Genomic DNA, 115343 nt, shown 5'->3' on the forward strand with positions numbered 1-115343 from the left:
GTGGCGGAGCCGGACGTCTGGCCCACCGAGGCCACCCGTGACGCCAGGAACAGGCCGCCCACCGCGGCCAGTGTCCCGGACACCGCGAAAGCGGAGACGCGTGTCCAGTCCACGTTGATGCCCGAGCGGCGGGCGGCCTCGACGTCCCCGCCGATGGCGAAGATCCGCCGGCCGTAGGTGGTGCGCCGCAGGACGAAGTCGAGGCCGACGACGAAGGCGAGGAAGATCAGGAGGGCCAGCGGCACCCCCCGGAAGTCGTCCAGCACCCAGGCGGCGGCGAACGCGGGCACCGCGATGCCGGCGGTGCGCTCGGCGATCTCCCACACCGGTCTGGCGGCCACGCCGATGTTCCTGCGCACGCGGTTGTCCCGGTAGGACACGGCGAAGTAGGCGCCCGTGCCCAGCGCGGCCAGGCCGTAGGCGAGGGCCGCGCTGTGGAAGTAGTGGTCGGTCAGCGCGACGACCGCCCCCTGGTCGCCGAGGTCGATGGTCCCGCTGGCGCCCAGCACGTAGAGCATCAGCCCGTTCCAGGCCAGCAGTCCGGCCAGGGTGACGACGAAGGCCGGCACGCCGACGAGGGCGAAGAAGAAGCCCTGGAGGGTGCCGATGGCGGCCCCGGCGAGCAGGGCGCAGACGATGGCGAGCCATTCGGGCACGCCGTGGTTGACGTTCATGACGGCGAACAGGGCCGCGGTCAGTCCGCTGACGGCGCCGACCGACAGGTCCATCTCCCCCAGCAGCAGGACGAACACGATGCCCACGGCGATGAGGCCGGGTCCCGCGATGTCCACGCCGATGTTCGACAGGTTGCCCGGGGACAGGAAGTTGTGGTTCAGGCTCTGGAAGACGATCCAGATCACCAGCAGGGAGACGATGACCGGGACGGCGCCGAGTTCGCCGCCGCGCATCCGGGCGCCGAGGGAGCGGACATAGCCCGTCGGGCCCGGGGCGCCCAGGCCGGCGTCCTGGCGGGCGGTGGGCCGGGGACCGCCCGCCGGGCGGCGGTCGGTCCTGGCGCCGTCGGGATCCCCGGGGGCGTCCGTGCCCTTCACAGCATGTCCTCCCAAGCCTTGGTCGTGCGCTGTGTCACGGCGTTGTCGGTGGCACCGGTGATGGAGGAGACGATCTGCTCGTGCGGGGTGGAGGGAACGTCGAAGAAGCCGTTGTTGCGACCGTGCCGCAGCACCGCGGCCTGGTCGGCGACGGCCTTCACGTCACCGAGGTTGTGGCTGATGAGCATGATCGCGGTGCCGCGGTCCCGCAGGCGGTCGATCAGGTCGAGGAACTGGCCGGTCTGCTCGATCCCCAGGGCGGCGGTCGGCTCGTCGAGGACGAGCAGTTCCGGACGGCTGAGGATGGCCCGGCCGATGGCCACCGTCTGGCGCTGTCCGGCGGAGAGCGTGGCCACCGGGACGCGCACGCTGGGCGGGTGCTTGGCCAAGGCGGCGAGCAGTTCCGTCTCCAGGTCCAGGGCCCGGCGCTCCATGGCGATCTCGTCGAGGATTCCGGCCGTGGCGATCTCGTGGCCCAGGAAGAGATTGGCGACGACGTCGAGGTTCTCGCACAGCGCGAGGCCCTGGTACACGCCGGCGATGCCCAGTTCCTGGGCGTCGCGGGGCCGCTGGATCCGTACCGGCCGCCCCTGCCACTCGATGACGCCCTCGTCGGCGGGGCCGACCCCGGTGATCGCCTTGGCCAGGGTGGACTTGCCCGCGCCGTTGTCGCCGACGAGCGCGACCACTTCGCCAGCGTGGATCTCCAGCTCGACGTCGGTGAGCGCCTGGACGGCCCCGAAGTGCTTGCAGATCCCGTGCAGCGCCAGTACGGGTGTGCCCGCCACGTGAATCACCTCCCGGCAGTCGCCGATCGCCCCTCGCCGCCTTTTCGCCGCCTGTCGGCGCCGCCCGCGGCGCGTCGCGCGTCCTCCCGGTCAGCCGGTGAGCCCGGCCTGCCTGCAGGCGGAGAGGATCTCCGGTGTGCATATCTGCTGGACCGTGTAGACACCCCGGTCGACGATGGTCTGCTTGACGTTCCCCCGGTTCACCGCGACCGGAGTGCCCAGGAAGGCGGGTATGTCCTTGCCGGAGCCGTTGCTGATCCGCTGCTTGGCGACGGCGTCGACCGGCGTGCCGCGGGCCAGTGCCAGGGCCATCTCGGCGGCGGCGTCGGCCTCGGCCTTGAAGGACTTGTAGACGGTGACCGCCTGCTCGCCGGTGACGACGCGCCGCACCGCGGCGAGGTCGGCGTCCTGGCCGGTGACGGGCGGCGGCGGTTTGACGTCGTCGGCCCTCAGGGCGGTGAGGGCGCCGGTCGCGAGACCGTCGTTGGCCGCGTAGACGCCGTCGATCCCGTGCGGGCCGAGCTTGGCGATCGCGGCGAGCATGTTGGTGAACGCGTTCTGCGGGATCCAGTTCGTGGTGTTGTACGAGGCGCCGATCCGCACCTTGCCCTGGAAGACCGACAGTGCTCCCTTGCGCAGGGCCGCGGCGTTGGGGTCGGTGGGTTCGCCGTTCATCATGACGATCCGGTCGTGGCTCGCGCCGGGGCCGAGCGCGGCCATCAGCCCCTGGGCCTGCAGCCGCCCGATCCGTACCGAGTCGTAACCGGAGTACGCCGACAGGGGGCCGCCGGCGAGGCGGTCGTAGGAGACCACGGGTACGTGGCTCTCGCGGGCCCTGGTGACCGAGGGGCTCAGCGCCTTGCTCTCGACCGGGCAGAGGATGATCGCCCGCACCCCGTTGGCGATCATGGAGTTCATCTGCGCCTGCTGGGCGGCGACGTCGGCCGAGGCGTTGGCGTACCGGACGGCGCAGTCCGGGCACAGTTCCTTGATGCGTTTCTCGATCAGCGGTTTGTCCGCCGTGGTCCACCGCGCGGTGCTCGAGTCGGGCAGCAGCACGCCGATCGAGAAGCCGCCGCCGCCGGCGGCGCGGCCGGGCGCCCGGTGCGGTGACTCGGCGGCCCCGTGCGTGCCGAACGCCACGACGAGACACGCCGCGAGGGCGGCGACCACCGCGCGACCCCGTACGGCCCTCATCGCCGGGACTCCTGCCGTGCGCCGGCCGTGTCCTGTTCGGGCGCGAGTTCGATCTCGCCCCACACCTGCTTGCCCCCGCTGAGCGGCACCGAGCCCCAGGCCGCGCAGACGGCCTCCACGAGGAAGATGCCGCGGCCCCCGGTGGCCTCCCAGTCCAGGCCCGCGGGCTTGACGGGTGCCCGCGGCGAGGAGTCGCTCACCGCGACCCGCAGCCGCTCGCCGGCGAGGGTCAGATGCAGGTGCACCTCGCCCCGGGTGTGTGTCATGGCGTTGGTGACCAGCTCGGAGACGACCAGCAGGATCGCGTCCGTCTCCCGCGCCTCGTGCCAGGAACGCAGCGCACGCGCGGTGAAGCGGCGGGCGTGCATCACGGCGTCCGGCAGCCGCCAGACCGACCAGCTCGCCCGCCGCGGCCGGACCGGCAGCCCGTCGTAGCGCAGCAGCAGCAGGGCGACGTCGTCCTCGCGCCGCTCGGTGGTCCCGATCAGGTCGTCGGCGGTCCGGTCGGCGTCGGCCGGGTCGGCGGCCGCCAGCGCGCGGCGCACCCGCCGTACGCCGTCGTCCAGCGGCAGTTTCGAGGACTCGACCAGACCGTCCGTGAACAGGGCCAGTACGGTTCCCGGGGCCACGCCGAGGTTGGTCATCGGGAAGTCGGCGTCCGCGATCACTCCGAGCGGCGGCCCGCCCTCGGACTCGATCTCCTGGGTGCCGCCGTCCGGCCCGCGCAGCACCGGCTGCGGGTGGCCGGCCCTGACCACCCAGGCCTCGCCCTCCTCGACGTCGAGGGCGAGGTAGCAGCAGGTGGCGAAGGCCTCGGTGTCCAGGCCGACGAGCAGGCGGTTGGCGTGGGACATCACGACGTCCGGCGGGTGCCCCTCGACGGCGTAGGCGCGGATCGCGGTACGGATCTGGCCCATGATCGCGGCGGCCTCGGCGCTGTGCCCCTGCACGTCCCCGATGACCAGGGCGACCGACCGGTCGGACACCGGGATCACGTCGTACCAGTCCCCGCCCACCGCGAGCCCGGTCGTCGCGGGCAGGTAGCGGGCGACGGCCGTGCAGCCGGGCAGGACGGGAAGCGTGCGGGGCAGCAGGCTGCTCTGCAGCATCGCGGTGAACTCGTGCTCGGCGTCGTGGGCGCGGGCACGTACCAGGGCCTGTCCGATCAGCCCCGCGGCGGCGGTGAGCAGCGCGCGCTCCTCGGCCGCGAACTCGTGCTGGTCGTCCCAGCCCAGCAGGCACACCCCGGCCATCCGGCCGTCGGCCGGGAGCGGCAGGACCGCGAATCCTCCCGGGCCGATGCCGGCCAGCCCCGGCTCCAGGTCGGCGCTGGAGGCCCACAGCCGGGTGCGGCCCTGGCGCAGCACATCCTCCAGGGTCGGCACGTCACCGGGAGAGGCGTCCGGCCACTCCGAGTGCCATTGCGAGCGCCACGTGCCCCACACCGCCGGCCCCTCCTGGGGCTCCATGTCGGTGACCACCAGCCGTCCCGCGTGCAGTTCGGCGAGCACCACGCTGTCGGCCCCCAGGGGGTCGCGCAGGGCGCTGACCACCGCGCGGCTGACGTCGCGGACCGTCATCGACGCCGCCAGGGCGACGGACAGCCGCTGCACCCGGGACACCTCGTCCCCGGTGGGCCGCAGACGCGACGCCTCCGCGATCACGCCCAGCAGCCGCCGCGGGCTGCCGGAGTCGTCCGCGAGCACCCGGGACCGCAGCCGCAGCCAGCGAAGGCCTCCACCGGGCCGGCGGATCCGGAACTCCAGGTCCTGGCCGCCGGACCGCCCGGCGCGCGGCTCCAGGACGGACATCAGCGCGGGCAGGTCCTCCGGATCGGTCTGCGCCAGCACCGTCTCCAGGCGCCCGTCGAAGTCCTCCTGGGCCAGGCCCAGCAGGTCCAGCGCCTGCCGGTCCGCCTCGATCCGCCCCGTGGCGGGCGCCAGGGTGAACGAGCCCAGGCGCCCGAGGTCCAGCCCGGGGCCGCCGGACTCCGGCCCGGGTGGCGGCCCCGCGGCGCCGGCCTCGGCGCCCGGGCTCTCGGACTCCATCCTGGCGGCCACCTGGTCCGCGTACAGCTCGAGGAACCCGCGCCGCTCGGCCTCCACGCCGTCCGCTCCGGGGTCCTTGACCACCAGGCAGCCCAGGAGCTCCTCGCCCGCGGCCAGAGGGGCCGCCCCCAGCCACTCGCGGCCGCTCCTGCGCGCGGTGTCCGCCGGGACGTCCGCGGCGGGCGTCCTCGGCCCGATCACAGCGGCGGCGCCGGCCTCGGCCGCCGCGGACCACACGGGCCGGCGGGTGCGGCAGGCCTCGGCCACCGCCGACCGGCCGGACGTCGGGTAACTGACCGGGAACCCCGCGCCGTCGCCCGGGTTCTCCTCCACGGCCTCGCTCAGGCGCAGCCGGCCGCCCTGCTCGTCGAGCACATAGACGGCGGCGGCGGCCGCCCCTCTGAACACCATGTCCTGCTCCGCCATACTTCCCCGCGTCCTTGTCGCCGGCCGTCGATGAGCGAGTGCGCCGAGCCCGCGGTCCGGCAGCCCGCGGGCCGCCGGCGCTCATGGCACCGAGGCGCTGCCCGTTTCGACACACCACGAATACATTAGATACCTCATGTTACGAAATGTCTTCCGACCCGCGTCGGGCGGACGGCAATCCCGCCGTCCGCGCCGGGCCGGTCGCCCCGGGTCGACCGCGGGGCCCCCGTACAGGCCGTACGGGTGGGTGGGGCCGGGCGCCCCCCTCATCGCGCCCGGACCCACGGCCGGAGCCGGCCGGCCAGTGCCGCCGTCGCGCCCCCGACGCGCCCCCGACGCGCCCCCGACGGGCGGCGACGGCGCGGGCTCGCGCGGGCGCCGGCGGGTGCGCCCGTCCAGCTTCGGCTTCGCGCGGCGTCGACCGCGACCTGATTCGGGCTGTCCCGAACAACGGCATTTCGGAAGGGTGGCGGGCGACGGCATTCCGGAAGGGGTGCCGCGAGAGCGCAGCCGCCGTGTCCAGGAGAATCCGTGGTCTACCGCATCCACTTCACGAGCGAGGACCTCGCGCGCACCCGCGTCGCCCCGGCGCCCATGCCGCTGTCCGAACTGAACCTGGCGGCGAGGCTGCTGCAGGTCCGCACCCGCGACCCGCGGCTGGCCGCCTGGCGCCGGCGCGCCGCGGTGCCGCTGCCCGCGTCGGCGCGTATGGCCCTGTCGCTCTTCCCGCCCCTGGCGCCGTCACCCACCTTCGCCGCCCCGGCGCGGGCCGGCACCCTCGAAGAGCTGCTGGACCTGGTGCGTGCCACCCCACGCAAGGAGGTCGAGGCCCAGCTCGCCGCCGTGGCCGAGCACCACCCGGTTCCCGCGTGGGCCCGCCATCTGGGCGACGACATGGCGTTGCGCGAGGCGTTCTGCGAAGGGCTCGGCCACCTCCACACCCATCTGCTGAGCCCCTACTGGACGCGGATCGCCGATCTGTTCGCCCTCGACCGCACGGTGCGCATGCAGCACTTCATGCACGGCGGTGTGGAGCGACTGCTGGTCAGGGCCAATCCGCGGTGGCTGCGCTGGCGCCCGCCGGTACTGGAGGTGCGCATGGTCCACGAGGTGGATCTGGACCTGTACCTGCGGGGGCAGGGCGTCATGCTCGTGCCGTCGGCCTTCGGCTCCCGCTCGGCCGTCGACCCGGATCAGCCCCAACCGGCTGTCACGTACCCCGCCGGCCACGACCTGCCGCTCGTACGCCTGACCGCCCTCACCGAGCCCGGCACGGCCTCGACCCTGACCGCGCTTCTGGGCAACACACGCGCCCGGGTGCTCACCGCTGTCGCCGAGCATCCCGGCTGTACGACCAAGGAGCTCGCCGTGTTCTGCGGGATCTCGGCGAGCAGCGCCAGCGAACACGCCACCGTCCTGCGCGCGGCCGGCCTCATCCAGACCGCGAGGCAGCTCAACACCGCGCTGCACAGCCCGACCGGCCTGGGAGCGGATCTGCTGGCCGGCGGGGACCGACACTCCGCCGGCGGCTGACACTCCGGCGGCGCCGGTCCCGCGGTCACGTCACCGGGATCGGCCGGCGGAGGAGGGCCGCGATCGACCGGTCGGCTCCGGCCGCACGGTGCCTCCCGCGCCGGGCGACTCTTACCGACTGCTGACGGCGGGGCCGCAACTCCCCTTCCGGGCTTGTTCCTTTGGCACAGTGACTGCGCGTTCGACGACTCCGGAGTGCCGTCGCCCCCGTCCTTCCCGCCGCTTTCGTCCGAAGGGAACACTCATGCCTCGTCCATCGCGCAGGCGCCGCGGTACGACCGCCGCCCTGCTGACCGCCGCGGGGACCGCCGCCGGAGTCCTCGCCCTTTCCGCGGCCGCCGTTGCCGCGCCGGCCGGCGGTGAGGTCGCGCGTACCCACGCGGTCTTCGTCCAGACCAACGATCCCGCGGCCAACACCGTCATCGCCTACAGCCGTGACGCGGCCGGTCATCTGCACGAGTCCGGCCGGTACGCCACCGGGGGCCTGGGCGGCAGCGTGGCCGGCGCGCCCGTGGACCCGCTGGCCTCACAGGGCGGCCTCACGTACGACGCGGCGCACCACCTCCTGTACGCGGTCAACGCCGGCAGCGGCACCCTGACCGTCTTCGCCGTCGACGGGGCGCGGCTGCACCGCTTGCAGATCCTGCCCACGGCGGGCCGGATCCCGGTGTCCGTCGCCGTCGCCCGCGACCGCGTGTACGTACTGAACGCGGCCGGTGACGGCTCGATCACCGGTTTCCGGGTCCTGGACGGCCGGCTCGCCCCGCTCCCGCACTCCACGCGCGGGCTCGGCCTGGGCAACGCGGACGTGCCGTTCTTCCTCGCCTCTCCGTCGCAGGTCGCGCTGACCCCGGACGGCGGCGCGGTCGTCGTGGCCACCAAGAACCACAACCTGCTGGAGGTCTTCCCCCTCGACGGGGCCGGGCGCCCCTCCGCGAGCCCCGTCGTCACCGACTCGGCCGGAGCGGTTCCCTTCGCCCTGGTCTTCGACAGCCGGGGCCGGCTCCTCGTCACGGAGGCCGCCGGCTCGGAGTCGTCGTACGCTGTGGGGAAGGACGGGAGCCTGACGGCGGTCTCGCCGGCGGTACCGGACAACGGCCAGCAGGCCGCCTGCTGGTCGGTGGTCGTCGGCCACCAGGTGTACGTGGCCAACGCGGGCAGCGGGACGATCACCGCTTACCGCGTCGCCGACGACGGCACGCTGTCCCTCAAGGACGCCTCCGGAGTCGCGGCGACCACAGACGCGGGACCCATCGACCTGGCCGCCGGCAGCGACGGCCGGTTCCTGTACCAGCAGGCCAACGGCGCCGGTGCCATCGACGAGTTCGCGATCGGCGCCGACGGCTCGCTGACCCGGATCGGCACGGTCACCGGCCTGCCCGTCTTCGACGGCGGCAACGGGCCGGAGGGCATCGCCGCCACCTGATCCGCGCCGCCCCGCCCCTGTCGCCGGGGGAGGGACCCGCGGACGGCAGCACGCGGCCTGGCGGCGGCGCGTACCGCGCGCCGCCGCCAGGCCGGTTGTCCTCCGCGAGGCCGGGTCAGGCCTGCTTGACCGCGGAGATGTCGAAGGTGAGCTTGACCTTGTCGCTGATCAGGACGCCACCGCCTTCGAGGGCCGCGTTGTAGGTGAGGCCCCAGTCGCTGCGGTTGACGGTGGCCGAGCCGTCGAAGCCGACGCGGACGTTGCCGAACGGGTCGGTGACCTGGCCGTTGAGCGTCAGGTCGATCGAGACCGGCCGGGTGATGCCCTTGACGGTGAGGTCACCGTGCATCCGGAAGGTCTCGTCGTCGACCTGCTCGGCGCCGGCGCTGCGGAAGGTGATCTCCGGGAACTCGTCGGCGGAGAAGAAGTCACCGTTGCGCAGGTGCTCGTCGCGCGCCGCCAGCGCGGTGTCGATGCTGGCGACCTTGATGGTGAGCGCGGCGGTCGAGGCCGACGGATCACGGCCGTCGAGGTGCAGCGTGCCCTCGTAATCGGTGAAGCGACCGCGGATCGTGGTCACCATCGCGTGCCGCGCCGAGAAGCCGATCTCGCTGTGCGTGGTGTCGATGACGTAGTCACCGGTCAGGTGCGTCAGATCGACGGTGGCGACCGCCGTGGCGCCTGCGGCCGGAGCGGCGGCGGAGGTGACGGTCTTGCGGTTGAACAGGCCCATGATGACGTTCTCCCTGGGGACGGGGTTGGTTCACGCCTCAACCATTCACCTCCTCGTTCCATTCCTTTGCATAGTTCTGCCACGCGTGACGTCGCTCACCGCACAGACCCTCACGCCGGACGGGACGCCCCACCCGCCGGACACCACCGCCCGGCAGTCACATGTCCGGGGCAGCGTGCCGGGGCGTGCAGTCACATGCCAGATGCGCGGTTCCCGCCCGCGCGGGTTGCATCAGGTCACGCGCCTGCGTGAAGCCGCCGCTCCGACGGTCAACGGGTGCGACCCGCCGGCGTCGAACCCCCGTGCCTCGGCGCGGCGTCCCCATCACTCAAGGAGTGCGTGATGCCCGAACACGACCTCAAGCCGGTGGCACCCGTTCTGGAGCCGGGCGCCCGCGAGTTCGCCGCGACGACCGCCTCTCCGCCGTTCGTTCACCACCTGGGACCGCTGCGGGGCCGCAGAGCGGCGGAGGAGGTGCAGTCCGGGACGCCGGGCAAGCCCGAGGTGGACGAGAACTGGGTCGCCGTCTCCGGCGGGCCGAAGGGCAGCGTCGCCGTGCGCATCGTGCGTCCCAGGAAGGCAGGCCCGCTGCCCGCGGTTCTGTACGTCCACGGCCCGGGGTGGGTCCTCGGGAGCGCACGTACGCACGACCGGCTGGTGCGCGAGCTGGCGGTGGGCGCGCAAGCGGCCCTCGTCTTCCCCGAGTACTCGCTGTCCCCCGAGGCGCGCTACCCCGTCGCGCTGGAGGAGTGCCACACGGTGGCCCGATGGCTGATGAGACAGGGAGCCGACCACGGGATCGACCCCGCACGGCTGGCCGTCGCCGGTGACTCGGCGGGCGGCAACATCAGCGCGGCCCTGACGCTGCTGGCCAAGGAACGCGGCGACGTCTCGTTCGTCCAGCAGGTGCTGTTCTGCCCGGTCACGGACGCGGGCTTCGGCACGGGCTCCTATCACCAGTTCGCCGAGGGTTACCTGCTGCGCCGCGACACCATGCGGTGGTTCTGGGACCAGTACGCGCCCGACGAGGCGCAGCGCGCCGAGATCACGGCCAGCCCCCTGCGGGCCGCCGTGCGGCAGCTCACCGCGCTGCCCCCGGCGCTCGTCATCACCGCGGAAGCCGATGTCCTGCGGGACGAGGGTGAGGCGTACGCCGCAAAGCTCCGTGCGGCCGGAGTGCCGGTCACCGCGATCCGATTCGGCGGGACCATTCACGACTTCGTCGTACTCAACGCTCTGTCGTCGACGCAGGCGGCGCGGGCGGCGCTCGCCCAGGCCGTCGCCGCGCTGCGGCAGGCGTTCGGCACCGGCGTGTGACGTTCCCCCTCCCACCCTGCACTGCACACGCTGTCCAACGCCATGTCGTGCATACTGTGCTGGGCGAGCGGGGCGCGCCCGCAAGCCTGACCGGCACCGCCTCCTTGTCACCGGCCGGGACGGTTCCGTACAGCGATAGGAGCGTGCAGTGATCAGTGGCGACTCCGCCCTGCGCGACGCGACCGACACCCTGATCGGCCGGGATCGGGACCTGCGGCGGATCCGTGAACACCTGGGCATCGGGGCTGGAGGCGGGGCACTGCTGCTCTCCGGAGACGCGGGAGTCGGGAAGACGGCGGTGCTGAACGCCGTCGCCGAGGCGGCTCGCACGGGAGGAGCCCGAATCCTGCGCGCCGCCGGCGTGGAGTTCGAGGCGGACTGCAGTTACTCGGGCCTCAACCAGATCCTCTTTCCGTTCCAGGACGCGCTCGGCGAACTCCCGTCGCCCTTCCGCGACGCCCTGCGCGTCGCTCTCGGGTTCGAAAACGGCTCCCCACCGGAACAACTGGTCGTTTCCAACGCCGTACTGCTCATGCTGCGGGCCGTCGCCGCCGGTGACCCCCTTCTGCTGGTCGTCGACGACCTCCCCTGGCTCGACCGGGCGAGTGCGGCCGTTCTCGGCTTCGTGGCCCGGCGGGTGACCGGCGTCCGTGTCAGCTTCCTCGCCGCGTCGCGTTCGGGGGCGCGGAGCCTGTACGACAGCGGCGCCCTGCCCGAGTACCGCTTGCAGCCGCTGGACGACGAGTCGGCGGCGTGCCTGGTCGGTACGAGGTTCCCCGACCTGCTCGACGGTGCCCGCCGGCGCCTGCTGACCGTGGCACGCGGCAATCCCCTGGCTCTGCTGGAACTGCCGGCGGCGTTGCCCGCGGTACAGGACACGGCCCTGGAGGACATGCCCGCGGTGCTGCCGCTCAGCCGGCGCCTGGAGACGCTGTTCGATTCCCGGATCACTCGTCTGCCGCGGTCGTCGCAACGTCTCGTCCTGCTGGCGGCGCTGGAGGGCACGGGCGACCTCGGGGTGCTGCAGGCGGCCTCGCGGCAGGCGAACGAGGGGTTCGACCTGCATGACCTGGCAGCGGCCGAGCGTGAGGAGCTGGTGTACGTCGATGGGGGGACCCGGCGCCTGAGGTTCCGTCATCCGCTGATCCGTTCCGCGGTGGTGGAGAAGTCCACGAGCAGCGAGCGGCGCGCGGTGCACGCGGCGCTCGCCCAGGTCCTCGTCGACCAGCCCGAGCGCCGGGCCTGGCATCTGGGAGAGGCGACCGTCGAACCGGACGGGGAAGTGGCCGCCCGGATGGAGGAAGCCGCGCGGATCACCCTGCGCCGTGGTGACGCCATGGGCGGCATACGGACGCTGATCAGGTCCGCGGACCTGACCCCGCAGGGCCCCGACCGCAGCCGCCGGCTCGCGGAGGCGGCCTACCTCAGCGCCGAGTCCACCGGTGCTCTGCCCAGCGCCCAAAAACTCCTGGACGACGCCAGGCACGTGGCCCCGGGGCTGAGGAACTCCCTGCACTCGGTGGCGGCGGCCGCCCTTCTCATGCTGAACGGCGACGGCGACATCGACACGGCTCACCGCCTGCTGGTCGGTGCCATCGAATCCGGGGACCACGCCTACGACGCCGGGGACACGGCGCTCGTGGACGTCCTCCACACCCTGGCGCTGGTGTGCTTCTTCGGCGCCCGGCAGGACCTGTGGCACTCCTACTACCGGACGCTGGACAAGCTGACGCCCAAGGCGCCGCTCGTCCTGTCCGCGCTGGGAAAGACGTTCTCCGACCCCGCGCGCAAGGGTGCTGCGGCCTCGGCGGAAGTCGACGAACTCGTGGCGGAGCTGGCCGACGCGATCGACCCCGTCCAGATCACGCGGACCGGTACCGCGGCCCTCTATCTGGACCGGCTCGGAGACATCCGCGAAGCGGCCTGGCGGGTCGTGCGCATGGGCCGTGACGGCGGCCCGGCTCGCCGGTACCTGTCCGGCCTGATCCACCTGTGCCTGGACGACTACCTCGCCGGGATGTGGGAGGAGGCGGCACAACTGGCCGACGAGGGGGTCCAACTGTGCGAGACCCACGGCTACAGCGCCTTCGCCTGGTACTTCCTCTACATCCAGGCCATCCTCGGTGCCGCACGCGGTGAAGCGGACCAGGCCGGGACGACAGCGGAGCGGATCATCCACTGGGCAACGCCCCGGGGAGCCTGGTGCGCCGCGCACTTCGGCCGTCACGCGTTGGCCGTGGCGGCGCTGGGACGCGGGGACTTCGCCGACGCCTTCGAGCAGGCGAGCGCCATCAGTCCGGCGGGAAACCTCGCCTCACATGTGCCGCACGCCCTCTGGGTGACGATGGACCTGGTGGAGGCTGCCGTCAGGACCGGCCGGCACGCGGAAGCGGCCGGCCATGTGCGCGCGATGAGGGAAGCCGGCGTCGCGGCGATCTCTTCGCGGCACGCCCTGCTGACGGAGGCCTCCGCCGCCCTGTGCGCCAAGGACGACGACGAGGCTCTTCAGCTGTTCGCCAAGGCCCTGGCGGTTCCGGGGGCGCAGAGGTGGTCGTTCGACTTCGCCCGTGTCCGGCTGGCCTACGGCGAGCGGCTGCGACGTGCCAGGGCGACCGCGGATTCCAGGGTCCCGCTCGCCGCCGCGCTGTCCACGTTCGAACATCTCGGAGCCCGGCCGTGGGCGGAACGCGCCGAGACGGAATTGCGGGCGGCCGGCTGGACCAGACGGCGCACCACCGCGTCGAAGGCCTCCACGCTCACCGCCCAGGAGCTGGAGATAGCCCGGCTGGCGGCCTCCGGCCTGACCAACAAGCAGATTGCGGAGCGCATGTTCCTGTCGCACCGTACGGTCGGCGCCCACCTGTACCAGATCTACCCGAAGCTCGGCATCACCTCTCGTGCCATGCTGCGGGACGCCCTGGAATCACTCTCCGCGTCGTAGTCGTAAGGGAATCGGTGGCCCGGCCGGCCGAACGGCCGGCCGGGCGCTGCGACCCGACCGGCCGGCCGCGGCACGGACGCCGATGCTGTCAGTCGATGTCGACCACGATCTTGCCGTCGGCGGTCCCGTCCTCCACGGCATCCAGCGCCTCGGCGGCGGTGGCCAGGGTGAAGCGCCGCGGGTCGAGCAGGGGCGTGAGGGCCCCGGCCTCGGCGAGGGCGGTCACCTCCCGCATGATCTCTCCGTGGTGCTCCCGCCCGCGGCCGGTCAGCATCGGCATCAGGGTGAAGACGCCGGAGTAGGTGGCACCGCGGAAGGACAGCGGAGCGATGCTGTGGGTTCCCCAGCCCGGGGAGCTCAGGACGTGGCCGTGGTAGGGCCGGACCGCGGTGAAGGAGGCGTCGAGCACGGGGCCGCCGACGGTGTCGAAGGCGATGTCGAATCCTTCGCCGCCGGTGTGCTGGGCGACGTACTCCTCCACGGCCGTGGTGGTGTAGTCGATCGGGGTCGCGCCAAGCCGCTCGACGGTCTCCAGCTTCCCGGTCGACTCGGTGGCGAAGACTTCGGCGCCGCGGGCGCGGGCGATCTGGATCGCGACGTGGCCGATACCGCCGGCGCCGCCGTGGACGAGGACCTTCTGCCCCGAGCGGACCCGTGCCCGGTCGACCAGGCCCTCCCAGGCGGTGATCACGACCGTACGCGGCCCCTGCGGGGCACAGCAAGGGGCCGCGTGGTCTCAGGAACCGGTGGTGCAGGCGCGCTCGACGAGGACGCGAGCGGCGGCCTCAGCGGCTGCGGGCACGGCGGGATCCTGTTCGAGCCTGCCGTGCCGGCCGCGCCGGCGGTAGGCGGCTCCGGTCAGCCGGCGGGCGCCCCCTCGGGGCGGCGGTAGACGCCGTACCAATAGCCGGCGGCCAGTTCGTGGGCGACCAGGGAATCGTCGCCGCCGTCGCTGTCGGCGACCTGCCGGGCGATGACCTCACCACCTCCCTGGACGATCACCCTGGCGGCGGCTTCGGAGGCGATGCCGGCCGGCGTGCGCCCCGCCCGCTGCTCCTCCTCCAGGACCGTCACGAGATGGTCGACGAAACCGTCCTGATGGGCCTCCCACGAGTCGCGGACCGCGGGATCGTACGCGGCCACCTCCTGGATCGCCGCCAGCAGTGCCGCATGCTCACGATAGTGACGCATGATGAGCTCATAGGTCCGCGCCAGACCGTCCACCCCGCCGTCCGGGCCGCAGGGACGCCACGCCGTCGCGATCTCGTAGCTGCGCGTCTTGAGAGCACCGCTCACCCGCAGCAGCACGTCCACCTTGTCACGGAAGTACAGGTAGAACGTGGACCGCGAGATCCCCGCGGCCTGTGCGATCCGCTCCACGCTCAATTCCGTGTACGTCGCACCACCACGCAGAAGCTCCTCGATCACGGACAGGATCCGCGTCTCGAGGGCGGCCCGCCGGGCGGCCGCGTTGGAAGGTCGTCGGGTCGTGGAAGCCATACCGCCAATCCTAGAAAGCCGTTGGCACGCCCGGGCATGCGGTGGCACGCCCGGGCGGGCACGGGCCGGGCGCCGCTTCCCGCTCCTCGACGCCCAGCAGGGACTTGCCGTGCACCTCGCGTCGACCCCTGCGTCAGGGCTGATGGACACCACATTCTCCTTCCGTACGCTTCGGTCTCCCGGCAGGACCGGCGGGTGGCCGCGACGGCGCCCCCCCGTGGCTCAGGCGGCCGACCCGAGCGCGATCTTCGCGAGGAGCGCCGCGAGCTCCCCCGGATGGGAGAGGAAGGGCGAGTGGTCACTCGCGATGCGGTGGACGGCACCGGCCCTGGCCGCCAGCTCCTCCTGGTGCTGCGGGCCCAGTGCCTGGTCGCGCTCGCAGATCACGTAGGTCGACGGGACGGTGTGCCAGCCCGCCTTGGTCAGCGGCTCGCTGAAGGACTTCGCGCTCTGCGGCACCAGACGCGCGGCAGCCGCCTGCGCCCGCGCCTGCGGCAGGTCCGCGTAGAACGTCGCCGGCGGATCGCCCGGCACCGCCTGGAAGCCCGCCGCCTGTGACGGCACCGGCACCCCGTGATACCCGAGGAGGCTCTCCCCCGCGTCGAGCTGATACGCCGCCAGATACACCACGTGCGAGACGTTGAACGCCTCGGCGACGGCCTGGCTCACCGGTATGCCGCCGTACGAGTGCGCCAGCACCACCACCGGTCCCTCGATCCGCCCGAGCTCCTCCAGCACCACCCGCGCGTCGTCCCGTATGCCGGCCTCCTCGTTCCCGGCGCTGGGCAGTTCGACCGCCCGGGTCGCCCAACCGTCGGCCCCGAGCTCCGGGACCAGCCTCTCCCAGCACCACGAACCATGCCACGCCCCGTGCACCAGCAGCAGGGTCGGACGCGAACCATCACCAGCAGTCACAGACGCACACCTCTCACGAGCACCGCACGGCACACACTGTCGCCGTGAGCCCAAGGAATATTGGACACTATGTCCAACATAATGTCCAGCAAGAGGCCCGCCACAGGGTCCGACAAGGAGTGCGCTGGTGGGAGGATGGTCCGGACGAGGAGCGCCGACGATGCGAAGGCCGCCGCGTCAGCGGCGATTCACCCCTCCCGGGGAACGGCGGTTTCGCACCAGACCACCTTGCCGCGGCCGCTGGGCGAACTTCCCCACTCGCCGAGAGCCTCCACGATGAGCAGGCCGCGACCGTGCTCCGCCTGCGGGCTCTCCTCCTCGCTCGCCGAGAGGGAGGAGGGGATCGGAGGCGTGACATCGGAATCCCGGACCTCCAGCCGGACGCGATCGCGGTACTGACGCAACCGGAGCTCGACGTCGCTGTCGGCATGGATCAGGGCGTTCGTCACGACTTCCGAGGTCATGAGTTCCATGTCGTCCGCCGCCACGTCCAGCTCCCAGCCCTCCAGGCACTTGCGGACGAACTCGCGCGCGGCTTTCACACCGTTCAGGTCGTGCCGCTGGATCTCCATCCGGCCGGCGTGGCGCTGCGGGTCCGCGCCCGCGTAGTGGGCGAAGAGAAGGACGACGTCGTCTCTGCGCTCGGGCGGAGAGGGCACCAGGGAGACGACCCGGTCCGCGAGTTCCTCCAGCCCGTGGCAGTCGTCCCGGGTACCGGAGACGAGCGTCGTGCGGGCGCTGGTCACCACGTCGGGGCCGTGCGCTTCGCCGAGGCCGTCGGTGTACAGGAACAGCAGCGTCCCCGATGACAGGATCGCGTCGAAAGCGCGGTAGGGGGTCGGTGACGGTACTCCCAGCGGGACACCGATGACCGTGTCGAGCACTTGGATACGTCCGTCGGGGTGGCGGAGCAGCGGAGCCGGGTGGCCGGCGAGGGCGACCTCGGCCGTACCGTCGGTCGAGTCCAGATAGACGACGCAGCACGTGGCCAGCAGTTCGCTCTCCAGCTGGCCGAGCAGGTCGCCGGCACGTGTCAGCACCGCCTCGGGTCTGTGGCCCTCGGTCACGTAGGCGAGCAGCGCGCTGCGCAGCTGGCCCATGACGACGGAGCTTTCGACCGAGTGGCCCTCCACGTCACCGATCACCAGCCCGATGCCTCCGGAAGGGAGTGCGATCGCGTCGTACCAGTCGCCACCGACCCCTCCGGTCGGGGCCGGCAGGTACCGGGCGGTGGTGACCACCTCCGGCAGGTCGGACAGGGCACGCGGGAGCAACCGCCTCTGCAGGCTCTCAGCAAGAGCGTGCTCGCCTTCGGCCAGAAGAGCCCGCTCCAGCGCCTGACCCAGCAATCCCGCCATCATCATCATCACGGCCTGCGCTTCCGCACCGAAGAGACGGTGCTCCGCCCACCCCAGGGAGCAGACGCCCACCGGATGCCCGCCGGCCCGCATGGGAAGGTGCGCCGACGCCTGATTGCCGTCGTGCTCTGCATCGGGGTAGGCCCTGAGCAGGTCGCCGCGGCGCGGGAACAAGTACGGGTCGGTGCCGCGCAGAACGTCGCTCACCGGGGTCACCGCGCCGCTCACGGCACTGGATCCGTGGAGCTGCCTGACCCCCCTGGACGACAGACCGGCATGGCCGACGACCCACAGCCTGCCCTCGCCGGCCACCGTCAGGATCAGGCTCCGCGCGCCGAGAGTGCCCATGACCCGGGACCGGGCCACCTCGACGACCTCGGCGGGACTCGCGGCCGAGTTCAGCTCGTTGGCCAGCCTGTGCAACTGGTACATCCAGCTCAGACCGGCGGAGCCGGGGATGTCCGGCAGTCCCCACCCGGTCGCGGGTTCGGTCAGGGGGCTGCGCGGCTTGAACACGGGAAAGATCAGCGGTTGACTCCCCGGCCGTACGAGCGTGCCCGAGGCAGCCAGGGAAGCCAGCTCGCGCGTCAGGTTCTCGCCCATCTGCCGGAGTCGCTCCCACTGGTCCTTCCCGAGGACGCCGTCCCTCCAGGGGATTCTGCTGACGGCCAGCGCCCCGAACCGGTGACCGTCGCCGACCAGGGGTGCGGCCACCACGGCGTACGGCGGTCGGCCCCGGCCCACGTCGTCCGGACGAGCTCCGGGCTCCCCGATGCTGGCCATGTCTCCGGTGCGGCACGCGGTCGCCGAGGCCCGCGGCCCGTTCAACCGCATGCGCTCCGGCATATTGAAGACGGCCGGAGGAGAACCGCCGATCACCGCCGCCCTCAGCCACTCGCCGTCGTCTTCCAGGAGGTAGGCGATGACGGCCACCGCGTCGAACTCCACCACCGCCTCGCGGACGGTGGCGACCAGGACTTCGTTGAGAACCCGGGCATCCGTCGCCGGACGCGCGGGGCGAGTACCGCCCTCCGGGCCCCACCCTGTGATGCTGCTCAACCTGACTCCCGGTCCTCCTCGACGGCCCCACCGGGCCGCGCCCTATCGGCGATCACGACAAAGGCGCGGCCCATTAATCCCCTTTATTCCTTTCATCCTACCTTCGGGACAGAAGGGCGGAAACAGCAGATGTGATCATGATCGTCCAGTGGTCAGCGCCTCGCGGGCAGCCCGTGCGGGTCAGGTGATCTCGGCGTCTCGACGGCGCTGTCCAGCACCCCGGCCCGCATCGCCAGGTCGGCCGGTCGAGGGCGGCGGCGCGTATCCGTACCAGGACCGAGTCCACGTGCGTTCTGGGCTCGGGCAGCTCGACGAGCTTCAGGACCTCCGGGCCGCCGTAACGGCGGCAGGACGATCGGCACGACCGCGTCGTCGGTGAACAGGGCACTTTGCGCCTTGCCGTCCCGCCGGCGATGTGCCTCATGCCCGCCGCGCACACGTTCCAGTGGACCGGACCGCCCACCTCGGCAGCCTGGTCGTCGCGGTCGGCGCGATCGCTGAGCCGGAGGCCGGACACGGACGAGTGCGGCCGCGCCGACGGGCCGCGTGACCGGTCCCATCGGTTGCGAGGCCCGGCACGGCTCTCGGTGCGGCGGGCCGCAAGGCCACCAGTGGGCGCTCGGCCGGCGAACTCGCCTGCCACGACCGCGTCGTCCATGACTTAGTCCGGACCGGTAAGTCGTGCGACAGATCCCGGGGCGCTGTGCCCGAGTAAGACTCGGTCCGTGGCCGGGCCCCGCGTACGCGGGGCCGACACCCCGCGTGCGGTACGGCCGCAAGGCGGTGGCCACGCGGTTTCCGTACCCGGTCCGCCGCTCGGCGGCGAGCCGGGCGGCCAGCAACAGCGTTCCACGTTCCGAAAGGGAAAACGATGCCGTTCATCAAGGTCGGCCAGGAGAACTCCACCGACATCGACGTGTACTACGAGGACCACGGCGCCGGTCAGCCCGTCGTCCTCATCCACGGCTTCCCGCTCAGCGGCCACTCCTGGGAGAAGCAGTCGGCAGCCCTGCTGGGGGCCGGCTACCGCGTCATCACGTACGACCGCCGCGGCTTCGGCCAGTCCAGCCGGCCCACCACCGGCTACGACTACGACACCTTCGCCGCCGACCTGAACACCGTCCTGGAGACGCTGGACCTGAACGACGTCGTACTCGTCGGCTTCTCGATGGGCACGGGCGAGGTCGGTCGCTACGTGGGCACCTACGGCACCTCCCGCGTCGCCAAGGCAGCTTTCCTGGCGTCCCTGGAGCCGTTCCTCCTCAAGACGGACGACAACCCCACGGGTGCGGCCCCCCTCGAGTTCTTCCAGGGCATCTCCGACACCGTCAAGGCGGACCGGTACGCGTACTACACCGCCTTCTACAAGGACTTCTACAACGTCGACGACAACCTCGGCACCCGCGTCAGCGAGGAGGCGTTGCGCAACAGCTGGAACGTGGCCGCGGGCGGCGGTTCCCACGCCGCCGCCGCCGCTCCGCTGACCTGGTCCACCGACTTCCGCGCCGACATCCCGAAGATCGACGTGCCGACCCTCATCGTGCACGGCACCGCCGACAGGATCCTGCCCATCGACTCCACCGCGCGGCCGTTCCACAAGCTGCTGCCCTCCGCCGACTACGTGGAGATCGAGGGCGCCCCGCACGGCATGCTGTGGACCCACGCCGAAGAGGTCAACAAGGCGCTGCTCGACTTCCTCGCCAAGTAGCAGTCCCGGGCGGCGGCGGGTTGCCGCGCGCTGTGGGCCGCCATCGCGCAAGCGGTGGCGGCCCGCTCCACGACCGGCCGAGCACCGGCCGGACCGGAAGGCTCCCGCCATCACAACCCGAAACCCCCAGGTCACCGACGGGTCACCTGGGGGTTTCGGGTTGTGCGCACACACTGTGCCGTTGTCGTCCTCACCGCCTGGAGGTGCGCCCTTGCCGCTCCCCCGGCCGGTTCCTACCGTCCGGAGAAGGGGTCCGTGGCCAGGACCTCATCGGTGGTCAGCACGTGGTGGGCTATCAGTTCGTACCGCCTCAGCATCTGCTCGTACGCCTCGGGACCGCCCTCGGGAGCCGTGGCGTCCTTGACGAGCGTGACCTCGTATCCGAGCTCCATCGCGGTGCGCGCGGTGGACTCCACACACATCGTCCCGATCATGCCCGCGACGGCCACGTGTTCCACACCGCGCCGCTTGAGCTGGATGTTCAGGTCCGTGGTCGCGAACGCGTCGAGGTTCTTGTGCGGGGCGACCGCCACCTCGTCGCCTGCGGGCGCGAGGTCGGGGTGGAACTCGGCGTTCCAGCTGCCGGCCTCGAACATCCGGTTGTCGAACATCATCCGGTGGACGCCCGCCGGGTGCCTCCAGTTGCCGTACTCCTCCTCCGTGAAGGACATGGGGGAGAAGAATGCCGGGAAACCCCTCGCCCGGAATCCGGCGAGAAGCCGCTTGAGATTCTCGAAGGTTCCGATCCTGTCGTATTCCTCCTTGAACCCCGGGTATCCCTTGCCCTTTTCCGAGAACATCTCGTTGACTGTGTCGATGAGGACGAGACCGACTGGCACCGAGACATTCGAGGTTTGCGACATTGCAACGTTCCTTTCGTTCGGCGCACCCTCACGGTGCGCACACGACGGAAAGCAGAACAGGCGGGAGGCGCCCATTCGAAGAAGGCCGAGAAAATCCTCTTGGCCTCAGGCTCTCACCAAAACCACCCGACGGCATCGGTAGCTTGACCACCCGCGGCGACTCCCCGCCCCGGCACCCGGGCCGGCGCCCGCGATGGCGATGAGCGTTCCCTTTCAGGGATGCGCAGGGGACGTCGGGTCCCCTGCGCATCCCTTGGGCCGGAGGCTCACCCGGAGGATGTGGCGGCGGTCCGGCCGCCGGTCCTGCGCGGGTGGACCCGGTGGAAGGGCAACAGGGCCAGGGAGCGGACGGCCACGGCGCCGATGATCACTGTGGCGACGGCGACCACGGCCCAGCTCAGCGGGGTGCGCCATGGTGCTCCGGTGCGGGACAGCAGCCGGATACCGTAGGTCGCGCTCGCGGCGGTGGTGAAGGTCAGGGCCCAGAAACCGAGCGCGAACGGCAACCGCAGGTAGCGGCCGGCAAGGAAGAGGTGGGGCAGGAGCAGCGCGGCCAGCGTGCCGAGCAGCATCTCGTGCGCTGTTCCCGGCCGTCCTTGCGTGATCGTCCACCAGGCGTTGCCCGCGACCGCGGGCGGCGCGGAGAAGATCGCCAGCGTCGGCAGCAGCGGCCGGGGAATCTCGGGACCGGTGACGAAGCGGGTCAGGAGCAGCGCCCCGATCAGCAGCCAGAAAAGGATGCCCGAGGCGAAGAGAACCCTCGCCGCGCCGCGGTGGCCGACTGTCGCGAGGGCCTGTGCGGAGATCAGGGACGCGGCGACCGTGGGCAGCAGATGACCGCCATGAAGCGTTGCCGCGTCCCGCGGCACGGTCAGCATCCTGGCGACGAACCACGCTCCGAAGCCGGCGCTGAGAGCCACCATGAACCACACGAGCCCCTCCCCCGCCGCCGGGAACCATGCCGCCAGGCGGGCTGAGAGCAAGGAACCGACAATGGGAACGAGAGCCGCGAACGGACCGAGGACCGGATGGCGCAGGTCCTCGGCGAGGTCCCGCGGACGAAGCCCGGGCGCGGCATAGCACACCATCGTCACCACCCACGCGGTCGCCGCTGTCAGCCAGAGGAGGTTGGCGATCAACACCGGCGCGCCCAGCCCGACGGCGGCCGTCCATGTGCCTGCCAGGCCGGACAGGCCGAAGGAGATACCGAAGGCGTTGAGCGGAGGCCGCCTTCCGGCGAGCGGGGCGGTGCCGGCGGAGACCGCCGGTCCGGACATGACTGTGGACATACGGGACTCCAGTGGTGTGCGGGCGAGGCGGGGCATGAAGGCGGCGGGTTCCGCCGGTCGACGTCCTCTTGGCGCGACGGGCACGCGGCGTCCGGCGGCAACGGACCCGGCGGTCCCGCGGCCGGGCCCGCGGGAAGCGCCACCGTGTGGTCGGCCGGCCCTGCCGGCCGCGTCCGGCGGCCGCTCCTGGCTCAGTCGACGAAGACGGTGCGGGTTTCGAGGTACTCCTGAAGGCCGTGGATGCCGAACTCACGCCCGAAGCCCGACATCTTGAAACCTCCGAACGGGCTGATCGGGTCGTCGACGAACTCGTTGATCGCCACGCGACCGGCGAGTACGCGGTTCGCGATCGCACGGGCCCGCTCGCGGTCCTCACCGTAGATGTACGCGTGGAGGCCGTACTCGGTGTCGTTGGCGATGGCGACCGCCTCGTCGTCGTGCCCGATGAGTTCACCGGTCGCCGGATTGTGGATATCGGCGGTCTCCCGGCCGTGAGAGTCGACGAAACGACCGTTGATGAAGTGCCGGCCAACGGTTTTCATGGTGATCCTCGCGATTCGTGTCCCGGAGATTCCTGCGGCCTGTTGCCACAGCACGGCTCCGTCCCGTGGAGAGCGTCGGCATCCCGCCGCTGCCGACGCCCCCATTTTTTCCGCGACGCCGGAATCACGGCATCTGTCACATGACCAGTACACGATTCACCCCGGCCGGGGCACTCCCGGTCATCCGACCGGGGCCGGCCTTCACCGGCGTGCCGTGAACGGCGTCCTCCCGCCGGTCGATAAAAGGTGGCCGGCGCATTCCGTGAACCTTCCGTCCGGCGGTGGCCGTCGGCTCACCGGTTGCCCGCGGCAGCCGGACACGGGGACTGCCACGAGCGAGAAAGCCGATGGCCCGGACGAGGTGGCGGACCTCATTGCGGGCCCTCGGCCGCCAGATCAAGGTGGCCCGCACGGAGCCCGGACCGAGCCAGGACGATCGAGCAGCGCGTCACCGCCCGGCGGCCCGTCAGGACTTGACGACCCGCTGGCCGCCGCCAACGGTGAGCGCCATCATTCAGGAGAGTGTCCTGCGCCGGCCGTTCGGCGGCCCGGACGTGCGGCGCACGCAGCGCCGCCGGTCTCCCGGGCCTCCCCCATGCGGTCGTGGACGTCTAGGACGAGGTCCCCTGCCGGCACCCACACCCGCCTTCCCCACCCACAAACCCCCAGCTCAGCGCACCCTCCCCCGCGGCTTCAGCCCGCCCGGGGGGAGCTGCGGGGCCGGCAGGCGGTCGCCCTCGTAGCCCCGGACGTCACCGAAACGGGTGCCTTGTGTCCAGTCCTCGCGGGCTGCGACGATTTCGTCTGCTGACCGGGCCACGAAGTTCCACCACATGACCAGCTTCTCGGCGAAGGGTTCGCCGCCCAGGAGGAGGAGTGTGGAGGGGACGTCGGCGGTCAGGGGGAGGGCGCGGCGGCCGCAGCCGAGGTAGAGCATGGAGCCGGGGGGCAGGGGGACGCCGTCGACCTCGGCCTGGCCGGACATGGCCAGCGCCGCGTACTCGAAGTCGGGCTCGAGGGGGAGTCGCGCGTCGGTGCCGGAGGCCAGGGTGAGGTCCGCGCCGACGATGGGGGTGTACGTGGTGCCGGTCGACGCGGCGCCGTCGACCTCGCCCAGGATCACGGTCGCGTGCAGTCCACCGCCGCCGGTCACCTCGGGAAGCCGGGCGTGGTGCTCGAAGGCGGGCGCGGTGTGCCGGTGGGCGTCGGGCAGCGCCACCCACAGCTGGGCCCCGTGCAGGTAGCGGGCGTGGTCGCGCGGCGACTGCTCGGAGTGCGCGATGGCCCGCCCGGCGGTCATCAGCCCGAGCTCCCGGGGACGTACCGTCTGCTTGCTGCCGAGGCTGTCGCGGTGCAGCACCTCGCCCTCGTGCAGCCAGCTCACCGTCTGCAGCCCGATGTGCGGGTGCGGCGGCACCTGCATACCGGGTTCCTGGGCGATGTCGTCGGGACCGTAGTGGTCGACGAAGCACCAGGCGCCGACCATCCGGCGCCCGAGGTTGGGCAGCAGCCGGCGGACGACCGTGCTCTCCCCCAGCGGGACGTTCCTGGGGGCGAGCAGTTCGCGGACCGGGGCGCCGGACACGTCTTCGCGCCCGCCGCACAGGGTGGCCGCGGGCTTCACATCGAGGTTGCTCATGCCCCGATCATGCCCCCGCGGCCGGTGCGTGCGCCGGATCCCGTCGCCGTACGCCTCCCGTCGCCGTACGCCGCGCGTCCCGCGAGGCCCGGGCCGTCCTCAGAACGGCGGCTCTGGCAGTCCCGCCGTGACGTCGATCAGCTTCTCCGGTATGTCGGCCAGACACCCCCGCAGTTGCTCCCCCAGCGCCTTCGCCTGCGGGTCCGCGCGGGTGGAGGCGGCCACGCCGTCGCCGAGCAGACCGTGCAGCACGAAGTTGACCGCGCGCAGGTTCGGCAGCTCGTGGCGGCTGACCGGAAGCCGCGCCGTCTCCGGCAGCAGCGCGCGCAGCCTCGGCACGTCCAGGTAGGTCCGCAGCCAGGCGTACGCCTCGTCGTCGCGCGCCCACAGCCCGACGTTCGCGTCGCCGCCCTTGTCGCCGGAGCGGGCCCCGATGAGTGTGCCGAGCGGCAGCCGTACGGTCCGCTCGGACGGGTCGTACGGCGCGGGGCGCGTTCCGGGCGCCGGCTCGGCGTCCACGGGTGCCGGCGCAGGCGGCGGTACGGCGTCGGCGCGCGGCGGGCGGGCGGGCGATCCCGAGGTGGGCGGGCGCGGGACGGGCAGCCGGGTGCCGTCGGGAAGGACGGTGACCGCGTGAACCTCCTCGGCCGGTACGAGCGCGGGCCAGTACACGCCGAACTCGGTGGCCCTGGGCGAGGCGTGCTCCAGGTAGAGCCCGGGGTAGCCGGCCAGCGCCGTGCCGGCCACGGCGGAGAAGAAGCGCCGCCCGGCCGTTTCGGCGTCCGGCGACTTCACGGTGACGGTGAGCCGGTCGGCCTCGCCGCCGTGCTCGCGCCGCAGGTCGTACGCGGTGAACCCGCCCGGTCCACCGGTCGCGTCGCGCACCGCGGCCTCGGCGAAGTCGGCCTTGGCGTCCAGGTCGAGGCCGGTCAGGACGAAGGTGGCGGAATTGCGGTAGCCGCCGCGGTGGTTGAGGCACACCTTGAGGGCGGCGGGCGCGGGCTCGCCCGTGACGGGGCCGACCGCGACCCGGTCCGGGCCCTGCTGGGCGAGGCGTACGGTGTCGAGGCGGGCCACGACGTCGGCGTTGGCGTAGGCCGGGTGCCCGGTCTCGTACAGCAGTTGGGCGGTGACGGTGCCGACGGTGACCGCGCCCGCCGTGCCGGGGTGCTTGGTGATGACGCTGGAGCCGTCAGGGCCGACCTCGGCTATGGGGAAGCCGGGGTGGACGGGGTCGGGGATCTCGGTGAAGAAGGAGTAGTTGCCGCCGGTGGCCTGCGTGCCGCACTCGATGATGTGGCCCGCGGTGACGGCCCCGGCCAGCGCGTCCCAGTCGTCGAGCGCCCAGTCGAAGGCCCAGGCGGCGGGGCCGACGACGAGTGAGGCGTCGGTGACGCGGCCGCAGACCACCACGTCGGCGCCGGACCGCAGCGCCTGGGCGATGCCCCAGCCGCCGAGGTAGGCGTTGGCGGTGAGCGGTTCGACGCCGGAGCCGTCCAGCGGGACGCCGGTGTCGAAGTGCGCGAAGTCGTGGCCGCGGGCCCGCAGTTCCGGCAGCCGGGGCAGCAGGTCGTCGCCCTCCACGTGCGCGACGACCGGGTGCAGGCCGGCGGCGGCGGCCAGTAGCCGCAGTTTGGCTGCGAGGCCCGCCGGGTTGAGGCCGCCGGCGTTGGCCACGATCTTGATGCCGCGGTCCAGGCAGACGGCCAGGACGTCGTTCATCTGGGACAGGAAGGAGACCGCGTAGCCGCCGTCGGGGTCGCGCTGCCGGGCCTTCCACAGCAGCAGCATCGTCAGCTCGGCGAGGTAGTCGCCGGTGAGGACGTCGATGGGGCCGCCGTCGACCATCTCCCGCGCGGCCGAGAGCCGGTCGCCGTAGTAGCCGGAGCAGTTCGCGATGCGAAGCGGGGTCTGGCGTGCGGTCACCGTACTCTCCCGTCACACTACTCTCCAGGATCACCGGGCGGGACGATCATCTTGCCGGTGTCCGCGCGGCGCAAGACCCCGCGCCCGCACGCGCGCCGTCCGCACGCCGGTCGCGGGTCGGTCGCGCGCCGGTCGCGGGCCGTCCGCACGCCCCGCCGGCCGCGCGCCGCACCCGCCCCGCGGCCGCCCGCGTGGCGGCGGATGGTTCAATCGCCGCATGACCAGCCCAGGCACCCGGCCCGACGACGAACCACACGGCGACGGCCGCGCGCACGGCGACGGCCCCGGTCGGGGAAACGCCCCCGGTCACGGCGACGGCCCCGACGACGCCCCGCTGTCCGCCGACGAGGTCATCGACATCGTCGACGAGCACGACAACGTCGTGGGCACCTCGCCGCGCGCGCGGGCGTACGCGCTCGGACTGCGGCACCGTGCCGCGTTCGTCCTGGTCAGGGACGCCGAGGACCGGATCTTCGTGCACCGCAGGACCGCCCGCAAGCTGGTCTTCCCGTCGATGTACGACATGTTCGTCGGCGGTGTGCTCGCCGCCGGCGAGAGCTACGACGAGGCGGCGCTGCGCGAGGCCGAGGAGGAGCTGGGCGTCACCGGACTGCCCCGGCCCGAGCGGCTGTTCACGTTCCTGTACGCGGACGGGCCGCGCACCTGGTGGTCGGCCGTCTACGAGGTCCGCTGCACCACGCCGGTCAGGCCACAGCCGGAGGAGGTGGCCTGGCACGCCTTCCTCACCGAGGAGGAGCTGGCCGCGAGGCTGGCGCGGTGGCAGTGGGTGCCGGACGGGCTGGAGGCGTACCGCAGGGTGCTGGAGTGGCGCGCGGCGCGCTGAGCCCCCTGGCGGGGGTCTACGCGCCGGCCGCCAGAAGGGATTCCGCGACCGCCGTGCGCACGTACAGCACCGAACGCCCGGCCCGGTGCGCCGAGACGATCCCGGCGTCCCGCAGGGCGGTCAGGTGCTGGTTGACGCCGGGCGCGGACAGCCCGGTGCGTCCGGCGAGTTCGCTGGTGGACGCCGGTGAGGCGAGTTCGGCGAGCAGCAGCGCACGAGTGCGGCCGAGGACCGCGGCGACCGCGTCCGGCACGACGGGCCGGTCCCGCTCCCACACCGAGCCGCGGCCGCGGCTGGGGTAGAACAGCTGCTTGGGGGTCGGGGTCGTGGCCGTGGTGGACACCCACGACCAGGCGAACACCGACGGGACCAGCACCATGCCGTGGCCGTGCAGGTGCGTGTCGCCCGGGCAGATCCGGTCGGCGACGGTGAGGGTGCCCGCCGTCCACCGCACGCTCGGGTGCAGGTCGCCGAGGACCGCCTCCGCCCCGTCCGCGGCCAGCCTCCGGGCCTGGTGGAAGACGTCGGCTTCGAGGACGGTGCGCACCTTCGGCCAGTACGGCGCGAGCGCCAGGTCCCAGTACGCGGCGATCTCGGAGGTGAGCCGCGCCAGTCCCGCGGCCGGGTCCTCGCGCATCGCCTCGACGCGCCCGGTGCGCAGCCCGAAGGCGTCCAGCTCGCGCCGCACCTCCGCGGCCGGGGTGGCGGCGACCTCGCGCAGCTCGCCGGCGAGGGCCCCGCCGCCCGCGCCGGGCGGCGGGGTGATGAAGTCCGGGGTGTAGCCGGAGGGCGGCACCAGGTCCATGAGGAGTCCGCGGTCCAGCCCGGCGGCGGCCAGTCGCGGCGCGGTCTCCTCGTACCAACGGCGGTGGACACCGCGGGCGGCCGGGTTCCGGAACGCCCGCACGCTCGCCACGACCTCCCACAGCGGGGAGACGGCGAAGCGGGTGCGGGCCATGTCGCTCGCCGAGAACGCGAACCGCAAGCTCGCCGCCACTGTCATCCCCCGGATTCAGCCGTGCCTTAATCAATGCCGTCAACGGGGACGGCCGCAGGACCATTCCCGCATGACGACCGCCACAACTCAACCCCCGCGCCCCGCCCCGCCTGCCGGTGGCCGGGTACGCGGCGCCGTGACCAGGCACTTCGGCGGGCTGCCCGGCCCGTTCTGGGTGGTCTTCAGCGGCACGGTGATCAACCGGGTGGGCACGATGGTGGTGCCGTTCCTGGTCTTCTTCCTGGGCTCGCGCGGGGTGCCGGACAGCGGGACGCCCTACGTGCTGGGCGCGCTCGGGGCCGGCGGGCTCGTCGGGCCGGTGCTCGGCGGGTGGTTCGCGGACCGGGCCGGCCGCCGGCCCGCGATCCTGACCGGCATGCTCGCCACCGCGGCGAGCCAGGCGCTGCTGTTCGCCTCCCGCGGCCTGGTGACGCTGACGATGGCGGCGGCCCTGCTCGGGGCGGCGGCCGCGCTCCACGCGCCGGCGGTGGCCGCGGTGATCGTGGACTCGGCGAGCCCGGCGCGCCGCCAGGCCGCGTTCGGCCTGTACCACTGGGCGATCAACATCGGCGCCGCCACGGCGGGCGCCTTCGGCGGCTTCCTCGTCGGCCACGGGTTCTGGCTGCTGTTCGCGGTGGACGCGGCGACCTGCCTGGGCTTCGCGGCGGTGGCCGCCGCGGCGCTGCCGCGCGAGGCGCCGCGCCGGGCGGCGCGGGGCGGTTCGCGGCCGGCCGGCGGGTACGGGGTGGTGCTGCGCGACCGGCTGCTGGTGGCGTTCGTGACCGTGGCGGTGGCCGGCGAGTTCGTGTACGCGCAGACGGAGTTCACCGTGCCGCTGTCGATCCGCGACCGCGGTCTGCCGGCCACGGTCTACGGGCTGGTCGCCGTCGTGAACGCGCTGCTCGTGGTGACCCTCCAGCCGTTCGCCAACGCCTGGATCCTGCGCTTCGACCGGATGCGGGTGTGGGCGGTGTGCTCGGTGCTGATCGCGGCGGGCGTCGGCCTGACCGGCGTCGCGCGTTCGGCGGGCGGGTACGTGCTGACGGTGGTGGTGTGGAGCGCGGGAGAGGTGTGCGCGGGCGGCATCGCCACCTCGGTCGTGGCCGATCTGGCGCCGGCCGACGCGCGGGCCCGCTACCAGGCGGCCCTGACGTGGGCTCGCGGGGCGGCCCGGTTCCTGGCCCTGGCGGCAGGACCCGCGCTGTACACGGCGAGCGGACCGGCGGCGCTGTGGTGGGCGGTGACCGGCGTGGGCCTGGCGGGGGCGCTGGGCGCGCTGCTGATGGGCCCGAAGCCGGCCCACCGCGACCGGACCCGGTCCGACGGGGGTTGACCGCGCGCCCGTACCGCCCCCCGGCGCCGGGACGGTACGGGGGCCCGGGCGGGGGCGCCCTGGGCGGCCGGCGCGGCGCCGGACCGGTCGTCAGGAACCCCAGGGGCGTCACGATCTCGGCGGGCGCCGCGGCCCTCGTGGGGCGTGACGGGCCGTCAGGGAGCCAGGATGTCGAGCTCGCGCAGGGCGCCCACACAGATCTCCCGCATCAGGTCCTCCGCCGCGCGGGCGTCGTGCGCGCGGACCGCCTCGGCGACGCGGACATGGAGGGTGACGGCCTCGGGATCCGGGGCAGTGAACATGACATGGTGTTCGGTCCGGCCGGCGAGGACCTCGGCGACCACGTCGCCGAGGCGCGCGAACATCTCGTTGCCGGACGCCTCCAGGACCACGCGGTGGAAGGCGATGTCGTGGACGAGGTACGCGGCCAGGTCCGCCGCCCGTCCGGACGCGGCCATCTCGGCGGCCAGTACGGTCAGTTCGCGGCACTGCTCGGGGGTGGCGGCCCCGGCCGCGAGCCCCGCGGCGACCGGTTCCACGGCGGTCCGCAGCATGGTCAGGGAACGCAGCTGGCGGGAGCGGTCGGCGCCTGCGAGCCGCCAGCGGATGAGCGCGGGGTCGAAGGCGTTCCACTCCTCGGTACGGCGGACCGTCACGCCCACCCGGCGCCGCGACTCGACCAGGTGCATCGACTCCAGCACCCGGACGGCCTCGCGGACGACCGTGCGGGAGACGCCGTAGCGGCTCTCGAGTTCGTCGATGCGCAGCACCGTGCCCGGCGGGTACTCCCCCGAGGCGATGGCCGGGCCGAGTTCGGACAGGACGCGGGAGTGCAGACCCCCCTCGCCCGGGGCGCTCCCGTCGGCGGGTCCCCGTCCACCCCGGGCCCCATCGCCGCGTGCACGATCGCTCCGGGCCCCATCGCCGCGTGGCAGGTCGCTCCGGGCACGATCACTCCGGGCCCGCCCGCCACGGGCCCGTTCGTCCGCTGCCCGCCGGTCGCGCGGGGCCTGCTGCTGCCGCATGTGCCAAGCCTAGATGCCCACGCCCTCAGCACAGTCGTATGACTTTTACATCACAGAGTCTTGAATACGTCATACCTAAGGTGTTCAGTACCGCGTAGGCCCGGCGACCCGGTCCTCATCAGCCGGTTCGCCCGCGGCCGCGCTCCCGTACGGAAAGCGCGCCCGCGATCCCGTACGAGAAAGAGGCACGTCCCATGACCACCGCACCCGCCCCCTGCCCCGTGATCGTGGTCATGGGGGTGTCCGGCTCGGGCAAGTCGACGGTCGGCGGGCTGCTGGCCGAGCGCCTGGGCGTGCCGTACGCGGAGGCGGACGATTTCCACCCGGCGGCCAACATCGCCAAGATGTCGGCCGGCCATCCGCTGGACGACGCCGACCGGGCGCCCTGGCTGGACGCCATCGCGGACTGGATCGCCGAACGCCGGGACCTCGGCGGGGTGGTGAGCTGCTCGGCGCTGCGCCGCCGTTACCGCGACCGGCTCCGGCAGGCCGCCTCCGACCTCTTCTTCGTCCATCTCGACGGTCCGACCGAGCTGATCGCGGCCCGGCTGGCCGCCCGGATGCAGCACTTCATGCCGGCCGGGCTGCTGCGCTCCCAGATCGAGACGCTGGAGCCGCTGGAGCCCGACGAGGCCGGCGCCGTGATCGCCATCGACGGCGGCCCGCAGCAGATCACCGACCGCGCGCTCGCCGCGCTGCCCCGGCGCTCCGGCGGGCGCCCGTAGCGGGCCGCCCGCTCCAGCCCCCACCTCCTCCGCCTCCCCCTCCGCTTCCCCCCACACCCCACCCTCGTACCGCCCGTCCCCTTGGAGAACTCCGTGTCCGCACTCAACGGTGAACTGCTGGCCGCGGCCGCCGCACCGCCGATAACCGACGTCGGCCACCTGCGGCTGTCCCTGGCCGCGCTGGCCGGCATCGCCGTCATCGTCCTGCTGATCACCCGCTGGAAGATGCACGCCTTCCTGGCCCTGACCATCGGTTCCGGAGTGGTCGGGGTGGTGGCGGGCGCGTCGCTGGCCGACACGGTGACCACCTTCACGACCGGGCTCGGCAGCACGGTGGCCGGCGTGGGCACGCTGATCGCGCTCGGCGCCATACTCGGCAAGCTGCTCGCGGACTCCGGAGGCGCCGACCAGATCGTGGACACCGTCCTGGCGCGGACGAGTGAGAAGCGGCTGCCGTGGGCCATGGCGCTGATAGCCGGCCTGGTCGGGCTGCCGCTGTTCTTCGAGGTCGGCATCGTGCTGCTGATCCCGGTGGTGCTGCTGGTGGCCAAGCGCGGCAACCACTCGCTGATCAGGATCGGCATACCGGCGCTGGCCGGCCTGTCGGTGATGCACGGTCTGGTCCCCCCGCACCCGGGGCCGCTGGCCGCGATCGACGCGATCCACGCCGACCTGGGCACGACGCTGGCGCTGGGCGTGCTGGTGGCGGTGCCGACGCTGGCCATCGCCGGGCCGCTGTTCGGGCGGGTGGCCGCCGGCTGGGTGGACGTGCACCCGCCGGAGCGGATGACCCCGGCCCGCGCCTCGGACGACCTGGAGACCCGGCCGTCGTTCGCGGCCACCGTGTGCACCATGCTGCTGCCGGTCGTGCTGATGCTCTCCAAGGCGCTGGTCGACGTGACCGTGGACGACAAGAGCAGCCTGACGTACCGCGTCTTCGACGTCATCGGCACCCCGCTGATCGCGCTGCTGGCCGCCGTGGTGCTGGCGATGTTCACCCTGGGGCGGGCGGCCGGCTTCACCAAGGAGCGGATCTCGGCCACCGTGGACGCCTCGCTGATGCCGATCGCGGGCATCGTGTTCATCGTGGGCGCCGGCGGCGGCTTCAAGCAGACGCTCATCGACTGCGGTGTCGGCAAGATGATCCTGGACTGGTCGCACCACTGGCACATATCCGCGCTGCTGCTGGGCTGGCTGATCGCGGTGATGCTCCGGGTCGCGACCGGCTCGGCGACGGTCGCCATCATCTCGGCCTCCGGCCTGGTGGCGCCGCTGGCCGCCGGCATGTCGGGGACGCACACCGCCTTGCTGGTGCTCGCCGTCGGGGCGGGCTCGCTGTTCTTCTCACACGTCAACGACGCCGGCTTCTGGCTGGTCAAGGAGTACTTCGGGATGGACGTCCCGCAGACGCTGAAGACCTGGTCGGCGATGGAGACGGTGATCTCGGTGGTGGCGCTGGGGTTCGTGATGCTGCTGTCGGTGATCATCTAGGCGGCCGTACGGCGGGGCCGCCCCCGTGCGGCCCCGTGCGGCCCCGTGCGCCCGCTACCAGCGCGGGACCGGCGGAGCGGTCCAGTCGGGGTCCACCTTGCGCATCGCGGCGGCGTCGTCGCGGTCGCGCATGGTGCCGTCGTCGTCGAGCCAGCGGCGGTGCAGCGCGGCCAGGGCCTCGCGGTCGAGTTCGACGCCCAGTCCCGGCCGGTCGGTGACGGGGAGGCGGCCAAGGGTGAAGACGTGCCGCTCGGTGATGACGTCCTCGGTCTGCCAGGGGTAGTGCGAGTCGCAGGCGTAGTCGAGGTTGGGCACGGTGGCGGCGACGTGCGTCATGGCCGCCAGGCTGATGCCCAGGTGGGTGTTGGAGTGCATGGACAGGCCCACCCCGAAGGTGCGGCAGATCGCGGCGAGTTGCTGGGTGTTGCGCAAGCCCCCCCAGTAGTGGTGGTCGGACAGCACCACCTGGACGGCCTTGCGGGTGAACGCCTCCTCGATCTCGGGGAAGGTGGTCACACACATGTTGGTGGCCAGCGGCACCTCGGTGCCCGCCGCCACCCGCGCCATGCGGTCGGTGGTGCTGGCGGGGTCCTCCAGGTACTCCAGGACACCGGCCAGTTCCCGGGCGACGTGCAGTGACGTCTCCACCGACCAGGCCCCATTGGGGTCCAGGCGCAGCGGCCGGCCGGGGAACTCGGCGGCCAGCGCGCGGATCGCGGCGATCTCCTCGTCGGGCGCGAAGACGCCGCCCTTGAGTTTGAAGGACGAGAAGCCGTACGTGTCGGCGAAACGGCGGGCCTGCGCGACGACACCCGCCGGGTCGAGGGCGGCGCCCCAGTCGTCGGCCTCGCCCTGGCCCTGCGGATGGGCGGCGAGGCGGTAGAAGAGGTACGCGCTGTACTCGACGTGGTCGCGGACCTTGCCGCCGAGCAGGGCGTGCACGGGCAGCCCGAGCGCCTTGCCGAGGGCGTCGAGGCAGGCCACCTCGAAGCCGGAGACGACCGACAGGCGCAGCTTGTCGGCGGTCTGCACCCCGCGCAGGCCGCCGACGTCGACGGAGTCCGAGACGCCGTCGGGGACCCCGCAGACCTCGTCCGCGAGGGTGAACAGGCCGTTCACATCGGTGACCTCGTGGCCGGGCAGGGCCTCGGCGAGCGGCCGGGCCAGGTCGAGGTAGCGCGTGTCGCCGTACGTCTCGCCGACCCCGGTGGTGCCGTCGGCGGTCACCACCTCGATGACGAGCCGGGGGGTGTACGGCTGGTGGACGCCCTGGGTGTTGAGGAGCGGGGGGTCGGCGATCAGGATGGGAGTCAGCCGCACCTCGGCCACGGTGAGACCCTTGGCCGCGGTACCCGCACCCGACGTCTGCATATGTGAATGTGATTCACCCATAAGTCCAGAGCGTAGGCGGGGCGGACCACGGCCGTCAATGCGCCCCCGACCCGCGCGCCGACCCGCGCGCCGACGCCGCCGACACGCCCGCGGAGACGGGTGGGCCAGGAACCTGGACGGCATACCGACCAGTCGGTACGATGCGGGGGTGTCCACGCCGGGGCGCCCGTCACATGACGACCGGGACGGGCGGAACGAGCAGAACGGGCACGACGACCGAGCCGGCCGTGACGACCGAGCGGCGGCCGGGCGGCGACCGAGCTGCGACCGAGACGGACGAGGGAGACAGTGACCGCATGAGCGACTCCGACGACCCCCCCGGCCTCGACCTCGGCCGGCTGCGCGCCCACCTGGAGCGGGAACGGCCCGGCCTGGTCGCGGGCGAACTGCGGGCCGAACTGCTGGAGGGCGGCCGCTCGAACCTCACGTACCGCGTCACCGACGGCACCTCGCGCTGGGTGGTCCGCCGCCCTCCGCTCGGCCACGTCCTGGCCACCGCGCACGACATGGCCCGCGAGCACCGGGTGATCAGCGCGCTGGCCCCCACCGCCGTGCCCGTGCCCGGCGCGGTCCTGCTGTGCGAGGACCCCGACGTCCTCGGCGCGCCCTTCTACGTCATGGAGTTCGTGCCCGGCGTGCCGTACCGCACCGAGCGCCAGTTGCGCGGGATCGGCCCCGAGGCGACCCGGCGGGCCGTCCTCACCCTGATCGACACGCTGGTGGACCTGCACGCGGTGGACCCGGACGCGGTGGGGCTCGGGGACTTCGGGCGGCCGCAGGGATTCCTCGACCGCCAACTGCGCCGCTGGGGCAAGCAGCTCGACGCCTCGCGCAGCCGCGAACTGCCGGGCGTCGACGAACTGCACACCGCGCTCGGCCGCGCGCTGCCCGCCCCGCCCGCGGCGACGATCGTGCACGGCGACTACCGGCTGGACAACGTGCTGATGGACGGCACGCGGCTGACGGCCGTCCTGGACTGGGAGATGTCCACCCTCGGCGACCCGCTGACCGACCTGGGGCTGCTGGTGATGTACACCGAGCAGCGCGCCACCGACGGGCTGCCGGCCCCCACCACCGGCGGCGCGCCCGGCCACCCCTCGCCCGCGGAGATCGTCCGGCGGTACGCCGAGCGCTCCGGGCGCGACGTCGCGGCGGTCGACTGGTACACCGCCTTCGCCTACTTCAAGCTCGCCGTGATCCTGGAGGGCATCCACTACCGCTGGACCCTGGGCCGGACCCTCGGCGCCGGCTTCGACCGGATCGGCGAGGTCGTCCCGGTCTTCATCGACCGCGGCCTGCGCACCCTCGACCGGCTCTGAGCCGGAACCGACCCTTGAGGACCGATCACCATGGACTTCGGCTACGACGCCAGGACCGAGGACCTGCGGGCCCGGCTGGCCGCCTTCCTCGACGAGCACGTGTACCCCGCCGAGCCCGTCTTCGCCGAGCAGCGCGAGCGGGCCGCGGGCGACGACCGCTGGACGGCGCCGCCGGTGGTCGAGGAGCTCAAGGCCGAGGCCAGGCGGCAGGGCCTGTGGAACCTCTTCCTGCCGGGCGAGCACGGGGCCGGGCTGACCAACCTCCAGTACGCCCCGCTGGCCGAACTCACCGGCCGCAGCCCGCACCTGGCGCCGCCCGCGCTCAACTGCGCCGCGCCCGACACCGGCAACATGGAGGTGCTCGCCGAGTTCGGCACCCCGGCGCAGCGCGAGCGGTGGCTGGAGCCGCTGCTCGACGGGCGGATCCGGTCGGCGTTCGCGATGACCGAGCCCGACGTCGCCTCCTCCGACGCCTCCAACATCGAGACCCGCATCGAGCGGGACGGCGACTCCTATGTGATCAACGGCCGCAAGTGGTACATCTCCGGCGCGATGTACCCCCGGTGCGCGGTGTTCATCGTGATGGGCAAGACCGACCCCACCGCCGAGCGGCACCGCCGGCAGAGCCAGGTCCTGGTCCCCAGGGACACGCCCGGCCTCGAAGTACGCCGCGGCATGCGGGTGTTCGGCTACGACGACGGTGACCACGGCGGCCACGCCGAGGTCGTCTTCCGCGACGTGCGCGTGCCCGTGGAGAACCTGATCGGCGAGGAGGGCGGGGGCTTCGCCATCGCGCAGGCCCGGCTCGGGCCCGGCCGTATCCACCACTGCATGCGCCTGATCGGCATGGCCGAGCGCGCCCTTGAGCTGATGTGCCGCAGGGCGGTCTCCCGGGTGGCCTTCGGCAAGCCGCTGGCCGAGCAGGGCGTGGTGCGGGAGTGGATCGCCGAGGCCCGTGTGGAGATCGAGCAGTTGCGCCTGCTGGTGCTCAAGACGGCCTGGCTGATGGACACCGTCGGCAACCAGGGCGCGCACACCGAGATCCAGGCCATCAAGATCGCCACTCCGGTCGCCGTCCAGCGGATCGTCGACCGGGCGATCCAGGTCCACGGCGCGGCCGGTGTCGGCCAGGACACCCCGCTGGCGAGCCTGTACGCGGCCGCGCGCACCCTGCGCCTGGCCGACGGCCCGGACGAGGTGCACAAGCTGTCGCTGGCCCGGCGCGAGCTGAAGCGGTACGCCTGAGCGCCGGTGGCGGCGTCCCACGGCCGCCGTCAGGGGATGACGACCACCCGTCCCACGGTCGCCCCGTCGCTCACCCGCCGCACGGCGTCCGCCGCGCCCGTCAGCGGGACCCGCTCGCTGACCAGCGGCTTGACCAGGCCCTCGGCGGCCAGGTGGGTGAGTTCGTCGTGCGCGTGGCGGACGGCGACCGGGTCGTGGGTGGTGTACAGGCCCCAGTGCAGGCCGAGGATCGAGTAGTTCTTGACGAGGGCGTGGTTGAGCGCGGGCGCGGGGACGGTCCCGCCCGCGAAGCCGACCACCACGATGCGGCCCTCGAACCCGACGCACTTGGTGGACTTCGTGTACGCGTCGCCGCCCACGGGGTCGTAGACGACGTTGGCGCCGCGCCCGGAGGTGGCCTCCTTGACGACGGCGACGAAGTCCTCGGCCCGGCGGTCGACCACGATGTCCGCGCCCAGGTCGCGGGCCGTCCTCGCCTTGCCGGGGCCGCCGACGACACCGATGACGGTGGCACCCGCGGCCTTGCCGAGCTGGACGGCGGCGCTGCCGACCCCGCCCGCGGCGGCGTGCACGAGCAGCGTCTCGCCCGGGCGCAGCGCCGCGCGGCGGTGGAGCCCGAACCAGCCGGTCTGGTAGCCGATGTGCAAAGCGGCGGCCTCGGCGTCGTCCAAGGCGGCGGGCGCGGGCAGCACTCCTGCCGCGGGCACGACCGCGTACTCGGCGAACGCCCCTCCCGGCAGGGCGGCCGGGCCGATCACCCGCTCCCCCACGGCCGGCCTCCCGGGGCCCTCCTCCGCGCCCTCACCGAGGGCCACGACCTCGCCGCACAGCTCGACGCCGGGGGTGAAGGGCAGCGGCGGCCTGGTCTGGTACTGGCCGCGGCAGAGCAGCGCGTCGGGGAAGTTGACGCCTGCGGCCAGCACCCGCAGCAGCACCTCCCCGGGACCGGGTGAGGGGTCGGGGACGGTCTCCAGCCGCATCACCGCGCCCGGCTCGCCGTTCTCGTGCACACGCCATGCCTTCACGTACGGACTCCCGGGGGGTCAGGGCCGCCGCACCGAGTGCAGCAGCAGGTCGGAGAACTCGGCGGCGACCCGCTCGGCGGACAGCGGGCCGTCCGCGCGGTACCAGGTGCCCAGGTGGTGCACCGAGCCGAAGAAGAAGTCGACGACGAGGTCGGGGACCAGGTCGGGGCGGAAGACCCCGTCGCGCTGCCCCTCCTCGACGAGTGAGCGGAACATCTCGTGGTAGCGGCGCCGCTCGGCCCGCACGGCCTTCTGCTTCTCCGGGCCGAGCTGGTGCATGGAACGGAAGAAGATCTTGGTGTCGTCCAGGTTCTCGATGCTGGTGACGACGACGTCGGCGGCGGCCTCCGCGAGCCGGTCGCGCACGTCGGCGGGACGGGCGGCGATCGCCTCCAGCCGCTCGGTCTGCAGCCGCAGCACCCGGCCGTAGATCTCGTGCAGCAGGTCGTCCTTGGAGCCGAAGTAGTGGTACAGGGCGCCCTTGGTGACACCGGCCGCCTCGACGATCTCCTGGACGGAGGTGCGGTCGTAGCCGCGTTCGGCGAACAGCCGGGTGGCCTCGGCGAGCAGCCGCTCGGGCACGGCGGCGGCCGCCGCGCCCGTGCCGCCGCGCGCGCCCCTGCTCGTCGTCGCGTTGCGTGCCATGGCCTGCCCCTCTCCTCGTGCCTTCCGGTGCGATGCCTTCCGGTGCGGCGCCCGGAACCGGCGGGCCGGGACCGGGATTCCAGCCGGCGTCGCGACCGGCGTTCCGACCGGCGTTCCGACCGGTAGGGACCCTATCCGGCCCTGGCCTTCAGTTCGCGCCGCGGGATCTCGCCGGTCGCGGTCATGCGCCCTCCTTCGCCGCGGCCTCGGCGCCACGAGGCGCCTCGGTGTCGGCGTCCCGCGGCGCCTCGGTGTCGCGCAGCTCCTCGTACCTCCGCTGGAGCTTGTTCATGCCGCGGAGCCAGCGCTCGGGCTGGGCGGCGCGGGCCTCGTAGTGGTTCGCGACCTCGGGGTGCGGAAGGATCAGGAACCGCTCCTCGGCGATGCCGGCGAGCACCGCCCGCGCGACGTCCTCGGGCTCGATCGCGTTCGGTGCCAGCACCAGGTCGCCCGCGGTCCCGCTGGCCTCCAGCATCGCGGTGCGCACCCCTTGCGGGCACACGGCGTGCACGCGGATGCCGCGGTGCCGGTAGGTGAGCGAGAGCCACTCGGCGAAGGCGAGCGCGCCGTGCTTGGTCACCGAGTACGGGGCCGCGCCGATCATGGTCAGCAGCCCGGCGGCCGAGACGGTGGACACGAAGCGGCCCGAGCCGCGCTCCAGCCACTGCGGGAGCAGCGCGCGGGCGGCGCGGACATGGGCCATCACGTTGACGTCCCAGGCCAGTTCCCAGGCGGCCTCGTCCGCCTCGGGACCGCCGCCGGTGCCGACCCCGGCGTTGGCGCAGAAGACGTCGATGCCGCCGCCGAGCGCCTCGCGCGCGGCGGGCACCACGTCCGAGGCGTCCCCGGCGACGACGGCCGCGCCGATCTCCCGCGCGACCTCGCGGGCGGCGTCGGCGTCGAGGTCGTTGACGGCCACCCGGGCGCCCTCGGCGGCGAACGCGCGGGCGAGCGCGGCGCCGATACCGCCGCCCGCCCCGGTGACGACCACCGCGGCGCCACGCAGCGCTTCCACGGCCACGGGCTGCCTCCTTCGACTCGACGGCGGGTCCTCTCGACGGCGGGTCCTCCGCCTTCCCGCCCGCTCCGGCGGGCGGACCCCCTCGCATACTAAGCGGTCGGTCATCGCGGTGGAAGGGGCGGACCGCGCGCCGCGCCGCGCGCACCGTCCACGCATGTCCGGCGTATCCGGAGCGTATTCACCTTCCCGGGGGATGGACGCGAGAACGACAGGTCGGGATGATGCGGTCAGAGAGGACAAAAGCGGCGGCAGGGACCGCGCGAGGGGGCAGCCATGGCCATGACGGTGACGAGTGTCCAGCCGTACTGGGACCTGACTTTCGACGCGGACGGCGACCCCGATCCCCGCCTGCGCGACGCCCTGCTGTCCTCCGTGCACGAGCGCGCCGACCTGGTGGTCTTCTCGCACGGCTGGAACAACGACCTGTCGACGGCCTGCGAGCTGTACGACCGCTTCTTCGCCCGCTTCCCCGCCCTGCTGCCCGGCCCCGCCGCCCATGGGTTCGGCTACGTGGGCGTGCACTGGCCCTCGATGCGGTTCAGCGACGAGCCGATCCCCGACTTCCCGCACACGGCCCTGGCGGCGCCGGCCACCGGCCGGCCACGGGACCCCGGCCCGGCAGAGCACCCCGGCCAGGCCCTCGACGCCGCGACCCGCGCCGGCCTCGCCCGGGTCTTCCCCGGCCACGACACCCGTATCGAGCGGATCGCCGGCCTGCTGGCCGAGCGCTCCACCGACCCGGCGCGGCTGCGGGAGTTCGCCGCCCTGGTCCGCCAGGTCACCGGCGTGGGGGCGCCGCCTTCGGAGGACGCTTTCGCGCGGGACACCGGGACGCCGCCCGGCGCGCGGTCCGTGCTGGCCGCCGAGGACCCGGTGACGCTGTGCGGGGCGCTGGCGGACGCCCTGGAGCGGGCCGGCGCGCCGGTCGAGCCGGCCGAGCCGGGCCCCGCGCTGCTCGGCGGCATCGGCAAGCGCGTGTGGGGCGGCGCCAAGGAACTGCTGCGCCAGGCCACGTACTACGAGATGAAGCGGCGCGCGGGCGGCGTCGGGCGGTCGGGGCTCGGACCGGTGCTCGGCGAGATCGCGCGCAAGGCCCCGGAGCTGCGGGTCCACCTGGTCGGGCACAGTTTCGGGGCCCGGCTGGTGTCCTTCGCCCTGTCCGGGCTGCCGGACGCGGTCCGGGTGAGCTCGGTGACGCTGCTGCAGGGGGCCTTCTCCCACTACACGTTCAGCGGACCGCTTCCCTTCGACACCCGGGGCGGCGTGCTGCACGGCGTGCGGTCCCGGGTGACCGGGCCGCTGGTGGCCTGCCACTCACGCCACGACCAGGCCCTCGGCGTGCTCTACCCGGTGGCCTCGCGACTGGCCGGCGAGGACCGCTCCCTCCTGGGCCTGGACGGCGAGGACCGTTCCCTCCTCGGCCTGGACGACGAGCGGTGGGGCGCCATCGGGCACGACGGCTTCAAGTCCCTGCCCGGCGCGGCGGCGCTCTCCCTGGCCGACGCGCTGGACGGGCCCTTCCCGCGGACCGGCTGCGTCAGCGTGGACGCCTCCGACGTGGTCTGCCACGGCGGACCGCCCGCGGGCGCGCACAACGACATCTGCCACGAGGAGCTGGCCCGCGTGGTGCTCCTTGCCGCCGGGCACGCCGTCCGCTGAGCCCCCGCCCTCGCACCTCCCGAGCCCCCGCCCTCCCCGGCGCCCCGGCGACCCGCACCCCGTACTCCCCGTGCCCCGCCCGGGACTCCCGGGGACGGTGGCGCGCGAGCGGGCCGGGTCACCGCCGTCGCGGACCCGGCCCGCTCACCCGTCCCACCGCGTGGGCGTCGAAGCCTCAGCGGTGCGACGGGAACTCCACCACCTGCTGGAAGGTCGGCCGGTTCTGCCAGCTGATCCGGTCGTCGGTGACGCCGCCCAGCGGGCGCTGGACGATCGAGTCGGCGCACCACTGGTCGCCGGCCGAGCAGCCGCCGTCGTCCCCGGGGTAGACGGTGGCCGCCGGGGTGGCCGCCGCCTGCTTGAGGGTGGACAGCAGGACGTCCCGGCAGGCCGCGAGCTGCCCGCCGCCGCAGTATTCCTGCGCGAGCGGACCCTGTACGGGGTCGCCGAGCACCCGCCGCAGGTCCTTGTCCGCGTAGGACCACCAGCCGTATTGGAACGAGCTGCCCGCGTGCGCGCCCGTCGGCCCGTGCCCGGCGGACGGCGACTCGTCGATCGTGAGGTCCGCCGTCAGCGCCGTGTACAGGTCGCTGCCGAGGCCCGGCTCGAACTCGCCCTGGATCAGCAGCGGCCACCAGGCGTCCATCACCCGCACCGCGTCCGCGTACGCGTACGTGTGCGACCCGGGTGAGGTCTCGTGGCGCTTGCTGCCCGCCGCGGCCCAGGCCTTCAGCTGCTGCACGGCGGCGGCCTCCTGCGGGTCGGTGACGGTCGCGGTGCCGATGACCCGCAGCAGGTCGGGCAGGAGGTCCTCGCCGCGCAGGTCGGTCAGGGCCGCGTCGGCCATGGCCTTCACCAGGGCGGCCCGGGTCACCCCGCCGGCCTGGACCAGTGCCTTGACCCGGTCGTCGAGCAGGTCCCCGCGGTGCACCGAGCCGTCACCGAAACCGGCCGCCGTGTAGCCCGGCGCCTGCTTGTTGTTCCAGGAGATGTAGTAGTCCTGGTCGACGGACTGCGGGTGCTGGGCCGGCGGGGTGTAGTCGGCGGTGTTGGCCGTGGGGTCCCAGCCCTGCCAGTCGTACTGCGCGCGGGCCCACACCGGGAAGGAGGCGTCCACGCCGGGCGCCCGCACCGGGTTGGTGCCGCTGTTGTAGTAGGCGGTCTGCCGTGAGTCGGCGTAGAACCAGTTGAAGGTGTAGTTGATGTCCTGCGCCGCCCGCTGGAAGGAGGCGGCGTCGTGCACGAAGCCGGGGTCGTTGAGTTCCTGGAAGCCGATGATGGAGTCGGCCTCGTGCCGGTAGGAGCTGCGCAGCTGGGTGTACGCGACCGGTTTGCCGCCGATCGTGGCGCGGTACTCCACCGGTCCGTACGCCGTGCGCCACACCTGCATGCGGTACGAGCCCGCCGGGGTGGAGTCCGCGGTCGTCGGCGTCCAGGAGTTGGTGCGCTCCAGCTTCTCCATCGGCACGCAGGTGCCGTGGAAGAGGTAGTGGGTACTGTCCTGGCACAGCTCGACCGCGTAGGTGTCGGTCACGTCCTGGGAGGCGGACGTGGCGCTCCAGGCGTAGTCCTGGCCGCGGCCCAGCTCCACGTACATCCCCAGGCCCGCGAAGGACGCGCCGCGGGCGCTGATGCCGGGGCCCTGCAGCTCCTGCAGCATCAGCAGCTGCGGGGCGAAGTAGCCGGTCTGCGGGCCGAAGACGGCGACGGGGTGGCCGCTCGCGGTGTGCGCGCCGCTGACCACGAGGGCGTTCGACATGCCCTTGTGGGTGGAGAACAGGTTGGCCGGGAGCAGGCCCGGGCTCTTGGTGACCGCCTGGGTCGCGCCGCCGGTCGCGTCGTACACCAGCGGTTCCGGCACCACCGAGCCGGGGTCGGGCAGTGCCTCGCCCTGGGGGTCGGCGGGCCGGGTCAGGTACGGGAAGCTGCTGCCGTCGTGGACGGTCGAGGCCGCCTCTGGGTCGTCGCGCTCGCGGAAGGACTCCCACACCTTGGTGCCCTCGTCGACCCCGTACTTCTGCTGCGCGGCCAGCAGCGACAGCGCCGACTGCACCTCGCCCCCGCCGCCGGTGCCGAACAGCGCGCCGACCACCGAGGCGAGCGCGATCAGGTCGGTGAGCTTGAACGGCTCGATGGTGCCGGCGTTGGTGATCGGGTCGACGTGGCCGGTCAGGTCGTACTCGCCGGGGAAGTAGCGGCCCGCCTTGGCGGCGGTGATGTAGGCGTTGATCCCGTCGATGTACGACTGCGCGTCCGCGAGCGCCTGCTTGCCGCGGCTGCCGCTGTTGGCCGAGAGCCAGTCGATCTGCGCCTGCAGGTCGTCCTCGGTGTACGGGGCCTGCCGCCAGAACTCCTGTTCAAGGCCGCGGTTGGCGGCCGCGCCGCCGGCGAACGAGGACAGCTCGCCGCGGCCCACGTGCCGGAAGAGATCCATCAGCCACAGCCGGTCCTGGGCCGCGGCGTACCCGGCGCCGAACTCCGTGCCGGAGCGGGTGGTGCCCGCGATGTGCGGCACGCCGGTCTTCTTGTCCCGGGTGATGGTCACGTCCGAGCGCGGGCTGATGACCGAGGCGACCTGGCCGGCGGGCACCCCGAAGGAGGAGCTGTTGAAGAAGTCGCTGATCGTCGTGTCGGTCAGGCCCGGGTAGCCGTCGGCGAGCGAGGCGTACGGGGCGAGCTGGTCCATGGTGTGCGCGGGACGGGTGCCCAGCACCTTGTTGGCCAGGATGTCGGCGAGCGTGGCGTTGCCGTTCTCGCCGGGTGGCAGGATGTCGGCGCACTGCCCGGCGCAGTAGTCGGTCGTCGCGTCCGCGGCCTGCGCGAGTGCGCCCGGCGCCACCGTCATGGCGCCGAGCGCGAGCAGCGCGGCCGCGGCAGCGGCTTTGAGCGTGCCGATCCGTCGTGGGGTCCGCAGCGGCATGTGTGCTCCTTCCGGATACCGGTGGGCGGAGGTTACCGCCGGTAAGTCGGTCCCGGAAGACGAGCGGTGCGTCAAGTCCTGGGCAGCGGGCCCCGTTCCGGACGCTCCCGCGTCCGCCCGCCGGACCCCGCGTCCGCGCCGGGGCGGGTGGGGGCGGCCGCGGGTGCGGGGGCGTCCGTACCGGTGGGCGCGTCGGCACTGCTGAGAGCCGCCGTTCCCGTAAGGGCGTCCGTACCGGTGAGGGCAGCCGCACCCGGGACGGCGTCCGTACCGTTCAGGGCGTCGGCCGTCTCGCGGTCGGCCGGCAGGAACGCCTCCAGCTTCAGCTCGGCGATCGTCACGTCCGCGGCGGTGGCGAACTTCGCGACCGTGGTCATCAGCCGCAGTGTGCCGCGGCGGACCGTCTCCAGTTCCATCGGCACCGTGAAGCCCAGCAGGGCGTCCGCGTCGGGAGCGGAGTCGGGCACGTAGCCGGCGAGTTCGTCGTGGAGAGCGGACAGGCGGTCGTCGGGGTCGCGCCGCAGTTCCTCGCGTACGGCCTCGATGACGTGCCGGGCCCACTGCGGGAAGTTGCGGATCCGCGGGGCGAGGCCGCCCGGATGCAGGGCGAGCCGCAGCAGGTTCATGCCAGGGCCGAGCAGTGCCGGGTCGCAGCCCTCGGTCATGACGGAGAACGCCGCGTTCACGCCGACGACCCCGCCCCAGCGGTCCACGACGATGGCCGGGTAGGGCATGTGGCCGGCCAGGATGTGGCCGAGCGCCTCCAGCGCGGGCGCGAGCGCCGGGTCGGCCAGGTCCCGCTGGGGATGCGCGGGCGCGTAACCGGCGGCCAGCAGGAGGCCGTTGCGCTCCCGGGGCGGCAGCGCGAGGGAGTCGGCGAGGCGGGCGACCAGCGCGCGTCCGGGGGCGGAGCGGCCGTTCTCGATGAAGCTGATGTGCCGCTGGGTGGTGCCCGCGCGCACGGCCAGTTCCAGTTGGCTCAGACGGCGGCGGGTGCGGCTGGCGCGCAGGGCCTGGGCGAAGTCCACGGGACCGTTGTATCCCGGGGCCGCCGCACGCGGCGATTCCCCGCCGGGAATTGCGGGTGCGCGAGCCGGCCGCGCAGGCTCGGCCGCATGACCAACGCATCCGCCCACCCGGGCGCCGCCCCTGCCGACGGCCCGGTCCGTATCGGCGTCTTCGTCCCCACCACCGAGGCCCAGTGGACCGACGCGGCAGGTCCGCGGGAGGTCGTCGGCTTCGGGGTGCGCGCCGAGGGGGCCGGCTTCGACTCGCTGTGGGCCACCGACTCCCTGCTCACCCCGCGGCTGGAGGCGCTGACCGCGCTGGCCGCGCTCGCGCCCGTCACCGAACGCGTGACGCTGGGCACCGCCACGCTGCTGCCCGCGCTGCGGACGCCGGTGACGGCCGCGCAGACCATCGCCTCCGTCGACCTGCTCTCCGGCGGCCGGCTGGTGCTCGGCGTGGGCGCCGGCTTCCCGGGACGCTTCGGCAAGCCGGTGTACGCGATGGCGGGGACCCCCTGGCCGGACAGGTTCGCCCGGCTCGACGAGACGGTCGCGCTGTGGCGGCGGCTGTGGACCGGCCGGGGCCCGGTGTCCTTCCACGGCTCGGTGCTGCGCTTCGACGACATCGCCCCCGCCACCCGCGCCTTCCGTCCGCAGGGCCCGCCGGTGTGGCTGGGCGGCGCGACCCCGGCGGCGCTGGCCCGGGCCGGACGGATCTACGACGGCTGGCTCCCGTACCCGCCGGACCCGGCCGACTACGGTACGGGCCTGGCCGCGATCGGCGCCGCGGCGGCCGAGGCGGGCCGGGCCGACGCGCCCTTCACCCCGGCGCTGTTCGTCAACGTGCTGCTCACCGGCGCGGCCGACGGCGGACGCGCGGCCCTGGACGCGTACGCCAGGCGCACCTACGGGCGGCCGATCGAGGAGATGGAGCGCATTCAGGCCAACGCCGCGGGCACGCCCGAGGTCGTGGCGGAGAAGCTCGGCCGGTACGTCGCCCAGGGGGCCAGGCACCTGATCATGCGCATCGCCGCCCCCGACATCCCGGCGCAGCTCGCCCAGCTCGACGGGCTGGCGCGGCTGCGGCCGGAACTCGACGGCGCCGTGTCAAGGGGACTGGCCGCTACCGGCGGGTAGTGCGAGGATCGCCCCCGCGCGGGCCGCGCCGGAAGGGGATCCGGCCACCGCCCGAAGGCGCGGCAGGCGAAGGGGAGGACGGGTATGGGCGAGCCGCACGACCTGACCGCGGTGGAGCAGGCGGCGGCGATCCGGGCCGGCTCGCTCTCGCCGGTCGAGCTGACCGAGCACTACCTGGACCGGATAGAGCGCCTGGACGGGCGGCTGGGAGCGTTCCTCACGGTCACCCCGGACGTCGCCCGCGAGCAGGCCGCGCGCGCCGAGGCCCGGGCGCTCACGGCCCGCCGCGAGGGGCGCGAACTGCCGCCGCTGCACGGCGTGCCGGTACCGGTCAAGGACCTCACCTTCGTCGCCGGAGTGCGCTGCACGCTCGGCTCCGCCGCCTACGCCGGCCACGTCCCGGACACCGACGACGACGTGGTGACGCTGATGCGCGCGGCCGGAACCATACTGCTGGGCAAGACCAACACCCCCGAGTTCGGCCTGCCCGGGTACACCGAGAACCGGTTGGCGCCGCCCGCCCGCACCCCATGGGACCTGGAGCGCTCGGCGGGCGGTTCGAGCGGAGGCGCCGCCGCCGCGGTGGCCGCGGGACTGGCCCCGCTCGCCCAGGGCAGCGACGGCGGTGGCTCGATACGCATCCCCGCGTCGGTGTGCGGCCTTTTCGGCATCAAGCCGAGCCGGGGCCGGGTCAGCGCCGGTCCGGTGCGGCACGACGTGAGCGGGCTGAGCACGTCGGGGCCGATCGCCCGTACGGTGGCGGACGCGGCGGCCCTGCTCGACGTCCTCGCCGGCCCGGTACCGGGCGCCCCGTACACGGCCCCGTCGCTGCCGCCCGGCGAGACCTTCGCCTCGTACGCCGGCCGGGACCCGGGCCGACTGAGGGTGGCGGCCCTGGCCGACCCGCCGGTGCCGGGCGTGGCGCTTCACCCGGACTGCCGGGCGGCGCACGACGCGGCCGCCGCCCTGCTGCGCGACCTGGGGCACGAGGTCGACGAACTGTCGCTGCCGGTGGACGGCGCGATACGCGAGGCGTTCGGCACGGTGTGGGCGGTGATGTCGACGGCGGACCCGGTGGCGCCGCAGGACGAGGAGCGGCTGATGCCGCTCACCCGGTACTTGCGCGCGGCCGGCCGGGGCGTGTCGGGGCCGGCGTTCGCCGCCGCGCTGCGCACCTTCCGCTCGCTCGGACGCCTCGTCGCGGACGCGCTCCTGTCGTCGTACGACGTGATCCTCACCCCCACGCTGGCCCAGCCCCCGCCGCTCGTCGGCGCCCTGCGCGACGACCGGGACCCGGCGGCCGAATTCGACGCGATGGCGCACTTCACGCCGTACACGCCCCTGCACAACGCGACCGGGCAGCCGGCGGTGAGCGTGCCGTTGTACTGGACGGGGAGCGGGGCGGGGAGTGCCGCCGGGGGTACGGGGACCTCCGGGGGCACGGGAACGGCCGGGGGCACGGGAACGCCCGGGGGTACGGGAACGCCCGGGGCCGGGCTGCCGATAGGGGTGATGCTGGGCGGGCGGTACGGCGACGAGGCGACGCTGATCTCGCTGTCCGCGCAACTGGAGCGGGCGCGGCCGTGGGCCGGGCGGCACCCGGAGGTGTGGCGGGCATGAGGGCGGCGGGCGTCAGGGCGGCGGGCGCGGCGCCGTCACGTCGGCGGGCCCTGGCCCTGTCACGTTGACACGCCCGGTCCCGCCCAACCATGCTGAGCAAGCGCTTGGAAACCCGCGTCGGCACCGGCGTCCCCGCTTCCGCCCCGCCGGCGTCGCACCGTCCCGGCCGCGACACGGCGTCCGCATCCCAGGAAGGCTCCCCATGCCGCAGCAGCCCCGCGTCTTCGCCTCGCCCGACGAACTGCGCGCCGCCGTCGGCGAGCAGCTCGGCCGGACCGAGTGGCTGGAGATCGACCAGAAGCGGATCGACCTGTTCGCGGAGGCGACAGGCGACCACCAGTGGATCCACGTCGACCCGGAGCGCGCGGCGCAGGGGCCGTTCGGCACGACCATCGCGCACGGCTTCCTCACGCTGTCGCTGATCCCGTCGTTCACCCCGCAGCTGCTGCGCGTCGAGGGCGTGACGATGGGTGTGAACTACGGCGTGAACAAGGTGCGCTTCCCGGCCCCGGTCCCGGTGGGCTCGCGGCTGCGCGCCACGGCGGAGCTCGCGGAGGTGACCGAGGTCGGCGGGGGTGTCCAGTTGGTCACGCGGGTGACCGTCGAGCGCGAGGGCGGCGACAAGCCGGTGTGCGTGGCGGAGACGGTCGCGCGGTTCTATTTCTGAGACCTGGCGGGGGCACGGGGCATCGGCGGCTGGAGCGGCTCGGCGCGGGGTAGTTTGCGGCTCGGCGGCTGGAGCGGCTCGGGCACGCGGGGTGTTCGGGCACTCGGGTGCTCGGGCACTCGGGCGGCCGACGGGCGGCGGGGCCCGTCAGCGGCTACCCCGGCGCCCGTACCATCCGCAGGACCAGGTCGGCGTACAGCTCGCCGACCTCGTCGGGCGTCCTGCGGCCGCCGGGGTTGAACCAGCGGGCCACGTCGATGCACAGCGACAGGACCGCGAGCGTGGTGCCGGACACCTCGGGCACGTCGAACTCCCCGTCCCTCACGCCGTCCTTGATGATGGAACGGATCGCGTCCTCGCTCTGCCGGCGCAGGACCACGATCTCGGCGTAGTGGTCGGCGGCGAGCGCCCCCAGTTCGTACTGCACCACGCGGCCGGTGGTGTGGTGCTCGGCGTGCCAGCGCACGAAGCGGCGTACGGCCGTCGCGAGGCGTTCGGCGGCCGGCGCGTCGGCGTCCCGGGCCTCGGACAGCATGGCCAGCGAGCGCAGGTGGCCGACCTTGCTGATCTGGTAGAGCAGCTCTTCCTTGGTCTTGTAGTGGATGTAGAGCGCGGCGGGGCTCATGCCCGCGCGGCCGGCGATGTCCCGGGTGGTCGTGGCGTGGTAGCCCCGCTCCGCGAACGCCTCCACCGCGGCGACCACCAGCCGCCTGGCGGCGTCGGGAGTGATGTCACCCCAGCCCTCGCCGCTTGTGGACGCCTGCGCACTCATCGCTCGCTCCTCCCGCCGGTCCCTGCTCGATGCTCCTGGTCGATCGACAGGCCCACACCTTACCCGGCGGGTGAGCAAGCGCTTAGATACTGAGCGGTAGCTTAGACATATGAACGGATGAGCCGTCCGGACTCCCGCGTACCCGGCACGCGAGCCGGCGGCCGGCCGGTACGCCTCAGAACGCCGACACGCCGGTCAGGGCCCGTCCGATGAGCAGCTTGTGGATCTGGCTGGTGCCTTCGTACAGCGTCATCACCCGCGCGTCGCGCAGCAGCTTGCCCGCCGGGTACTCGTCGATGTAGCCGTACCCGCCGAAGACCTGCAGGGCGTTGTTGGCGCAGCGCACCGCGGCCTCACTGGCGTAGAGCTTGGCGGCCGAGGACTCGGTCGCGAAGGGGAGCCCTCGGTCGATGAGATCGGCGACCCGCCAGGTGAGCAGCCGTGCGGCGTCCACGTCGACGGCGATGTCCGCGAGCATCTCCTGGACGAGTTGGTGGCGGGCGATCGGCGCGCCGAACTGCTCGCGCTGCCCCGCGTACGCCACCGCCGCCTCCAGACACGCCCGCGCGATGCCCACGCAGCCGGCCGCGACCGACATCCGCCCCTTGGCCAGTGCGGACATGGCCACGGAGAAGCCCTTGCCCTCCGGCCCGAGCATCGCGTCCGCCGGCACCCGCACGCCGTCCAGTGCCAGCTCCGCGGTCGCCTGCCCGCGCAAGCCCAGCTTGCCGTGTATTTCCCGGCGGCTCAGACCCGGGCTGTCGGCGGGCACGAGGAAGGCGCTGATCCCTTTGTGGCCCTCGCCACCGGTGCGGGCGAAGAGCAGAACGACATCAGCCCATGTGCCGTTGGTGATGAACATCTTGCTGCCGCTGATGACGTACGAGTCGCCGTCCCGGCGGGCGCGGGTGGTGAGGCTGGCCGCGTCCGAGCCCACGCCGGGCTCCGTGAGGCCGAAACAGCCGACCGCGTCGCCCGAAGTGAGCCGGGGCAGCCAGGTCCGCCTCTGCCGTTCGGTGCCCCAGTGCGCGATCGACTTGGCGACAAGTCCGAGGGAGACCGAGACGATGCCGCGCACCGAGGAGTCGCCGCGGCCGAGCTCCTCGGTCACCAGGCAGTAGGCGAGGTGATCACCGCCCGAGCCGCCGTACTCCTCGCCGATCGTGAGACCGAGGAAGCCGAGGTCGCCCAGCTTCTTCACGACGCCTCGGTCCACACTTTCCGCGCGATCCCAGGCCACGGCGTTCGGGACGATCTCCCGATCGGTGAAGTCCCTGGCCAGCGCCTTGACCGCGGCCTGTTCCTCGGACAGTTCGAGATCCACGGTGTCGTCCAGCCTTCCGGAAGCCGCAATGGGTCCCACGTAAACTATCATCGCTAGTTTTTAGCGGACAGCCTCTACTATGTGCCGCATGGCCCGCCCTCGCAAGCCCTTGCTCAGCCGCGACCGCATCGTGGCCGCCGCGCTCGCGCTCATCGACGACGAGGGGCTCGGTGCCCTGTCCACCCGCCGTCTCGCGGCCGAACTCGGGGTCAGCGGCCCCTCGCTGTACAACCACTTCGCGACCAAGGAGGCGATCCTCGACGCGGTGGCGGACACCGTCGTCTCCCAGGTCGATCTGTCGATGTTCGGCGACGGGCGGGACTGGCGGACCGCTCTCCTGGAGTGGGGCCGCTCCTACCGCGCCGCGCTCACCGACCACCCGCGGATCGTGCCCTACCTCGCCGTCGGCCCGGGGCTTCGGCCGGCCGGCCTGCGCATGGCAGACGCCGTCTTCGGCGGCATGGTGGAGGCGGGCTGGCCCCCGGCCCAGGCAACCCGTATCGGCGCCCTCATGCGCTACTTCGTCACCGGGTCCGCCCTCGGCTCCTTCGCGGCCGGCTTCGTCGGCGACGCCTCGGCCTACGATCCCGCCGACTACCCCCACCTCGGCCAGGCCCACCTGCTCGCCGCCCACCGCCGGCAGGTGGACGAAGGAGCCTTCGAAACCGGCCTGCGCGCGTTGGTGGACGGACTGGCGCAGCAGTACGCCGCGCTGGGCGCGGCTCGGGGCCCGGCGCCGTCGGCCTGAACACACGACGCGCACGCCGTGTCCGGGGGGCGGGTAGGCGCCGAGGGGCGCATCCCGCGGCCGGATCGGGGGGCGTCGGCGGCACGGGCGGAGGCGTGAGCACGGAGGGGCGGCTTCGGAGCGGAATTCGGAGCGGAATTGGAAGGTCGGCGGCGCCTCGGTACTGCCAGGATGACGTCATGTCGACACCGGACTCAGGCACCGACGGCTTCATTCAGGTCAACTACCGCAAGTACGACGGCACCCTGCACTGGAACCTGCGCATGCGTCCCCTCGGCGAGGACGAGCACGGCGTCTGGCTCGGCCTCCCCGCCGACAGCGTGATGCGCAAGGGGCACAGCCCGGCGGTGCCGCTTCCGGAGGCCCACGTCATCCTCTTCCCCCGGGACGCCTGGTGGACGGCGGCCTTCAACGCCGCTCCGCGCAGCACGAAAATCTACTGCGACATCACCACGCCCCCCGCCTGGCCTTCCCCCGGCGAGGTCACCGCCGTCGACCTCGACCTCGACGTCCTCCTCAAGCGCGGCGCCGTCGATCCGATCCTCGTCGACGAGGACGAGTTCGCCGAGCACCAGAAGCTCTACGGCTACTCCGACGACGTCATCGACGCCGCCCGGCGGTCCGCGAACTGGCTCCTGAGCGCGATCGCCGACCGCACCGGCCCCTTCGCCGGAGCACACCGGCCCTGGCTGACCATGGTGGACACGGCCTGAGGCCCGGGCCCGGGGCGCCGCCGACGCCCCATCACCAAGCCAAACCGCACCGCACCATCACCAAGCCAGACCGCACCCACGGCACCATCACCGAAGGGCGCCACGCCACCGCGGTCCCGGGTTCAGAACACCACCAGCGCCCTCCCTCCCCGCCCGGCGGTCATCGCCTCGAAGGCCGCCGGGATCTCTTCCAGGCCGATCCGGTCGGTGACCATGCCGGACAGGTCGAGCCGCCCGGCCCGCACATGCCCGGCCAACTCCGGCAGGTCGCGGGCGGGATCGCAGTTGCCGTAGACGCAGCCCGACAGCGTGCGGGCGAAGTAGAACAGCTCCAGCGCGGAGAAGGTGACCTCCTGCTCCTGTCCGCCGATGCCCACCACGGTCGTCCGCCCGCCGCGCCGGGTGGCCGACCACGCGGCGCGGATCGTGTCGGCACGGCCCACGCACTCCACGGCCGCGTCGGTGCCGTGCCCGCCGGTGAGCCCGCGTATCCGCTTGGCCGTGTCGGCGCCCGAGACGACGAAGTCCGTGGCGCCGGCCGCCCGGGCCAACTCCTCCTTGGCCGGTGACACGTCCACCGCGACGATCTGCCCGGCGCCCGCGATCCGCGCGGACTGCAGCACCGCCAGCCCCACCCCGCCGACCCCGAACACCGCGACCGTTTCCCCCTCCAGAATCCGGGCGCTGTGCCGCACCGCGCCGTACCCCGTGAGCACGGCACAGCCGAGCAGTGCCGCGTCGGTCAGCGGCACCCCGGCCGGCAGCGGCAGCACCGCGCCGGCAGCCACTACCGTCTCCTCGGCGAAGGCGGCCGTGCCCAGACCCGGGTACAAGGCGCTGCCGTCACCGGCCAGGGTCGCGTACGGCCGCTGCGCCGCTGCTCCCGCGTTCGCGCACAGCCACGGTTCGTCCAGCCCGCAGAAGTGGCACGCACCGCAGGCCGGCGCCCAGTTGAGCACCACCTCGTCGCCGGGCGCCACATGCCCTACCCCCTCGCCGACGGCGACCACCGTTCCCGCCCCCTCGTGCCCCAGCACCGCGGGCGCCGGCTGCCGCAACGTCCCGTTGGACAGCGACAGGTCGGAATGGCACACCCCCGCCGCCGCCAGCCGCACCCTCACCTGCCCGGGCCCGGGCTCGGGCAGGTCGATGTCGGTCACGACGAGCGGGGCTTTCACTTCGGGCAGTACAGCGGCGCGGACCACGGCATCTCCTGAGCGGCTGGCGGTGAACGGTGAGCGGTGAGTGTGGAGGTGAAGGTGGGAGGCGGAGGTGAGAGGTGAAGGTGGGAGGCGGACGCGGGAGGCGGAGGTTGGAGGTGAAGGTGGAAGTGGAAGTGGGGGCAGTGGTGAAGTCGATTCGTCTGCTTGTCGTTCGGCTGTTGGCCCACCGCCCGGACGGCGAACGGCTGCCCAGGCCCGTGCGGCTCCGTCAGGGTGCGCCCGGTTCCACCGGGGTGCCCGGGCCGGTGCCGGGCGGCATCGGCCCGGGCACACCCTGATACGACCAGGCGCTCCGGCTGCGAACCGTCCGGGCCACCCCCGGCCGTCCGGGCAACCTCCGGCCGTCCGGGCGGCTCAGGCGGCTCAGGCGGCTCAGGCGGCTCAGAACTGCAGCGACTTGGTCTGCAGATACTCCGCGAGTCCGTGGACGCCCAGCTCGCGGCCCACGCCCGACTGCTTGTAGCCGCCGAAAGGTGCCAGCGGATTGAACCGCCCCCCGTTGATGTCCACCTGGCCGGTGTCCATACGGCGGGCGAAAGCGACCGCCGTCTCCTCGTCGGGGGCCCAGACCGCGCCCGCGAGCCCGTACACGGTGCCGTTGGCTATGCGCAGGGCGTCCTGCTCGTCCTGATAGCGCATCAGGACCACGACCGGGCCGAAGATCTCCTCTTGGGCGACGGTCATCTCGGGGGTGACGTCGGCGAGCACCGTGGGGCGTACGTAGTACCCGGTGGGTAGCCCCTCAGGCATCTCGGGCCCGCCGGCCGCCACGCGGGCGCCCTCCTCCATGCCGCGACGGATGTAGCCGAGCACCCGCTCCCGCTGTCCGGCGTTCACCAGGGGCCCGATCCGCTCGCCGGGGACGTACTTGGCGGTGGCCGCCACCGCAAGGTCCACCGCTTCGTCGTAGCGTTCCGCGTCCACCAGGATCCGGGTCCAGGCGCTGCACGTCTGCCCCGAGTTGGCGAACACGTTCGCCACTCCGACATTGACCGCCCTGGCCAGATCGGCGCCGGGCAGGACGACGTTCGCCGACTTGCCGCCGAGTTCGAGCGCCACCCGCTTGACGGCGGACCCGGCGATGCTCCCGATGAGGCGGCCCACCGCGGTGGAACCCGTGAAGGACACCAGATCGACCCCGGGGTGTTCGGCCAGCGCCTGCCCCGCTACCGTTCCGAGCCCGGTCACCATGTTGAACACTCCCTCGGGCAGTCCCGCTTCGTGCAGGAGCTCCGCGAACAGCTGGGCGACCAGCGGGGTGTCCTCGGCCGGCTTGAGGACGACCGTGCAGCCCGCCGCGAGCGCGGGAGCGACCTTGGCGACGACCTGGTGCAGCGGGTAGTTCCAGGGGGTGATCGCGCCGACCACGCCCACCGGCTCCTGGAAGACCCGCGAGTTTCCGGCCCGCTCCTCGAAGGCGTATTCGGCGACGAGGGCGGCGTAGGAGCCCATGACGGCGACGGGGAGGTCGGTGTGGACGGCCGTGGCGAAGGCGAGCGGCGCGCCCAGCTCGGTCGAAACGGTGGCGGCGATCTGCTTCCGGCGGGCAACCATCAGGTCGCGGGCCGCGGCGAGCACCGCGGCCCGGTCGGACGGCGCGGTGGCCGCCCACCCGGGCAGGGCGGCGCGGGCCGCGCGTACCGCGTCGTCCACGTCCAGAGCCGTGCCGGCCGGTACCCGGCCGACGACCCGCTCGGTTGCCGGGTCGAGCACGTCGATCCGCTCTGTGCCCCGCGCGGGGCGCCATCGTCCGCCGATGTACATGGCGTCACGCGCCCGGTGCGCGCGCACCGTGCCTTCCGCCGTCGTGCCTGTCATGCCGTCCACCCCACTGCCCTCCGGAGTCGCCGCTCTGTGTCCTGTTCCCCAAACTAGCGCCGATAGTTTTATGGAACCAGCGGGCCTCGGGTGTGCCGTGGGTCACGGCCCCTGGCCTCGCCGTTCCAGCCGCACGCGCCCTCCCTGCCCGGGCTTCAGCGCACGGCCTCCACCTGTATCGGGAATCCGTTGAGCACCGCCGTGCCGGAAAGCGGGTCCAGCCGGCTGCCGTCGAGCAACTGATTGACGTTCGCACCCGGCTCCCGCGCGGCCCGCGTCTGCCGCGTCCCTTCACGGTCGTGGCCCCAGCCGTGCGGCACGCACACCACTCCCCGGCGCAGCGCCTCGGTGATCTCGGCGGGAAGGACGATCTCGCCGCCGTCGCCCTTGATCCGCACGGGGTCGCCGTCGGCCACCCCGAGCCGCTTGGCGTCATCGGGGTGCATCTGCGCGGTGCAGCGGTTGCTGCCGCCGGTGAGGGCCGGAAGGTTGTGCATCCAGCTGTTGTTGGAACGCAGATGGCGCCTGCCGATCAGCACGAGTGCCGGTCCCCCGGCCCCGCCCGCTACGGCCTCCCGCAGTCGCGGCACGTCGGCGACGATCGGCGCGGGGGCGAGTTCCACGGTGCCGGACGGCGTGCGCAGCACCTCCGCGATGCGCGGCCGCAGCGGGCCGAGGTCGATGCCGTGGGGGTGCCGCAGCAGTTCCGTCAGGCTGAGACCGCCGGGTTCCGCGCCGAAACCCTCGCCGTAGGGGCCGAGTCGCAGCATCAGGTCCAGCCTGCGCTCGTAGCCTGTGCGGCCGGTGAGGACGGCGGCCAGTGCGCCGGGATCCTTGCCGTGCACGGGCGAGTGCGGGTCGGCGGTCTCCTTGCCGAGCCGGTGTGCGATCGCCTCCTCGTCCACGCTTCCGGGGCGCTCCTGCGGCCCGCTCCTACCGAGGACGGCCAGGATCAATCGGGCGAGGATCTCGGGTTCGTCGAGCCGGCCCGCTTCGAGGGGAAGGGCGGGCGGGCTGTAGCGCACGGTGTTGCGAACGGCCAGCGCGCTGAAGGCGAAGTCGAAGTGCGCGCTCTGGGCGGGCGGAGGCGGCGGCAGTACGACGTGGGCGTGGCGCGAGGTCTCGTTGAGGTACGGGTCGACGCTGACCATGAAGTCCAGTCCGGCCAGGGCACGGTCCGTCCTGTCGCCGTCGGGTGCGGAGAGCACCGGGTTGCCGGCCACCACGATGAGGCCGCGCAGCCTCCCCTCGCCCGGGGTGTCGATCTCCTCGGCGAGCGCTGCCGCGGGCAACTCGCTCTTGATCTCCGGATGGCCGGAGACGCGGCTGTGCCAGCGGCCGGTGGTGAAGCCCCTGCCGGGCTTCGGCGGTCTGGGTGCGCGGGCGGTGGCGGACAGCGGGAAGAGCGCTCCGCCGGGGCGGTCGAGGTTGCCGGTCAGTGCGTTGAGCACGTCCACCAGCCAGCTCGCGAGGGTGCCGAACTCCACGGCGGTGCTGCCCAGCCGCCCGTAGACCACGGCTCGCTCCGCCGCGGCGAGTTCCCGGGCCAGCGACCTGATGTCGTCGGGCGGGACGTCGCAATAGGCGGCCACCGACTCGGGCGTGAAGTCGGCGGCCAAGGCGCGGACGTCCTCCGTGCCGGTCAGGTATCGCCCCAGGTCACCGGGGTCGGACAGATTCTCGGCGAACAGCACGTGCACCATGGCGAACAGCAGCGCGGCGTCCGTGCCCGGCCTGGGCGCCACATGTCGGTCGGCGGCACGTGCCGTCCTCGTGCTGTTCGGGTCGATCACGACCAGGCGGCCGCCGCGCCGGCGCAGCGCCTTGAGCTTCCCGGGGAAGTCGGCGGCCGTGGCGAGACTGCCGTTGGACACCAGGGGGTTGGCGCCGATGAGCAGCAGATGGTCGGTGCGGTCCAGATCGGGCACCGCAATCGCGTCGGGGTCGCCGAACAGGTAGCCGCACGAGACGTGCTTGGGCATCTGGTCGAGGGTGCTGGCGGTGAACACATTGCGGGTGCCCAGCGCCCTGACCAGCTGACCGGGGTAGAGCCCGCCGGCAATGGTGTGCACGTTGGGGTTGCCCAGCATGACGCCCACCGCGCCACCGCCGTGCCGGCGGATGACCGGGCCGAGCCCCTCGGCGATCGCGGCGAACGCCTCGTCCCACCCGGCCTCGACCAGCCGGCCCGCGCGCCGCACCAACGGCCGCCGCAGCCTGTCAGGGTCGGCGTCCAGCTCGCCGAACGAAGCCCCCTTCGGGCAGATGAAGCCCGCGCTGAACACGTCCTCCCGGTCACCGCGGACACGCGTGACCCGGCCCCCGTCGATGGTCAGGCTGAGACCGCAAGTGGCCTCGCACAGCGGACAGACGCGCAGTGCTGTCCCGGTCCCCGAACTGGTCATCTGGTCCTCCCCTGGACGTGCGGCTTCGGTGGCGCGCGTTCGTCTTCGACATTACCGGCGCGTACGGACATCGGTTCCGGACCCTGTGGAAAACTCCGCGACGCGCCACCGCGCCCAGTCGGGGACCGCGCCCGGACAGGCCCGTACCAGCCGTTTCGCCCCGGCGAGGATCCGCGGACCGCTGTTCGGTCAGTTCCCGTTCCTGTTCCCGTTCCCGGGCGCAGACGCAGGCGCAGGCGCAGGCGCAGCCGTCGAGGATGCGTTGCGGGCGTTCGGCGCTGCGGAACCGGACGAGCGCGCGGCGCGGTGCGCCGCCGGTACCGGCGGGCTCGGCCGACCTGACATCGCGCTGTCAGTCCCGCACGGCCAGGGCGTCGAAGATCCTGCGCAGTTGGGCCAGTGTCTCGGCCAGTGCCGTCCGTGGGTCCTCGGCCCGGACGACGGCCAGAGCGGCGTCGCTGAGTCCGCCGTAGAGCAGTGAGGTCAGCGGTTCGGCCGGACCGGGGGCGACGGCGCCTTTCCTGATCGCGCGCTCGACACCGCGTCGGGTCATCTCGCGGCAGTTGTCGGCCAGGTCGCGCATGGCCTCCCAGCCGAGCGCCCCTGGCGCGTCGTAGAAGGTGATGCGCTGGACCTCGGGATCGAGCGATGCCTCCAGATAGGCGCGGCAGCCCTCGTACAGCGCGCGCCACGGGTCTTCGGCGGCCGTGAGGTAGGCGGCGGAGATCACGTCGGACAGGCGCAGTTGCTCGCGGGCGTAGACGGCGGCGAACAACTGCCGCTTGCCGGCGAAGTGGTGGTAGAGCGCGCCTTTGGTGACGCCCGCCCGCTCGCAGACGGCGTCCAGGGAAGTCGCCGCGTACCCATCGGCGGCGAACAGCGCACGGGCTGCGGTGAGCAGGTCCTCGACGGTGGCGTCCGACCGCTCGCGCTGGCGCTGCCTGGTTCCCGTCCCGCTCTCGCTGCCTGAGCGCGCTGCTGCCACGACCGGCCCCTCCATGTCGTACGGATCCGCTTTCCACCCTAGCCAAGGGCAGGCCTTGACACATACATACCTACGGTATGTATGTTCCGTACCGTCAGTATGTTCATCACGTCGAGGAAACGGATGCCGTGGCATGTCCTCCGCAACCCCACCCCCTTCACCTGTCTCGCCCACGCCCTCTTCCCCGGTCATGCCGGACCCTCCGCCCGCCTCCGCCGCCGTGGACTCCCGGGCCGGGCTCGTGCTCCTGCTGAGCGCCGGCGCGACCTTCGTCGCCTTCCTCGACACCACCGTCGTCAACGTGGCCTTCCCGGACCTGGCCCGCAGCTTCCCGGCCGACCGCGTCTCCGACCTCTCCTGGGTGGTGAGCAGCTACGCCGTCTTGTTCGCGGCACTGCTCACCCCCATGGGGCGGATCGCCGACGCCTTCGGCCGCAAGCGGGTCTTCCTGCTGTCACTCACCGGCTTCACCGCCGCCTCCGCGCTGTGTGCGACCGCGACCGGCCTGCCGTGGCTGATCACCGCCCGCGCGCTGCAAGGGGCGGCCGCGGCCGGCATGATCCCGGCCGCCTTGGGACTGCTCCTTGCCACGACTTCGCCCGCCCGGCTCGCGGCGGCGATCGGCGCCTGGGGCGCGGCGGGCTCGATGGCCACCGCGGCCGGCCCCGCACTGGGCGGGGTGCTGGTCAACGCCTTCGGGTGGCGGTCGGTGTTCCTGATCAACGTGCCGATCGGCATCCTGCTGGTCGCGGCAGGCGTGCGCGGGCTTCCCGAGCCCGCAGGCGCCGGGCGGCGCCTCCCCGATCCACTGGGCACAGTGGCGTTCACCGCGGGCATCGGCCTGCTGGTCCTGGGGCTCACCAAAGGCAGCGACTGGGGCTGGACCTCGGGCGCCACCGTCGCCGGCACGGCGGGCGGCGCCGCACTGACCGCTGCCGCACTCGTCCGTTCCGCCGGCCACAGGGCGCCCGCGGTCGAGACAGCGCTGCTGCGCGACCGTACTTTCGCCCTGTCCTCGGCCATTGCCGCCTTTGCCGGCGCGGCCCTGTTCGCCTGGCTGCTGAGCAGCCCGCTCTTCTTGACCACCGTGTGGCACTACTCCGTACTGAAGGCGGGGTTCGCCGTCACACCCGGCGCGCTCACTTCCGCGCTCGCCGCGGTCGCCGTGGGCAAACGGGCCAAACCGCACCACCTGCCGGCCGTCGTCGGCGTCTCCATGGTGGCTTTTGCCGCGGCGAGCATATGGACGTACCTGCAGTTGGGCCCCGAAACCCGCTACCTGGCGCTGTGGCTGCCGATGGGATTGATCGGCGGCGCGGCCTTCGGGGCCGCCCTGACCGCTCTGTCCACGGCGGCCGCCGTGTCGCTGCCGCCGCTGCGGTTCGCTTCGGGCGTCGGGATGACCACCACGGCACGGCAGGTGGGCGGCGCCCTCGGGGTCGCCGCGACGGGCTCGATCATCGCCGCCCACTCGGTCGGCGGGCCGCGCGCCTACCAGGACGTCTACCTCGCCTGCGCCGTCCTCGCGGCGGTCGCGGCTCTGCTCGCACCGGCCCTCGCCCGCACGATCGTCAAGGAGTCGTGACATGACCGCGTTCGACGACACCTCCCGCGCCGCGACCGACACCGCGACCGGGATCGACACCGCGACCGACACCAAGGCCGGCCGATGGGCCGTCGCCGACCGCTGCGGTGAGGACGACGTCTTTCCCGCCGAGGCCGCCGACCCGCACTGCCTGCGGCCGGGCGAGGGCACCCGACTGCTGCGGGGTGCCCCGTGGAAGCGGTTCGCCGTGCTCGGGGACAGCCTCGCCGAGGGGTTGGGCGACCCGCTGCCGGGCTACCGCACGGCTCCGTGGGCGGACCGGGTGGCCGCGGCGCTGGCGGGCACCGTGCCGGAGTTGGCCTACCTCAACCTCGGCGAGCGCGGACTCACCGCCTCACAGGTGCGGCGGCGCCAGGCCGACCGTGCCGCCGCCTTCGCACCCGACCTGGTGACCGTGGTGTGCGGCGGCAACGACCTGCTGCTGCCCGGCTTCTCCCCGGAGGCACTGGACAGGGAACTGGACCTGCTCTTCTCCCGGTTCGCGGGCCCCGATACCACGGTCTTCTGCTACGCGCTGGCGAACGTGGCCGCCGCCGTACCCCAACTGCGCGGCGGTCCGCTGGAGGACGGCGTGGCGCTGCTGAATTCGGTGACGCGGGCCGCCGCGCGGCGGCACGGCGTATTGGTCGTGGAGATGTACGACCATCCGGCCGTCGCCGACCGCGACCTGTTCAGCGCCGATCTGGTCCACGGCTCGGCGCGGGGCCACGCGGTCTTCGCCGCCGCGGCGATCCGGACGCTGGCGGCCGCCCTGCCCCGGGCCTCGAGCTCCTCCGCCTCGACCCACCTCTGACGGGCCGCCCGCCGGGCGTCCCCTGTCCGGCGGGTTTTCCACAGGCACCGAAGTGAGGGTTGCCGCCCTGATTCCTATGGTTCAGCATAGGAATCAGGAGCGACGTGCAAGGGAGCACATCATGAAGGTCACGGACAGCGCGGTCAGCGGCCTCGGGGGCGGTCAGGAGGGCAAGGACCTGGCGTACTCCCCGGGCTTCGGCAACGAGCACAGCAGCGAGGCGGTGCCGGGCGCGCTCCCCGAGGGGCGGAACTCGCCGCAGCGCGCGCCGTTCGGCCTGTACGCGGAGCAGTTGAGCGGCACTGCGTTCACCGAGCCGCGGGCCCACAACCGCCGCAGTTGGCTGTACCGCATCCGCCCGTCCGCGGCCCATCCTCCCTACCGCCGGATCCCGAACGGCGCGCTGAGCAGCGCTCCCTTCCACGAGGCGGAGCCGGATCCGAACCGGCTGCGCTGGAGCCCTCTCCCGCTGCCCGACGACCCCACGGACTTCGTGCAGGGTCTGGTCACCATGGGCGGGAACGGGGACGTGCTGCGCCGTGAAGGCATCGGCATCCACTGGTACGCGGCCAACACCTCCATGGACACGCGGGTCTTCTCCTCCTCCGACGGCGAGTTCCTGATCGTCCCGCAGGAGGGCGCCCTGCTCCTGCGGACCGAGCTGGGCCTGCTGCGAGCCGAACCCGGGCATGTCGCGCTGATCCCGCGCGGCGTCCGCTTCCGGGTGGAGCTCCCGCAGGGGGCCGCACGCGGGTATGTGTGCGAGAACTACGGACGGCCTTTCCAGCTTCCCGACCTGGGCCCGATCGGGGCCAACGGCCTGGCCAACGCCCGGGACTTCCTCGCCCCGGTCGCCGCGTACGAGGACCGTGAGGAGGACATCGAAGTCGTCAACAAATTCGGCGGCAACCTCTGGGCGGCGGTGTACGACCACTCCCCCCTGGACGTCGTCGCCTGGCACGGCAGCCACGTGCCGTACGTCTACGACCTGCGCCGGTTCAACGTGCTGGGGTCGATCAGTTACGACCACCCGGACCCGTCGATCTTCACCGTGCTCACGTCCCCCTCCGACACTCCTGGGCTCGCGGGCGTCGACTTCGTGGTGTTCGCGCCCCGCTGGCTGGTGGGCGAAGACACCTTCCGCCCGCCGTACTTCCACCGCAACGTGATGTCGGAGTTCATGGGCCTGATCGAGGGTGCCTACGACGCGAAGGCGGAGGGCTTCGTCCCCGGCGGCGCCTCGCTGCACAACATGATGTCGGCGCACGGCCCGGACCGCGCCACCTTCGAGCGGGCCAGCACCGCCGAGCTCATACCGCAGAAGGTGGACGACGGGCTGGCGTTCATGTTCGAGACGCGCTGGCCGGTCGTGCCCACCCGGTTCGCGCTGGAAGCGGGGCACCGCCAGCAGGGCTACGACGCGGTGTGGGAGGGACTTGCGAGAAACTTCCGGTCGTGACCTCCTTCGCCCCTGACTCCCTGGTCCTCAACAGCAAGCTGCCGCTGTGGTATCAGGTCTCGCAGTCGCTGCGGGCATCGATACTGGGCCGGCATCCGGACGCGCCGCTGCGGCTGCCGACCGAGGACGAGCTCGCCGCCCACTACGGCGTGAGCGTCCTCACCATGCGGCAGGCGCTGAAGGAGCTGGAGGACGAGGGGCTGATCACCCGGCATCGACGGCGCGGCACGTTCATCGAGCCCACCGCCCAGCGCGGGGCGCCGGTGAAGCTGCTGGGGTCCGTGGACGCGATCGTGGCCCAGCAGTCCGGCGGACGCACGGCGGTGCTGCAGCACGGGCCCGCACCACTGCCGCCGGAGGCCGCCGAGCACTTCCCCGGACTCACCGAGGCCGTCGCGTACCGGCGGCTGCGCTGCGACGAGTCCGGCGAACCGACCAACTGGGCGGAGAACTTCGTCCGGCCCGAGCTGGCCGCGCGGATCGATCTGGCCGATCTGGAGCGTTGGCCGATGACCAAGGTGCTCAGGGATGTGCTGGGGGTGCGGATCAGCAGGATCACCGACACCGTGGAGGCGCGACTGGCCGCGCCGGAGACGGCCAGGCTCCTCCAGGTGCCGTTGCTCAGTCCGATACTGCACTACACGGGGGTGACCTACGACGACGAGGGGCGGGCGGTGGACGTGGTGCGGATCCACTACCGCGGCGACCGGTTCTCCTTCACGGTGACGATGGAGGCACCCTGAGCGGCGTCAGTAGCATGCGTGCGGTGAGCGACGACGCGCCTTTGCTGCACGATCTGATGCCATGGTCCGTAAGCCCGCCGCGGATCGGCCGGGGCTGGCCTCTGGCCCCCGATCCGGTCTGCCTGAAGGCGCGTTGGGCCCTGCTCACCGGGGCGGCGGACGAGGAGACCAAAGCCGCGCTGATGCGCCGGACGCGGGCCAGGACCCTTCACACGCCCGTCGCCCAGCTCCCCGGCCATCGCACGCCCACCACGGCGCTGGCGGGGGAGGACGGTCCCTGCCCGGAGCCGGTGCGGGTCGGCCACGGTCCGTACGACCAGCAGTGGCTGATCCCGGACCACCGGCTGATCGACGCGGCCAGGCCCGAGCTGTGGCGTGTCGCCGACGACCGGCAGGTGTTCGCGGTGGAGCAGGCGTTCCACCCGGAGGCGGCGGAGCCCACGGTGGTGTTCTCGGCGCTTCTTCCCGACGGCCGCTCGCCCGGCGGCAGGCCCGGCCGGATACGCCCGCTGTACCGGCAGCCCGGCGGCGCCGACCCCAACCTGGCCCCCGGCTTGACGCGATGGCTTGCGGACCGGCTGGGCGCGCCCGTAGGCGCGGAGGACGTACTGGCCTGGGTCGCGGCCGCGGCGCGGCGAACGCCCGAGGGCTGCGTCGTACCGCTGACCGCGGATCCCGAGGTCTGGCGGGACGGCCTGGTGCTGGGCCGGCGGTCGCTGTGGCTGCACACCAGAGGCACGCGGTACGCCGATCCCGCCGCGGGCCTGGACCGGGAGCGGTTGCGGCTGCCCGGCGGGAGCCGCCCCTACGTGCGGGCGCCTCTGCCGGCCGCCCCGAAGCCCGGCGAACTGGCGTACGACGTGGAGGAACGCGCGCTGCGGATCGGCGAGGGCCAGGTGTCCCCGGTGTCGCCGGGCGCGTGGGAGTGCACGGCGGGCGGGGTGCGGGTACTGGAGGCGTGGTACGAGGAGCGGACGGCGCCGGGCGAGCCGGGCTCGCTGGAGGCGCTGCGGCCGGCCCGCTGGTCCAGGACCACGACGTCGGAGCTGCTGGAACTCGTCAGCGTACTCACGCTGCTGGCCGAACTGCGGCCGCGGCTGGCAGCTTTCGCGGAGCGGTTGGACGAGGAGAGGGGGGCGGCCGTGGGGGTGGGAGAGTTGCGTGCCTGCGGGATCGTTCCCGTGCCCGAGGCGAGGCGGCGGCCCGCCTCCGTGCTGGAACACCACGAGGAGGGCCCGGACGGGCAGTTCGCGCTGCTGTGAGCCGGCGCGGACCGCCCGGGTCCTGAAGGTCCGTGCAGGGACACGGACGTCGCGCTGTGCGGGCACGGCGGGCACACCGAGGCGCCGCACGAGGCGGCGCCGAGCCGGGACGGTGTGGCCGCCGCATGGGCGAGCCGGAGCGCCGGGTGGATCAGCCGTGGTTGCCGAACAGCGACCGCCGCAGCCGCCGCAGCGGGGCGAACAGCGAGACGCGCGCTCCCTTGTTGGCCCTGGCGTGCACGGTGTTGCGCGAGGTGAGCTCCCGCATGAGCACGGTCGCCTCCTCGGCCTCGCGCTGCGGGATCGCGGGCCCGGCCAGTACCGCCAGATGCCGATCCAGTCGGGCGCTGGACACGCTCGAACCGCCGTTGATGGCAGGCACTCTCGGCCTGCTCGGCATCGCTATCTGTTCCATGACTCTCCCCACCCTGACGAGGGCACCCGGCTCGGGCAGGGTAACCCTATCTCCCCGCCACGTCACCTGTGCATCGCGGGGCGGACCTCGGCGCCGTATTCACCTTGCTGTCAAGGCTGTTGACGTTCCATGGGACTTTGTTCGACCGGCCCCGCACCCCGGGATCGGCAGGGTGCCGGGTTCGGGCGGCGGTTCAGGCCACCGCGCCGAACGGCGGCAGGTAACCGCCGTGCTGCCCCGCCGCGGTGGGATGGTACGACTCCTCCAGCGGAAGGGTCAGGCTGTGCAGCCAGGGCGATCCCGAGCACAGTTCATGGCCGGTGAAGGCACGGCGGACGTCGGCGAAGGCGAAGCCGTGGTCGGCGGCCCGCTTGGCGAGGACACCGTCGAGGTCGTCGGCGGCCGCGTCGATCGCGTTGCGCGACGTGTCCGTGAGGCCCAGCAAGCAGTCACCGGGCACTTCGTAGAAACGCGGGTAGCCGACGACGACCACGTGGGCGCGCGGCGCCCGGACGCGGATCGCCGCATAGGTGGCGTCGAGCCGCGCCGGAAGTGTTTTGTCGACATAGTCGCGCGCTTGGGCGACCCGGCTCAGACAGGTGGCCTGCGAGTGCAGCACACAGGTCGACATGACGTCGGCGAACCCGGCGTCATTGCCGCCGACGGTGACGCTGACCAGGCTCGTGGCCGCGCCGAGGCGGTTCAACTGCTTGTCGACGACGTCGGTGGTCGACGCACCGGCGCACGCCGCGAAGGCGAACGAGGTCGCGTGATGGGCCGCGGCCCACAGCGCGGGATAGGCGTTGGGACTGCGCCGGCAGTCCCCTGAGGCGCTGTCGTACGCCCCGGCGCCCAGTCCGGAGGAATACGAGTCACCCAGCGCCACGTAGACGGGACCGGCGGACCGGGCCGGACCGGCACCGGCGAGGGTGAGACCGGAGGCGAGGAGCAGCGCGGACAGGGCCGACGCGAAGCGGGGCATCTTCACGGGAAACCTCCCCTGGCAGGGTCGAGGCATTTATGTCCCAGGCACACCGTCAGGAATCAACCCTTTAGAGCGAATTAAGAAGTATGACAGTATGAACGGCAAGGTCTCGCACGGCGCCCCGGTACGAAAAGCGGTGGGCGAATCGGAGGCGAGTGCCGGATCATGGCCGCATGTCCGCGACATCCCATGAGCCGAGGAGGCACGTGGCGCCCACCGGAGCCGACAGGTCCGCCGGTTCGCCGGACCCGGCGAACGCACAGAGTCCAGCGAGTCCAGCGAGTCAGGTGAAGCAGCGCACCGCGGCCGACCGCCCGGATCGGGAAACGACCGGAAGGACCGCGGGGAGGAAGCCCGGTCAAAGGGTCCGGAAGGCCGCGGGGCGCGAGGCCGGGCCGACCGACCCGTACCGTGCACTGCCCGTCCACGTACGCCTCGACGACAGCGACTCGCCGTCCGACGTGGTGGACGCGCTGTTCCTGAGCCGGTTCACCTCGGGTGAGCAGCCGTACGCCCGGGGCGCCTCACTGGAAGCCGTCAAGGCCGGACTCACCCTGCTGCCGCCCGACGCGGCGGTGCTGCGCCAGGCGCGCGACAAGGACCGCAGCGCCACGCTCGCCGAGGGGCAGGGCTGGACGATCCTCGTCTCCCGCTGGAACCGCGGCGCCGACGTCACCGTGGCCGCCGTCAGCGACGAGCTGGCCGAGCAGGTCCTGAAGTCGTCGGTGGACGATGCGGAGGACGAGCCGGAGCCGCAGCCGGACAACGTCACCATGGGCTTCTGGTACGTCTCGCCGCACCGCGGACCGCACCGCACCACCCGGCAGATCGCCGCCGCCACCTGGGAGGAGCTGCGGGTCAACTACACCGCGCCCGTCGCCGAGGCGATGGACGGCCTGATGAAGCTGACCGCGGACGACATCTCGGGCCGGCTGCTGCTCCTGCACGGTCCGCCCGGCACCGGCAAGACCTCGGCGCTGCGCACCCTCGCCCGCGCGTGGCGCGACTGGTGCCAGGTCGACTGCGTACTGGACCCGGAGCGGTTGTTCAACGACGTCGGCTACCTCATGTCCATCGCCATCGGCGAGGACGAGGGCACAGGCGGCCGCTGGCGGCTGCTCCTCCTGGAGGACTGCGACGAGCTGATCCGCGGTCAGGCCAAGCACCAGACCGGCCAGGCGCTCTCCCGGCTGCTCAACCTCACGGACGGCCTCCTCGGGCAGGGCCGCAACGTCCTCGTCGGCATCACCACCAACGAGGATCTGGAGCGGCTGCACCCCGCGGTAGTCCGGCCGGGCCGTTGCCTCGCCCGGATCGAGGTCGGGCCGCTGACACACGACGAGGCGGTGTCCTGGCTCGGCACGTCCGAGGGCGTCGGCCGCGACGGAGCGACCCTCGCCGAGCTGTACGCGCTGCGCCGGGGCACCTCGACCACCCTGCCCGTGACCCCGCCCGCGGCGGACGGCCTCTACCTCTGATACCTCTGATACCTCTGACGCCTTTCACCTGCCGGCCGGGCCCGACGTGCCGCCCGGACACGGACGGCGCCCGGACGGTTCCCGTCGGCCGTCCGTCGGCACAGGCCGGGAAAGGCTCGTGCCCGGGAGCGTGCTACTCGTCGCCGTACGCCGCGCGAAGTGCCTCCTCCACCGCGGCTCGGGCGGCGTCGCGGTCGAGGCCGAGCCGGCGGGTCCGGTCCACGTACGCCGTCGCGGCGGCGGCCACTTCGCGGGCCCGGGCGTCACCCGCCGCCACATAAGTACCGTGGCGACCGCGGGTCTCGATCACGCCGTCCGTCTCCAGGGCGCGGTAGGCCTTGGCGACGGTGTTCGCGGCAAGCCCCAACTGCTCGGCGAGGCCGCGTACCGTCGGCAGCTTGTAGCCGACCGGGAGCCGGCCGGTGCGGGCCTCCTCCGCGATCCGGGCGCGCAGTTGCTCGTACGGGGCGGTGGCCGCGTCCGGGTCGATGGTGATCTCCAGGCTCATGGGCGTGATCCTGGCACAGCGGGCGGTGCCAGCGGGACCGCCCGCCGCGGACCGGCCGGGTCGTAGGCGATGACGTCCCCCTTCTCGTGCAGGTGGAGCAGAAAGGGCAGCCCCGCTCGGTAGGCGTCGAGGCCGGCGCGGCAGTAGGCGACCATGTCGTCGGGCAGTGCGTCGAGGGGGTGCCAGACCAGCTCGGAGCACTTGTCGGGCTCCCGGTTGACGGGCTCGCCGCCGATTCCGTACGAAGCGACGAAGAACCAGCCGATCCGTGCTCCGCCGTCGGGCGCCCGGTGCTGCATCACCACGGCGGCGGTCAGGTCCTCCGGCGTCAGCTCGACCCCTATCTCCTCGCGTGCCTCACGGATCATTCCGCTTCTGACGTCCTCGCCGTCCTCCACGTGGCCGGAGGGCACGTGCAGCAGCCCGTCCGCGTATCCCGTGTTGGCCCGGCGGGCGAGCAGGACGCGGTCGCCCCGCCGCAGCACGAGATGGACGTCGACGATCTCGCGGTGCCGGCGCGGCGCCGGGCCGGCCGGGCGCACCACCGCCGCGTACCGCTCGTCGTCCACCGGGCGTCCCCACAGGGCCGGGTCGTGGCCGAGCTGCTCGATCCCGAAAGTGCCGCCGAGGGGCGCGGCCAGTTCGCCGAGGGTCCCGGCGGTCAGGCCGACCGGGGTGACCGCCCCCCAGCGCCCCTCGATCAGGACGAGCCGGCCACCGGGCCGCAGCAGGCCCGCCCAGTACCGCAGCACGGCGGCCGGGTCGGGCAGCGCCCACAGGAGATGGCGGACCAGCACCACGTCGAACCCGGCCTCGACGGGCAGCGCGGTGGCCTCGCCGACCAGCACCCGGGCAGTTGTGCCGGCCAGCTTCTCGCGGGCCAGCGCGACCATTGGCTCGGAGCGGTCCACCGCCGTGACCCGGTGGCCCTGCTCCGCGGCGAGCAGGGCCAAACTCCCCGTGCCGCAGCCGACGTCGAGCACGTCGGACGGCGGGTCGGGCAGCCACGAGCGCAGGCGGCCGGCCCAGGCCGCACGCACTCGCGGATCGCGCAGGCCGTGGTCGGGCTCGTCGTCGAAGCGGGCCGCCGCCGCGTCCCAGAACTGCCGGTCGTCACTCCCTGTGGTCATGGGAACAGCCTGCCACCCACCACTGACAACGGCCCCCGGCGGCCGCTGACGGGGGCCGGCGGGTCCGGCACGGCCGACGGGAGCGGAACGCGGGCAATCGCCCACGGACCGCTCAGACCTCGCCCAGCCCGCGGTAACGCGCGCGGCGAGCGGCCGTCCGCCGGTCCGGGTCGAGGGCTCGCAACCGGGCGAGTTCGCGGCCGACGACGGAGGCGAGGCGGGCGAGGAACCGGTCCGGATCATCGGCGGCGTCCGGGTCTTCGGGGACGACGGCGTCCACGATCCCGTTCTCGAACAGTGCCGGGGCACCGATGCCCTGGCGTTCGGCCAGTTCGGCGGCCTTGCCGGTGGTGCGGTACAGGATGGCGGAAGCGCCTTCGGGCGGCAGCGGGGACAGCCAGGCGTGCCGGGCGGCGAGCACCCGGTCGGCGGGGAGCAGGGCGAGGGCGCCGCCACCTGCGCCCTGACCGAGGATCAGGCACAGCGTCGGCGCCGGGAGGGTGACCAGGTCGGCGAGGCTGCGGGCGATCTCGGCGGCCAGGCCGCCCTCCTCCGCGGCCCGGGACAAGGCTGCGCCCGCGGTGTCGATGACGGTGAGCAGCGGAAGGCCGAGGTCCGCGGCAATCCGCATGCCCCTCCTGGCCTCGCGCAGACCGGCCGGTCCGAGTGGCGCGGGCGCGGCCTGGGCCGGCAGCCGGTCGTGCCCGAGGACCACGCACGGCGACGGGCCGAAGCGGGCCAGGGCGAGCAGCAACCCCGGGTCCCGCTCCCCCGCGCCGGTGCCGCTGAGCGGAGTGACCGCTGTGGCGTACCGCAGCAGCCCTCGCAACCCCGGTCGTCCGGGACGGCGGCTGCGCCGGAGGGAGTCGGCGGTGTCATAGGGGGGTGTCCCGCCTCCGGCCGGCAGCGGCGGGGCAGAGACGGCCGGGGTCTCGTCGTCCGCCGCGTCCGGACGCTGCTCGCCGCACAGGACGTCGAGCGCTGCGGCGGCGACGGCGGCCAGCGCCGTGGCGGGGAGTACGGCGTCGATCAGCCCGTGGGCGTGGAGGTTCTCCGCCGTCTGCACCCCGGGCGGGAACTCCTCGCCGTAAAGGGCGTGGTGCACGCGCGGGCCCAGGAAGCCGATCAGCGCGCCCGGTTCGGCCGAGGTGACATGGCCGAGGGAGCCCCAGGAGGCGAGTACCCCACCTGTCGTCGGGTGCCGCAGGTGGACCAGGTACGGCAGGCCGGCCGCCTTGTGGTCGGCGATGGCCGCGGTGACCTTGACCATCTGGAGGAAGGCGACGGTTCCCTCCTGCATCCGGGTGCCGCCGGACGCCGGGGTGGCCAGCAGTGGCAGCCGCTCCCTGGTCGCGCGTTCGACCGCGGTGACCAGCCGGGTGCCGGCGGCGACCCCGATCGAGCCGCCCAGGAAGCCGAATTCACCCGCCATCAGCGCCACCGCGCGGCCGCCGATCCGCCCTTCGCCTGTGATCACGGACTCGTCGAGTCCGGTGCGCCGCCGGGCCGCGACCAGTGCCTCGCGATAGTCGGGATCGGCGGGGAGCGCGGTGAACGGCTCGTCCCAGCCGCGCCAACTGCCGGGGTCGACGAGCGCCTCCACCACATCGCGGGCGGTGGGCCCGCGGCCGGGACCGGAGCCGGGTGCTGTCATGCGGCCACTGTCCCACGTTGCCTGGATGACGTCCCGCGGGGGCCGGACGCGTCGCAGCGCGCCGGATCCGATCGCCGGCCATGGCGAAGAGTCCCACGTCGGTCGTCTATGCCGCCGAGTCCGACAGGGTCGCCGGGCGTACGGCCTTGGGGCCGAACTTGGCGCGGGCCCGGTCGGCGACGGCCTCGATACGGCGGGCCCGGTCGTCGGCCGGATCGAAGGCGAGCTGCCTGGAGGCGAGTTCGGCGGGGATCAGTCCTTCCGCGCGCAGGGCGACCGCCCGGACCCTGGCCCGTTGCAGGCCGAGTGAGGCGAGCAACCGGTACGCGAGCGCGGTCAGCGCCGGGCTGTGGCCGGTCGGCTCGGGGAGGGCACGGGTCCGGACCGTCGAGGAGCGGTCGGCGTAGTGGACGGTCAGGGTGAGGGCGCCCGCAGCCTGGTGGCCGGCCCGCAGCCTGGTGCCGAGATCCTCGCAGAGGGCCAGCAGGGCGCGACGGTGCCGCGCGGGGTCCAGTTCGTCGCGGCCGAAACGGTGTTCCGCGGCCAGGGCGCGGGCCGGGGCGTTGGGGGTGACGGGAGTAGGGTCCACGCCCCTGGCCTGGGCGTACAAACGGCGACCGGCGCTCACGCCGACTATCCGCTGCAAGGTGCCGAGCGGAGTGGCGGCGATCCGGCCGAGGGTGACCAGGCCGTAGGTGGCCAGGGTCTTCGCGGTGGCGGGTCCGACCCCGTACAGCGCGTCGGGGGGCAGCGGGTCCAAGAAGGCGGCGACGGCGTCCGGGGCGCCGGGGAGGACGAGGATCGGCTCGGGCGGTGCCTCCCTTGCGGCGAGGCGGGCGAGCAGCGGGTTGGCCGCGATCCCGATCACGCAGTCGGCGCCGCACTGGGCCAGGGCCCGCACTCGCAGCAGCAGGGCGAGTCCGGCGGCGTCCTGGCCGAAGTAGCGCAGACTGCCGCGTACGTCGGCGAGCGCGGCGTCCGGCGGCAGGGCCTCGACGACCGGGGTGAACCCGGAGAGCAGGTCGAGCAGTTGCTCATAGGTGTCCGCCCCGGGTGCGGCGCCGGACGCGGTCCGGAACCGTATGTGAAGCACGTGCGGCACATAGGGTGCGGTCCGCGCGTCCGGCGTGGCCCCCGCATAGGTTGCGGTTGTGGTTGTGCTTGCGGTCCGCGCAGAGGACTCGGAGTGACTGTTCATCCCGCGCTCCCCGGACTCGAATGCCATAGTTTGCGGCCGGTCGCCGCGCCGTCGCCCGCGGGCCGCAGATCGGCCCACGGGTGAAGTTCGTAGCCGGTCGGCAGGCGGATGCGGCGGTCCTCGTCGGGGTGACCTGAATCATCGGGGTGACCGGAATCATCGGCGGTCCCGGCGCCTCCGCCCGGGGCCCCGTCCCCGGTGCCCGGCTCCTGCGCGAGCCGCCGCGCCACCGCCTCCAGGCCGCCGGTGCGGCGCAGTTCGAGGAGTTCGGCCAGGTTCCAGGCGGCCGCACCCACCACGCTGAGGCTCTGCGGCCCGCGTTTTTGGACCACGCCCCGGACCAGCAGCAAGAAGGAGTGGAAGACGGTGTGGGCGCATGCCTCGTGGCTGTCGTCGAAGAAGGCGCAGTCCACCAGGCCGGTGCCGTCGTCGAGGGTGGTGAAGATGACCCGCCGGCCGGAACGGATGGGGGGCGTCTGAGTGGCGCCCTTGGCTCCGGCGACCAGCACGGTCTGCCCGTGCCTGATGTCCCGCAGCCGCCGGGCCGGGACCGCGCCGAGCTCCTCCAGGAAGGAGTGGTGGTCGCGCATCAGGTGGCGGGTGGCGTCCATGCCGAGGACACCCAGCTCGGCGCCCAGGCGTTCGCCCGCGTCCATGTCGGGCAGGCCCGCGGGCCCGGCGCGGCCGTCGTCCCCGCCGAGCGGGAGCTGGCCCTCGTGGGCCCCCTTGGCCCGCCCCTGCCTGTGGAGTTCGGCGATCTGCAGCAGCAGGTCACGTCGGTTGGCGCCGAACGCGTCCAGTGCGCCGACCTGGGCGAGCCGTTCGGCCAGCGGCCGGCCGGGACGCGCCCGCTGCCACATGTCCTGCAGCGAGGTATACGGCTGCCCCGCGACCAGGCGTCGGGTCTCCGCCTCGCTGATGCCGTGCACATCCGCCAGGCCCAGCCGCAACCCCCAAGTCCCGGACACCAGTTCGATTCGATAATCCGCGTCGGACTTGTTCACGTCCAACGGCAGCACCGGCACCCCGCGCCGCCGGGCGTCCGCGAGCAACAGCCGCTTGGGGTACATGCCGGGGTCGTGAGTGAGCAATCCCGCGTAAAAGGCGGCGGGGCGGTGCGCCTTGAGCCAGGCGGACTGGTATGTGGGCACCGCGAAGGCGACGGCGTGCGCCTTGCAGAAGCCGTAGCTGCCGAACGCGGCCAGGATTTCCCAGGTGCGCCGGATCTCCTCGGCCGAGTAGCCGCGAGAGCGCGCCCGGGCGCCGAACCAGGCCATCACCTGGCCCTGCCGGTCCGGGTCGGACAGGGCGCGGCGCTGCTCGTCGGCCACCGCGAGTCCGCAGCCGGTCATCACGTCGAAGATCCTGATCACCTGCTCGTGGAAGACCACGACCCCGTACGTCTCCTCCAGCACCCGCGCCAGGTCGGGATGCGGGTAGCGGACCGGCGCACGGTGGTGCCGGGCCTCGATGAAGGGGCGCACCATGTCGGCGGCGACAGGACCCGGACGGAAGAGCGATATGTCGACCACCAGGTCGTGGAAGGTGGCAGGCTGCAGCCGGCCCACCAGGTCGCGCTGGCCCGGGGACTCGATCTGGAAGCAGCCGAGGGTCTCGGCGGAGCGGATCAGCTCGTACATCGCCGGGTCGTCGTCGGGGACCCGGGTACGGTCGTCCAGGTCGAGGTGCTCGCCGGTGGCCCGCTCGACCTCCTTCACGGCGTGGGCCATCGCGGACTGCATCCGTACGCCCAGGACGTCCAGTTTGAGCAGTTTCAGCTCCTCCACGTCGTCCTTGTCGAACTGCGACATGGGGAAGCCCTCCCCACTGGTCGGCATGACGGGGGTGCGGTCCAGCAGGGTCGCGTCGGAGAGCAGCACCCCGCACGGGTGCATGGCGACCCCCCGGGGCAGGCCGTCCAGCGCCTCTACCAGCTCCCACAGCCGTCCGTGGTCCTCACCGGCCACCGCGCGCAGTTCGGGGAGCTCGGCGAGGGCGGCGCGGGCGTCCCTGGCCCGGATGTGCGGGAAGGACTTGGCCAGCCGGTCGACGACCACCGGGTCCATGCCGAGCGCGGCACCCACGTCGCGGACCGCGTGCCGGACCCGGTAGGTCTCGGGCATCGCCACGGTGGCGACCCGCTCCGCGCCGAAGCGGTCGAAAATCGCTTTGTAGACATCGATCCGCCGGGCGGACTCCACGTCGATGTCGATGTCGGGCAGCTCCTTGCGGTGGACGGACAGGAAGCGCTCCATGAGCAGGCCGTGCTCCAGGGGGTCGGCGGTGGCGATGCCCAGCAGGTGGTTGACCAGCGATCCGGCCCCTGAGCCGCGGGCGGCCACGCGTACCCCCATCGCCCGCACGTCGTCCACGACCTGGCCGACGGTGAGGAAGTACGGGGCGAAGTCCAGCCGGCGGATGACGTCCAGTTCCGCCTCCAGGCGGCGCCAGTACGCGGGCTTGCGGTCGTAACCCCTGCGGACCAGGCCGGCGGCGCAGCGGGAGTACAGCACCCGGTCGGCGCCGCGGGCTCCGCCGCCGACCATCTCCGACTCGGGGAAGTGCGGACGGCCGATGCCCAGGTCGTCACCCGGATCCACGGCGCAGTCCCCGGCGGTCTCCTCCGTCGCCCGCAGCAGGCGGTGGGCGCCGCCGCGACCCTGTCCGGCGGCCTCCGCGACCCGCTCGGCGATCCTGGCCATGTCGGCCGCCCCCTTGAGCCAGCGTTCACCGCTGTCCAGCAGCTCGGGCTTGCGGGCGTCGATGGGCGTCAGCCGGCGGGCGGCGTCCAGGATGTCGGCCACCTCCCCCTGGCCGGGGTCGGGGTAGCGCACGGCGTTGCTGAGCACCGCGGTGACACCCTGGTCGGCGGCGAAGGCGACGGTACGGGCGGCCAGCCGCAGCGAGCCCGGCCCGGTGCCGTGCCGGTTGTGGCAGACGGCCTCCAGCCTGAGCGCGCTCCCGTAGACCTCCCGCCAGGGCGCGAGCAGCCGCGCGGCGCGGTCGGGCCGGCCGGCCGTCAGCGCGCGGCCGACCTCGGAGTCCGGCCCGAGCAGCGCGAACAGGCCGTCCCCGGCCAGGTCCGTCCAGTCCAGCCGGGGCCGCGGACCGCCCGGAAAGGTCCCCCGGTGGGCGGCCGAGATCATCCGGCACAGGGCGGCCCAGCCGGCCCGGTCCCTGGCGAGGAAGACGGCCCGGGGAGCACTCTCGTCGATGAAGGCGCCACCGCGCACGGGAGTACGCGGCGTGGTACGGCGGGCGCCGGTACGGTCGCCGCCGACGCCTTGGCCGCGGCCGGTACGGTCCTGCGGGCGGTCCTCGTAACCGGGAACGGCGAGGTTCGCGCCGAACAGCGGTCGCACTCCTGCCCGCTCGCACGCCTTCGCGAACCGTACGATTCCGGCCACCGTGTCCCTGTCGGTCAGCGCCAGTGCGTCCATGCCCCGCTCCGCCGCCCGTTCCGCGAGGTGTTCCGCGTGTCCTGCCCCGTAGCGCAGCGAGAACCCGGATACGGCATGGAGGTGTGTGAAACCGCCACCACCCATCCGTGCCTCCCGCAGTGCGACCTCCCCCCGTCGACCAGGTCCCCTCTCCTCTCCCCACCATAGACCAGATTTCGAACGCGCGTACGATCAACATCATCGGTCACTACTGGTGGGACCTGCGGGAATGCGGACGAATGCCGGTCGCACGGGACAGCGCTCAGGGACGACGGCGCCGCAACACGGGTGGAAGCAGGCAGAGCCCGGGCCGATGGCCTGATCCATACGGCCGAGGACGTACGGGAGGCGGGCAGGGCGGCGCCCCCGGCGGCAAAGGCGGCCGGCCCGACCGCAGCCCATGGCGCGGGAGGCGGCGACCCGGTATCGCGTCCAGGCATCGCCCGGAACGGCCGGCAGAGATGTTCGAAGGCGGCGGCGCGGGAATCCACCGCTACCACTGGCCGCCGGCGTCACCGACGTCCGGCCGGTGGTCCGCGGGCACCACCGGGCGAGCCCCCTCCTCCTCGGCGGAGCCCGATCGGCGGGCGGGGCCCGCTTCGGGCGCAGGGTCACGCAGCAGCAGGAGCCACGCGGCCAGGAGGCCGGCGACGCCGACCCCGGCCAACTGGGCGCGATAGTCGACGAGCGCGACCAGCCCGGCCCCGATCGCAGCGGCCAGGGCGGTGGGGCCGAAGACCACGGTGCCGGCGGCGGCCGCCGCTCGGCCGACCAGTGCGGACGGTATGTGCTGCTGGACCGCGGTGAAGGCGGCCACGACGACCCAGGGCAGGCCCACGCCGATGGCCAGCGTCCCGGCCAGGACCGCGGGGAGCGAGGGCGCGGCCCGTACGGCGGCGCCGGTGGTGAACAGCAGCAGACCGGTGGCGGCGAAGGCACGCTCGGGAAGGCGGCGCATGACCGCGCCGGCGACCAGTCCGGCAACGATCGAACCACTGCCTTGCACCGCGTAGAGCACCGCCACGAACGCGGGCGGGCGGTGCAGTCCGGCGTCGTTCATCTCGTAGATGGCGGAACTGCTGATTCCGGAGAGCAGCATCGCCACCGCGCCTGCCGCGACCAGCCGACGCAGCAGTGGATGATCACGCAGCACCCGTATCCCCTCGGACGTCTGCGCCCGCCAGCCGACCGCGGACGGGGCCGGGGGGACCTCCCGGATCCGCAGGGCCGAGAAGGCGAAGGCGGCCAGGACGAAGGTGGCGGCGTCCAGGATCGCGACGGCCCCGCCGCCGTACCTCAGGAACAGTCCGGCACCGGCGAGCGGGGCCAGCAGCTTCATGGCCTCGTTGACCGTCATCCGCAGACCGTTGAAGTCGCCGCGCAGGTCGGCCGGGACGGCGGTGGTCACGATGCCCGCCTCGGCCGCGTCGGAGAGCACGGAACCGGCGCCGACCACGACCAGGACGAGGAAGAGCAGCCAGACGTCCCGGCCGGCACGAACGGCGAGCAGCAGCGGGAGCACGGCCCCGAGCACAGCGTTGACCCGGATCAGCAACGGCCTCCGGCGCACTCTGTCGGCGACCGTGCCCAGCAGGGGGCCGACCAGGGTGGGCGCCCAGACGCAGAAGGTCACCGCGGCGGCCAGGCTGCTCGATCCGGTGAGCGACTTCACCCAGACCCCCGCGACAAGCAGCATCGCCGAGTCCCCGAAACCCGAGACCAGGACACCGCCCATGTAGATGGCCGTCGTCCGGTTGCTCAGCACGTCCCGCACGCTCATGACTCCCAACATATTGCTTGGGAGTTGTCGGCGGCAACGGGCCGGTGGGTGCGGCGGAGGGGGTGGGGGCGGAGACGGGCGGAACGAGGCGGACGGGCGGAGATGACCCGTGGACGGGAGGAGACGGTCTGGGTGCGGCAGGAGCGGCGCGGTCTAATGGGGCCATGACCGCGACCGATCCCCTGCTGCGCGCCCTTGCCCATCCGATGCGGCTGCGCATGGTCTCCCTGGTCTGGAACGCGCCGCTGTCGGCCGCCGAGCTGGCCCGGGAACTGGGCATCTCGCACGCGCTGGCCAGCCAGCACCTGCGACGTCTCGACGCCGTGGGCCTGGTGGAGCTGGCAGAGGTACGGACCAATCGCGGCGGCAGGGAACGCCGTTACCGGGCGGTGCACGGGTCCCCGCTCTCCGACCAGCGGCACGAGGCGGCGCCGCTGATCGCCGAAACGCTGTCGCACACCATGCGGGAACGGGCGGGACGCCGCGCCCACGGCGCGGAAGGGGTCACCTCGGACGCCGAACTGTGGGTCGCGCCGGAGGTCTGGGAGGACTTCCGGCGACGGCTGGCCGGGCTTTTCGACGAGTTGCACGCGGCGGCGCGGACCCCGCACGCGCCCGGCACGGTCGGCGTCGGGGCCACGGTGATGGCGTTCCCCCTCGCAGAGCCGGAGGCTTGACCGTTCCGGGTTCCGGGTTCCGGGTTCCGGGTTTCGGCGCGGCGCGGCGCGGGCGCCGGGGCCGACGACGCGGGCCTCACCACTCTTCCGGGTGAAGAAGACGAGGGACCGAAACATCGGCCGGGGGGTTCGCGTTGATCCGTACACCAGCGCGATTCATCGCCGCATCCGCAGCCGTCACGACCTCAGATCCGGAGCAGTCATGAGCCAGCCACCCGCCACCAGCCCTCTGTTGAACCTCCTGAAGGAGCACAGGACCGGAGTGCTCGCCACCTTGAAGAGGGACGGCAGGCCGCAGTTGTCCAACGTGTCGTTCGCCTACGACGACGCGACGAGAACCATCCGCGTGTCGGTGACCGAGGACCGCGCCAAGACCCGCAACCTGCGCCGGGACCCGCGGGCGAGTTTCTACGTGTCCACGCCCGACCTCGGCGCCTACCTGGTGGCCGAGGGTGATGCCGAGCTCTCCCCGGTGGCCGCCGATCCCCACGACGCGACCGTGGAGGAGCTGATAGAGGTCTACCGGGCGGTCGCCGGCGAGCACCCCGACTGGGACGAGTACCGGGCGGCGATGGTCGCCGACCGCCGGCTGGTCCTTCGGCTGCGCGCGGACCGCGTGTACGGGTGGGGCCGTACACAGGGGCGTACGAGCGGCCCGCTGACCTGACGCCCGTGGCAGGAAGGAGCCACCTCGGCCGCTCCCCCGGAAGGAGCCGCCTCGCCGCCTGCCGGATGGGCCCTGTCGCGGTGTCCGCTACCGACCCCCTGCGCCCCCGCCGCGCGGGGGCGGCGGGGGCGCAGGAAGCGGACAGTCGGCGGTCGGACGCCATGCGATCACCCGACCCGGCCGTCAGCGGCCAGCGGTCAGCGGTCAGCGGTCAGCGGTCAGCGGTCAGCGGTCAGCGACGACCAGCGGGCACTGGTCGGCCGTGAGCCGTCGGCCGTGAGCCGTCGGCCGTGAGCCGTCGGCGACGACCAGCCGTCAGTAGACGCTCACCCCGTAGGCGCTGAGCGCTTCGGTGACCGGCTGGAAGAAGGTCGTGCCGCCGGACGTGCAGTCGCCGCTGCCGCCGGAGGTCAGGCCGAGAGCTGTGGTGCCGTCGTAGAGGGAGCCGCCGCTGTCGCCGGGCTCGGCGCAGACGTTGGTCTGGATGAGGCCGTAGACGACCTCGCCGTTGCCGTAGTTGACGGTGGCGTTGAGCGCCTGCACGGTGCCAGTGTGCACGCCGGTGGTGGAGCCGCGACGGGAGACGTGCTCTCCCACGTAGGCGTTGGCCGCGCTGGTGATGTCCTGGCTGCCGACCGTCCCGGAGTGGGCGACGGAGGAGTCGTAGCGGACGATGCCGTAGTCGTTGCCGGGGAAGCTGGTGCCGACCGTGGGACCGATGTAGGTGCCCGAGCTGGTGTAGTAGTCCGGGTAGCCCTGGGTGCAGTGGCCGGCGGTGAGGAAGTAGTAGGTGCTGCCGCTGCGGACGTTGAAGCCCACAGAGCAGCGCCACTGGTCGGTGTAGATGGGATCGCCACCCGAGAGCAGCTTGCTGAAGGTGCCCTTGACGCGGGTGATGTGCACGGCGCTGCCGTAGCTCGAGGTCGCGTTCTTCAGTCGGGCGAGCTGGGCGGAGGTGACCCGGCTGTCGACGCTGACGTTCAGGACGTGGCTGCTCGGGTCGACGGACCAGGCGGTGCCCGCGATGTCCGCGGTCTTGACGGCGTTGCCGGCCTGGGCCACCTGAGCGGCGAGGGTGGCGGGGGACGCCGACTCCGAGGGGGCGGCGGTGGCCGAAGGAAGGGCGAACGCCGTGGCAGCCAGCAGGCTCGCGGCGACCGCGACCAGTCGTATGCGGCGGGGGGTCTTCACACGTTCCTCCTGTGGGGATGGAGGTTGATTGTCGATGTACTGTCAGACGAACACCGATAACCGAACGCATCATGCGCCTGACAAGTACTCAGGGGAGTATTCAGGTCTCACAGGAAACACACAAGGGGGCCTTTCGGCCGGGAACGCGGCCGCACAGCGGCGCCCCGGCGGTCGGGAGACCTCCGGGGCGCGTGAAATGACGGTGTCTCAGCCGATGAGACCCTGGGAGACGACCGCGCGCTCCCCCGCCTCCAGGGCGAACGGCAGGGTGTTGCCAGGCGGCGGGAACGGGCAGATGAAGGCGTCGGCGAAGGCGCAGGGCGGCAGTTGGGCACGGTTCAGGTCCACGGTCAGCGAACCGTCCGCGGCGGGCGGCGGCGTGTACAGGAAGCGGAACCGGAAGGAGGTCTTGCCGCTGGTCGCGTCGGCGAGCACGGCCCACAGCCGGCCGTCCTCCTCGACCGTGACCGACAGCCGGTGCTCCTGGCCGTCGAGGGTGAAGGACAGTTCGCCGCCCAGGCCCAGACCCCGTTCGCGGCCGTCCGCGTTGGGGACGCGAACCGTGCGACCGCCGTCGTCGTACGGGTGGAAGACACCGGGCACCGTCCAGCGCGCATTCCACGGGAAGGCATCGATCCCGGAGAAGGCCCGCCGGGCCGGGGACTCGGGGTCCCAGACCCGCACCGCCGGCAGCCCCTCGCGGACGATCGCCAGTACCTTGCGGCCACCGGGCAGGATCAGCGGGCGGCCCTCGGCCTCCAGGACCGCGATCGCCCCGTCGGCTTCGTGCACGATCCGGCCGTCCTCCTGCCGCCAGACGCCCGGCAGGCCGGGGATCACACCGTCGTCGGGCAGGGCGTCCAGCCAGTGGGTGCCGGTCAGGGCCAGCGGCCCGTGCGGCGCGGAGACGTGCGCGGCGCGCCGCTCGCGCCACTGCCGCCAGTCGGCCTCCGCCGTCGGACGTATGTGTGTGCTCATGGGAAGGGAGCCTTTCACACGAGTGCCGGAGGTACGGGCGCCGCGGGGAGCGGAACAGCGTGGTGGCCGGTCGACCGGACGAGTGACGTCGGTGCGCGCCAGACCGTCCACGCCGGGTTGCGGGCGCTCCCCCGGTCCTGTGCGCTCCCCTGGTCCTGTGCGCCGCGCCGGCTTCGTAAGCCGCACCGGTCCCATGAGCCGCGCCGGCGCCGCGTGCGCGCCTCCCGCGGGTCGCACCCGCACGTCCTGCCGCCCCCGCGGTGCCTCCCTCGGGCCACCCGCATCACCGCGCCGCTTCTCAGCAGCCACCGCAATCGCAGCACTCAAGGCACTCGCAGCATTCACAGCAATCGCAGCAGTCGCAATCCAGGTCGCAGTCGCGGCACCAGCCGCCGCGGCGCTCCCCGCTCCAGGGGTCATTGTGCTCGCGGCAGCACAACTGGCAGGTGCAGCACAGTCCGGTCCATACCAGGCAGCCGGCCAGTGGCCCTCTGCGCCGCGGCGGTTCGGGCGGTGGGAAGCCGCCGGGGGCGCCGGGCCCGCCGGGCGCGTACGGGTTTCCGGGCGCGTACGGGCTCCCTGGACCGTAGGGGCTGCCGCCGTACGGGTTGCCGTCCGACGCGACGGCGGCACCGTGGTCGCCGCCCGGCGCCCGGTGCGAGCACGTTCCCCCGCCGAACGCCCGGTCCACGGACCGCCGCAGCTCGTGCACCAGCAGCATGTGGGCGAGCTTGCCCGAGGCCGTGCCCGTGAACTCGACGTCCTTGAGGGCCAGGTGGACGCCGTGCACGGCGTCGTCGCACAGCCGGCGCGCCTCGGGGAGTCCGGTGCCGGTCGCGGTGAGCGGGTTCCAGGCGCCGGACCGGGCGTCGGCCGCCAAGTCCTCGACCGCGTCGAGGAGGTGGGCGAGCCGGCCGAAGAGGCGGCCGGCCTCCTCCAGCGCCGCCTTGTTGCCGGGACGTCCGGCGAGTACGGCGGTGTGGCCGAAGGCGGCGGCGGTGGCGGCCTCGGTGGGTTCGGTGACGGCGAGCAGGGGCGTGCCCGGGCGGGCCGCCGCCTCGACAGCGCCCTGACGGCCGACCGCGTCGAGCAGTACGGCCGTGTCGAAGCCCAGCGAGCCGCCGGTACGCGCGCCTGCGGTGTCCCAGCGCCGCACCACGCCCCTGGCGACCGCGGCGACGGGCCGCCGTCCGAAGACGCCGTCGCCGTCCTCGACGTGGTCGCGTACCTTCGCCGAAGCCAGGGCCAGGGAGACGGCCGCGGCCAGCCGGGCTCCCTCACCGGTGGCGACGGGGGCGGTGCGCATGCCGCGCAGCGGACAGGGTCCCGCGGTACGACGGCCGTCGGGGGCGGGCGCGGACTGCGCCTCGACCAGGACGGAGATGACGAGCCCGTCGTAATTGGTGGCGACACGCGCGAACTGACCGTGTCCATCGCGCAACGCCAGACACAGGCCGCACAGATGGGCGACCCATGAGGCCGCCATCCCCTCGGACATGCGGTGCCGGCACGGCCTGATGATCCCGAACATGGTGCTGCTCCCCCGTTGACGCCGTGACCTGGGCCGCTGCCGGTGCCGCGGCCGCCGGGTCATGCTATCGGGGGATGTTCGGAGCCGTCCTGGAACGTCCGGTACGGCCGTACGGCGGCGGTTTTCACCCGGACGTGGCCCGGCGTTCCCATCGAATCGTCAGCTTGCCTGCCTCTGTGTCCGGCTGACGCTGCGCCACTATCTTGTGTGCCAGTACCGTCACAAGTCGCCCATGCGGCGGCTATCCGCTTGGCGCACCCCCCATCTCATGGATGACGATATGACAAGCGGACGGTACTGACCGCGTGTGAGAGAGGAGGCGTCCATGGGATCGGTTCGACGGGCGAGTGCCTGGCTGGGCCTCGTCGACGACAACGGCGGCGAGGGTTACTACGACGAGGAGTACGCCGACTACGGCGATGGCTCCGAGCGTCAGCGTCCCGATACCTGGGTGACGGACCCGCGGGTGCGGGTGGCCACCGAGGCCGCCGAGGAGCAGGGACGCCGGATCGCCACGGTCACACCGGACGGCTTCCGGGACGCACGCGGCATCGGTGAGCTGTTCCGCGACGGCGTGCCGGTGATCGTCAATCTGACCTCCATGGAGCCGAGCGACGCCAAGCGGGTGGTCGACTTCGCGGCCGGCCTCACCTTCGGTCTGCGCGGCTCCATCGAGCGCGTCGCCACCCGCGTCTTCCTCCTCACCCCGGCCGACTACTCGGTGATGAACGCGGACGCCCGCCGCGGCGGGGACGGCTTCTTCAACCAGAGCTGAGAGGTTCGACCAGAGCTGAGAGGTTCGACCAGAACCGAGAAGTTCGACCAGCGCCCAGAAGGCGGTCGGTCGGCACGCGCACGCTCAGCGCACCCGGCTGACGTCTCCGTTCGCCGGGCTCCTTCGCGTTCCGCGGGGCCGCCTCACCCGCGGAACGCGTCGAGCCCGGTGAGTGCCTTGCCCAGCACCAGCTGGTGCATCTCGACCGTGCCCTCGTAGGTGAGCACGGACTCCAGGTTGGTCGCGTGCCGCATCACCGGGTACTCCAGGGAGATGCCGTTGGCCCCCAGGACGGTGCGTGCGGTGCGGCAGATGTCGATGGCCTCGCGCACGTTGTTGAGCTTGCCGAAACTGACCTGTTCCGGACGCAGCGTCCCGGCGTCCATCCGCCGCCCGAGGTGGTGGGCGAGCAGGATCCCCTTGTGCAGTTCGACCGCCATGTCGGCGAGTTTGGCCTGGGTGAGCTGGAAGCCGCCGATCGGCCGGCCGAACTGCTCCCTGCCGATCGCGTACTCCAGCGCCGCCTCGAAGCAGGACCGGGCCGCGCCCATCGCGCCCCACACGATGCCGTAGCGTGCGTGGCTGAGGCAGCCGAGCGGGCCGCGCAGGCCGGTGACGCCGGGGAGGACGGCGTCGGCGGGCAGACGGACGCCGTCCAGGACCAGTTCGCTGGTGACCGAGGCGCGCAGACTCCACTTGTGGCGGATCTCGGGAGCCGAGAAGCCGGGGACGCCGGTGGGGACGACGAAGCCGCGGATGCCCTCCTCCGTCTGCGCCCAGACGACGGCGACTCCGGCGACCGAGCCGTTGGTGATCCACATCTTGCGGCCGGACAGGACCCAGTCGGAACCGTCGCGTTCGGCGCGGGTGCGCATCGCGGCCGGGTCGGAGCCGTGGTCGGGCTCGGTGAGGCCGAAGCAGCCGATGACCTCGCCCGCCGCCATCGCGGGCAGCCATTGCTGCTTCTGTTCCGGTGAGCCGAAGCGGTGGATCGCGTACATCGCGAGCGAGCCCTGGACGGAGACGAGGGAACGGATCCCCGAGTCCGCGGCCTCCAGTTCCAGGCAGGCCAGGCCGTACTGGACGGCGCTCGCGCCCGCGCAGCCGTAACCGGTCAGCGTCATGCCGAGGGCGCCGATGGAGCCGAGTTCGCGGGCGAGTTCGGTCACGGGGAGTTCGCCGCGTTCGTACCACTCGGCCACGTTCGGCAGCACCCGATCGGCGGCCCAGGCGCGGACGGTCTCGCGGATCGCCCGGTCCTCGGGGCCGAGCAGGTCGTCCAGCCCCAGCGGGTCACGAGGGTCGAAGGGCGGCGCGGCCTTGGGTGCGGACATGGCGGGGACCTCCGGCCCAAAAAACTAGCAGTGGTAGTCGACGGCTCGGCGCCGACGTTACGGCTCAGGCCCCGGCGCGTCCAGACCGTACCGCCGCGGCGGGCGTGTCGCGGGTGGGGGTCTGTGCCTGGCGGGCCACCGCGGCCGGCCGGGCGTCCCTGACCGGGCCGCAGTCCATCGTCCGGGGAAGCCGCAGCGCCGCTCCCGCGCCGAGCAGCAGCAGGCCGGCGCTGACCAGCAGCGTCAGGTGCATTCCCGTGACGAAGGAGTGCCGGGCGGCGTGCCGCAGGGCGGCCCCCGAACCGCCGCCGATGCGGCCCGCGACGTCGTACGCCTCCCCCAGCGACTGGCCGGCCGCCGCGGTGTCGGCGGAGCTCACCCCGGCGGCGTGCGGCCCGTAGGCGGCGTTCATCACACTGCCGAGCAGTGCGATGCCCATGCCGGCACCGAGTTGGTACGAGGTCTCGCCGATCGCGGCCGCGCCGCCCGCCTGGTGGGCGGGGGCCTCGCTGAGCATCGACTCGTACGCGCCGAACAGCGTGGTCTCCAGCCCGAAGCCGAGCAGGACGAAAGCGACGGTGAGCAGGACGGGCCGGTCGTGCTGGCCCATGGCGGTGAGCACGAGAACGGCCAGCGCGGTGAGGGCGAAGCCCGCCGAGACGGTCCGGCGGGGGCCGAAGCGGTGCAGCATGCGGGAGCCGGCCAGGCCCGCGGCCATGGCGGCGAAGGTGAGCGGCAGCAGCCGCAGGCCGGTGCTGAAGGGACTCAGGCCGAGGACCAGTTGCAGGTACTGGACGGCGATGAGTTCGAGTCCGACCAGCGCGAGCATGGCCAGCACGATGCAGCCGACCGAGGTGGTGAAGGCGGCCCGGGCGAACATGCGCATGTCCAGCAGCGGGTTGCTGCGGCGGCGCTGGCGGCGGACGAAGGCCGTGAGGAGCGCGAGACCCGCCGGCAACGGCACGCACACCGACAGGTCGGCCGGTCCGGCGCCACCACCGAGCCGCTTGACGCCCAGCACCACCCCGAGCAGGCCGAGCGCGGCGGTGAGGGCGCCGAGGACGTCCCACGGCCCGTCCTCCTCGCCGCGCGACTCGGGCAGCAGCAGCCGGCCGACCGGGAGCATGACGGCCATCAGCGGCACGTTGACCAGGAAGACCGAGCCCCACCAGAAGTGCTCGACGAGGAAACCGCCCAGTACCGGGCCGACCGCCGCCCCGACGGCGGCGACCGCGCTCCACAGACCGATCGCCAGCGCACGTTCCCGCCGGTCGGGGAAAACCTGACGGAGGATCGACAACGTGGCCGGCATGATCATGGCTCCGCCGGCCCCGAGCAGCGCGCGGGCCGCGATGAGTACGTGGGGGCCGGGCGCGAAGGCGGAGAGCGCGGAGGCGAGCCCGAACAGGGCGTAGCCCATGAGCAGCACCCGGCGGCGGCCGATGCGGTCGCCGAGGGTGCCGAAGAGGATCAGCAGGGCGGCGGCGGTCAGTGGATAGGCGTCCACGATCCACAGCAGGTCCTGCGCGCCCGGCCGCAGGTCCTCGGTGAGCGCGGGCACCGCCACGTGGAGGACGGTGGCGTCCAGCGCCACGATCAGCAGGCTCACACAGAGCACGAAGAGGACCGTCCACCGGCCGGCCGGCCGCACCATAGGCCCTACCTCCCACGACGTACGAAGTGGCCAGGGTACGCGACACCGTCTTCCCCGTACGTGGCCCAGCTCACGGGCCGGCTCACTGCCCGGGGCGCGGCGGAGGCGGGGCCGGAGCCGGGCCGGAGCGGGGTCGGGGCGGGAAACGAGGGGGAAAGGCCAAAGAAATAAGCGATAAATAAGAAGAGGGCGGCGCGGGTATCAGCATCCGAACATAAACTTCAGCGTCTCCCGCATTCGTCCCAAAGACCCCCCGCCAAAGGGGTGGTGAGACGCGCTCCACATCACATCGTCATTACAAAGCAGCCCGTTCGGCCGAACTATGCCATCACACGCTGTAACGTCGATTGAGTGCGTACCGATGAGAGTCTCCACCGCACGGCGGAGCGCCCGACCGTCCGCGAGGTGCCGCGGATGAGCCGAACCCGCGTCTGGCTCTTCGGCTTGACCCTGGCGGCCTACGTGGCCATCGTCGTGGGCGTTCTCACCACCTCCAAACTGGTGACGCTGGACTGGCAGGTCATGCTCTGGCGCCCCTACAAGCAGTGGCCGCAAATCCACGCATTCCTGGACTATTTCGTGGTTCTCGGCCAGCGCGGTCCGACCGCCGTGATGGTGCTCGCCTGGCTCGGCTGGCGTGCGTGGCGTCATCGCACACTCCATCCGCTGCTGGTGCTCGGCACCTCGCTGCTCTTGCTGAACATCACCGTGGGGGCCGTGAAATACGGCCTCGGCCGGCTCGGTCCGCATTACGCGACCGAGGTCGGCTCGGCGGAGATGTTCGCAGGCGGAGATATATTTCCATCCGGACATACCGCCAACGCGGTGGTGACCTGGGGCGTATTGGCATATCTGGCGACAACTCCGCGGGCCCGCCGGCTGGGCTCCGTCGTCAGCGCTTTCCTTGCGCTGGGGGTCGGCGCGACGACCGTCTACCTCGGTACGCACTGGGTCAGCGACGTGCTGCTGGGCTGGGCCGCGGGACTGCTGATCCTGCTCGCCCTGCCGTGGTTCGAGCCGGCCATGGCCCGCGCGGAGGAGTTCATCACCGCCGGGTGGGAGCGGCTGCGCGAGCGGCGCCGCTCGCGGGCCGCACTCGTTCCGCTGCCCGCGCCCGCACTGGTCGCCCAGCGGGACACGCCGCAGGAGGACGAGCCGGGCCGCGAGACCGCGGGCGCGGGCAGCCTCGGCACGGCGGCCCCGGCCGTCGTGGGGAGCGGGCCGGCGAACGTCGCCGCACAGCCGGTGGCCAACGCCGCACACGCCCCGAGCCGCCCGCCCACCGGCCGCGGCGAGCGCACGCCGCCCAGCCCGGCCGGCAGCCGCCGCCCGCCGGTGGACCGCCAGTTCCGCCCACCGCCCCCGCTGGTCCATCAGCAGGTACGCGGCCGGGGCATCGCCGGCTGACCGCCGCGGCCCCGGGCACCGGCCGACCGCCGCACCCGGGGCCGCGCGTGGCGGCCCGGCTTCTCTCAGCCCAGCCAGCAGCGCCGTACCGTGCCGCCGTCGACCGTGAAGTTCAGGCGGCCCACGACGTACTCCATGGTGACCACCGCGCCCGGCGGCAGGCTGCGGACCGTGGTCCAGCCGTGCTCGCGGGCCCGCCGCTCGGCCTCGTCGCGGGGCAGGCCGAGGTACGCGTCCAGGTCGTCGTGGGGATTGCCGCCGGGGAGGTCGGATCGCGATGCCATACCGTCACCGTATTCCGGCGATTACTCCGCGAGCACTGAATTTGCTGTGCACACAACTCCCGCACATCTCCCGCCCAATGCCCGCCGCTACCCCCGGCTGGGCCTACCGAAACGCCGCCGGGCCTTTCGTACGGCGGCGCCCAGAACGTCCCCGGCCGTGAGAAAGATGCCCACCGCACGGCCCAATCCGGCGCGGGCGGTGGCACGCGCCTTGGCGGCCGGGCGCTTGCGGGCGTCCAGCAGCTCCTGGAACAGGGCCACATGGTGGTCGGCGATGACGGCGGGGTCGTAACGTTCGGAGGCCTCCAGCGCGGCGCGGCCCATGGCGGCGCGGCGCTCGTCGTCCTCGGCGAGGGAGAGCAGGGCGGCGGCGATGGCGTCGACGTCCCGGGGCGGTACGAGCAGGCCGGTGACGCCGTCGCGGACGATCTCACGCGGGCCGAGCGGGCAGTCGGTGGCCACCACGGGCAGGCCGACCCGCATGGCCTCGACGATGGTCATGCCGAACGACTCCATGGTGGAGGTGACGGCCAGCACCGACGCTTTGGCGAGTTCCGGCTCGATCGGGGAGACCGCCCCCATGAGCGTCACGTTCTTGCCGACGTCGAGTTCCGCGATCAGGGCCTCCAGTTCGGCGCGCTTGCGGCCGCTGCCGTACAGGCGCAGGCTCCAGTCCGGGCGGGCCGCGCCGACCACGGCGAACGCGCGGATCAGGTCGTCGTACCGCTTGGCCTCGGCGAGGCGGCCCGCGGCGACCACGACGGGTGCCGAGCAGTCGGAGGGGGCGACGCGCGCGGCGGGCACGCTGTTGGGCACGGCGGCGACCCTGACGCCGGGCATTCTGCGGCGGTAGACGGCCGCGTCGGCCTCCGTGGTGGTGGTCACCGCGTCCAGGCCCGGGTAGTGGCGGCGCAGGGCCAGCACGAGCCTGGTGGAGTGGGTGTCCAGCGTCAGGTGCTCCTGGGCGACCCGGACCAGGCGTCGCGGGGCCTGCCGGGCGAGGTGCACGTTCAGGCCGGGCCGGGTGCCGACCACCACGTCGGCGTCGAGACCGGCCAGGCACTCGCCGATCAGGTCGTCGGTGAGCGCGCTGTACTCGCGGTGGCGGCGGTCGGACGTGGGGAAGACGGCGGAGGGGCGCCCGCGCCGCGGGTCGTCGCGGACGCTGTGCGGGCTGTCCGGCCGCAGGTCGGCCAGCGGGCGCAGCCGGACCCGGGGGTCGAGCGCGAACCGCGGCCGCTCGCGTTCGCGCAGCACCGACACGATCTCCACCTCGTGGTCGTCGGCGAGCTGCTCCGCGAGATTGAACGTGGTGCGGATGGTGCCGCCGATGCCGTAGGCGGTGTGTATCAGAAAGGCGATGCGCATACTCGTCTACTCGTCCCAGTGCCCGGCCCCGATCCCGCGCGTGCCGTCACCGGCCGACGGGCTTTGCGCAGACCCTAGCAACATTCGAACGGTCACGGAGCGTCATGCCGGTGACGGGAACGGCGGCCGGGACCGGCGGGCGGGAGTGGTCCGGATCGGCCGCCGTCCCGGTCACCGGGTTCCGGTCACCGGTCCCGGTCGCGTGGAGGCGGTACGTGAAAGGTTCAGGGGATGGCGAGGACCGTGCCGACCGCCAGGCTGTCCGGATCGGGGCCGATCGTGGCCTTGTTGGCACGGTAGAGCGCCGGCCAGCCGCCCTGGACGTGGTACGAGGCCGCGATCCCGGACAGCGACTCACCGGGCTTCACGGTGTGCGTGGACCCGGTCCCGCCGGCGTCGGCGGCGGACGCGGCACCTGCGCCGTCGGCGAGGCCGAGTCTGCGCGAGCAGGACGGCCACGCCTGCCAGCCCTGGGCCCGCTGGACGTTCCGGGCGACCGCGACCTGCTCCTCGGGCGTCGCCAGGTCCGCGCGCGGCGCGTATCTGCGGCCGCCGAACTGCTCCCAGGTTGCCTGGTAGAACTGCAGGCCGCCGTAGAAGCCGTTGCCGGAGTTGACGTGCCAGTCGCCGCTGCTCTCGCACTGGGCCAGCTGGTCCCACACGGCCTCGCGGCGCTCCAGCGCCCGCGGCGGGGCACCGGCCGCCGAGTCGAGGACGCCGCCCGCCGCGCCTGCCGCCGCCAGGTCGGCCACGGCACCACCGACGACCGTCGGCAGCGCACCACCGGCCAGGTCCGGCACCCCGGCGCCGGCCACCGCAGGCGCGTCGCCACCTGCCAGGCCGGGGACGGCCGCGGCGGCCGGCGCCGGCAGCGCGCCGGTGGTCACGGCGCCGAGGGCGCCGTTCGTGACGGCAGAGGCCGCCCCGACGGCATGGAGAGGCGGCGCCGCGGCTTGGCGTGGCCGCGCCGCCGCGTGCGCGGGCTGGACGAGGAACGGCAGCAGCGCGGCGGCACCGAAGGCGGCGAGAGCGGAGACGGTGCGGCCGGCGACTTGGCGATTGTTCGACAGTTCGATCATCGGGCCACGCTAAGCAGCCCCCCACCCCGTCCCCGGGCCAACACGTCCTGCGACGCGGCCCGCCCCACCCGGGTGGACCACAACCGGGCCCGGGCGGGGCGGAAGCACGGGATGAGGATGAGAAGCGGACGGGAAGGGGACGAAAAGGAGACGGGAAGGGGGCGCGAAGGGGAGCGAACGGCCCGTCAGGGGCGCGAGGGCACCTGGCAGCCGCGAGTCACGCCCTGTCTCAGTGCGGCCACCAGACCGACTCTGCGGGAGCGTTGACCAGGCCGTCACCCCGCACCGCCCCGGTCAGGGGCACGCGGGAGGCGGTACGGGCGGGGCTTTTGGCCACGAGGGCGGTACGAGAGGTGGCACCGCGGGTGCGGGTGGTGCGGCGGGGCGCCGCGGGCCGCACGGTGGTCCGCCGGGCCGCGGCCTCGGTTCCGGAACGGGCGGGGGCGGGCGCGGCCCCGTAGGCGCCGGCCTTGCGGGCGCACACCGGCCACGCGCCCCAGCCGTCGGCGCGCTGCACCTTTGTCGCTATGGCGATCTGCTGCTCCCGGCCGGCGCGGTCGGCGGTGGGCGCGTAACGGCCGCCGCCGTAGGAGCGCCATGTGGCTGCGGAGAACTGCAGGCCGCCGTAGTAGCCGTTGCCGGTGTCGATGTGCCAGTTCCCGCCGCTCTCGCACTGGGCGATGCGGTCCCACACACCGCTGTCGGCGGCCCTGGCCCCGCCAGCGGCGGCCAGTACGGTCAGCGGGGCCAGCGCGGCCATGCCGGTGACGAGCGCGGTATGCCGGTATTTGCGCCTCACGTGGAATCCTCTCCACGAACCCGGGGGTCCCCCCTCGTACGTCAGGAACGGGCGCCGCTCCCCCACTGGAGCGGCGCCCGTCCGAACCCCGGGCGGTGCACTCTGCACACGGCGGGCGAATCTAGGCAGCGCGGCGGTCCTGGGGCAATCAATTCCTTTTCGCCGCAGGCCAGTTGCGGATTACCGCTGGTAACACCGCCTGTGGCGCGGGCGTCTCCGTGCCGTCATACCGTCACCAGCAGGGCAATACGGGCGCAAATCGTGAGTCACCTCACAGCGGCAAATCGCCGTTCCCGGACGCTCGTTCGACGCACCGTGAGCGCCGCGCCGGGAATCTCACGCACGGCGACGGCGCCGGGCGACCGGCTCCCCCGCAAACCGTGACTCCTGCCACAGACGCGCCGTTGTCACTATGCGCCGGGGCAGGCCCGGCATTCGGGCTTCGTGACCGCAATTCATGACCGCACCACCGCATTCCAAGGAGACTCCCGTGGCGCCCTTGCTCGACGTGAGCGACGAGGTACGAGCCGAGATCGGCGACGAGGAGACCGAGCGGCTCCTCACCGGTGAGAACGCCCCGGGGACGTACGACTGCACGTCCTGCCGCACCCCCGGCGACACCGGGCAGGAGCGGACCAGCACGGTGCTCTTCGTGGGCGGCGAGACCGCGGTGCTCGCCTTCGCGCACGCGACCTGCATCCCCTCGCAGGTCGTGCCGGTCTCCGAGGAGCAGTTGCAGGGCGCTGTGCGCAGCATCTCGATCGGGGCGGGCGGCGCCGCCCCGGAGGGCAGGGAGGACGGCGGGGCCGGGTCGCACGACCGGGACCCGGCGGCGGGCCTCGACCCGGCGCCCCGGCAGGCGGTTCTGGGCATCACCTGCGGTCTGATCATCGTCGAGCAGCAGTTGTGCCCGGCGTTGGTGGTCGAGCCGACGGGGCCGGTGGCCCGGGTGGGTGCCACCGGCGGGGGCGACGACTTCCTGCCCCTGCTGATCGAGCAGGGATTCGTACCGCAGCTCGACCTCGACCGGCGGCCGGCGCCGCTGCCCGGCTGGTCGGTGCTGCTGGCCATGGGCAAGCTGCACGCCGTCCTCCAGCCCGGCACCGGCGGCGGCCAGCCCTCCGCCTGGTGGCAGGCGCACCAGCCGCTGCAGGTCAGCGACGGCTGGCGGGCGGCGGCCGCGCGCGGCAACGAGGTGTACGTGTACGCGGGGCCGGCCGGCGCCATCGGCCGCCAGCCCCGGGAGGACCTGATGCGCGACGCGCTGTCCCGGGCCTGCGCCCGCGGCCTGCTGGTGGCCGCCACGATGCCGCTGGCCGGGACCTGACACCGGGCCTGACACCGGGGCGGGGCGGCTCGGCCCCGGGCGGCCCGGGCGGCCGGAACCGGCCGGGCCGCCGCCCGAACCGGGGGCGCGTACGTGGCGGCGTACGCGCCCCTTCGCGTGTCACGCGCACCTCGCCGCGCGCCCGTACTCCTTTGACGGGGTCAAAGAAGGTGATTCAGCCGTACGGCCCGCATCCCGGCGCATCCGCCCTCGTTGGCAGTTACGTGCACACCTTCGACGCCTCCGCCCGAGCCCCCTACCAGCGCTACATCCCCCCGATGCGCACCGCCGAGGACGCCCCCCGGGGCAGCGGCTCGGGCACGCCGATCTACGACGCGCTGTATTCGGAGTACCGCAGGCTCTTCCGTACCCTGCCCGGCGACCGTACGGGAGAGGAGGCGCTGGAGTTCAACGCCTTCGCGGCCTGGCACGTCCAGCACCCGCCGTTCGACCAGGAGGGCCGCCACCGCGGCAACGGCCCGGCGGCGCTCCCGCCCGGCCGCCCCGACAACAGGCTGCGCTGACCGCGGGCCGCACCGACGAGGGGCCGCCGGCACCGGGCCCTGCTTGCGGCGGTCCGCGCCACGCACACCGGGCGGGGCGGCAGCCGCCGCCTGCGCGGGGAGGCGGCCGGCTACTTCTTGCGGCCGCGCTTCTCCCGCACCCGTACCGACACCTGGATGGGCGTGCCCTCGAAGCCGAACTCCTCGCGCAGCCGCCGCTCGATGAACCGCCGGTATCCGGCCTCCAGGAACCCGGAGGCGAACAGGACGAACCGCGGCGGCCTGGTGCCCGCCTGCGTCCCGAACAGGATGCGCGGCTGCTTCCCGCCCCGGATCGGGTGCGGATGGGCGGCCACCAGCTCACCGAGGAAGGCGTTGAGCCGCCCCGTGGGCACCCGGGTCTCCCAGCCGGCCAGCGCGGTCTGGATCGCGGGGACGAGCTTCTCCATGTGCCGCCCGGTGCGCGCCGAGACGTTCACCCGGGGCGCCCACTGCACCTGGACCAGGTCCCGTTCGATCTCCCGCTCCAGGTAGTGGCGGCGCTCCTCGTCGAGCAGGTCCCACTTGTTGTAGGCGATGACGACCGCGCGGCCCGCCTCCACGGCCAGCGAGACGATCCGGGTGTCCTGCTCGGCCAGGGTCTCGCTCGCGTCGATCAGGACGACCGCGACCTCGGCCTTCTCCAGCGCCGCCGCCGTACGCAGCGAGGCGTAGTAGTCGGCGCCCTCGGTGAGGTGGACCCGGCGGCGGATACCCGCGGTGTCGATGAACTTCCAGGTGATCCCGCCGAGTTCGATCAGCTCGTCCACCGGGTCGCGGGTGGTGCCCGCGGTGGCGTCGACGACGACGCGCTCGGCGCCGGCCACCTTGTTCAGCAGCGACGACTTGCCGACATTCGGCCGGCCGATGAGGGCGACCCGGCGCGGCCCGCCCGCCTTCTCGCCGAAGGTCATCGCCGGGGCCTCGGGCAGCGCGTCCATGATGGCGTCCAGCAGGTCGCCGACGCCCCGGCCGTGCAGCGAGGAGACCGGGAAGGGCTCGCCGAGGCCGAGGTTCCACAGCATGGCGGCGTCGGCCTCGCCGGACGGGCCGTCGACCTTGTTGGCGGCCAGCACCACCGGCCTGCCCGCGCGGCGCAGCAGCTTGACGACCGCCTCGTCCGTGTCGGTGGCGCCGACCGTGGCATCGACGACGAAGACCACCGCGTCGGCGGCCTCGATGGCGAACTCGGCCTGCGCGGCGACGGAGGCGTCGATGCCCAGCACGTCCTGCTCCCAGCCGCCGGTGTCGACGATCTTGAAGCGGCGGCCGTTCCAGTTCGCCTCGTACGTGACCCGGTCGCGGGTCACGCCGGGGCGGTCCTCCACGACCGCCTCGCGGCGGCCGATGATCCGGTTCACCAGGGTCGACTTGCCGACATTGGGGCGGCCGACGACGGCGAGCACCGGCAGCGGACCGTGGCCGGCCTCCGCGAGGTCCTCGGCCACCTCGTCGAGGTCGAAGCCCTCCTCGGCGGCCATCTCCAGGAACTCGGCGTATTCGGCCTCGCCGAGGTCGCCGTGTTCGTCGTGCTGGTCCATGAGGTCTCTCCGTCGGTCAACAAGGGCTGCCGTTCGTCGGTGTGGCGGCAGCGGGGTGGTTCAGCGGCCGGTGGCCTGCCGGGCCTCGGCCAGGTGCGCGGCGAGCCGCTTCTGGATCCGGGCGGTCGCGGCGTCCAGCGCGGACCTGGTCCGCCGCCCGGAGCCGTCGTCCGCCGCGAAGGGCTCGCCGAAGACGATGTCGATACGGGCACGCAGCGGCGGCAGCGAGGTCACCACGCGCCCCCGGCGGGCGCTGCCGAGCACGACGACGGGCACGACCGGCGCTCCCGAGCGCACCGCGAAGTACGCCAGGCCCGCGCGCAGCTCGGCGAAGTCGCCGTCGCCCCGGGTGCCTTCGGGGAAGATGCCGAGGACGCCGCCGCGGCCGAGGACGCCGAGGGCGGCGGTGATCGCGGCCCGGTCGGCGTGGTGGCGGTCCACCGGGATCTGGCCGATGGCGCGCAGGAACGTGCCGAGCGGCCCGGTGAACGCCTCCTTCTTCACCAGGAAGTGCGCGGGGCGGGGCGTGGCGCCGAAGAGCATCGGGCCGTCGACGTTGTGGCTGTGGTTGACGGCGAGGATGACCGGGCCCTGCGAGGGCACCCGCCAGTCGCCGAACACCCTGGGCCGGTACAGGCCGCGCGTCAGGCCGACGCCGAGACGGCGCGCGAATTCGGCCCCGCCCACTCCCGGCAGGGAATCGGGCTCACCGGTCACGGACGGCCCGCTTTTCCTCGACCAGCGTCACGACGCGCTCGACGACCTCGTCGAGGGACAGCCGGGTGGTGTCGACCTCGATCGCGTCGGCGGCCATGGCCAGCGGGGAGGTGGTCCGGCCGGAGTCGGCCGCGTCCCGCCTGGCCAGTGCGGCCTGGGTGTCGGCGACGCTCACCGCGCCCTTCAGCTCACCGCTGCGGCGGGCCGCGCGGGCCTCGGCCGAGGCGGTCAGGAAGATCTTGACGGGGGCGTCGGGGAAGACGGTGGTCCCTATGTCGCGGCCCTCGACCACGATGCCGCCGGACGCGGCGGCGGCCACGGCGCGCTGGAACTCCACCATCCGGGCCCGCACCTCCGGGACGGCGCTCACGGCGCTGACCGCCGAGGTGACGTCCTGGCCGCGGATCGGGCCGGTCACGTCCTCGCCGTCCACGGTGATGGTGGGGTCGGCCGGGTCGGTGCCCGAGACGATGGCCGGCTTCCCGGACGCGTCGGCGACGGCCACGGGGTCGTCGACGTCCACGCCGTTGTTCAGCATCCACCAGGTGATCGCCCGGTACTGGGCGCCGGTGTCCAGGTAGCTCAGCCCGAGCTTGGCGGCGACCGCCTTCGACGTGCTCGACTTGCCCGTGCCGGAGGGGCCGTCGATCGCGATCACCGTCTGTGTCACTGCAGGGGCCTTCCTGAGGTGGTGGTCGGGGGGTCGTGAGTGCCGTCGTTCAAGGTTACCGGGCACCTGGGGGTGCGCGGTCCCCGCTCGGGCCGCGCCGACCGACCGGCGCGACGGGTCGCGGCAGGCCGCCCGCCCGTGGAAGGGGGCGGCCTACTTCCGCAGCGCCCAGCCCCGCTCGCGCAGGGCCGCGGCCAGGGTCGGGGCCGAGCGCGGCTCGACCATCAGCTGGACCAGGCCGGCCTGCTGGCCCGTGGAGTGCTCGATGCGGACGTCCTCGATGTTGACGCCCGCGGCGCCGGCGTCGGCGAAGACGCGGGCCAGCTCGCCGGGCTGGTCGCCGATGAGGACGGCGACGATCTCGTACGGCTTGGGAGCGGCGCCGTGCTTGCCGGGCACCTTGGCGCGGCCGGTGTTGCCCCGGCGCAGGATGTCCTCGATGCCGGCCGCACCGCCGCGCCGCTTGTCCTCGTCTCCGCTCTCCAGGGCGCGCAGGGCGGCGACGGCGCCTGCGAGGTCCGCGGCGATGTCGGTGAGGACGTCGGCGACCGGGCCGGGGTTGGCGGCCAGGATGTCCATCCACATGGCGGGGCCGGAGCCCGCGATCCGTGTGACGTCGAGGATGCCCTGCCCGCACAGGCGCACCGCGCTGTCGTCGGCGTGCTCCAGGCGGGCCGCGACCATGCTGGAGACCAGCTGCGGGGTGTGCGAGACGAGGGCGACCGCGCGGTCGTGCGCGTCGGCGTCCATGACGACCGGCACCGCCCGGCACAGGGCCACCAGTTCCAGGGCGAGGTTGAGCACCTCGGTGTCGGTGTCGGGGGTGGGGGTCAGCACCCAGGGGCGGCCCTCGAAGAGGTCGGCTGTGGCGGCCAGCGGGCCGGAGCGCTCCCGGCCGGCCATCGGGTGGGTGCCGATGTACGCGGACAGGTCGCAGCCCAGCGCCTCCAGGTCGCGGCGCGGGCCGCCCTTGACGCTGGCCACGTCCAGGTACGCGCGGCCCAGGCGCTGGGCGAGGGCGTCGGCCAGCGCGGGCGCGACATGGGCCGGCGGTACGGCGACGATCACCAGGTCGACCGGCGCCTGCGGCACCCCGGCGGTCCCGGCGCCGAGCGCGGCCGCGGTGCGTACGGCCGAGTCGTCGTGGTCGGTGAGGTGGACGTCGACACCGCGGGCGCTGAGCGCGAGGGCGGCGGACGTGCCCACCAGGCCGGTACCGATGACGAGGGCGGTCCTCACGGGGGCTTCCTCACTGGCTGGTCGGGGATCGCGCGCCGGGGTTCCGCCGGCGCCGTTCGCGAACCAGGGTAGTGAAGCGGACGGGCGCGGCGGGCGGCCGACCGCGGGGCGAGACGCGCGGGGCGAGATTCGCGGGCGGGGGGGTGCGGTGGCCCGCGGCGAGCGGGGCGGGGGGCGTGCGGCGCGCAGGGCGGGAGCGCGCGATGGCGTGCGAGGCGGGAGCGTGCGGTGGTGTGCGGGGCGGGAGCGTGCGGTGGTGTGCGGGGCGCGCGCCGGCCCCGCCTTTCCCCGTGTCCCCCGGGGCCCCGCTGATCCCGCTGATCCCCTTGTGCTCCTGGTCACCGTTCGAAGCAGCGGAAACCCCGGCGCCTGCTCGGGCTTCATGACGATAATCGCCCTCATGCGCGATCCTCTGGGGCACGACCTCGTCCGGGAGCACACGGTTTATGCCTGCGTCATGGGCTCGCGCGCGTTCGGTCTGGCCACGCGGGACAGCGACACGGACCGGCGCGGGGTGTTCGTGGCGCCGACGCCGCTGTTCTGGGGGTTCGAGAAGCCGCCGACGCACGTGACGGGCCCGCGGGAGGAGGAGTTCTCCTGGGAGCTGGAGCGCTTCTGCCTGCTCGCGCTGCGGTCCAGCCCCGGTGTCCTGGAGGTCCTGCACTCGCCGATCGTGGAGCGGGTGGACGCCACCGGCGAGGAGCTGCTCGGCCTGCGCGACGCCTTCCTGTCCCGGCGTCTGGACGCGTCCTTCCGCGGGCACGCCGCCCAGCAGCTCGCCCGCATCGAGGCCGACATCCGCACCCGCGGCGAGCCGCGCTGGAAGCACGCCATGCACCTGATCCGGCTGCTGATCAGCTTGCGTGACGTGCTGCGCACGGGCCGGCTGACCGTGGACGCGAGCGAGCACCGCGACCGTCTCCTGGCGGTCAAACGCGGTGAGCGCACCTGGCCGGAGGTGCGGTCCTGGATGCGCGCGCTCATGGACGAGGCCGACGCGGCCGCCGCCCGTACGCCACTGCCCGCCGACCCGGACCGCCCCCGCGTGGAGGACTTCCTGATCCGGGTCCGCCGCGCCTCCGCTGCAGAGGCTCGCGCCCGGCCCGCTCCCCCGGCCGCACCCTCAGCCGCGTTCCCTCCTCCCGCCGCCCTGCCCGCCCTGCCCCTCGTCCCACTCCCGTCCCAGCGCCCGTAGCTCCTCCCCGTACTCGATCCGGCCGGCCCACGCCTCGGGCCAGGCCGCGGCGCCCAGGTGAGCACCGGCGAAGGCGCCGGTCAGGCAGGCGATCGAGTCGGAGTCCCCCGAGGTGCACGCGGCCCGCCGCAGCGCGGTGACCGGCTCCTCGGGGAAGAGCAGGAAGCACAGCAGTCCGGTGGCGAACGCCTCCTCGGCGACCCATCCGGCCCCGGTGGCCAGGCACGGATCCGCCTCCCGGTCCGCGTCGCGCAGCGCGGCGTCGAGCCGGTCGAGCACCCGCGTGCACTCGTCCCAGCCGCGCTCGATGAAGTGGGCCGGCGAGGGGTCCTGCGCGTACGCCCACAGGTCGCCGAGCCAGTACTCGTGGTAGTACGAGCGGTTGGCCGCCACGTACTGCCGCAGCAGGCCGGGCAGTTCACCGGGCCGGGCGCCCTCGGCGAGCAGCCGCACGGTGTACGCGGTCAGGTCCGAGGCGGCCAGGCCGGTGGGGTGGCCGTGGGTGAGGGCGGCCTGCAACTGGGCGACACCTGCCCGGGCCCGCTCCCCCAGCCCCGGCAGGAGCGCGGCGGGCGCGACCCGCATGTTGGCCCCGCATCCCTTGGAGCCCGTCTGGCTCGCCTCCTGCCAGCGCCTCCCGGGCCGGGCGAGGAGGTCGCAGGCGGTCATGCAGGTACGCCCCGGCGCCCGGTTGTTGTCCGGCGAGCGCGACCACGCGACGAACTCCTCGCGCACGGGTCCGGCCAGCCGCGCCGGCGTGACCGGACCCGCCGCCGCCGTCTTCCGCAGCGCGCGGGCGAAGGCGAGCGTCATCTGGGTGTCGTCGGAGACGAACGCGGGCTGGGCCAGGTCCATCTCGCGCCACGGCCCGAACTTCGCCTCGATCATGGCGACGGTGTTGAACTCGGTCGGGAAGCCGAGGGCGTCGCCCAGAGCCAGACCTGTCAGGGTGCCGGTGGCCGCGCGCTTGTGCGGGGGAACGGTCGTCATCGGGCCATCCAACCGCGTCGCGCGCCCGCCTCGCGGCGGTTTCGGCGGCCGCGGTGGCCCGGCCGCCCCCGTACCGGTCCCGGTCCCGGCGCCCCGGCGGCGCCACGGCTACAGGTCGACCTCGCGCATCAGCATGCCGACCTCGGTGTTGGTCAGGCGGCGCAGCCATCCGGACTTCTGGTCGCCGAGCGCGATGGGTCCGAAGTTGGTGCGGACCAGTTTGTCGACGGGGAAGCCGGCCTCGGCGAGCATGCGGCGGACGATGTGCTTGCGGCCCTCGTGGAGGGTGACCTCGACCAGGTAGTTCTTGCCGGTGTTCTGGACGATCCTGAAGTGGTCGGCGCGGGCCCAGCCGTCCTCCAGCTGGATGCCGTTCTTCAGCTGCTTGCCCAGGTCGCGCGGCAGCGGGCCCTGGATGGCGGCGAGGTAGGTCTTCTTCACTCCGTACCGGGGGTGGGTGAGCCGGTGGGCCAGCTCGCCGTGGTTGGTGAGCAGGATGATGCCCTCGGTCTCGGTGTCCAGCCGGCCGACGTGGAACAGCCGCGTCTCGCGGTTGGTGACGTAGTCGCCCAGGCACTGCCGCCCGTCCGGGTCCTCCATGGTGGACACGACACCGGCCGGCTTGTTGAGCGCGAAGAACAGGTACGACTGGGTGGCCACGGTCAGGCCGTCGACCTTCACCTCGTCGCGCTCGGGGTCCACGCGCATGCCCTGCTCGGTGACGACCTCGCCGTTGACCTCGACCCGCCGCTGCTCGATCAGCTCCTCGCAGGCCCGCCGCGAGCCCATGCCGGCCCTGGCCAGCACCTTCTGCAGCCGCTCGCCCTCCTGCTCGGCGCCGGGGAAGGTCTTGGGCAGGTTCGGCCGGGGCTTGTCGTGCCGGTTCCGGTTGCGCTCCTCGATCTGGGCGTCCAGCTCGCGCGGCCGGGCCGGCACGGTCCCCCGTCCCCGGTTGCCGGTCGCCTTGGGGGTCGTGCCCTTGGTGCGGGGCATGCCGCCGGGCTTGTTCGCGCCGGACTGCCCGGTGTCGCCCACGTCGTAGCGGCGCTCCTCGGGGCGCGGCTTCCTGGGGCGCTGCGGGGCGCCGTCGCGCCGGTCCTGGGCGCCGCCCGGGGAGCGCCGGTCCTGGGCGCCGCCCGGGGAGCGCCGGTCGCGTGCGCCCGCGCCGCGGCGGTCGGGGCCGCCCCCGCGCCGGTCGCCGCCACCGCGGCCGTTGCGGTCGCCGCCGCTGTTCCTGTCACTGCTTCGCATCAAATGTCCGTTGTCGAGGTGTCGTCCGGTGCGTCCGGGTCGAACGACGGCACCCCCTCCTGGGACTCCGCCTCGACCGCGTCCGCCTCCGGCAGGAACGGGGCGAGCTCGGGCAGCTCGTCGAGGCTGCGCAGGCCCATGCGTTCCAGGAAGTAGTTCGTCGTCCCGTACAGGATCGCACCTGTCTCGGGTTCCGTCCCAACCTCCTCGATCAGCCCGCGCTGGAGCAGGGTCCGCATCACGCCGTCGCAGTTGACGCCACGCACCGCGGAGACCCGGGAACGGCTGACCGGCTGCCGGTAGGCGACCACGGCGAGCGTCTCCAGCGCGGCCTGGGTGAGCCGGGCCTGCTGGCCGTCCAGCACGAACTTCTCGACGGCGGGCGCGTACGCGGGCCTGGTGTAGAACCGCCAGCCGCCGGCCACCAGCCGCAGGTCGAAGCCGCGGCCCTCACGGGTGTAGTCCTCGGACAGGTCGCGCAGCGCCTTGGCCACCGCGCGGCGCGGCCGTTCCAGCACCTTGGCGAGATGCTCCTCGGTGGCGGGCTCGTCGACGACCATCAGGACCGCCTCCAGGGCGGGCTTGAGGTCCAGCTCCGCGGTCGGCGAAGAGGAGGGGGGCTGGGCGGACCGGTCGGCCGCGGTGACGGCCGCCGGCTGGGCGAGGTCGGTCATTCCTGCTCTCCGTTCGTACCCGGGGTGCGGGCGGCGCCCCGGGTGTCCTTGGCGTCCTGCGCGTCCTCGGCGCCGGTGTCCCTCGCGTCATGGGCGCCGGCCTTCCCCGCGTCCTTGCCGTCGGCGTCCCTCGCGTCCTTGGGTGCGGCCTCCTGGTCGAACTCGTCGGTCACCAGGGGTACGCCGGTGTCCTCGGCGGCGCCGGTCCAGCGGATCTGCAGCGCTCCCAGTGCCTCCGCCTGGTCGAGGGCCACCGCCTTCTCCCGGTACAGCTCCAGCAGGGCGAGGAAGCGGGCGACGACGGTCAAGGTGTCGGCCGCGTCCTCGGTGATCTCCTGGAAGCTGGCCGAGCCCCTCGCCCGCAGCAGTGCGATCACGTGCTCGGCCTGCTCACGGACGCTGACCAGGGGGGCGTGGATGTGGTCGACGTACACCTGCGGCTTCGGCTTGGGCTGCATCGCCTTGACCGCGAGCCGGGCGAACCGCTGCGGGCCGACGCTGAGCACCACCTCGGGCAGCAGTTCGGCGTGCTGCGGCTCCAGGCCGACGGTACGCGGGGAGCGCAGCGCCTCGTTCTCCAGCCGCTCGGCGAAGATCGCGGCGATCCGCTTGAACGCCCGGTACTGCAGCAGCCGCGCGAACAGCAGGTCCCTGGCCTCCAGCAGCGCCAGGTCGGCCTCGTCCTCCACCTCTGCGGAGGGCAGCAGCCGGGCCGCCTTGAGATCCAGCAGCGTGGCGGCCACCACGAGGAACTCCGTGGTCTGGTCGAGGTCCCAGTCCGGGCCCATGGCGTGGATGTAGGCCATGAACTCGTTGGTCACCTTCGAGAGCGCGACCTCGGTGACGTCGAGCTTGTGCTTCGAGATGAGCTGGAGCAGCAGGTCGAAGGGTCCCTCGAAGTTCGCCAGCCGCACGGTGAACCGCGCCCCGCCGCCCTCCCGGGCCTCCTCGGGCTCCCCGGCTGCGTCCCCCTCGGGCCCCGCGCCCGACTCGGGCCCCGGCTCCGGCACCTGTCCGGGCGCGGGTTCCGGCGCGTCGGACCCGGCGGGCTCACCGGACACGCCGGACACGCCGGATGGGTCGGATGGGTCGAACGCGTCGGCTGAGTCGGATGAGTCGGATGAGTCGGATGAGGTGAACGAGTCGGGTACGTGTGCCGCGCCGGGTACTTGGGCGGCGTCCGTCACGTCCGCGGTGTCCGGCTCCGCACCTTCCGGTTCGGCGAGCGCCGGCTCGGCCGCCGGCTCCGCCGGTGCCGCGCCGCCGCGGCCGAGGCGGCGGCGGGGGGTGGCGGGCTCGTCGGGTGTGGTCGGCATGGTGGTCCAGGGTGCGGGGGTCGGACCCGCAGGCTATCGCGCCCTCGGGTGCTCCGGGCGGACCGCGTCCTCAGCGGCCGCGCAACCGCCGGACCAGGATGCTGGCGTCGCCACGCGACTCCAGGTCCGCGAGGACGACGGCGACCGCCTCACGGACGATGCGGCCGCGGTCGATGGCCAGCCCGTGCTCGCCGCGCAGCACGAGGCGGGCGTGTTCGAGGTCCATCAGCTCCTCGGCGGAGACGTAGACGGTGATCTTCTCGTCGTGCCGCTCGCGCCCGCTGGGCCGGCGGTTCTGGCGCGGGGCCTTGCGCCGCGGGGCGGCCTGGGGCTGCGGGGTGGCGGTGACCGGCGGCGGCACGGGCCGTTCCCGGTCCGCGGCGGACGGGCCGGTGGAGCCGACCGGCGGGACCTGCGGGGTGACGGTGGCCGTCACGGTCGGCGGCGCGGCGGCGGCCGAGGGCACGCCGGAGCGCTCCCCGGTGAGCTGCCTGCGGGCGGACACGGCGTCGCGGCCGGCGTGCTCACCGCCGTCGCCCCGCTGGGCCGCGCCGGGCCGGGATTCGGCCGCGCCGTCCCTGCCCTCCTCCTCGTCCGGGACCGGCCGCAACCGCGTGTCGCCCTGCGCCGCCGCCTTGTCCTCGCCACCGGCGTGCTGCCGCGGGGTGGGTGCCTGGAGCGCGGCTCCGCCGGTGGTCCGGAACAGTTCGTCGGCGCCGGGCAGACTCACTCGGCGTGGCACCGGGCGAGCACCTCCCTGGCGAGCTGGCGGTAGGCGGCGGCACCGACGGAGTTGGACGCGTACGTGGTGATCGGCTCACCGGCGACGGTGGTCTCGGGGAACCGTACGGTCCGGCCGATGACCGTGTGGAAGACGTGGTCGTCGAACGCCTCGACGACCCGGGCGAGCACCTCGCGGCTGTGCACGGTCCTGGAGTCGTACATCGTGGCGAGGATGCCGTCGAGTTCGAGCTCCGGGTTGAGCCGCTCGCGGACCTTCTCGATGGTCTCGGTGAGCAGGGCGACGCCGCGCAGCGCGAAGAACTCGCACTCCAGCGGCACGATCACCGAGTGCGCGGCGGTCAGCGCGTTCACGGTGAGCAGGCCGAGGGAGGGCTGGCAGTCGATGACGATGTAGTCGTAGTCGGACATCAGCGGCTTCAGGGCGCGCTGCAGCGCCGACTCGCGGGCCACCTCGCTGACGAGCTGGACCTCGGCGGCCGACAGGTCGATGTTGCTGGGCAGCAGGTCCATGCCGGGCACCGCGGTCTTCAGCAGCACCTCGTCGGCCGCCAGCCCGCGCTCCATCAGCAGGTTGTAGACCGTGATGTCGAGTTCCATCGGGTTGACGCCGAGGCCGACCGACAGCGCGCCCTGGGGGTCGAAGTCGACCAGCAGCACCCGGCGGCCGTACTCGGCCAGGGCCGCGCCCAGGTTGATGGTGGAGGTGGTCTTGCCGACCCCGCCCTTCTGGTTGCACATCGCGACGATCTTCGCGGGACCGTGGTCGGTGAGCGGGTTGGGGATCGGGAAGTACGGAAGGGGGCGGCCGGTGGGGCCGACGCGCTCCCGGCGCTGGCGGGCGGCGTCCGGGGCCAGGGTGGCGGCGTACTCCGGATCGGGCTCGTACTCGGCGTCGGGGTCGTAGAACTGACCGTCCTGCAGGTCGTCGTTGTCGTCGTAGTGCGTCATGGCGTAAGCAGGTTGCGTCCCGGTGGTCGTATCGGGTCGGCGGGACTCGAAGGTACGGACCGCGACGGAACCGACGGTCGTTCCTGGTTGACCACCCCCGGGAGCAAATGTCGACTCATTCACAAGTCGTCTTACCTCCTTGGTGACCAGGAAACTTCTAGACAGGTCAGCGTGGTGACTACAGCCGACGTTTCGCGACTCTATGGCGTGTCGGTGGTTCGCAGCAACACAATCCGCCGGACACGGCACGATGTGTCGGTAACCGAACACCCGCCTGTCAAGGGCGTAAGCGCGTGAACGGCCGGGCTTTGTCCCTCAAGCCCCGGCCGTTCACGCGGAGTTGACCCCAGGCGCGAGGTCAGCCCAGCAGCGTGTGCAGATCGACCGGTTCGAGGCCGTGCGCCTCGGCCACCGGACCGTAAACGACCTGGCCCTCATGGACGTTGAGGCCGCGGGCGAGTGCCGCGTCGCGCCGCAGCGCCTCGTGCCAGCCGCGGTCGGCCAGTTCGACGATGTACGGAAGGGTCGCGTTGGTCAGCGCGTACGTGGAGGTGTTGGGCACGGCGCCGGGCATGTTGGCGACGCAGTAGAACACCGAGTCGTGCACGGTGAAGGTCGGCTCGGCGTGCGTGGTGGGCCGCGAGTCCTCGAAGCAGCCGCCTTGGTCGATGGCGATGTCGACGAGCACGGAGCCGGGCTTCATGCGGGAGACCAGCTCGTTGCTCACCAGCTTGGGCGCCTTGGCGCCGGGGATGAGCACGGCGCCGATCACCAGGTCGGCCTCGGTGACGGCCTGTTCCAGTGCGAACGCGTTGGACGCGAGGGTCTGCACGCGGTTGCCGAAGACCTTGTCGGCCTCGCGCAGCTTGTTGACGTCCTTGTCGAGAAGGGTGACGTGGAAGCCGAGGCCGAGCGCGATGGTGGCCGCGTGCCAGCCGGAGACGCCGGCGCCGATGACGACCGCGATGCCCGACTTGACGCCGGGCACACCGCCGGGCAGCACCCCGCGCCCGCCCGCCGAGCGCATCAGGTGGTACGCGCCGACCTGCGGGGCGAGCCGGCCGGCCACCTCGGACATCGGGGCGAGCAGCGGCAGGTGGCGGCCGGGGGTCTCGACCGTCTCGTACGCGATCGCGGTGGTGCCGGACTCCAGCAGCGCGTCGGTGCACTCGCGGGAGGCGGCCAGGTGGAGGTAGGTGAAGAGGGTCTGGTCCTTGCGGAGCCGGTGGTACTCCTCGGCGATCGGCTCCTTGACCTTCAGCAGCAGGTCCGCCTCGGCCCACACCTCGTCGGCGGTCGGCAGGATGACGGCGCCGGCCGCCGCGTACTCCTCGTCCGGGATGGAGGAGCCGCGGCCCGCCCCCTGCTCCACGACGACGCGGTGTCCGCCTCGTACGAGTTCGTGCACTCCGGCCGGGGTGATGGCCACGCGGAACTCGTTGTTCTTGACCTCGCGGGGGATGCCCACCTTCACGTCGATCACGGTCCTTGACTCAGGGAGACTGGAGGTTGTCCAGACATGCTGCGAGAAGGCACGACACGTCGGACCTGACCGCGTTGTCCGCGGTGAGGCCCAGTCTAGTGAAGGAAGAGCCTGTGTCCAGCCTTACAAAATGGTTGGTTCGGCCGGGAGCATTGGCAGTTTCGTAGGTCGACGGTGGCGTGTGGCGGACGATCACGCTGGTCGGAGGGCGGGGGCGGGGCCGGCCCGCGGCCGACGGGCGGCGGGGCAGAAACAGGGGCAGGACAGCGGCAGGACAGGGGCGGGACGGGTGTGGGACAGGTGCGGGACAGGAACGGGAAGCGTGCCGGAAGCCGGTGAGAACGGTGGGGAGCCGGTGGATCGGGCATTCGGCCGCCCCCCGCTTCCGGCGGCTCAGAAGGCCGGGAGCTCCCCCGGGCGGAACAGCTTGGCCGCCGCCGCGCGCTGCAGGCGGGCGCCACCGGGGTCGCCGAGCCGGTCGAGCGTGTCGGCCAGCCGCAGCAGCACGGCCGCCTCCAGCCTGCGTTCGCCCGCCTGCCGCGCCCAGTACAGCGCGTCGCGGCAGGTGCGCAGGGCGTCCTCCGGGTGGCCGGCGTACTCCTGGACGCGGGCGACCTCGGTGAGGGCGCGGGCCTGTGCGGGCAGGTCGCCCAGCCGGCGGTGGACCCCCGCCGCGGACCGCCACTCGCGCAGCGCGGGCCCGTACCGGCCCAGGTACGTCAGCAGCGAGCCGATACGGGCGTGCAGTCTCGCCTGGTGCGCGAGTTCGCCGCGGGCCTGCCGCAGCGCGAGGGCGCGGCCGAACCAGTCCGAGGCCCGCGGCAGGTCCTGCAGCTCCAGGTACGTGCACCCGAGCGCCTCCAGGGCGCGTCCCTCGGCTTCGGAGTCGTCACCGGCGCGGGCCGCGTCCAGGGCGTTGCGGTACGTCTCCAGAGCCCGCCGCGGCCGCCCGGCCTCGGCGTCGATGTCGGCGATGTTGATCAGCGCGGCCGCCTTCTCCCGGTGCAGTCCGCGCCGCTCGGCCACGTCCAGGACCAGGCGGTGCAGCTCGTACCGCTCGGCGGCCGTCGACCCGCCGCCCGGGTACGCGAGCAACGCCCGTACGACGGCGGCGATCAGCCGCCTTGCCAGCGTGTCGAGTCCGCCGTCGGCGACGGCCACCCGGGCGGAGGCCAGCAGCGCGGGCAGGCGCTCGCGCAGCCACAGCGCGGCGGCGTCCGCCGAGTCGAACCTGAGGTTGCGGGGCAGCCCGTCCCCCGGCGGCTCCCCGGCCAGGGCGGCCCGGCAGGAGTGGAGCTGCCGAACCGTCCGCTCCAGCATGCGGGCCCGCGCCAGTTGCACCTCCTCGGGCCGGTCGTGCGCGGCGAGTTCCGCGCGCAGCATCGGCTCCAGGCATCGCGGCACCCGGTAGCGCCCAGGTGCCGCGCGGGCCAGCAGGCCTCCGGCCACGAAGTCGTCGAGGGTACTCTGCGCGGCCTGCACGGAGCAGCCCGCGAGCGCCGAGGCGACCTGGGCGTCGACCACCGCTGCCGGAGCCAGCACCAGCAGGCGCAGCATCCTGGCGGCCGGGCCGGGCAGCTCGGCGTGCACGAGGCGGAAGGCGCGCAGCAGCTCGCCGGGCGCGGAGGCGGCGGGCGGCGCCGAGGGTGCGACCGGCGAGGACCCCTTCGGCTCCGCTTCCCGGGGCTCGCCCGACGGGGCGGGCACGGGGGCGTCGGACACGTCGCGCAGGCGCCTGGCCGCCTCCGCCATGGACAGCCGGGGACGGGCGGCGAGCCAGGCACCGACCAGGCGCAGCGCGGTGGGGTGGCCGCCGGCCTCCTGGACCAGGGTCTCGGCGGCGCGGGGGTCGTTGGTGACGCGGGTCGAGCCGAGGGTACGGGCGAGCAGGGCCACGGCGGCGGGGGTGTCGAGCCCGCCCAGCGTGCAGGGCCGCACGTCGGGCACCGTGGACAGCGGTCCGCCCGAGGTGACCACCACCAGGCTGCCCGGCGAGGACGGCAGCAGCGGGGCGACGTGTCCGGCGTTGACGGCGTCATCGAGCACGAACAGCACGCGCCTCCCCGCGACGGCCCGTCGCAGCGCCTCGACGGCGCTTTCGCCGGTGTCGCGACCGCCGCGCGCGAGAGCGCCGGCCTTGTGCCCCGGGGCGCGTCCCGTGTCGCCGCCGCCGTCGGCTCCGCCCGGCCCGCGGCCCGCCTGCGCCGTGGACTCACGGCCGCCGGACCCGGCCGCACCACCGGGGCCGGCGGTCAGGCCGCCCGGCGCCTTACCGCCGGCGACCTCGCCGCTCGCCGCCTCGCCGTCGGGGGCGCTGGCGTCGGTGTCCCGCGCCGGGACGCGTCCTTGGGGCACGGTCGGTCGGGCGGCGACACTCTCACCCGCACTCTCACCCGCGCCCTTTGCGGCGGCCGGCGCCGCGGCAAGGGTGCGGAGCAGTCGGCGGGCCGCCTCCTCGGCGGTGACCGGCTCGCCCTCGGGTGTGGTCAGGGAAACGAAGCACTGGCCGTCGGGATAGTCGTCCGCCACCGTGCGGGCGAGGGCCAGCGCGAGGCAGGTGCGCCCGGCACCCGGGCGGCCGGCCACCAGCAGGACGCGTGCGCGGTCGTCCGTACGCCCGCCGGCCGCGGCGAGACCGGGGCGGGCGATCTCGGCCCGCAGTTCGGCCAGTTCGCGTTCGCGGCCCACGAAGTGCGCCGGCAGGGGCGGCAGCGCGGCGGTGTCCGGGCGCGGGGGCAGGCGCGAGGGTACGGTGGCCGCTGTCGCGGCGGGCCCGCCGGGGCGCGCGTGTCCGGCCGGAACCGATGCCGCGGCTTCCCCCGCGGGGGAGGCGTCGAGCGCCTGGTCCGTCACGGATCACGCTCCCGGCATGGGTGAGGTGGGTGGCGGACCGAGCCTAGTTCACCAACGGCCCGTGGCCCCCGGCTCCGACGCGACCCGCTCGGTCAATGATCACCCCATCGGATCATCGCCCGCACCACCCGTGCCCCCCGCTCCCGCGCCACCGCGTCCCGAGCCGGCCGCTCACGGTGTGAACGGCCGGGCCGGCCAGGGCGCCTCCGCCGGGCGCAGCGCGTCCAGCCCGTCCCCGGCGAGCGCGGCCTGCAGGGCGAGCACCCCCACGACCAGGCAGTTGTTGTGGAGGTCGCCGGCCAGCACCGCGCGGACCAGGTCCGCGGGCGCCACCCTGGTGATCTCCATGTCGGCTTCCTCGTCGGAGACCTCGAAGCGCTCGCCCTCCACGGCGGACACGCCGCGCGCGAGGAAGATGCGTACCGCCTCGTCGCTGCCGCCCGGCGTGGTGTACACGTCGGCCAGCACCCGCCAGTCCTCGGCCTTGAGGTGCGCCTCTTCGTACAGCTCGCGCTGCGCGGCGCTCAGCGGATTCTCACCGGGGACGTCCAGCAGGCCGGCCGGGATCTCCCACAGCCGCTGCCGTACGGGGTGGCGGTACTGCTTGAGGACCAGCACCCGCCCTTCGTCGTCCAGGGCGACCACGGCCACGGAGCCGGGGTGGGTCTGGTAGTCGCGGGCGGCCGTCGAGCCGTCCGGCATGACCACCTGGTCGGTGCGGATGCCGGTCTTCTTGCCGGTGAAGGGGGTCTCGGACGCCGTGACCCGCCATTCCTCCGGGGTGTCCTCGATCATGCTCAGCCTTCCTGCGCGACCGGGGTGCGGGCCGGGCCGCCGGCCCGGATCCCCTGAGGGGCGGCGGACGCGTCCTGCGCGGAGCCGTCGCCCGCACCGTCGCCGGAGCCAATGCCCGAGCCGTCGCCCGCCGCCTTGATCGCGACCGCGGCGCCGACCAGGCCGGCGAACAGCGGATGCGGCCGGGTCGGCCGGGACTTCAGCTCGGGGTGCGCCTGCGTGGCCACGAGGTAGGGGTGCACCTCGCGCGGGTACTCCACGTACTCCACCAGCTTGTTGTCGGGCGAGGTGCCGGAGAAGACGATGCCGGTCTTCTTCTCCAGCTCGGCCCGGTAGGCGTTGTTGACCTCGTAGCGGTGCCGGTGCCGCTCCTCGACGTAGGGCTGGTCGCCGTACACCTGGCGGACGATCGAGCCCTCGGCGAGCTTGGCGGGGTAGGTGCCCAGCCGCATGGTGCCGCCGAGGTCCCCCTTGCCGCCGACGATGTCGAGCTGCTCGGCCATGGTGGAGATCACCGGGTGGGCGGTGGCCGGGTCGAACTCGGTGGAGTTGGCGTCGGCGATGCCCGCCAGGTTGCGGGCCGCCTCGATGACGATGCACTGCAGGCCCAGGCACAGGCCGAGCAGCGGGACACGGTGCTCGCGGGCGTAGGTGATGGCCATCACCTTGCCCTCGACGCCTCGGTCGCCGAAGCCGCCGGGCACACAGATCGCGTCCACGTCGCCGAGCTGGGCGGCCGCGCCGGCCGCGGTCTTGCAGTCGTCGGAGGTGACCCACTTGACGTCGACCCGGGCGTTGTTCGCGAAGCCGCCGGCCCGCAGCGCCTCGGTGACCGACAGATAGGCGTCGGGCAGGTCGATGTACTTGCCGACCAGCGCGACCCTCACCTCGTGCTCGGGCTCGTGCACCCGCTTGAGCAGGTCGTCCCACTGCGTCCAGTCCACGTCGCGGAACGGCAGGTCCAGCCGGCGGACGACATAGGCGTCGAGGCCCTCGGTGTGCAGCACCTTCGGGATGTCGTAGATGGAGGGGGCGTCGATCGCCGCGACCACGGCGTCCTCGTCCACGTCGCACATCAGCGAGATCTTCCGCTTGATCGCGGACGGCACGTCGCGGTCGGCGCGCAGCACGATGGCGTCGGGCTGGATGCCGATGCTGCGCAGGGCGGCCACCGAGTGCTGGGTGGGCTTGGTCTTCAGCTCGCCGGAGGGGCCGATGTACGGCAGCAGGGAGATGTGCACCACGAAGACGTTGTCGCGGCCCACCTCGTGCCGCACCTGGCGGACGGACTCCAGGAACGGCAGCGACTCGATGTCGCCCACGGTGCCGCCGACCTCGGTGATCACCACGTCCACGTCGTCGGTGGCCATCCGCCGGATCCGCGACTTGATCTCGTTGGTGATGTGCGGGATGACCTGCACGGTGTCGCCCAGATACTCGCCGCGCCGCTCCTTGGCGATCACGGAGGAGTAGATCTGGCCGGTGGTGACGTTGGCCGAGCCGGCCAGGTTGACGTCGAGGAACCGCTCGTAGTGGCCGATGTCGAGGTCGGTCTCCGCGCCGTCGTCGGTGACGAACACCTCGCCGTGCTGGAACGGGTTCATGGTGCCCGGGTCCACGTTGAGGTACGGGTCGAGCTTCTGCATCGTGACACGCAGGCCGCGCGCCTTCAGCAGCGCGCCGAGGCTGGAGGCGGTCAGGCCCTTGCCGAGCGAGGACGCCACCCCGCCGGTGACGAAGATGTGCTTTGTCGTCGGGGATTTCGGCGCAATTGCCAAGAGGGGGCTCCCGTGGTCGCGAGGTGAGGTCGCAACGCTGCTCCCGCTGGGAGAGCCGTCGCGGCGGTTCAGTGGTTCTGCCCACCGGCCCACGGGCTACCAGGGTATCAGTCCGGGCGGCGGGACCGGCCGGGCGCCGCGGACTTTCCGCTGCTGACAGGGGTGCGAACCGTCCCGTGACGGGGTACGAGCGCAGCGAGCAGCGGGTACACCCGACCGGCCGAGCGAAGATCGCAGAGACGCGCGCACGCGTCGCCCCGAAGACGTATTCTGCTCGAACGCATTGCGCGAGCCGCCGGCACGGCACCATCCCCGCCCCCCTCCGGATCAAGAGCTCGCCAGCAGAAATCCCAGACCGCGAAGACCGTCCCGTCGGGGCGGCACTGCGTTTCGACTGTCCGACTGGAGTTGCACGTGGCAGGGCGTATCGAGGACTACGCACTCATCGGTGACATGCAGACCGCTGCCCTGGTCTGCAACAACGGCACGGTGGACTGGCTGTGCCTGCCGCGCTTCGACTCGCCGGCGATCTTCGCCGGGCTGCTCGGCACCGATGAGCACGGCTTCTGGCGGCTTGCCCCCGCGTACCGCAACGGCACGGAACCGCCGGCCGCGACCCGCCGCCGGTACCGCGGCGACTCCCTGGTGCTGGAATCGGAGTGGGACACGTGGCGGGGCACGGTCCGGGTGATCGACTTCATGCCGCCCCGCGACGGCGCCCCGCAGCTCGTGCGGATCGTGGAGGGCGTCAGCGGGCGGGTGCCGATGTACTCCGCCCTGCGGATGCGCTTCGCGTACGGGCAGGTCACGCCGTGGGTGCACAAGGTGGGCGACCGTACGGTGGCCGTGGCCGGGCCGGACTCGGTGTGGCTGGACACCGAGGTGGACACGTACGGCAAGGACCTGACCACGTACTCGGAGTTCACCGTGGGCCCCGGGGACCGGGTGGCCTTCACCATCAGCTGGGAGCCGTCGCACAAGCCGCAGCCGTCGCTGCCGGAGCCCGAGGTCGCGCTGATCAACACCGAGGCGTTCTGGCGCGAGTGGGTCCGGCAGTGCACGTACACCGGTCCGTACCGCGAGGCCGTGGTCCGCTCGCTGATCACGCTGAAGGCGCTGACGTACGCACCGACGGGCGGGATCGTCGCGGCGCCGACGACATCGTTGCCCGAGGACATCGGCGGGGTGCGGAACTGGGACTACCGCTTCACCTGGCTGCGGGACGCGGCGATCACCCTGTCCTCGCTGCTGCGCACCGGCTACCGCGACGAGGCCCGCGCCTGGCGCGAGTGGCTGCTGCGCGCGGTGGCCGGCGACCCGGAGAACCTGCAGATCATGTACGGGATCGCGGGCGAACGCGAACTGGGCGAGAACGAGTTGCACTGGCTGCCGGGCTACGAGAACTCCCGCCCGGTGCGGATCGGCAACGGCGCCGCGCACCAGCTCCAGCTCGACGTGTACGGCGAGGTCACCGAGGCGCTGCACCTGGGCCACATGACCGGTCTGGCCCGCAACGACTACGCGAGCATCCTGCAGCTGAAGCTGATCCGCTACCTGGAGAAGCACTGGACGGAGCCCGACGAGGGCATCTGGGAGGTGCGCGGCCCGCGCCGCCACTTCGTGCACTCCAAGGTGATGGCGTGGGTGGCCGTGGACCGCACGGTCAAGCTGATCGAGTCCGGCGAGGTGGACGGGCCGCTGGAGCGGCTGACGGACCTGCGCGAGGAGATCCACCGCGACGTGTGCGAGAAGGGCTTCGACAAGGAGCGCAACACCTTCACCCAGTCCTACGGCTCGCGCGAGCTGGACGCGTCGCTGCTGCTGATCCCGCAGATGGGCTTCCTGCCGCCGGACGACAAGCGGGTGATCGGCACCATCGAGGCGATCCAGCGGGAGCTGTCCACCCCCGACGGCTTCGTACTGCGCTACCCGACGTCCAGCGGCGGGGAGAACCTGGACGGGCTGCCCGGTGACGAGGGCGCCTTCCTGGCCTGCTCGTTCTGGCTAGCCGACGACCTGGCGATGATCGGCCGCGTCGAGGAGGCCCGCCGCCTGTTCGAGAAGCTGCTGGCGCTGCGCAACGACCTGGGTCTGCTCGCGGAGGAGTGGGACCCGCGCCGCCGCCGCCAAGTGGGCAACTTCCCGCAGGCGTTCAGCCACGTCCCGCTGATCGACACGGCGCTGCGGCTGACGGCGGCGGGCGCGTTCCGCGCGTAGCGCCCCCGCGCAGGGCGGCGGGACGCGGCGGCGCGGGCACGGGCGGCGACGCGGGCACGGGTCGCTGAGCCGGCACGGACTGTGACGCGCGGCGGTCCGTCCCCGCTCAGCCGCGTGTCACCTCGTCGTAGACGCTGAGCACTTGGGCGACGGTGTCGTCCTCGGTGGGCCAGGTCGCGGCCTGGGCGCGGCCGGCCGCGGCGAGGGCGAGCCGCCAGGCGGGATCGGCGAGCAGTGCGGTGACGGCGCGGGAGAGCGCGGCGGGGTCGCCGTAGGGCACGAGGACGGCGGCGTCACCGACGAGTTCGGGTGTGCCGCCGACCGCGGTGGCGACCAGCGGCACACCGGCGAACAGCGCTTCCTGGGCGATCAGGGCGCGCGCCTCCCAGCGGCTCGGGAGTACCACGAGGTCGGCGGCGGCCAGCAGTTCCGGTACGTCGTCCCGGCGGCCGAGCAGTACGACGGGCAGCCGCTCCTCCTCGATCCGCCGTTCCAGGACGGGCCGTTCGGCTCCTTCTCCGGCGACGGCGAGCAGCGGCGGCACGTCGAGTCCGGCCCAGCCGGCGGCCGCGTCGAGCAGCACATCGTGGCCCATGTCGCGTTCCAGGCGGCCGACGGCCAGCAGCAGCGGCCGGTCCACCGCGCCGATTTCGGCCCGGGTCTTCTGGATCAGCCGGTCGGCGTCGGCCGGCGGGCGGGGCCTGACCACCGGGCGCGGCACGGCCGCGGGGGCGAGCCGCACGTCCCGCGCGCCATGGCCGCGGGCGCGGTCCACCAGGTCCGAGGAGACACCGAGGACCACGGTCGCGCCGCGCACCGCCCGCCGTTCCAGCCAGCGCAGCATCATCGCCCTCCCGCCCTCGGCGGGCGGTTCGGCGCCGTGCCAGGTGACGACGAGGGGGACGCGGCGCCCGCCGAGCGCCATGGCGGCGAGCAGCGCGGCGCGCAGGCCGTGCGCGTGGACGACTCCCGCGGTGGAGAACGCGGCACGCAGCGCGCCGATGGCGGGCGCGTCGGCGGCGCCGCGGCGGCCGATGTCGACCGGCACCAATCGGGCGCCGGTGGTCGTGAGCGCGTAGTCGGCCGCGGCGCCGGCCGGGCCGCAGACGGTGACGTCGAGCCCGCGGGCCACCAGCCCGCCCGCCAGCGAGCTGACGTGCGCGCCGGCGGCCGTGCCCAGCACATGGACGGCGTGCAGCGGTCCTGGCGGCGGGGTCGGGGTCCTGCGGCTCACGCGGCGTACGGCTCCTGGTTCGGTGGTGGTGCGAGGGTGCCCCTGGCGCGTGGCCGGGCGCGTCGCGGGCCCCGCGGACTCGCACCAGGATGCCAGGCCGGACTCGGAGCCCCGGGGCCACGGGGGCGGTCACGCCCGCCCACTCTGTTCAGGGATCACCCGAACGGGTGCGCCCCGCGGCTCCCGGACCCAACGTGCCCTATGCCAGGGGCATTCCACAACCTTCCCTGCGGGGCGACACGCGAACCGGCCGCGGTGGGCGCGGCCACGGCGCGGGCGTGCGGGGCCGGAACGGGACAGCCGTCGGCCACGGCGCCGGCCGCGCCCGGGTCGGCGCCGAGGCGTGCGCGTGTCCGAGACGGGCCCGCCGGGCGAGACCGTCGCGGAGCACGGCGGCCGTGCCTCGGGAAAGCGCGGCGCCCGCGCCCCACGGGGGCCCGGCCCGGCGTCCCGCTCTCAGCGGGCCGCGCGAGCTGCCGCCAGGAGCTCCTCGGCGTGTGCGCGCCCGAGCTCCGAGTCCTCCAGCCCCGCGAGCATCCGCGACAGTTCCCGTACCCGGGCCTCCCCTTCGAGGACGGTGACACCGCTGCGGGTCACCGACCCGTCGTTCGTCTTCTCCACCAGCAGTTGCCGGTCGGCGAAAGCGGCGACCTGGGGGAGGTGGGTGACCACGACGACCTGGGCGGTGCGGGCCAGCCTGGCCAAGCGCCGGCCGACCTCGACCGCGGCCTTGCCGCCGACGCCCGCGTCCACCTCGTCGAACAGGTACGTCGGCACCGGGTCGGAGCCGGCGAAGACGACCTCGACGGCCAGCATCACCCGGGACAGCTCGCCGCCGGAGGCGCCCTTGGCGATCGGCCGGGCGGGGGCGCCGGGGTGCGGGGCGAGCTGGAGTTCCACCTCGTCCACCCCGGTCGGCCCGTAGGCGACGGTCCGGTCGCCGACATCGACGCCCTGGTCGGGGTCGGAAACGTCGGTCTGCCGCAGGGCGACGGTGACGCGGGCGTGGGGCATGGCGAGTTCGGCGAGCTCGGCGGTGACGGCGGCCGCGAACCGGTCCGCCGCCTCGGCCCGCGCCTCGGACAGGGTCCGGGCCAGCGCCCCGAGCTCGGCCCGCAGCGCGTCCCGCTCGGCGGTCAGCCCGGCGATCCGGTCGTCGTCGCCTTCCAGTTCCAGCAGCCGCGTGGCGCCGCGCTCCGACCAGGCCAGCACGTCGTCGATGTCCTGCCCGTACTTGCGTACGAGGTGGCCGAGGACGGCCCTGCGTTCCTCCACGGCCGCCAGCCGCAGCGGGTCGGCGTCCAGGTTGTCGGC

93 protein-coding genes (2 of these 93 running past the window's edge) are annotated in these 115343 nt (G+C 73.4%); 32 read left to right on the top strand and 61 right to left on the bottom strand.

Translation table 11 applies throughout. The features are described from left to right. The 4 genes from K7G61_RS06955 to K7G61_RS06970 form a co-directional block, all read right to left on the bottom strand. Positions 1-1052, bottom strand: partial view of a sugar ABC transporter permease gene (locus K7G61_RS06955; RefSeq protein ID WP_374204074.1) — the 5' portion only. The gene continues 238 nt to the left of window position 1, outside the view; the window shows 1052 of its 1290 coding nt (coding positions 1-1052); its start codon is at positions 1050-1052; its stop codon lies off the left edge, out of view. Next, a complete protein-coding gene (locus K7G61_RS06960; RefSeq protein WP_225845770.1) occupies positions 1049-1849 on the bottom strand; it encodes an ATP-binding cassette domain-containing protein in 801 nt (266 codons plus the stop codon). Before K7G61_RS06960 ends, K7G61_RS06955 begins: the two co-directional genes overlap by 4 nt. A gap of 81 nt (positions 1850-1930) precedes the next feature. Next, complete coding sequence (locus K7G61_RS06965) at positions 1931-3037, bottom strand: sugar ABC transporter substrate-binding protein (protein WP_225845771.1); 1107 nt, start codon at positions 3035-3037, stop codon at positions 1931-1933. Beyond that, positions 3034-5511, bottom strand: a complete 2478-nt coding sequence (locus tag K7G61_RS06970; protein WP_225845772.1) for a SpoIIE family protein phosphatase — start codon at positions 5509-5511, stop codon at positions 3034-3036. Before K7G61_RS06970 ends, K7G61_RS06965 begins: the two co-directional genes overlap by 4 nt. A 531-nt stretch (positions 5512-6042) precedes the next feature. Between K7G61_RS06970 and K7G61_RS36880 the strand changes: the two genes are divergently transcribed. Next, entirely contained in the window at positions 6043-7044 is a 1002-nt protein-coding gene (locus K7G61_RS36880; RefSeq protein WP_225845773.1) for a winged helix-turn-helix domain-containing protein, read from the top strand. A 244-nt stretch (positions 7045-7288) separates the two neighbouring features. Next, complete coding sequence (locus tag K7G61_RS06980; RefSeq protein WP_225845774.1) at positions 7289-8470, top strand: beta-propeller fold lactonase family protein; 1182 nt, start codon at positions 7289-7291, stop codon at positions 8468-8470. Between the two features lie 115 nt (positions 8471-8585). Here the strand turns inward: K7G61_RS06980 and K7G61_RS06985 are convergent, their stop codons facing one another. After that, the gene (locus K7G61_RS06985) at positions 8586-9203 is read right to left on the bottom strand and encodes a YceI family protein (protein WP_225845775.1); all 618 of its coding nucleotides are present in this window, start codon (positions 9201-9203) and stop codon (positions 8586-8588) included. A 342-nt stretch (positions 9204-9545) separates the two neighbouring features. Here K7G61_RS06985 and K7G61_RS06990 point away from each other — a divergent pair, with 342 nt between their 5' ends. Together K7G61_RS06990 and K7G61_RS06995 are read left to right on the top strand one after the other, a co-directional pair. Then, on the top strand, positions 9546-10520 hold the full coding sequence (locus tag K7G61_RS06990) for an alpha/beta hydrolase (protein WP_225845776.1): 975 nt from the start codon (positions 9546-9548) through the stop codon (positions 10518-10520). 148 nt (positions 10521-10668) lie between these two features. Continuing rightward, on the top strand, positions 10669-13461 hold the full coding sequence (locus tag K7G61_RS06995; RefSeq protein WP_225845777.1) for an AAA family ATPase: 2793 nt from the start codon (positions 10669-10671) through the stop codon (positions 13459-13461). Between the two features lie 88 nt (positions 13462-13549). Here the strand turns inward: K7G61_RS06995 and K7G61_RS07000 are convergent, their stop codons facing one another. The 4 genes from K7G61_RS07000 to K7G61_RS07015 all read right to left on the bottom strand — a co-directional run bounded on the left by K7G61_RS07000 (position 13550) and on the right by K7G61_RS07015 (position 18293). Then, complete coding sequence (locus K7G61_RS07000; RefSeq protein ID WP_225845778.1) at positions 13550-14152, bottom strand: zinc-binding dehydrogenase; 603 nt, start codon at positions 14150-14152, stop codon at positions 13550-13552. Between the two features lie 167 nt (positions 14153-14319). Continuing rightward, a complete protein-coding gene (locus K7G61_RS07005; protein WP_225845779.1) occupies positions 14320-14961 on the bottom strand; it encodes a TetR/AcrR family transcriptional regulator in 642 nt (213 codons plus the stop codon). 222 nt (positions 14962-15183) lie between these two features. After that, positions 15184-15876: an alpha/beta fold hydrolase gene (locus K7G61_RS07010; protein ID WP_225845780.1), complete on the bottom strand. Its 693-nt coding sequence runs from the start codon at positions 15874-15876 to the stop codon at positions 15184-15186. Between the two features lie 188 nt (positions 15877-16064). Further along, complete coding sequence (locus tag K7G61_RS07015) at positions 16065-18293, bottom strand: SpoIIE family protein phosphatase (RefSeq protein ID WP_225845781.1); 2229 nt, start codon at positions 18291-18293, stop codon at positions 16065-16067. Positions 18294-19164: 871 nt separating this feature from the next. On the opposite strand from K7G61_RS07015, the gene K7G61_RS07020 reads away from it, so the two are divergent. Beyond that, a complete protein-coding gene (locus tag K7G61_RS07020; RefSeq protein WP_225845782.1) occupies positions 19165-20001 on the top strand; it encodes an alpha/beta fold hydrolase in 837 nt (278 codons plus the stop codon). Between the two features lie 233 nt (positions 20002-20234). On the opposite strand, the gene K7G61_RS07025 is transcribed toward K7G61_RS07020, so the two are convergent. The 3 genes from K7G61_RS07025 to K7G61_RS07035 form a co-directional block, all read right to left on the bottom strand. Continuing rightward, on the bottom strand, positions 20235-20864 hold the full coding sequence (locus K7G61_RS07025) for a cysteine hydrolase (RefSeq protein WP_225845783.1): 630 nt from the start codon (positions 20862-20864) through the stop codon (positions 20235-20237). A 266-nt stretch (positions 20865-21130) separates the two neighbouring features. Then, positions 21131-22153 carry a C4-dicarboxylate transporter gene (locus K7G61_RS07030; protein WP_225845784.1) on the bottom strand — a complete coding sequence of 341 codons (1023 nt, stop codon included), beginning with the start codon at positions 22151-22153 and terminating at the stop codon, positions 21131-21133. Positions 22154-22344: 191 nt separating this feature from the next. Next, on the bottom strand, positions 22345-22749 hold the full coding sequence (locus tag K7G61_RS07035; RefSeq protein WP_225845785.1) for an aldehyde dehydrogenase family protein: 405 nt from the start codon (positions 22747-22749) through the stop codon (positions 22345-22347). A gap of 293 nt (positions 22750-23042) precedes the next feature. On the opposite strand from K7G61_RS07035, the gene K7G61_RS07040 reads away from it, so the two are divergent. Continuing rightward, the gene (locus K7G61_RS07040) at positions 23043-23438 is read left to right on the top strand and encodes a Scr1 family TA system antitoxin-like transcriptional regulator (RefSeq protein WP_225845786.1); all 396 of its coding nucleotides are present in this window, start codon (positions 23043-23045) and stop codon (positions 23436-23438) included. Here the strand turns inward: K7G61_RS07040 and K7G61_RS07045 are convergent. Both K7G61_RS07045 and K7G61_RS07050 read right to left on the bottom strand, forming a co-directional pair. After that, complete coding sequence (locus tag K7G61_RS07045) at positions 23366-24334, bottom strand: pirin family protein (RefSeq protein WP_225845787.1); 969 nt, start codon at positions 24332-24334, stop codon at positions 23366-23368. The two genes, K7G61_RS07040 and K7G61_RS07045, sit on opposite strands and share 73 nt — an antisense overlap. A 99-nt stretch (positions 24335-24433) precedes the next feature. Beyond that, a complete protein-coding gene (locus K7G61_RS07050) occupies positions 24434-26260 on the bottom strand; it encodes an acyclic terpene utilization AtuA family protein (RefSeq protein WP_225845788.1) in 1827 nt (608 codons plus the stop codon). Between the two features lie 217 nt (positions 26261-26477). Between K7G61_RS07050 and K7G61_RS07055 the strand changes: the two genes are divergently transcribed. Next, complete coding sequence (locus K7G61_RS07055) at positions 26478-27104, top strand: NUDIX hydrolase (protein ID WP_225845789.1); 627 nt, start codon at positions 26478-26480, stop codon at positions 27102-27104. A gap of 16 nt (positions 27105-27120) precedes the next feature. Here the strand turns inward: K7G61_RS07055 and K7G61_RS07060 are convergent, their stop codons facing one another. Then, positions 27121-28107, bottom strand: coding sequence for a DUF5937 family protein (locus K7G61_RS07060; RefSeq protein WP_225845790.1), 987 nt, complete (start codon positions 28105-28107; stop codon positions 27121-27123). A 64-nt stretch (positions 28108-28171) separates the two neighbouring features. Between K7G61_RS07060 and K7G61_RS07065 the strand changes: the two genes are divergently transcribed. Beyond that, positions 28172-29434, top strand: coding sequence for an MFS transporter (locus K7G61_RS07065; RefSeq protein WP_225845791.1), 1263 nt, complete (start codon positions 28172-28174; stop codon positions 29432-29434). Between the two features lie 155 nt (positions 29435-29589). Here the strand turns inward: K7G61_RS07065 and K7G61_RS07070 are convergent, their stop codons facing one another. Further along, entirely contained in the window at positions 29590-30270 is a 681-nt protein-coding gene (locus tag K7G61_RS07070; RefSeq protein WP_225845885.1) for a FadR/GntR family transcriptional regulator, read from the bottom strand. A gap of 383 nt (positions 30271-30653) precedes the next feature. On the opposite strand from K7G61_RS07070, the gene K7G61_RS07075 reads away from it, so the two are divergent. Beyond that, positions 30654-31184, top strand: coding sequence for a gluconokinase (locus K7G61_RS07075; protein WP_225845792.1), 531 nt, complete (start codon positions 30654-30656; stop codon positions 31182-31184). Positions 31185-31277: 93 nt separating this feature from the next. After that, positions 31278-32675 (top strand): GntP family permease, encoded by a 1398-nt coding sequence (locus K7G61_RS07080; RefSeq protein WP_225845793.1) that lies wholly within the window; start codon positions 31278-31280, stop codon positions 32673-32675. Positions 32676-32729: 54 nt separating this feature from the next. Here K7G61_RS07080 and K7G61_RS07085 read toward each other — a convergent pair whose 3' ends face one another. Beyond that, positions 32730-34046, bottom strand: a complete 1317-nt coding sequence (locus K7G61_RS07085) for a glucarate dehydratase family protein (protein ID WP_225845794.1) — start codon at positions 34044-34046, stop codon at positions 32730-32732. Between the two features lie 317 nt (positions 34047-34363). On the opposite strand from K7G61_RS07085, the gene K7G61_RS07090 reads away from it, so the two are divergent. Next, positions 34364-35386, top strand: a complete 1023-nt coding sequence (locus K7G61_RS07090) for a phosphotransferase family protein (RefSeq protein WP_225845795.1) — start codon at positions 34364-34366, stop codon at positions 35384-35386. 30 nt (positions 35387-35416) lie between these two features. Continuing rightward, positions 35417-36631 carry an acyl-CoA dehydrogenase family protein gene (locus tag K7G61_RS07095; protein WP_225845796.1) on the top strand — a complete coding sequence of 405 codons (1215 nt, stop codon included), beginning with the start codon at positions 35417-35419 and terminating at the stop codon, positions 36629-36631. A 29-nt stretch (positions 36632-36660) separates the two neighbouring features. On the opposite strand, the gene K7G61_RS07100 is transcribed toward K7G61_RS07095, so the two are convergent. From K7G61_RS07100 to K7G61_RS07110, 3 genes are all read right to left on the bottom strand, one after another. Continuing rightward, positions 36661-37656: an NADPH:quinone oxidoreductase family protein gene (locus K7G61_RS07100; protein ID WP_225845797.1), complete on the bottom strand. Its 996-nt coding sequence runs from the start codon at positions 37654-37656 to the stop codon at positions 36661-36663. 18 nt (positions 37657-37674) lie between these two features. Continuing rightward, complete coding sequence (locus K7G61_RS07105; RefSeq protein ID WP_225845798.1) at positions 37675-38301, bottom strand: TetR/AcrR family transcriptional regulator; 627 nt, start codon at positions 38299-38301, stop codon at positions 37675-37677. Between the two features lie 181 nt (positions 38302-38482). Next, positions 38483-39316, bottom strand: coding sequence for an SDR family oxidoreductase (locus K7G61_RS07110; RefSeq protein WP_225845886.1), 834 nt, complete (start codon positions 39314-39316; stop codon positions 38483-38485). A gap of 279 nt (positions 39317-39595) precedes the next feature. On the opposite strand from K7G61_RS07110, the gene K7G61_RS07115 reads away from it, so the two are divergent. Then, on the top strand, positions 39596-40981 hold the full coding sequence (locus tag K7G61_RS07115; RefSeq protein ID WP_225845799.1) for a serine-threonine protein kinase: 1386 nt from the start codon (positions 39596-39598) through the stop codon (positions 40979-40981). Positions 40982-41156: 175 nt separating this feature from the next. Here K7G61_RS07115 and K7G61_RS07120 read toward each other — a convergent pair whose 3' ends face one another. Further along, positions 41157-43901 (bottom strand): penicillin acylase family protein, encoded by a 2745-nt coding sequence (locus tag K7G61_RS07120; protein ID WP_225845800.1) that lies wholly within the window; start codon positions 43899-43901, stop codon positions 41157-41159. Between the two features lie 71 nt (positions 43902-43972). Continuing rightward, complete coding sequence (locus K7G61_RS07125; RefSeq protein WP_308190596.1) at positions 43973-44929, bottom strand: helix-turn-helix transcriptional regulator; 957 nt, start codon at positions 44927-44929, stop codon at positions 43973-43975. Between the two features lie 87 nt (positions 44930-45016). Here K7G61_RS07125 and K7G61_RS07130 point away from each other — a divergent pair, with 87 nt between their 5' ends. From K7G61_RS07130 to K7G61_RS07140, 3 genes are all read left to right on the top strand, one after another. Beyond that, positions 45017-46045: an LLM class flavin-dependent oxidoreductase gene (locus tag K7G61_RS07130; RefSeq protein ID WP_225845801.1), complete on the top strand. Its 1029-nt coding sequence runs from the start codon at positions 45017-45019 to the stop codon at positions 46043-46045. An 84-nt stretch (positions 46046-46129) separates the two neighbouring features. Continuing rightward, positions 46130-47665: an amidase gene (locus K7G61_RS07135; RefSeq protein ID WP_225845802.1), complete on the top strand. Its 1536-nt coding sequence runs from the start codon at positions 46130-46132 to the stop codon at positions 47663-47665. A gap of 202 nt (positions 47666-47867) precedes the next feature. Beyond that, positions 47868-48332 (top strand): MaoC family dehydratase, encoded by a 465-nt coding sequence (locus K7G61_RS07140; RefSeq protein ID WP_225845803.1) that lies wholly within the window; start codon positions 47868-47870, stop codon positions 48330-48332. A gap of 154 nt (positions 48333-48486) precedes the next feature. On the opposite strand, the gene K7G61_RS07145 is transcribed toward K7G61_RS07140, so the two are convergent. Then, on the bottom strand, positions 48487-49104 hold the full coding sequence (locus K7G61_RS07145; protein WP_225845804.1) for a TetR/AcrR family transcriptional regulator: 618 nt from the start codon (positions 49102-49104) through the stop codon (positions 48487-48489). Between the two features lie 175 nt (positions 49105-49279). Then, a complete protein-coding gene (locus K7G61_RS07150) occupies positions 49280-50428 on the bottom strand; it encodes an acyl-CoA dehydrogenase family protein (RefSeq protein WP_225845887.1) in 1149 nt (382 codons plus the stop codon). Between the two features lie 79 nt (positions 50429-50507). On the opposite strand from K7G61_RS07150, the gene K7G61_RS07155 reads away from it, so the two are divergent. Further along, on the top strand, positions 50508-51176 hold the full coding sequence (locus K7G61_RS07155; RefSeq protein WP_225845805.1) for a TetR/AcrR family transcriptional regulator: 669 nt from the start codon (positions 50508-50510) through the stop codon (positions 51174-51176). A 179-nt stretch (positions 51177-51355) separates the two neighbouring features. Then, positions 51356-51889: a DUF402 domain-containing protein gene (locus K7G61_RS07160; protein ID WP_225845806.1), complete on the top strand. Its 534-nt coding sequence runs from the start codon at positions 51356-51358 to the stop codon at positions 51887-51889. 122 nt (positions 51890-52011) lie between these two features. On the opposite strand, the gene K7G61_RS07165 is transcribed toward K7G61_RS07160, so the two are convergent. The 4 genes from K7G61_RS07165 to K7G61_RS07180 all read right to left on the bottom strand — a co-directional run bounded on the left by K7G61_RS07165 (position 52012) and on the right by K7G61_RS07180 (position 58320). Then, on the bottom strand, positions 52012-53094 hold the full coding sequence (locus K7G61_RS07165) for a zinc-binding dehydrogenase (protein ID WP_225845807.1): 1083 nt from the start codon (positions 53092-53094) through the stop codon (positions 52012-52014). A 399-nt stretch (positions 53095-53493) separates the two neighbouring features. Next, positions 53494-54930 (bottom strand): aldehyde dehydrogenase family protein, encoded by a 1437-nt coding sequence (locus K7G61_RS07170; RefSeq protein ID WP_225845808.1) that lies wholly within the window; start codon positions 54928-54930, stop codon positions 53494-53496. A 155-nt stretch (positions 54931-55085) separates the two neighbouring features. After that, positions 55086-57335, bottom strand: a complete 2250-nt coding sequence (locus tag K7G61_RS07175; RefSeq protein WP_225845809.1) for a molybdopterin-dependent oxidoreductase — start codon at positions 57333-57335, stop codon at positions 55086-55088. 352 nt (positions 57336-57687) lie between these two features. Then, on the bottom strand, positions 57688-58320 hold the full coding sequence (locus K7G61_RS07180) for a TetR/AcrR family transcriptional regulator (protein WP_225845810.1): 633 nt from the start codon (positions 58318-58320) through the stop codon (positions 57688-57690). 190 nt (positions 58321-58510) lie between these two features. Between K7G61_RS07180 and K7G61_RS07185 the strand changes: the two genes are divergently transcribed. The 5 genes from K7G61_RS07185 (at position 58511) to K7G61_RS07205 (ending at position 64183) form a co-directional block, all read left to right on the top strand. Then, positions 58511-59905 carry an MFS transporter gene (locus tag K7G61_RS07185; RefSeq protein WP_225845811.1) on the top strand — a complete coding sequence of 465 codons (1395 nt, stop codon included), beginning with the start codon at positions 58511-58513 and terminating at the stop codon, positions 59903-59905. 1 nt (position 59906) lies between these two features. Further along, on the top strand, positions 59907-60719 hold the full coding sequence (locus K7G61_RS07190; RefSeq protein WP_225845812.1) for an SGNH/GDSL hydrolase family protein: 813 nt from the start codon (positions 59907-59909) through the stop codon (positions 60717-60719). A 121-nt stretch (positions 60720-60840) separates the two neighbouring features. After that, positions 60841-62178: a homogentisate 1,2-dioxygenase gene (hmgA, locus tag K7G61_RS07195; RefSeq protein ID WP_225845813.1), complete on the top strand. Its 1338-nt coding sequence runs from the start codon at positions 60841-60843 to the stop codon at positions 62176-62178. After that, positions 62175-62921: a GntR family transcriptional regulator gene (locus K7G61_RS07200; protein WP_225845814.1), complete on the top strand. Its 747-nt coding sequence runs from the start codon at positions 62175-62177 to the stop codon at positions 62919-62921. The genes hmgA and K7G61_RS07200 overlap by 4 nt, the downstream gene beginning before the upstream one ends. 14 nt (positions 62922-62935) lie before the next feature. Further along, entirely contained in the window at positions 62936-64183 is a 1248-nt protein-coding gene (locus K7G61_RS07205; protein ID WP_225845815.1) for a type ISP restriction/modification enzyme, read from the top strand. Positions 64184-64334: 151 nt separating this feature from the next. On the opposite strand, the gene K7G61_RS07210 is transcribed toward K7G61_RS07205, so the two are convergent. Then, positions 64335-64598: a hypothetical protein gene (locus K7G61_RS07210; protein WP_225845816.1), complete on the bottom strand. Its 264-nt coding sequence runs from the start codon at positions 64596-64598 to the stop codon at positions 64335-64337. A gap of 193 nt (positions 64599-64791) precedes the next feature. After that, on the bottom strand, positions 64792-65586 hold the full coding sequence (locus K7G61_RS07215; RefSeq protein WP_308190597.1) for an SGNH/GDSL hydrolase family protein: 795 nt from the start codon (positions 65584-65586) through the stop codon (positions 64792-64794). Positions 65587-65870: 284 nt separating this feature from the next. On the opposite strand from K7G61_RS07215, the gene K7G61_RS07220 reads away from it, so the two are divergent. Next, positions 65871-67061 (top strand): DUF5925 domain-containing protein, encoded by a 1191-nt coding sequence (locus tag K7G61_RS07220; RefSeq protein ID WP_225845817.1) that lies wholly within the window; start codon positions 65871-65873, stop codon positions 67059-67061. Positions 67062-67194: 133 nt separating this feature from the next. On the opposite strand, the gene K7G61_RS07225 is transcribed toward K7G61_RS07220, so the two are convergent. The 6 genes from K7G61_RS07225 to K7G61_RS07250 form a co-directional block, all read right to left on the bottom strand. Further along, positions 67195-67569 carry a GntR family transcriptional regulator gene (locus K7G61_RS07225; RefSeq protein ID WP_225845818.1) on the bottom strand — a complete coding sequence of 125 codons (375 nt, stop codon included), beginning with the start codon at positions 67567-67569 and terminating at the stop codon, positions 67195-67197. Then, positions 67566-68699 carry a methyltransferase domain-containing protein gene (locus K7G61_RS07230; protein WP_225845819.1) on the bottom strand — a complete coding sequence of 378 codons (1134 nt, stop codon included), beginning with the start codon at positions 68697-68699 and terminating at the stop codon, positions 67566-67568. The genes K7G61_RS07225 and K7G61_RS07230 overlap by 4 nt, the downstream gene beginning before the upstream one ends. 112 nt (positions 68700-68811) lie before the next feature. Continuing rightward, entirely contained in the window at positions 68812-70353 is a 1542-nt protein-coding gene (locus K7G61_RS07235) for an acetyl-CoA carboxylase carboxyltransferase subunit alpha/beta (RefSeq protein WP_225845820.1), read from the bottom strand. A 106-nt stretch (positions 70354-70459) separates the two neighbouring features. Further along, complete coding sequence (locus K7G61_RS07240; RefSeq protein ID WP_308190598.1) at positions 70460-71446, bottom strand: hypothetical protein; 987 nt, start codon at positions 71444-71446, stop codon at positions 70460-70462. A 101-nt stretch (positions 71447-71547) separates the two neighbouring features. After that, the gene (locus tag K7G61_RS07245; protein WP_225845821.1) at positions 71548-75096 is read right to left on the bottom strand and encodes a DNA polymerase III subunit alpha; all 3549 of its coding nucleotides are present in this window, start codon (positions 75094-75096) and stop codon (positions 71548-71550) included. 388 nt (positions 75097-75484) lie between these two features. After that, positions 75485-76771 carry an MFS transporter gene (locus tag K7G61_RS07250; protein ID WP_225845822.1) on the bottom strand — a complete coding sequence of 429 codons (1287 nt, stop codon included), beginning with the start codon at positions 76769-76771 and terminating at the stop codon, positions 75485-75487. Between the two features lie 164 nt (positions 76772-76935). Between K7G61_RS07250 and K7G61_RS07255 the strand changes: the two genes are divergently transcribed. Both K7G61_RS07255 and K7G61_RS07260 read left to right on the top strand, forming a co-directional pair. Then, on the top strand, positions 76936-77448 hold the full coding sequence (locus K7G61_RS07255) for a helix-turn-helix domain-containing protein (protein WP_225845823.1): 513 nt from the start codon (positions 76936-76938) through the stop codon (positions 77446-77448). 202 nt (positions 77449-77650) lie between these two features. After that, the gene (locus K7G61_RS07260) at positions 77651-78115 is read left to right on the top strand and encodes a PPOX class F420-dependent oxidoreductase (RefSeq protein WP_225845824.1); all 465 of its coding nucleotides are present in this window, start codon (positions 77651-77653) and stop codon (positions 78113-78115) included. Between the two features lie 315 nt (positions 78116-78430). On the opposite strand, the gene K7G61_RS07265 is transcribed toward K7G61_RS07260, so the two are convergent. The 3 genes from K7G61_RS07265 to K7G61_RS07275 all read right to left on the bottom strand — a co-directional run bounded on the left by K7G61_RS07265 (position 78431) and on the right by K7G61_RS07275 (position 81815). Next, positions 78431-79342 carry a S1 family peptidase gene (locus K7G61_RS07265; RefSeq protein ID WP_374204080.1) on the bottom strand — a complete coding sequence of 304 codons (912 nt, stop codon included), beginning with the start codon at positions 79340-79342 and terminating at the stop codon, positions 78431-78433. A 171-nt stretch (positions 79343-79513) separates the two neighbouring features. Next, positions 79514-80284, bottom strand: a complete 771-nt coding sequence (locus K7G61_RS07270) for a DUF1684 domain-containing protein (protein ID WP_225845826.1) — start codon at positions 80282-80284, stop codon at positions 79514-79516. Between the two features lie 298 nt (positions 80285-80582). Then, complete coding sequence (locus tag K7G61_RS07275; RefSeq protein WP_225845827.1) at positions 80583-81815, bottom strand: DUF5685 family protein; 1233 nt, start codon at positions 81813-81815, stop codon at positions 80583-80585. A gap of 325 nt (positions 81816-82140) precedes the next feature. On the opposite strand from K7G61_RS07275, the gene K7G61_RS07280 reads away from it, so the two are divergent. Continuing rightward, complete coding sequence (locus tag K7G61_RS07280) at positions 82141-82590, top strand: cell division protein SepF (protein WP_225845828.1); 450 nt, start codon at positions 82141-82143, stop codon at positions 82588-82590. 143 nt (positions 82591-82733) lie between these two features. On the opposite strand, the gene K7G61_RS07285 is transcribed toward K7G61_RS07280, so the two are convergent. Together K7G61_RS07285 and K7G61_RS07290 are read right to left on the bottom strand one after the other, a co-directional pair. Next, positions 82734-83924, bottom strand: coding sequence for an acyl-CoA dehydrogenase family protein (locus K7G61_RS07285; RefSeq protein ID WP_225845829.1), 1191 nt, complete (start codon positions 83922-83924; stop codon positions 82734-82736). Positions 83925-83988: 64 nt separating this feature from the next. Next, the gene (locus K7G61_RS07290) at positions 83989-85578 is read right to left on the bottom strand and encodes an MFS transporter (protein WP_225845830.1); all 1590 of its coding nucleotides are present in this window, start codon (positions 85576-85578) and stop codon (positions 83989-83991) included. A 414-nt stretch (positions 85579-85992) separates the two neighbouring features. Between K7G61_RS07290 and K7G61_RS07295 the strand changes: the two genes are divergently transcribed. Then, complete coding sequence (locus K7G61_RS07295) at positions 85993-86985, top strand: phosphatase PAP2 family protein (RefSeq protein WP_225845831.1); 993 nt, start codon at positions 85993-85995, stop codon at positions 86983-86985. Positions 86986-87050: 65 nt separating this feature from the next. On the opposite strand, the gene K7G61_RS07300 is transcribed toward K7G61_RS07295, so the two are convergent. The 4 genes from K7G61_RS07300 to K7G61_RS07315 all read right to left on the bottom strand — a co-directional run bounded on the left by K7G61_RS07300 (position 87051) and on the right by K7G61_RS07315 (position 90476). Beyond that, on the bottom strand, positions 87051-87269 hold the full coding sequence (locus tag K7G61_RS07300; protein ID WP_225845832.1) for an I78 family peptidase inhibitor: 219 nt from the start codon (positions 87267-87269) through the stop codon (positions 87051-87053). 87 nt (positions 87270-87356) lie between these two features. Continuing rightward, positions 87357-88637, bottom strand: coding sequence for a glycosyltransferase family 4 protein (locus K7G61_RS07305; protein WP_225845833.1), 1281 nt, complete (start codon positions 88635-88637; stop codon positions 87357-87359). A 224-nt stretch (positions 88638-88861) separates the two neighbouring features. Further along, positions 88862-89716, bottom strand: a complete 855-nt coding sequence (locus K7G61_RS07310) for a transglycosylase family protein (RefSeq protein WP_308190599.1) — start codon at positions 89714-89716, stop codon at positions 88862-88864. A gap of 229 nt (positions 89717-89945) precedes the next feature. After that, positions 89946-90476 carry a transglycosylase family protein gene (locus K7G61_RS07315; protein WP_225845891.1) on the bottom strand — a complete coding sequence of 177 codons (531 nt, stop codon included), beginning with the start codon at positions 90474-90476 and terminating at the stop codon, positions 89946-89948. 529 nt (positions 90477-91005) lie between these two features. On the opposite strand from K7G61_RS07315, the gene K7G61_RS07320 reads away from it, so the two are divergent. Further along, positions 91006-91842 (top strand): hypothetical protein, encoded by an 837-nt coding sequence (locus K7G61_RS07320; RefSeq protein WP_225845834.1) that lies wholly within the window; start codon positions 91006-91008, stop codon positions 91840-91842. A gap of 170 nt (positions 91843-92012) precedes the next feature. Beyond that, positions 92013-92366 (top strand): hypothetical protein, encoded by a 354-nt coding sequence (locus tag K7G61_RS07325; RefSeq protein ID WP_308190600.1) that lies wholly within the window; start codon positions 92013-92015, stop codon positions 92364-92366. A 110-nt stretch (positions 92367-92476) separates the two neighbouring features. Here the strand turns inward: K7G61_RS07325 and der are convergent, their stop codons facing one another. From der to K7G61_RS07345, 4 genes are all read right to left on the bottom strand, one after another. Further along, positions 92477-93925, bottom strand: coding sequence for a ribosome biogenesis GTPase Der (gene der / locus K7G61_RS07330; protein WP_225845835.1), 1449 nt, complete (start codon positions 93923-93925; stop codon positions 92477-92479). Between the two features lie 60 nt (positions 93926-93985). Beyond that, the gene (locus K7G61_RS07335) at positions 93986-94642 is read right to left on the bottom strand and encodes a 1-acyl-sn-glycerol-3-phosphate acyltransferase (RefSeq protein WP_225845836.1); all 657 of its coding nucleotides are present in this window, start codon (positions 94640-94642) and stop codon (positions 93986-93988) included. Beyond that, positions 94632-95312 carry a (d)CMP kinase gene (gene cmk, locus K7G61_RS07340; RefSeq protein WP_225845837.1) on the bottom strand — a complete coding sequence of 227 codons (681 nt, stop codon included), beginning with the start codon at positions 95310-95312 and terminating at the stop codon, positions 94632-94634. Before cmk ends, K7G61_RS07335 begins: the two co-directional genes overlap by 11 nt. A 153-nt stretch (positions 95313-95465) precedes the next feature. Continuing rightward, the gene (locus K7G61_RS07345) at positions 95466-96551 is read right to left on the bottom strand and encodes a prephenate dehydrogenase (RefSeq protein ID WP_225845838.1); all 1086 of its coding nucleotides are present in this window, start codon (positions 96549-96551) and stop codon (positions 95466-95468) included. A gap of 400 nt (positions 96552-96951) precedes the next feature. Here K7G61_RS07345 and K7G61_RS07350 point away from each other — a divergent pair, with 400 nt between their 5' ends. Beyond that, positions 96952-97746 carry a DNA polymerase beta superfamily protein gene (locus K7G61_RS07350; RefSeq protein WP_225845839.1) on the top strand — a complete coding sequence of 265 codons (795 nt, stop codon included), beginning with the start codon at positions 96952-96954 and terminating at the stop codon, positions 97744-97746. On the opposite strand, the gene K7G61_RS07355 is transcribed toward K7G61_RS07350, so the two are convergent. From K7G61_RS07355 to K7G61_RS07400, 10 genes are all read right to left on the bottom strand, one after another. Beyond that, positions 97675-98736, bottom strand: a complete 1062-nt coding sequence (locus tag K7G61_RS07355) for an ADP-ribosylglycohydrolase family protein (RefSeq protein ID WP_225845840.1) — start codon at positions 98734-98736, stop codon at positions 97675-97677. The two genes, K7G61_RS07350 and K7G61_RS07355, sit on opposite strands and share 72 nt — an antisense overlap. Positions 98737-98844: 108 nt before the next feature. Continuing rightward, a complete protein-coding gene (locus K7G61_RS07360) occupies positions 98845-99987 on the bottom strand; it encodes a pseudouridine synthase (RefSeq protein ID WP_225845841.1) in 1143 nt (380 codons plus the stop codon). Next, positions 99987-100661: an SMC-Scp complex subunit ScpB gene (gene scpB, locus K7G61_RS07365; RefSeq protein ID WP_225845842.1), complete on the bottom strand. Its 675-nt coding sequence runs from the start codon at positions 100659-100661 to the stop codon at positions 99987-99989. Before scpB ends, K7G61_RS07360 begins: the two co-directional genes overlap by 1 nt. Beyond that, positions 100658-101977, bottom strand: coding sequence for a ScpA family protein (locus K7G61_RS07370; protein ID WP_225845843.1), 1320 nt, complete (start codon positions 101975-101977; stop codon positions 100658-100660). Before K7G61_RS07370 ends, scpB begins: the two co-directional genes overlap by 4 nt. Before the next feature lie 70 nt (positions 101978-102047). After that, on the bottom strand, positions 102048-102719 hold the full coding sequence (locus tag K7G61_RS07375) for a hypothetical protein (protein WP_225845844.1): 672 nt from the start codon (positions 102717-102719) through the stop codon (positions 102048-102050). Further along, on the bottom strand, positions 102704-103669 hold the full coding sequence (locus K7G61_RS07380) for a ParA family protein (protein WP_225845845.1): 966 nt from the start codon (positions 103667-103669) through the stop codon (positions 102704-102706). Before K7G61_RS07380 ends, K7G61_RS07375 begins: the two co-directional genes overlap by 16 nt. A 358-nt stretch (positions 103670-104027) precedes the next feature. Further along, on the bottom strand, positions 104028-105143 hold the full coding sequence (gene ald, locus K7G61_RS07385) for an alanine dehydrogenase (protein ID WP_225845893.1): 1116 nt from the start codon (positions 105141-105143) through the stop codon (positions 104028-104030). A gap of 402 nt (positions 105144-105545) precedes the next feature. Beyond that, a complete protein-coding gene (locus tag K7G61_RS07390; protein WP_225845846.1) occupies positions 105546-108005 on the bottom strand; it encodes a tetratricopeptide repeat protein in 2460 nt (819 codons plus the stop codon). A gap of 171 nt (positions 108006-108176) precedes the next feature. Continuing rightward, a complete protein-coding gene (locus K7G61_RS07395) occupies positions 108177-108800 on the bottom strand; it encodes an NUDIX hydrolase (protein WP_225845847.1) in 624 nt (207 codons plus the stop codon). Positions 108801-108802: 2 nt separating this feature from the next. Beyond that, positions 108803-110578 carry a CTP synthase gene (locus K7G61_RS07400; RefSeq protein WP_225845848.1) on the bottom strand — a complete coding sequence of 592 codons (1776 nt, stop codon included), beginning with the start codon at positions 110576-110578 and terminating at the stop codon, positions 108803-108805. Between the two features lie 408 nt (positions 110579-110986). Between K7G61_RS07400 and K7G61_RS07405 the strand changes: the two genes are divergently transcribed. Then, positions 110987-112795, top strand: a complete 1809-nt coding sequence (locus K7G61_RS07405) for a glycoside hydrolase family 15 protein (protein WP_225845849.1) — start codon at positions 110987-110989, stop codon at positions 112793-112795. 106 nt (positions 112796-112901) lie between these two features. Here the strand turns inward: K7G61_RS07405 and K7G61_RS07410 are convergent, their stop codons facing one another. Both K7G61_RS07410 and recN read right to left on the bottom strand, forming a co-directional pair. Next, positions 112902-114029 carry a glycosyltransferase family 4 protein gene (locus tag K7G61_RS07410; protein ID WP_225845850.1) on the bottom strand — a complete coding sequence of 376 codons (1128 nt, stop codon included), beginning with the start codon at positions 114027-114029 and terminating at the stop codon, positions 112902-112904. Between the two features lie 456 nt (positions 114030-114485). Beyond that, positions 114486-115343 carry the 3' end of a DNA repair protein RecN gene (gene recN / locus K7G61_RS07415; RefSeq protein WP_225845851.1) on the bottom strand. 894 nt of this gene lie beyond the right edge of the window, so only the last 858 of its 1752 coding nucleotides appear in the window; its start codon lies beyond the right edge, outside the window — the gene reads right to left on this strand; the stop codon is at positions 114486-114488.

It is taken from the genome of Streptomyces sp. HPF1205 (assembly GCF_020400825.1).
GTDB lineage: Bacteria > Actinomycetota > Actinomycetes > Streptomycetales > Streptomycetaceae > Actinacidiphila.

Excerpts from the sequence above, each read along its gene's own strand:
- K7G61_RS06965 (WP_225845771.1), bottom strand. The coding sequence starts at position 3,037 with ATGAGGGCCGTACGGGGTCGCGCGGTGGTCGCCGCCCTCGCGGCGTGT.
- K7G61_RS06970 (WP_225845772.1), bottom strand. The coding sequence starts at position 5,511 with ATGGCGGAGCAGGACATGGTGTTCAGAGGGGCGGCCGCCGCCGCCGTC.
- K7G61_RS06980 (WP_225845774.1), top strand. The coding sequence starts at position 7,289 with ATGCCTCGTCCATCGCGCAGGCGCCGCGGTACGACCGCCGCCCTGCTG.
- K7G61_RS06985 (WP_225845775.1), bottom strand. The coding sequence starts at position 9,203 with ATGGGCCTGTTCAACCGCAAGACCGTCACCTCCGCCGCCGCTCCGGCC.
- K7G61_RS06990 (WP_225845776.1), top strand. The coding sequence starts at position 9,546 with ATGCCCGAACACGACCTCAAGCCGGTGGCACCCGTTCTGGAGCCGGGC.
- K7G61_RS07005 (WP_225845779.1), bottom strand. The coding sequence starts at position 14,961 with ATGGCTTCCACGACCCGACGACCTTCCAACGCGGCCGCCCGGCGGGCC.
- K7G61_RS07020 (WP_225845782.1), top strand. The coding sequence starts at position 19,165 with ATGCCGTTCATCAAGGTCGGCCAGGAGAACTCCACCGACATCGACGTG.
- K7G61_RS07025 (WP_225845783.1), bottom strand. The coding sequence starts at position 20,864 with ATGTCGCAAACCTCGAATGTCTCGGTGCCAGTCGGTCTCGTCCTCATC.
- K7G61_RS07030 (WP_225845784.1), bottom strand. The coding sequence starts at position 22,153 with ATGTCCACAGTCATGTCCGGACCGGCGGTCTCCGCCGGCACCGCCCCG.
- K7G61_RS07040 (WP_225845786.1), top strand. The coding sequence starts at position 23,043 with ATGGCCCGGACGAGGTGGCGGACCTCATTGCGGGCCCTCGGCCGCCAG.
- K7G61_RS07045 (WP_225845787.1), bottom strand. The coding sequence starts at position 24,334 with ATGAGCAACCTCGATGTGAAGCCCGCGGCCACCCTGTGCGGCGGGCGC.
- K7G61_RS07055 (WP_225845789.1), top strand. The coding sequence starts at position 26,478 with ATGACCAGCCCAGGCACCCGGCCCGACGACGAACCACACGGCGACGGC.
- K7G61_RS07060 (WP_225845790.1), bottom strand. The coding sequence starts at position 28,107 with ATGACAGTGGCGGCGAGCTTGCGGTTCGCGTTCTCGGCGAGCGACATG.
- K7G61_RS07065 (WP_225845791.1), top strand. The coding sequence starts at position 28,172 with ATGACGACCGCCACAACTCAACCCCCGCGCCCCGCCCCGCCTGCCGGT.
- K7G61_RS07075 (WP_225845792.1), top strand. The coding sequence starts at position 30,654 with ATGACCACCGCACCCGCCCCCTGCCCCGTGATCGTGGTCATGGGGGTG.
- K7G61_RS07085 (WP_225845794.1), bottom strand. The coding sequence starts at position 34,046 with ATGCAGACGTCGGGTGCGGGTACCGCGGCCAAGGGTCTCACCGTGGCC.
- K7G61_RS07090 (WP_225845795.1), top strand. The coding sequence starts at position 34,364 with ATGAGCGACTCCGACGACCCCCCCGGCCTCGACCTCGGCCGGCTGCGC.
- K7G61_RS07095 (WP_225845796.1), top strand. The coding sequence starts at position 35,417 with ATGGACTTCGGCTACGACGCCAGGACCGAGGACCTGCGGGCCCGGCTG.
- K7G61_RS07105 (WP_225845798.1), bottom strand. The coding sequence starts at position 38,301 with ATGGCACGCAACGCGACGACGAGCAGGGGCGCGCGCGGCGGCACGGGC.
- K7G61_RS07115 (WP_225845799.1), top strand. The coding sequence starts at position 39,596 with ATGGCCATGACGGTGACGAGTGTCCAGCCGTACTGGGACCTGACTTTC.
- K7G61_RS07120 (WP_225845800.1), bottom strand. The coding sequence starts at position 43,901 with ATGCCGCTGCGGACCCCACGACGGATCGGCACGCTCAAAGCCGCTGCC.
- K7G61_RS07130 (WP_225845801.1), top strand. The coding sequence starts at position 45,017 with ATGACCAACGCATCCGCCCACCCGGGCGCCGCCCCTGCCGACGGCCCG.
- K7G61_RS07135 (WP_225845802.1), top strand. The coding sequence starts at position 46,130 with ATGGGCGAGCCGCACGACCTGACCGCGGTGGAGCAGGCGGCGGCGATC.
- K7G61_RS07140 (WP_225845803.1), top strand. The coding sequence starts at position 47,868 with ATGCCGCAGCAGCCCCGCGTCTTCGCCTCGCCCGACGAACTGCGCGCC.
- K7G61_RS07145 (WP_225845804.1), bottom strand. The coding sequence starts at position 49,104 with ATGAGTGCGCAGGCGTCCACAAGCGGCGAGGGCTGGGGTGACATCACT.
- K7G61_RS07155 (WP_225845805.1), top strand. The coding sequence starts at position 50,508 with ATGTGCCGCATGGCCCGCCCTCGCAAGCCCTTGCTCAGCCGCGACCGC.
- K7G61_RS07160 (WP_225845806.1), top strand. The coding sequence starts at position 51,356 with ATGTCGACACCGGACTCAGGCACCGACGGCTTCATTCAGGTCAACTAC.
- K7G61_RS07170 (WP_225845808.1), bottom strand. The coding sequence starts at position 54,930 with ATGACAGGCACGACGGCGGAAGGCACGGTGCGCGCGCACCGGGCGCGT.
- K7G61_RS07175 (WP_225845809.1), bottom strand. The coding sequence starts at position 57,335 with ATGACCAGTTCGGGGACCGGGACAGCACTGCGCGTCTGTCCGCTGTGC.
- K7G61_RS07185 (WP_225845811.1), top strand. The coding sequence starts at position 58,511 with ATGCCGGACCCTCCGCCCGCCTCCGCCGCCGTGGACTCCCGGGCCGGG.
- K7G61_RS07190 (WP_225845812.1), top strand. The coding sequence starts at position 59,907 with ATGACCGCGTTCGACGACACCTCCCGCGCCGCGACCGACACCGCGACC.
- hmgA (WP_225845813.1), top strand. The coding sequence starts at position 60,841 with ATGAAGGTCACGGACAGCGCGGTCAGCGGCCTCGGGGGCGGTCAGGAG.
- K7G61_RS07205 (WP_225845815.1), top strand. The coding sequence starts at position 62,936 with ATGCGTGCGGTGAGCGACGACGCGCCTTTGCTGCACGATCTGATGCCA.
- K7G61_RS07210 (WP_225845816.1), bottom strand. The coding sequence starts at position 64,598 with ATGGAACAGATAGCGATGCCGAGCAGGCCGAGAGTGCCTGCCATCAAC.
- K7G61_RS07225 (WP_225845818.1), bottom strand. The coding sequence starts at position 67,569 with ATGAGCCTGGAGATCACCATCGACCCGGACGCGGCCACCGCCCCGTAC.
- K7G61_RS07230 (WP_225845819.1), bottom strand. The coding sequence starts at position 68,699 with ATGACCACAGGGAGTGACGACCGGCAGTTCTGGGACGCGGCGGCGGCC.
- K7G61_RS07235 (WP_225845820.1), bottom strand. The coding sequence starts at position 70,353 with ATGACAGCACCCGGCTCCGGTCCCGGCCGCGGGCCCACCGCCCGCGAT.
- K7G61_RS07245 (WP_225845821.1), bottom strand. The coding sequence starts at position 75,096 with ATGGGTGGTGGCGGTTTCACACACCTCCATGCCGTATCCGGGTTCTCG.
- K7G61_RS07250 (WP_225845822.1), bottom strand. The coding sequence starts at position 76,771 with ATGAGCGTGCGGGACGTGCTGAGCAACCGGACGACGGCCATCTACATG.
- K7G61_RS07255 (WP_225845823.1), top strand. The coding sequence starts at position 76,936 with ATGACCGCGACCGATCCCCTGCTGCGCGCCCTTGCCCATCCGATGCGG.
- K7G61_RS07260 (WP_225845824.1), top strand. The coding sequence starts at position 77,651 with ATGAGCCAGCCACCCGCCACCAGCCCTCTGTTGAACCTCCTGAAGGAG.
- K7G61_RS07270 (WP_225845826.1), bottom strand. The coding sequence starts at position 80,284 with ATGAGCACACACATACGTCCGACGGCGGAGGCCGACTGGCGGCAGTGG.
- K7G61_RS07275 (WP_225845827.1), bottom strand. The coding sequence starts at position 81,815 with ATGTTCGGGATCATCAGGCCGTGCCGGCACCGCATGTCCGAGGGGATG.
- K7G61_RS07280 (WP_225845828.1), top strand. The coding sequence starts at position 82,141 with ATGGGATCGGTTCGACGGGCGAGTGCCTGGCTGGGCCTCGTCGACGAC.
- K7G61_RS07285 (WP_225845829.1), bottom strand. The coding sequence starts at position 83,924 with ATGTCCGCACCCAAGGCCGCGCCGCCCTTCGACCCTCGTGACCCGCTG.
- K7G61_RS07290 (WP_225845830.1), bottom strand. The coding sequence starts at position 85,578 with ATGGTGCGGCCGGCCGGCCGGTGGACGGTCCTCTTCGTGCTCTGTGTG.
- K7G61_RS07295 (WP_225845831.1), top strand. The coding sequence starts at position 85,993 with ATGAGCCGAACCCGCGTCTGGCTCTTCGGCTTGACCCTGGCGGCCTAC.
- K7G61_RS07300 (WP_225845832.1), bottom strand. The coding sequence starts at position 87,269 with ATGGCATCGCGATCCGACCTCCCCGGCGGCAATCCCCACGACGACCTG.
- K7G61_RS07305 (WP_225845833.1), bottom strand. The coding sequence starts at position 88,637 with ATGCGCATCGCCTTTCTGATACACACCGCCTACGGCATCGGCGGCACC.
- K7G61_RS07310 (WP_308190599.1), bottom strand. The coding sequence starts at position 89,716 with ATGATCGAACTGTCGAACAATCGCCAAGTCGCCGGCCGCACCGTCTCC.
- K7G61_RS07315 (WP_225845891.1), bottom strand. The coding sequence starts at position 90,476 with ATGGCCGCGCTGGCCCCGCTGACCGTACTGGCCGCCGCTGGCGGGGCC.
- der (WP_225845835.1), bottom strand. The coding sequence starts at position 93,925 with ATGGACCAGCACGACGAACACGGCGACCTCGGCGAGGCCGAATACGCC.
- K7G61_RS07350 (WP_225845839.1), top strand. The coding sequence starts at position 96,952 with ATGCGCGATCCTCTGGGGCACGACCTCGTCCGGGAGCACACGGTTTAT.
- K7G61_RS07355 (WP_225845840.1), bottom strand. The coding sequence starts at position 98,736 with ATGACGACCGTTCCCCCGCACAAGCGCGCGGCCACCGGCACCCTGACA.
- K7G61_RS07360 (WP_225845841.1), bottom strand. The coding sequence starts at position 99,987 with ATGCGAAGCAGTGACAGGAACAGCGGCGGCGACCGCAACGGCCGCGGT.
- scpB (WP_225845842.1), bottom strand. The coding sequence starts at position 100,661 with ATGACCGACCTCGCCCAGCCGGCGGCCGTCACCGCGGCCGACCGGTCC.
- K7G61_RS07370 (WP_225845843.1), bottom strand. The coding sequence starts at position 101,977 with ATGCCGACCACACCCGACGAGCCCGCCACCCCCCGCCGCCGCCTCGGC.
- K7G61_RS07380 (WP_225845845.1), bottom strand. The coding sequence starts at position 103,669 with ATGACGCACTACGACGACAACGACGACCTGCAGGACGGTCAGTTCTAC.
- K7G61_RS07395 (WP_225845847.1), bottom strand. The coding sequence starts at position 108,800 with ATGATCGAGGACACCCCGGAGGAATGGCGGGTCACGGCGTCCGAGACC.